The organism is Leptothrix toolikensis (SeqCode) (assembly GCF_057922285.1).
The window spans coordinates 1-89,187 of the sequence record NZ_JBYSVC010000002.1 but is presented as its reverse complement, the minus strand read 5'-3'; the positions used below and the strand labels follow the sequence as shown (position 1 = coordinate 89,187).

Below are 89,187 nucleotides of genomic sequence, written 5' to 3'. Positions count from 1 at the left end.
CACCGGCCACGCCGACCACAAAGCTGCTGACCGCAAACGCGCTGAGCTTGGCGTGGATCGGGCGGATGCCGATCACGGCCGCTGCCACGTCCATGTCGCGCATCGCCATCCAAGCGCGGCCGATGTGGCTGCGCACCAAGTTTTTGATCAGCAGGGCAAAAAGCGCCACAAAGCTCAGGCAAAACAAGTACTTCTGCACCGGGGTGTCGATGGCGAAGCCGAAGACTTGCAAATCAGCCACGTTCACGGAGCCCGAAGACGAGTCGTTGGTGAACCACTTGATGCGCAGGAACGCCCAGTCGGTGAAGAACTGGGCGGCCAGCGTGGCCACGGCCAGATACAGCCCTTTGATGCGCAAGCTGGGGATGCCAAAGAGCACGCCCACGCCAGTGGCGCAGACGCCGCCGAGCAAAATCGCCACGATCAGCGGCATGCCCTCGACCCGCACAAACGCGTTGTAGGCCATGTAGGCCCCCACCGCCATGAAGCCGCCGGTGCCGAGCGAGATTTGCCCGCAGTAGCCGACCAGCACGTTCAGGCCCAAAGCGGCCAAGGACAAGATCAGGAAGGGAATCAGCACCGCCCGGAAGACGTACTCGCTGGCCAGCAGCGGCACCGCCACGAAGGCCACCAACATGAGCAAGCTGATGGCGATGCGGTCTTGGCGGATCGGGAAGATCTGCTGATCAGCGCTGTAGGTGGTTTTGAACTGGCCGTTCTCGCGGTAGAGCATGGTGTGTCCCTCAAACCCGATCAATGATTTTTTCGCCAAACAAGCCTTGGGGGCGGATGAACAGCACCAGCAGCGCCAGCACGTAGGCGAACCAGATTTCAATCCCGCCGCCCAGCATCGGGCCGATGAAGACCTCAGAGAGCTTTTCGCCCACACCGATGATCAAGCCGCCGATGATCGCGCCCGGCACCGAGGTGAGCCCGCCCAGAATCACCACCGGCAAGGCCTTGAGCGCGACCAGCGAGAGCGAGAACTGCACCCCGAGCTTGGAGCCCCAGATGATCCCGGCCACCAAGGCCACAAAGCCGGCCACCGACCAGACGATCACCCAGATGCGGTTCAAGGGAATGCCGATGGATTGCGCCGCTTGATGGTCGTCAGCCACTGCGCGCAGCGCCCGGCCGGTGCTGGTGTATTGGAAGAACGCGCTCAGCACCACCACCAACGCCGCTGCGATCAGCGTGGCCACCACGTCTTCTTGGCCGATGAGGATGCCGCCTGGAAAGATCGACTCGAACAGAAAGATCGGGTCTTTGGGCATGCCGACGTCGATCTTGTAGATCGCCGAGCCGAACAGGGTTTGGCCCGCGCCGTCGAGAAAGTAGCTGATGCCCAAGGTGGCCATCAGCAAGGTGATGCCTTCTTGATTGACCAGTCGCCCGAGCACAAAGCGCTCGATCACCCACGCCACCGCAATCATCACGCCCATCGCGCCGGTGAAGGCCAAGGCGTTGGTGATGAGCTTGTTGTCCAAGCCGGTCAGGGCTGGAAGCCACTCGGCAAAGCGCGCCATCGCCAGTGCCGCGAACAGCACCATCGCGCCTTGGGCGAAGTTGAACACCCCCGAGGCCTTGAAGATGAGCACAAAGCCCAGCGCGACGAGCGAGTACAGCATGCCCGTCATCAGGCCGCCGATCAGTGTTTCGAGGAAAAATCCCATGGTGTCGTTGCCTCGTGAGGTCAGTGGCAAATCAATGGCATATCAATGACTGGTGCCGAGGTAGGCGCTGATCACGTCGTCGTTGGCGCGCACCTCGGCGGGGCTGCCGTCACCGATCTTCTTGCCGTAGTCGAGCACGACCACGCGGTCGGAGATGTCCATCACCACGCCCATGTCGTGCTCGATCAGGACCACGGTGGTGCCGAATTCGTCGTTGACGTCGAGGATGAAACGGCACATGTCCTGCTTTTCTTCGACGTTCATGCCGGCCATCGGCTCATCAAGCAACAGCACTTGCGGCTCCATCGCCAAGGCGCGGCCCAAATCGACGCGCTTTTGCAAGCCGTAGGGCAGCCGGCCCACGGGGGTTTTGCGGTGGGCCTGGATTTCGAGGAAGTCGATGATCTTTTCCACCTTCTCGCGGTGCTCGCATTCCTCGCGCTCGGCTGGGCCGATGCCGAAGGGGTTGCGCAGCGCTTGCCAGAACAGGTTGCTTTTCATGCGCAGGTTGCGCCCGGTCATGATGTTGTCGATCACGCTCATGCCCTTGAACAGGGCTAGGTTCTGGAAGGTGCGGGCCACGCCCATTTCGGCCACCTGCCGACTGTTCATGTGGCTAAAGCGTTGCCCCCGAAAGGTGATCTGGCCTTCTTGGGGGGTGTAGACGCCGTTGATGCAGTTCAGCATCGAGCTCTTGCCCGCACCGTTGGGGCCGATGATCGAGCGGATCTCGTGCTCGCGCACGTCAAAGCTGATGTCGGTCAGCGCCTTGACGCCACCGAAGCGCAGGGAGATGTTGCTGACGTCGAGGATGACGTCGCCGATCTTGCGTTGAGCCATGGTCAGGCGGCTTTCCGATGGGTGGGGAAGGTTTTGGCGTCAAGGATCTTGAGTGTGGCGGCGACGCTGCCGCTGCGACCATCCTCAAACTTGACTGCCGTTTCGATGTACTGCTCGGTCTTGCCGCTGTAAAGCGCCTCCACCAGCAGGTGGTATTTGTCGTGGATGAAGCCGCGCTTGACCTTGCGGGTGCGGGTCATCTCGCCGTCGTCGGCGTCGAGCTCTTTGTGCAGCACCAAGAAGCGGTGGATCTGGCAGCCGGCGAGTTTTTCGTCGAGCGCCAGATCGGCGTTGACTTGCTCGATGCAGTCGCGGATCAGGGCGTAAACCTCAGGTTTTTGAGCCAGATCGGTGTAGCCGGCGTAGGGCAGGTTGCGCTTTTCAGCCCAGTTGCCGACGGCTTCGATGTCGATGTTGATGAAGGCGCAGACCTGCTCACGCCGATCACCCAAGGCCACCGCTTCCTTGATGTGCGAAAAGAACTTGAGCTTGTTCTCGACATACTTGGGCGCAAACATGCCGCCGTGATGTGGGCCACCGACCAGCCGACCGACGTCTTTGGCGCGGTCGATGATCTTCAGGTGCCCGCCTTCGTCCAGATAGCCCGCATCCCCCGTGTGATACCAGCCTTCGGCGTCCAGCACTTCAGCGGTGGCGGCCGGGTTTTTGTAGTACTCCTTGAGCAAGCCCGGCGACTTCACCAGCAACTCACCCGTCTCGCTCACCTTGATCTCGACGCCCGAGATGGGCACGCCCACGGTGTCGGCCTTGACTTCGTGGTCGGGTTGCAAGCAGACAAACACGGCGGTTTCGGTCGAGCCGTAGAGCTGCTTGAGGTTGATGCCGATCGAGCGGTAAAAGCTGAATAGATCCGGGCCGATGGCCTCACCGGCGGTGTAGGCCACGCGCACCCGGCTCAGACCCAAGGTGTTGCGCAGCGGGCCGTACATCAGCACGTTGCCCAAGGCGTAGTTCAAGCGGTCCAGCAGCCCCACGGGTTTGCCGTCCATCAGCGCCGGGCCCACGCGCCGGGCCACGGCCATGTAGTGCTGGAACAGGCCGCGCTTGAGGCGGCTGGCGTCTTCCATGCGGATCATCACGCTGGTGAGCAAGCCTTCGAAGATGCGCGGCGGGGCGAAGTAATAGGTCGGGCCGACTTCTTTCAAGTCGATGGTGACGGTGCTGGCCGATTCGGGGCAATTGACCACGTAGCCACAGACCAGCCACTGGGCGTAGGAAAAGATGTTCTGACCGATCCACGCCGGTGGCAGGTAGGCCAGCACTTCTTCGTGGGCGTTGAGGTGATCGAACGCTGCCCCGGCCCCGGCCCGGTCGATCAAGCTGGCATGGGTGTGGACCACGCCCTTGGGGTGGCCGGTGGTGCCTGAGGTGAAGAACATCGCCGCCACGTCCTCGGTCTTCAGCGCCTCGATCGCTTGCTCAAGAAAGACCGGGTGTTGCTGCGCGTGTTGACGACCGGCGTCGATCAAGCTGTCGAGCGAGCCCAAACCGGGTTCGTCGTAATGACGCAGGCCGCGTGGATCGTCGAACCAGATCTGTGCGAGCTTGGGGCACTGCTCGCGGATTTCGAGCATCTTGTCCACTTGCTCTTGGTCTTCGACCACCGCAAAGCGCACGTCAGCGTTGTGGATCGGGAAGACGAATTCGCTGCTGGCGGCGTCTTGATAAAGCGGAATCGGCACCGCACCCAGCGCTTGCGCGGCCAGCAAGGTGGCCGATAGGCGCGGGCGGTTGTCGCCAATCACCACCAGATGGTCGCCGCGTTTGACGCCGGCCAAGGCCAAGCCGCTGGTCAGATGGCGCACCAACTCGCTCAGCTCAAGCCACGTCAGCGTCTGCCAGATGCCGTACACCTTCTCGCGCAACGCGCTGGCGTGGGGGCGCTGGGCGCGGTGGTCTAGCATCAGACGTGGGAACGTCGCCTGCATCTTGGGTCTCCTGAAAACCGTCCCTGGATCGGGCCATGGATGGGTCCATGGGTGGGATAGGGGCGGATCGTAGGCCCATGTTTGACGTTATGTTGTCGGCTTGACGACAATTTAGGGGTCTTCACCCCCCGTGATTTCCCCAACCTGGTGCGCTGCCATGCCCATACATCTGCCTTTACGTGATCGTGCCCGAACCCTCAGCTCGGCCGAATTGGCGGGTATTCCTTGGCTCAACACCTTGGACGGTGCCGATCAGCGCTTCGCCATCGACGCCTTGCGCGTGGCCACGGCCGAGGCCGGCGACATCCTGTGCCGCATCGGCCGACCCGTGACGTGGTGGTTTGGTGTCATCGACGGCTTGCTCAAGATGAGCAACGACAGCGCCGGCGGGGCCCCCATCACGTTCACCGGCGTACCCCCTGGCGCTTGGTTTGGCGAAGGCACCTTGCTCAAGCGCGAGGCCTATCGCTACAACATCGAGGCCCTGCGGCGCAGCACCGTGGTGGGCTTGCCGGTCGAGACCTTTCATGCACTGCTTGGGCGCAGCATCCCCTTCAACCGCTTTGTGCTCAATCAGCTCAACGAACGCTTGGGCCAGTTCATCGCTGCGCGCGAGATTGATCGGCTCAACGACCCCGACTCGCGCGTGGCACGCAGCTTGGCCGCCCTGTTTCATCCGGTGCTGTACCCCGGCGTGGGCGAGTTGCTGCGCATCACCCAGCAAGAACTGGCGTACTTGGTGGGCTTGTCACGCCAACGCACCAACGAAGCCCTGCACACCCTGCAAAACCAAAGCCTGATTCGCATCGAATACGGCGGCGTGCGCGTGCTCGATTTGGACGGCCTGCGCATGTGCGTTACCGCCAAGGCAGCACCCCTATGATCCGTGGCTTTCCATCTGAAAGAGAGTCCGTTGATGTCCTACCGCCATCTTCTCTTGGTTTCTTGCACCGCTGTGGCCCTGATGTTGAATGCTTGCGGAGGCGGCGGGAGCAGCGCCACCACCAACGCTACCAACACCAACACCGCCACAACGACCTTGGGCGCGGCCTTTCAGCCGGCGTGGAACGCCTTTCAACAGCAAAGCGCGCCAAGCGCGAGCGCGGTGTGGTCGATCACGGTTAGCGGCACGGCTGCCAACATGGTGATGGGCAGCTACCCGATCACCGGCTCCGGCACCGTGACCCAAACCACCCGGACCACCGCCCAGCAAAGTCTCGAAGTGACCCGCGTCTACGCCATCACCGCACAGGTGGCGGGCAACACGGTGCCGCAGCTCTACACCGACGTCAGCACCTACGACCCGAGCACCTTGGCCTACTTGGGCGGCACGTTCACCGATGGCTCCGGCAGCACCAGCCCCAAGACCACCCACGACATCCTCTGGACCACCACGGCCGCCGACAGCTTCAGCGCGCAGTTTCTCAACCTGCCCGACACCACCACCGTCGCCGCCACCCGCAGCTTCCGCCTCAGCCCCACCGGCCAACTCCTGCCCGTCAACGACGACTTAACCACCCTGGCCAGCGTCCAAACCGCCTTCGGCCCCTTGATTTTTAATGCGGCGATTCGGGTGGTGTATTGAGGCGAGATGGGCTCAACCCAATCCCGCCTGCCTCAAACCGTCCCGGAATAAACGGGTGGTTTGCGCGTCTAGCCGGAAGGCAGCCAACAAGTCGGCGATGCGGTAAGTGGGGCGCTGACGCCGAATCTGCTCCAACTGGGTCTGAGCGTCACGCTGCCGGCCAGCGAGAGCTAGGCTGCATGCGGCGATGCCACGGATGTGTGCATGGGCATTGGACTGGGCGGCCGCCTGAATCGCCCAGTCGGCAGCATCCGCAAATTGGCCCAAGCGCAACAGCGCGATCACTCTCGCTCCCAACATGCCAAACAACAATGGGTCATGCGGGCTGAGTCGGCGTGATCGGTCGGCCGCACCAATTGCGGCCTGCGGATCGCCTGCTTGGGCCTGAACGAAGGCCAGCGAGTAATGGGCAAGCGCAAAGCTTGGACTCAACTCCACCGTCTGTTGCAGCGCTTGGAGGGCGTCGTCTTGCCTGCCGAGGAGCCAATAGGCCCGACCTAGCGCCAAATGAGCTGCGGGTTGCCGATCATCGGCGGCCAAGCTGTCCTGTGCGGCTTGTAGTGCTAGGTTCGAGGCGTGTGCAGCGTTGCCCCAACTCTGGAAAGCATTTTGAAAATGAGTGAAAGACAACCCTGCATGCGCAGGGGCGAAAGAAGGCGCTTGTTGGATCGCGGCTTGAAAGAACTGCTGTGCTTGCTCGTTGTTGGCTCGTTCGAAGCGGTACATGTGCCCCAAGCCACGGTGGTAGGCGAGCCAAGCGTTGAGTGAGTGGGCCGGCAGACGCAGCGAGCGGGCGCGTTCAGCCGCCTCGACTTCGCTGGCAATGTTGGCGACAACGAAATGGCCGATGTCGTCCAGCATCTCCAACAGATGATCTTGCTGGGCCACGAATGTGTCGTCCCACAAAACATGGTTGCTATGCGCATCGGCTAGCTCCACGTCCACCGCGAGGCCGCGAGGGTGAAGCCGCACAGCGCCGCTGACCACGTAATCGGCTTGCAGCAGCTGGGCAGCTTCCAGCGCGCCGAATCCCCGGGCTTGCAGTGCTAACACACTGCCATGCGCAATGACTGCGGTGCTGCGCAGGCGCGCCAAGCGGGCGATGAGATCGTGGGTCAAGCCGTAAAGGTGGGTTGCACTCACTGAGGCGTCTATGTCTGTACCTGCACCGATTTCAGCGCGTAGCGGCATGACGACAACGCTGGCGTATCGATCAGTGCTGGGCGCAGATCCAGCCCGCCCGCCTGCGGCGTCATCATCTTGAATCTGAACCGGGGCTAAAAAGCGATACCCACGACGCGGTACGGTGGCGATGCAGGCTTGGCGATGACCATCGTCGCCAATGGCCCGACGGGCTGATTTGACACAGGTGCTCAAGGCTGCGTCGGTCACGACTTTGCCGTGCCACAGCCGGTCTAACAGCTCTTCACGCCCCACTGTGCGGTCACGATGGGTGGCGAGATGCACCAAAAAATCGAAGACCAAAGGCTCGACGGGCCACACCGCACCGCCACGGCGCAACTGGTAGCGTCGGGTGTCTAGCGAGCAGTCGAGGAAGGTCAGCAACATGGCTGTGCGCCCAGAGCGTGCGGATCAGCTCGGTCCGAAAGATCAACCGGGCGGTCTGATGATAGCGGAAGGCCCTGGGGGGTGTTCCTCATCGAAACCTCAGCATTTCCACGATGGAAAGTCATGTGACGTCCGAAAGATCTCGCTACTGTTTCGATCACAGAAGGGGCGATATGGAGTCGCCCAGAGACATAGAAGGAGATTCAAAATGAACGCTTCCCTTTACGAACGCTTGGGCAAAGCTGATGGCATTGGCCGTCTAGTTGATGACGTTATGGCGGCGCATTTGGCGAACCCGACGATCAAGACTCGCTTCGAGCACATTGCTGATCTAGACAAAGCCAAGCGGCTGGCACGCGAATTCTTCTGCATGGGTGCAGGAGGCCCCGAGGCTTACACCGGCCGCGACATGCTCACGGCCCACCGTGGCATGAACATCAGCGAACAGGAGTATCTGGCTGTCGTGGATGACATCATGGGTGCATTGACCAAGAACCAGAGCGATAGCGCAACACAGCATGAGGTGCTGGGCATTTTGTATTCGCTCAAGGGCTCAATCGTGCGTGTTTGAACGCCTCTGCACCGTAGCTCGTCAGCCTTTCGTGTTTCTGAGTGCAGAAATTACCGATGCCCCCCCGCCACATTCCTCACCCCCGCCACCACATGCCCTGAGGGCACGTGGGCGGCGGCGTGTTCGACGTGGCCGGTTTGGTCGTCGAAGAAGAAGTCGGGTTCGAATTCACGCAGGAAATCGCCCTTGGGCAGGCCGCCGAGGAACATGGCTTCATCGACGTCGATGTGCCAGTCCATCAGGGTGCGGATGGCGCGTTCGTGGGCTGGGGCGCTGCGGGCGGTGACCAAGGCGGTGCGCACGCGCATCGCTTTGGGGCTGGCGCTGCCTTCGTGTTGCAGGCGGTGCAGGGCTTCGAGCAGCGGCTTGAAGGGGCCGGCCGGCAGGGGCTGGCGGCTTTGGGCGGCTTCGTGGCGCTGAAAGGCTTGCAGGCCGTCGCTTTGGTAGATGCGCTCGGCTTCGTCGGAGAACAGCACGGCGTCACCGTCAAAGGCAATGCGCACTTCATGCGGGTGCGCGGCGCTGGCGTGGGCCGATTGGGGATAAACCTTGGCGGCCGGAATGCCCGCTGCCAAGGCTTGACGCACGTCGTCTTCGTTGGCCGAGAGAAACAGGTGCGCATTGAGCGGCTTGAGGTAGCGCCACGGGTTGGTGCCCCGGGTGAACACGCCGCGCTCGATGTTCAAGCCGTAGTGCTGCGCCGAGCGAAACACCCGCATCCCTGAGACCGGATCGTTGCGCGACAGGATCACCACCTCGACCTGCGCCCGCTCGTCGCCCTGATTGAACGCCAGCAGCTTGCGCACCAGCGACAGCGCCACCCCCGGCGCCGCAGGCTGATCCAGCCGGGCCAGCTGAAGCTGGCGGTAGGCGGTGTCGTCGGTGGCCTCAAACAGGCGGTTTTCCTCTTCAAAGTCGAAGAGTGCGCGCGAGGAAATGGCGACGATTAGACGTCCGTCAAGGTTTGCAGCCATGGCCGGATCATAGTGATCCAAGGTCAGCAAAAGGGGATGGATGTGAAGCGATATCTGACAAACTGGTTTGGGGCTCTTGGCGTTCTTGGGTTGCTGTTTTGGGCCGGTGTGGTGTGGGCTGCCCAAGTGCAGATGCAGATGCAGATGCCGATGCCGGTGCTGACGGGTTCGGTGACCGATGTGGCGGGCGTGTTGTCGGCCCAGCAGCGCCAAACCTTGGAAGAGCGTTTGGCCCAGTTGGCGGCCTCCGGGGCGGGATGTGCGGGTGGTGGTGGTGGCGGGCATTCAGCCTGAAAGCATCGAGGCCTACACCCAACGGCTGGTGCAACAAGCCCACGCGGGCGATGCGGTGCTGATCGTGGTGGCGGTTGAAGACCGCAAGATGCGTATCGAAGTGCCGCGCGCCCTCAGCTCAGTGATCTCAGACGCCGCCGCGCAAAGCGTGATCGATCAGCAACTGAAACCTGCTTTCCGCGACAACCGTTTTGCCGATGGTTTGCAGGCAGCGGTGGGGCGGATCGGGGAGATGCTGCGTACGGTTCCTGCGGCTGACGGGCTTGATCACCACATCAATCCGCTCACACTGTTCTGGGGTGTGCTGGGCCTGTTTGTGGGGACCATCGTGCTGTCCGTCGTGATGGCTAGCCTCGGAAGCATGACGGTGCCGCTCATCTTGATGAGCCTTGTAGGCGGGTGTGTGATGCTCTCGCTGGCAGACCTTGTGTTGAGCTTGGGGGCTGCGGTCTTCACCGGAGGTGTCGCTTTCGCGGTGGTTTCTGCCATCGACGGTGCCGATTGGATGGATGTTTTTCTTCCTGCTGATGCGCCCGCCTCGGGGCCTCCATCGTTGAGCAACAGTCTCAGCTCGTCGGGTGACAGCAGTTTTAACAGCAGCTCCAGCAGCAGTTCGGACAGTGGCGGCGGAGGCGGGGCTTCGGGGGATTGGTGAGTGGCGGCTCAGTGCACAAACCCGATCGTGTTGCGCTTGGGGGCGTTGTTGCCGGGCAAGTCAGCGGCTTCAAGGTGATCGCGACCGGCGAGTTTGGCGTTGCCGAAGGCGCAGAGCCAGGCGCGGCGCATTTCTCGGGGTACCAGCTCGGCCATGCGCTCAAGGACGGCGGGGCGCGGTTCGGGCTCGAAGCGTTCGCCCCAGTGGTGGGCTGAGCGGATCGATTGGTAGAGCCGCAAGGCGATGGCTTGGGCGGCGGCGTGGTCGGGGTTGGAGACCTCGAAGACGTTCATGCGGTTGAGGATCGGCTCGGGGATGTTGCGTTCGTCGTTGGCGGTGGCCACCCAGATGACTTGGCTGGCGTCGATGGCGACTTCAGCAAATTCGTCGATGAAGTGGTGCGCGGTGTCGTGCTCCAGCAAGCTGTAGAGCGCGCCCAGCGGGTCGTAGGCGTGTTCGCTGCTGGCTTTGTCGATCTCATCGACCACCATCACGGGGTTGGCGTACTGGCCGTCCACCAAGGTTTCGAAAACCTTGCCAGCGCGCGCGCCTTTCCATTGGCTCGACGCCCCTGACAGCACCCAGCCGGCGGTGAGTGAGCTCATCGACACAAAGCCCATGCCGGTGCCGAGCAAATTGGCGATCTCGCGGGCGAAGTGGGTTTTGCCCACGCCGGGCGGGCCCAGCAGCAGGATCGGGGTGATTTCGAGCGCATCAAGGCTGTCTTCGCACAGGGCGAGCTGGCGACGCACGTCGTCGAGCACGTTGTGGAAATTGGGCAGCTCCTCATAGAGATGCGCCATGGCGGGCAGGCCGGAGGGCTTGACTTGGAAGCGGTCCGGGCCTTTTTCGAGCATGCGCTCATAGGTGCTGCGCAGACTTTCGTGATCACGCTGCGGCAGCTTGCCGAGACGCTTTTCAACCTCGCCGAGTTGATAGACCGGGCGCATCTTGGCCACCGGAATGGCTTGGGACGGGGTGCGGGAGGGAACCAGATCGGTGCTCATGCCTGCTCCTGAAAGTCGGTACCTCAAGCATGCATGATCCGTGCCGGTTTTGCAGGATGCCGCAGAACACGTTCTGCGGACGATGTCACTGAACCGCCCCTCAGTGTCACTTCACCCACGTGTTGATCTGGATGATCGGCAGCAGCACCGCCAGCACGATCACCATCACCACCGCGCCCATGACGACGATCAGCAAGGGCTCCAACAGCGTGGCCAGTTGCATGGCACGACGTTGGACCTCGGCCGAGAGCTGCGCGGCGGCGCGGTCGAGCATGCGTGGCAGGTCGCCGGTTTGTTCGCCCAAGCGGGCAAACATCGACAGCAGTCCGGGGAAACGCTTCTTGGCCGCCAGCGCTGCGCCCAGCGGCGCACCTTCGCGCACCCGGGCCAAGGCATCGATGGCGTCGCTGCGCATGGCGCGGTTCGAGAGCGTTTCGGCGGCGGCTTGCAAGGCTTTGAGGATCGGCACCCCAGAGCCTGCCAGCATGGCCAGCGTGCCGGCAAAGCGCGCCGCGTTATAGCCGCGCGCCAGCCGACCCACCAACGGCAGGGTGAGCCAAAACGCGTCCAGACGCTCGCGGGTGACTTCGTTGCGTCGCGCCAAAACCAGCATGCCGAAGCCGCCGCCCAAGCCCAACGCCAGCAGCCAGCCCCAGTGGCGGATAAAGCCGCTGATGGCCAGCATCGCTACGGTCAAAAAAGGCAGGCTGCGCTTGCCGCCGGCAAAAACTTGGGCCACTTGCGGCACCACGTAGGTGACCAAGAAGATCACGATCACCACCGCCACCAGCGAGACGATGGCCGGATAGAGCGCGGCACCGATCAGTTTGGCCTTGAGCGCTTGGCGCTCTTCCAAGTCGTCGGCCAGGCGTTCGAGCACTTTGCCAAGCTGGCCGCTTTGCTCCCCCGCAGCCACCACGGCGCGGTAGACCTCGTCGAACTCGCTCGGCGCGTTGGCCAAAGCGCTGCCAAAGGAAGAACCAGCGTTGACGTCGGCTTTGAGCTGCGCCATCAGCTCGCGCAGGCTGGTGGCTTCGGCATCTTCGCTCAGGGCGGTGAGGGCGCGCTCCAGCGGCAGACCGGCGCTAACCAGACCGGCGATCTGGCGGGTCCAGATCGCCAAGGTGGTGGCCGAGAAGACCCGTTTGGAGCCGAAGTTGCGGCTGGCGGCGCTGACTTCGCTGGATGCCACCGGCTGCACGTCCAGCGGCACCAGTTGCCGCGCGCGCAATTGAGCCCGCACCGCCTTGGCGTTGTCGGCTTCGAGCAAGCCAGAGCTGGTCTTGCCCTCGGCGTCCAGCGCTTCAAATCGGTAGGCGGGCATGGTGCGTGTCGGTGGGGGATGCCAATCAATCGCGCGTCACGCGCAGCAACTCTTCTTGCGAGGTTTGGCCACTGCGCACCAAGCGCTCGCCGTCTTCACGCAAGCTGTGCATGCCCCCCGCGCGGGCGGCGGCCAAGAGCTGCGACTCGGGCGCGCGACCGTGGATCAGTGCGCGCAGCGATTCTTCGCAAACCATCAACTCATAAATGCCGCTGCGGCCCCGGTAGCCGCTTTGACCGCACTTGTCGCAGCCGACAGCGCGCCAGCGGCCGGTCGGGGCGTCTTGCACCTTGCAGTGGGTGCAGAGCTGGCGCACCAAGCGCTGGGCCAGCACGCCCAGCAAGCTGGAGCTGAGCAAGAAGGGCTCGATGCCCATGTCGGTGAGACGGGTTACGGCGCTGATGGCGTCGTTGGTGTGCAGTGTCGCCAGCACCAAGTGGCCGGTGAGGGAGGCCTGCACGGCGATCTGGGCGGTCTCGAAATCGCGGATTTCGCCGATCATGATCACGTCTGGGTCTTGGCGCAGGATGGCGCGTAGGGCCCGGGCAAAGGTGAGGTCGATCTTGGCGTTGATCTGCGTTTGGCCGATGCCGGCCAACTCGTATTCGACCGGGTCTTCAACGGTCAGCACGTTGGTGGTGCTGGTGTCGAGTCGCTCTAAGGCGGCGTAGAGCGTGGTGGTTTTGCCCGAGCCGGTCGGGCCTGTGACCAGCACGATGCCGTGCGGCTGATGGACCATGCGGTGAAAGCGCGCTAGGGTCTCCCCCGCCATCCCCAAGCCTTCAAGCGAGAACTTGGCGTCGCCCTTGTCGAGCAAACGCAGCACCGCGCGCTCACCATGCACAGAAGGCAAGGTCGAGACGCGCACGTCGATGGCGCGTGCGCCGATGCGCAAGCTGATGCGGCCATCTTGCGGCAGGCGTTTTTCAGAAATATCGAGCTCGGCCATGATCTTTAGGCGCGAGATCAGGGCGGCGTGCAAGGCGCGATTGGGTTGAACGATCTCGCGCAAGGTGCCATCGACACGAAAGCGCACCGAAGAATTGCGCTCGTACGGTTCGATGTGGATGTCGCTGGCCCCGTCCTTGGCCGCATGGGTCAGCAAGGCGTTGAGCATGCGGATGATGGGTGCGTCGTTGGCGCTCTCCAGCAAGTCTTCCACGGCGGGCAAGTCTTGCATCATCTGCGAGAAATCGACCGCGTTTTCGACCTCATCGACCACCGCAGCGGCGCTTGACTCCCCCCCGGCGTAGGCCTGAGCGATGCGTCGGCCGATGCTTTCGATGGGCTCGCGTTCCAGCGCATCGACCACAAAGTGGCGCAGCACCTCGCCCAAAGCGTCTTTGGAAACTTCCGGGTCGCCGTAGAGCACCAAGCGGTGGCCGTCGTCCTCGATCAAAAGGTTATGCGCCTTGGCAAAGGCGTAGGGCAGGGGGTGACGCAGCACAGCCATGATCAGTCTGGCCCTCGCTCAGAACGGTGCGTCGGTGGGTGAGACTTCGGCGGCTCGGTCTTTGGCGCGCTGGATGCGGGTGGCGCGTTTCAGCGGCGGCAACACCGGCGAGTCTTGAATCGGTGTCAAAGACGAGGCACGCGGTTGCTGATCAAGCTGCTGGGCGCGGATTTTTTCGTAGCGATCCAGCGTCAGCCGGTCGGCCGCGTCTTGGGTACGCATGACCACTGGGCGCAGGAAGACCAACAGATTGGTTTTGACGCGCTTGCGGTTTTCACTGCGGAACAAATACCCAATCAGCGGAATGCTGGCCAAGAAGGGCACTTTGTCTTCGCCGTCGGTGTACTCGTCCTTGAGCAAGCCCCCTAGCACCATGATCTGACCGTCATCGACCACCACGGTGGTTTCGATTGAGCTCTTGTCGGTGATCGGGCCGGAGGAGCCGGACGTCACGGAGGTGTTGTTGACCGAGGAGTTCTCTTGGTAGATCGCCATGCGCACTGTGCCGCCTTCGCCGATCTGCGGCTTGACGCGCAGGGTCAGGCCGACGTCCTTGCGCTCAATGGTCTGGAACGGATTGGCCGAGCCATTGCTGGTGCCGGTGTTGGTGAAGCTGCCGGTGACGAAGGGCACGTTTTGGCCGATGACGATCTTGGCTTCTTCGTTGTCGAGCGTGACCAGATTGGGCGTGGACAGGATGTTGCTGTCGGTGTTGTTTTGCAGAAAGCGCGCCAGTCCACCCAAGGTGTAGATGCCGTTGATGTTGCGCAGCAAACCGACGTTAAAACCCGTGCCCAAGGTGACGGTGGCCGATCCGGTGGCAGCTGCCGTTGACAGGCTCACGATGTTCGGGCTGCCACCGTTGTTGAAATTGGTGCCCATGTAAGCGCCAGTCTTATCACCGTTGCTGCCGATCAGGTTCTGCCACTGAAAACCGAATTCCGCTGCTTGCTGGGCGTCCATCTTGACGATCATCGACTCAACGTAGACCTGCGCACGCCGGGCATCGAGCTGTTCGATCACCGCGCGCAGCTGGCGATAGACCGGCTCAGGGGCGGTGATGATGAGTGCGTTGGTGGCTGGATCGGCTTGGATGAAGCCGCCGGTCGAGGGACTGGCCGAGGCCGAGACCGGACTGGTGGCTTGGGTCGAGGCCCCGCCCGGTGCGCCGGGCATGGGCAGGTTGGTCCCGCCGACCCCCCCTGAGGTACCGCTGCTGCCGCCTGCACCGTAAGCCGCTCGCAGCACGGTGGCGAGCTTGGTGGCATCGGCATTCTTGAGATGCACCACATAGATGTTGCCGCCGATGCCGCTGCCCGCCGCAGGCCGGTCGAGGCGTTCGATGGTGCTGCGCATCATGGCCATGCGGGTCGGATTCGGGGCGCGAACCAGCAAGGTGTTGGTGCGTGAGTCGGCGCTGATCGTCACGCCACTGCCGCTGCCGCCCCCACCGGGTTGACCGATGGCAGCCGCTGCACCGCCCGCATCGGCAAAGCGTTGCACCACCGGGGCCAGATCAGCTGCCACGGCGTGCTTGAGCGAGATGACCTCGACCTCGGTGCCGCCGGGCACATCGGTGGCGGCGATGATCGTGGCGATGCGCTTGAGGTTGTCAGCGTAGTCGGTGATCACCAAGCTGTTGTTGCCCGGGTTGGCGTTGATGGTGTTGTTCGGGCTGATCAGCGGGCGCAGCACGGCCACCAAGTTGTTGGCGTTCTCGTGCTGAAGCCGAAAAATCTGCGTGAGGATCTGATCCCCGGAGCGCGTCACCGCCCCGACCGAAACCGTGCCGGTTTGCACCTTGGCATCGGCCTCTGGCACCACCTTGAGCAGGCCCGCGACATCGATCACCGTGTTGCCCAACCCCCGCAGGGCGGCCATGTAATTGAGAAAGGCCTCGCGCGGGGTGAGCGGCTGCTCGCTGTAGAGCGTGATCGTGCCCTTGATACGTGGATCGACCACGATGGGGCGGCCCAGGATGGTGGACATGGCCCTTGAGACCGCGTCGATTTCGGCGTTGACGAAGTTCAGCGTCACAGGTTCACGGGCGGCCGTGATGGCTTTGGGTGCAGCAAGGGTCGCCATGGGGCCGAGTGCCAAGGAGCTACTGAGCACGCTGAGCAGCACACGCTGGCAGGTCAAGGGGGAAGGGGTCAAGCGCAGGATCATGGGCGGGATCATGAATCATCCGATCGTGAGCAGGGTACGCGTGCCTTCGCGTCGCCCGATGATGTTGAGCAAATTGGCCAAGGCGGGCGCGTCTTCGTCGGTCGCGGTGGCCTCACCACGTAGGCGCAGACCGCTGGTGCTCCAGCTGCCCGAGCCGGACAAACGCAGCGGTGAGCCCTCGGCACTACTGAGATGGATCTGGGCCGTGCCAGCGCCGGCGGCGTCGCCTTGCAATTTGATTTGGTAGGTGCCCAGACGCGGCAAGGTGGCCAAGCGGGAGGACAAATCACGCAGCTCCAAGGTCAAGGTGCCTTGAAATGCCAGCCGACCTTGGGCCCATTCGAAGGCTAAATCGTGGCTATCGAGGCGCACCGCACCGCCCATTTGCAAGGTGTTCCACGGTGTGCCTAAGCCCGCCAACCAAGCTGCCGGCCAGTGGCCGATGCCCTCCGTGGGGTGATGCACTTCGACGCGCATCCGGCCTAAACCGGGGAGCAAGTCGATCTGGACGGGGTTATGCAGATGCTGTTCATGGTTCAAACTCAGACGCCAAGACACCGCGCTCAAAGGCGCAAGCGTCCAGTTCAGGCGACCGGGCAAAAGGCGTGCATCGCGACTGCCGGGGCCGCCCGTTAAAACCAACAAGGCGCTACCGGCCCAGAGCGTGCCTTGGGCTTCAGCCAGTTGTAGGCGTCCTTGGGTCGCAGACTGCACGGCGCTGGCCAGCCACGTGGCTGGGGCGAAAAGACCTAGGCCGATCACCAGGCCCATCCACGCGCCGACCCATGCCCAGCGCTTGATGCTGCGGTGCGCTGGACGCGCTGGAGCGCCTTCAGGACGCCGACGTCGTGCGGCTTTGGGGATCAAAGGAGCGATGCGCAGTTTGATCATGAGGGGGATCTGACCACACTGAGTGTGAAGGTGCCGCTGTAGGTGATGTTGCCGGGCACTGTGCTGCGTTGCAGCTGCGCTTCCAGCACCCGAGCGCGTGCGGCACCGCGAATCTCGCCGAGCCAAGCTTGAAAGGCCGCTGGCGTGACTTCGCTGAACGTCACGGTGGCCCGATCCCCCGCCGGCGTGACGCGGGTGGTCGGCCCGAGGCGCGCACTGGCGGCCATCAGGGCGGTTTCGGCTTCGCTGGCGGAGACCGCAGGCAGGGCGCGCAGCTCATGGGCTTCGGCCGCCAGCCGTTGCATTTGCTGAACTTGATCGTCGAGTTCTTGGAGTTGCACCGGCGCAGCCTTGATGGTTTTAAGAGCCGGCTGCAACCCGACACTCCAGAGCAAGTAGCCGCTGAGGCTCAAGACGGCCAAGATAAGACCCCATTTTTCACGCGAGGACGCTGCGTCCCAGCGCGTGATGCCTTGATGGAGCAGGGGCGCAACCAAGGGCGAAAACACGCTGCCCAAGTGGGCCGGGAGGACGCGCCGGCTCATCGTGCGGCTCCTGTGCCGTGGCGCAGTGTGACTTGGCCTGAGGCGGCGCTTTCAACCTGCCAACCGGCCGAGCGCAGGGTGTCGCGCAAATGATCCACTTGGGCTGGAGCAAGCGTTGGCGCATCCAGTTGCAGTTGGCGGCCGTCGTAACGCAAAGCTTGCACGGCGCTTTGTTCGGGCCAAGCACTGGCTGCGACGCTCAGGAGGGTTTCCAGATCGGTGTCGCCGTTTTTGCCGGCGGTGGCGCGCAAGGCTTCGTTTTCACGCCGCATTTGCACGGGAGCATCCAAGATGGCTCGAACTTGGGGATGGGCTTGTTGCAGCACGCTGATGATCTTTTGACGTTGCGCGGCCACCTGATCCTGGAGCATCCAGGCCCAAGCGTTCAGGCCGACAAGGTTGACGAGGGCCAGACCGATCAGCCCTTGGCGGGTGGCCCGCCAGGCTGGCGAGCGAAACTCACGCCCCACATCGCGCAACCAAGCGGCCGTGCGGTGACGTGGGGCCATGTCAAATTGACGCAAATTCCAGCGCGATTCAGCGATCTTGAGCAAGCGCTCAGCCGCCGAGACGATGTGTACCGGCTGGCCCAGCCAGCGCTCAGCCGCAGCCGCCATGGCTGGGTTGGCGCTGAACAGCGAGTTGGCCGGCAGGCGATCAGGCAGCAAGGCGCGTGATAAACCCCCTTTGAGCGGCCAACTGGCGACGCCATCGCTGTGTGCCCAAGTGAGCAGCACAGCGTCGCTGGGGCTGTCGTAGTCTTGGCCGAAATGGCCGCGCGGGATTTCTCCCGGCCACATCGGTGGGCCGACCCGGTCCACCACACAGCCAGCTCGCTCCAAATGGTCAATCTGATCCGCCAACCAGCCCCGATTCGTCACGGCCACCCAAGCGGACTCCCCCGCCCGAGCGCCAGGTTCTAGGGCGAAATGCACGGCATCCGGCTCGTCCATCAACTGCTCTTCGAGCATGCCGGCCAAGGCAGCGCGCAGTCGGGCTGCGGGTGCTTTGGGGCAGGTGATGCGATGCCAGCTTAGGTCGGTTTCGGCCAGCACGGCCACGGTGCTGGTGGCTTTGGGCAGCAGGGCCGCAACACACTGGCCCTGATCCACCAAGATGCCGTTGCTTGAGTAGACGTAGCCGTAGACCGCTGTGTTGTTGGGCGTTGGCACAGCCGCACCGACCGGCATGGTGGGGTGCAGGCGCAGGCGTGCGGGCAGTTGAACAACAAGCAAACTCATGCGGTAACGACGGTGAGGGCCAGCCAGAAGATGATGGGGATTGTAGGGGTGCGGTTACACCGCCAGCGCATCAAAAAGGTGGCGCAGTGGGGGCCAGCATCAAGACCCCCGGGCCCACGCGCTCGACCGAGAGAATACGCACTTCCAGCCCCACCCGTTCGACCAAAGAACGCTGGCTGACGATCAGTTCATCCAAGCGTAAGGAGCCGACGATCTCGAAGTAGTTGCTACGGACATCCAAGCCTTGCAAGTTGCTCGGCAAGGGCCGCCCCAAAATCGTGACCAAGGCATCCAGCGTCTTGAGGGGGGTGCGTTGGCGCACCTGCACCAAGCGTTGGGCACTGGCCAAGTCCAAGTCGGGGATAGCGGCAGCGATGACTTCTTTGCTGGCGGTATTGAGATTGACGGGTGTGCGTCGGGGCAACAGCGCCAAATGCGGTGCCAGCTTAGCCACCGCTAGCCGGTCGATCTTCAACCAGCCGAGTTGTTCGACCCTAGCCGGCACCAAGGGCACAGGACCACCGGGAGTCTGTGGTTGGGCCAGCAAAGCCGCAGCCACCGCCTCAACCAACTGTGTACCCGTTTGGGCGGATACGCCGACAAATTCACATAGACGCAACAAGCTGGCTTGCTCCTCGGCCACGATCTTGCCGTTGAGCACCAAGTTGCGCAGGTTGTAGCGCGCTTGGGCGTCACTGATGGCCCCCGAGAGGAAGGCATCTGGGCCGGCGTCTTCGGTGGTATTGCGCTCAGCGGCCAGAAAAGTCGAGAGGCGCGCTTCGGCCAAGGGCATGGCCCAAGGCTCACCGAGGTGATCGGCCCCCCCGGCGCGGGCATCTTCGCGCAGGATCAAGCGCGCCCAGTCCAAGGCACCATTCAGGATCCATTGCGCTTGGGTTTGGGTGCGCTCGGCGGCTTCGACTTGGATGGCGCGCCATTGTTGCCAGATCATGGCTGAGGCCACGGTGGTCACCAGCGTGACGATCACCATGGCGGTCAGCAGGGCCGCACCGCGTTGCTTGGAGGCGTTCGTCATGGATGAATCAGTCGAGTATCGCGGGTGATGCTGCCGCTGCGACCGCTGATGGGACTGAGATTCAAGATCAGGCGCACGCCGTCGGGCAAGGCTTGACGACCGCCGGCCACAGCCGCTGACTTGGCCGCGCTGCCATCGCCGACGTCGGCCTCGCCGGTCGATTGGGCGTTACTCCAAGCGTTGCTGATGCTGTAGAAATATTGCAGCTGCCACGATGCGATGCCCGGGAGGGCGTGGAGCGTGCCCGGCTCGTCGCCGCGTAATTGCTGGCTACGAAACCAATGCTCTTGAAGCATGTCGGCCTGGGTGGCAGGCGGGGCGCTCCAGCGTAAGAGCTCACCGCCTTGGACACTCCAGACCACCACTTGGACACCTTCAGGTTGGCGGCGGATCAGCCGCAAGTGCGCCCCATCGAACGACAAGTTGGGCACCGTGGGGTTGTCATCAATCTCCCGCAAATCAATCTCCCACTGCGCCAGCACCGATTGCAAGCGCAGCAGATGGTCGAGCCGCTTCTGGGCGGTGTCGCGTGTTCGCATCACCATATCGACACCCTGCCAAGACATCGCCGCCATCAGCGCCATGATGAACAAGGAGATCAGGACTTCGATCAGGGTAAAGCCGCTGCGGCTGCGGTGGTGGGCGTTCATCGCATTCTCGGTAGCACTGTGGACAGCGTCAGCACAGGCTGATCCAGATCGTCATGCACCTGCGCATCGATGCGTCTGAAATTGGGGTTGGGCGTGGGGCGTACGACCAGATGCACGCGATAGGTGTGATCGGCTTGGATGCAGCTCACATCGCTGTCACCCACCGGCGGAAACTGCCCGGTGATACGTAGCCCCGTGAGCTGATTGTCGGCACACCACTGCGCAGCCAGCACATCAGCGAGACGTTCGGTGTTGCGCGCCAAGGCGCTGGCGGCTTTGAGGCCGGCGGTCAGACCGATGGCCACGATGGTCAGGGCCACCATCACCTCGATGAGCGTCATGCCACGCTGCTTGTGCATGCTGGACTACTTCGCCGCTGAAGCGGCCGGGTCAGGAGTGTCATGGCTGATCAGGAACGGGCCCAAGCCGTCGGTGCGCAAGATGATGCGGTGGTGTTCATCGGCCAAGATCACCGCTTGCGCCGGAATCACTGGCTCCGGGCCGAGGATGACGCTTTCCCGTCGATCATCGAGCCAGATCTGCACGTGGGCGCGGGTTTCATCCTCCAGCCAACGCTCAGGCAGTTTGGCGATCTCGGGCAAGCCGGTGAATTCAAAGTCGGCCCCCGGTTTGGCGCTGCGCGGCTGCCAGCGCACCACCGTGCCAAAGCCCCGGGCCTGAGCCCGTGCTGATTCAAACAAAGAGGCCAACCGCAAGGCTTCGCGCTCAAGCCGGGTATCGCCGCTGTCGCGCAGTGCCAAGGAGGCCACCGCGCTGGCCACGCCGATCAGCATCACCACGATCATCAGCTCTAGGAGCGTGAAGCCCCGGATGGGTTTCACTGCCAAGAGCCAATATCAGCATTCTTGCCCTCGCCGCCCGCTTGACCGTCACCGCCATAGCTGAAGATGTCGATCTCACCTTTGATGCCCGGATAAACGTACAAGTACGGCCGGCCCCACGGGTCGTTGGGCATCTTTTCGAGATAAGGCTTCCAGTTGTTCGGGATCGGGCCCGCAGCGGGTTTGAGCACCAAGGCTTGCAGGCCTTGCTCGGCGGTGGGATAGCGTTGGTTATCCAGCTTGTAGAGCTTCAGCGCTTGCATCAGGTTGGCAATGTCGGTGCGTGCGGCGGTGACGCGGGCATCGTCGGCCCGGTCCAGCACGCTGGGCACGACCAAGGCCGCCAAGACGCCGATGATGACCAGCACCACCATCAACTCGATCAGGGTGAAACCGCGTTGAACGGCCCGGAGGGCGGAGGGACAGGAAAAAAGCATCGGGTGACACCGTGAATAGGAGAGGGGGATCCATGATAATCGTCCCATGGTGGCTCGAATCACAGCATGGATGGTTTGGACGCTCCTAGCGACGAGTGCCGTCGCTTGGGGGCTGAAGCTCTTTGTTCGTCCAGAACCCGTTCCCGCTCATGCACGCATGGTGACGATGGAACAAACCTTAAAAGGCGATCCGCTGCGGCTGTTCGCTTCGGTGTCGGCTGCCTCTTCGCCTTCGGCCTCAGCCAGTGCAGGTGGCAGTGCCATGGTGGGCCGCTTCCGTTTGGTGGGCATGGCTGCGGCTTCATCGCCCACTTCGGATCGTCAAGGGGTCGCTCTGCTGTCGATTGATGGCAAGCCGGCACGGGCTTTTGAGGTGGGTGACGTGGTCGATGCCGACTGGGTGTTGCAGTCCGTCAGCGCCCGACAAGTCCGACTCGGACCCGTGGGGCAGGCAGCGGTCACGGTGCTTGATTTGCCAGCGTTGCCCCCACCCGCCACGGGCACGCTCACGGCTGCGGCTCATCGTGCGGCTGATTGGCTCAAAGTACCTGCTGCGCCGTCGCCGTCGCCGTCTGCGCTGCCCACACCTGCGGCTTTTGCACCACAGGCACCACAAACGCCGCCGCCGCCCGCTGCGGCGAACACACCTGCGCCGTTGGGTCGGCCCATCGCTGCTGCTGCGGCCCCCGTTCGCTGAACATCGAACATCACGTGTCTTGCACGTCGCTGAGCAGTGCGGCGGCGGCTTCCAGCAACGGTAGCGTTAACGGCAATTGCGTGCCATCAATGCCGTCCAGACCGACGCTTGGCAGGGCTTGCGCCCCCACCTTGCTGATGATGGCCGCCAGCTCGGGTTGCAGGCTGTGCGGCGTATCGCTGCCGGCCACGAAACAGTAGTCGCCCAAGGAGCCCGTTAAACGGTGCCCGATCAGCATGGCGGCACAGGCGTTCAGCCCTTCCACCATCACGGTGTGACGCCGCTTGGCGGCAGCCATCATGGCACCGACCATCACGGCGGTTTCAAAGCCGCCAAAAGCTGCCAAAACATCGATCGGATCTTCGATGGGGCCGTGACGGTTTTGATTCTTCTGAATCATCAGAAGTTTTTTCAAAGGGGCGTCAGCTTGGATCAAGTCCGCCAGCGCCAAGCCACTCAACTGCGAAATCACCAAGGCGGCGACCACCTGTGAGCCGGTCCCCAAGCCCACGCAGGCAAGCACGTTGCCGGGTAGCGATTCGACAATATCTTGGCCGGCCCGGATAGCGGCCTGCACTTGGGCCACCGTCATGGCCGCAGCAACGCGGCAGTTGCGGGTGCCGTGAGCGATCTTGCGGGCTAGCACGCCGGGCTGTGCCGGCAGATCGGTGGCCAGACCGCAATCGACCACCCGGGTGGTCATGCCGCGTTGGTGCGCCAGCACCGCCAAAGGCAGCTTGGAGGCCAAGATGTCGTTGATCAGGCCGATGCTGTCTTGGAGGTGACTGTGTGTCACCACATCCACGGCCAAGCCGTGATCACCGCCGAAGATCACCAGTTGAGCTTGCCGCAAGCGCGGCCGAGGCTGGTTCTGGATCAGGGCCAAACGCAAGGCCAGATTTTCCAGCGGGGCCAAGGGCCCCGGGGTGCCGTGAACCAAGCGCCGCTGACCCAAGCGGTAGCGGATCGATTCTTCCAGCGCGGCCCCCGAGATCGGCACCACCTGCTGCGTATCCATCGTGTGTGTCATGGCGTCCGATTGTGGCGAGCTCGTCGGACGTCAACAAGCTTCACCCAAGGGGTGTCCAACACAGTAAAGACCGAATCAGCGCAGAAATAAGCGGTAAACGGGGTTATCTGTTTCCTCGACGCACGGGTAAGCCAAGGTGGCGAGGAAGTCGGTGAAGGCCGAGTCATCCGTACCCGGCACCTGCACACCGATCAGGATGCGACCGTAATCGGCCCCTTGATTGCGGTAGTGGAACAAGCTGATGTTCCAGCTGGGATGCATGCTCGACAGAAAACGCATCAATGCGCCCGGGCGCTCCGGGAAGACGAAGCGGAACAAGCGCTCGTTTTGCGCCAACTCCGAGCGGCCGCCGACCATGTGGCGCAAGTGTGAGCTGGCCAGCTCGTCGCGGGTCAAGTCCACTGTGGCAAAACCCTGGGTACGGAAATGCTCTGCGATCTGTTCCGACTCACCCCGAGCGCTCAAAGTCAGGCCGACAAAGATGTGGGCTTGCTGAGCGTGGCTGATGCGGTAATTGAACTCGGTGACGCTGCGTGGGCCGATCAGCTCGCAAAAACGTTTGAACGAGCCGCGCTCTTCGGGAATCGTCACCGCAAACAAGGCTTCGCGTCGTTCGCCCACTTCGGCGCGCTCGGCCACAAAGCGCAGCCGATCAAAGTTCATGTTGGCACCGCAAGTGATGGCGATCAGGGTCTGATCCTTGCAGCCGGTGCGCTCAACGTACTGTTTGATGGCTGCCACGCCCAAGGCCCCAGCGGGCTCAAGGATGGCGCGCGTGTCTTGGAACACATCCTTCATGGCCGCGCACACCGCATCGGTATCGACCCGGATGAAATCGTCCACCAAGGTGCGCGTCAGGCGAAAGGTTTCCTCACCGACATACTTGACAGCGGTGCCGTCCGAAAAGAGACCGACATCGTTGAGTCGCACACGCTCACCCGCTTCGACCGAGCGGATCATGGCGTCGGAGTCGGTGGTCTGTACGCCGATGACCTTGATCTCGGGACGCACTGCCTTGAGGTAGGCCGCGATGCCAGAAATCAAGCCGCCGCCGCCGATGGCCACAAAGATGGCGTCGATGGGGCCTTGGTGTTGACGCAGGATCTCCATGCCGATGGTGCCTTGACCGGCGATGACATCCGGGTCATCGAAGGGATGCACAAAGGTCATCTGTTCCTGTGTGGCCAAGGTCAGCGCGTAGTCATAAGCGTCGGAGTAGCTCTCACCGCTCAAGACCACTTCACCACCTCGGGCGCGCACGGCGTCGATTTTGAGTTGTGGCGTGGTGGTCGGCATGACGATCACCGCCCGGCAACCCAAGCGCTGACCGCCCAGCGCCACGCCTTGGGCATGGTTGCCGGCGGAGGCACAGATCACGCCGCGCGCCAATTCCTCGGGGCTGAGTCGGGCCATCTTGTTGTAGGCCCCGCGCAGCTTGAAGCTGAAGACGGGTTGGGTGTCTTCGCGCTTGAGCAGCACCCGATTACCGAGTCGTTTTGAAAGACTGGGAGCGGGTCGAAGCTCGGACTCAATGGCCACGTCGTAGACGCGTGCGGTGAGGATGCGTTGCAGGTAATCGCGCAGCATCAAGGTTCGGTCGTCGGGCGAAGGCGTGGGTGAGGAAGTCATGCCTCAATTATCACGGAGCCGAAAAAAAGCCCGGGACCAGAAGGTACCGGGCTGAATCCACCTTTTTGAGGAGGGTGGAGGAGACAAGGAGCAGAGCATGCCGATGGCAGCTCTATGCGATTGATTGTAGATGAGCTATTGCTGCACTGCAACGTAACTTGCATCTCCATGGCATCCCCGACTTGGGGGCTGAGACCGGCACAATGCGGGCCTCGATTTTCAAGCGATAAGGACACTTCTTCATGGAATGCACGATCAACTGGATGCCGGCTTCCGGCATGGCTTTCTCCGCTGAAACGGGCAGCGGTCATCTGCTGACCATGGATGGCGCCCCGGATGGTGGCGGGCGCAACTTGGCCCCTCGTCCGATGGAAACCCTGCTGGCTGGCGCTGGGGCGTGTACGGCTTATGACGTGGTGTTGATCTTGAAGCGCGGCCGCCACGCCGTGACGGGTTGCCAAGTCAAGGTTCAGGCCGAGCGGGCCGAGACCGAGCCCAAGGTCTTTACAAGCATCAACCTGCACTTTGTGGTGACCGGCCACAACTTGAGTGCCGGGCCGGTGGAGCGCGCCGTGCAGATGTCTTTCGACAAGTACTGCTCAGCCACGGCGATGCTGGCCAAGACGGCGTCGATCACCAGCAGTGTTGAGATCAAGGCTGCCTGACGGCAGCTCAGATGCGGTGGGCGGTGGTGGTCATGACTTTGGCCGCCGCCTTCATCAGCCAGCGCACGGGGGTCGGTAAGGGCACGCCGCCAGCGGCTTCAGCGGCCTTGGCATGGGCGATTTCATCGTCGCGCATCTGACGCACGATGGCGCGCGATGTGCCGTCGGGGGCGGGCAGGCGCTCTAGGTGGCTGTTGAGGTGTTGTTCGACTTGGTTTTCGGTTTCGATCACAAAGCCGAGGCTGGTGCGATCACCCAAGCGGCCCGCCATCAGGCCAATCGCCAAGGCACCGCCGTACCAGAGGGGATTGAGCAGCGAGGTTCGTCCGCCCAGAGCGTGGACGCGGTTTTCGGTCCAAGCCAGATGATCGGTTTCTTCTTGAGCCGCTTTGCGCAGGTGTTCGCGCAGTTTCTCGTCGCGGGTGCTGAAGGCTTGAGCGGTGTAAAGCGCCTGAGCGCAGATCTCGCCGACATGGTTGACGCGCATCAGCGCGGCCGACTCCTTACGCTGGGCGGGGCTCAGTGCTTCATCTGGCTGCACCGGCGCTGGCACTTCACGCTCAGCCTGCGGGCGAGCCCAAACGGTCCGCAGGCTTTGATCGACGAGTTCCAAGAAGCGGTCGGTGCTGGAGAGCTGCGGTTGACATGGATGGCTTGAGCGGGTGTTGAGGTGGGCTTGCATGATGTAAGAAGAAGGCAAGATTTTGGGTGGGAAAACCCGGGATTGCTTGTCATTGATTTGTCATGAAATCAATGCGTAGTCGCCACTTTGTTGCAAATCAACAACGATTTTGTGCGATTTTTCTCAATTGACTTTGCAATTTTGGGGCGCTCTGGTGGAATTGCGCCAGTTTCTTCAAGAGAAACCGGTTCAGTCAAGCCTGCCCATGTGGGTAAATAAAGCCTGCCTGAACCCTTGTTCAACCTAGGAGATCATTCCATGAAAAAGTCTTTGCTCGCTCTTGCTGCGCTGTCCGCTATCGCTGGAGCCGCCTCGGCCCAATCCTCTGTGACCATTTCGGGCGTGATCGACGTGGGTCTGGAAAAGACAACCGGCACCGCTTTGCAAATGGCAGCCAGCAAGATGGCGACCAGCAACCTCACCTTCAAGGGTGTGGAAGACTTGGGCGGCGGCCTGAAGGCGGGCTTCACCCTGTCGCATGAATTCCAAGCTGACAACGGTGACTCCGTGGCTCCGTCTGGCGGTACAGGTTGGGGTAACTTCGGTTCGTGGGTGGGCTTGAGCGGTGGGTTCGGTTCGGTGGATGTCGGTAATGTGTTTACCACCACCTTCAAGAGCCACCAAGCGCCTAACGGCACCAAGGGCGGCACCAACTCGAATGCCTACAAGGTTTTGGCGTTTGACGCTTGCGATCCGGGTACTGCTGGCGCAGCCGCTGGCACGATTGACGCAGCTAAAAACAACAGCTGTGCCCATGTGTTCTCGCGTAACACCGTTCAGTACAACAGCCCGAGCATCGGTGGTCTGTCGGCTTCGTTGGATGTGGTTTTCCCTGAAACACTGACGACTCCTACTGGCGCAGCTCCGGCGGCCAATACGATTGGTGAGGCTGCACAGCATGGTCATACGTTTGGCCTGAAGTATGTGGTGGGTCCGGTCGATGTGCGCACCGCAGTGGATCGTGGTGTGGGCAAGGACAAGGATTTGGTGCTCTTGAGCGCTTCGCTTGATCTCGGCGGCACCAAGTTGTTTGCTAACTTCGAAAACGGTCAAGTCCGTGCTGCTTTGTCGGCTGCTGCTGTGACTGCGGGTGTTACTACTACCAAGACCAGTGCTTACTTGGTCGGTGTGCGTACCTCGGTGGGCACTTCGGGTTCGGTTTGGGCGCATATCGGTACAGCGGCTGAAGCCGGCTATGTCGACCTTCTTGGCGGTGCAACCGTGCCGTCGAACGTGTCCATCTTGGGCTTGGGTTACCAGCACAAGCTGAGCGCTCGTACTTCGCTGTATGGCAACTACGGCACCTACAAGAACGGCAACAGCGCTGCTGACAAGACCGATGTCGGCTTCGGCGTGGCGCATTCGTTCTAAGTCCTGACGCGACAGTTTTTTGTCTTGTCGAAACCCTGCCGCTTGCGGCAGGGTTTTTTCATGGGTTTTTCAAATGATGTTTCGGCGTTTGGGATGGATATCCATCGCGTGCTTGTCGCTATTGGTGGGCTGTGCTCACCAGGCTTCATTCGTGCCTACTGCGACTTCAACAGGGGCGGAGCAGGCTTGGGTGCCTGTGACGTTGCCGGGTAAGCGGCCCACCAGCTATCGCTGGATGGATCAGAACGGCGTGCGCGTCATTGAAGCCAAAGCGGATAAGTCGGCCAGCATGTTGCGCCGTCCTGTGAAAATGGATCCCTGTGATCAAGCCAAGGTGCGCTTTTCTTGGCGTCTCGATCAAGCCAACCCGTTGGCTGACGTGAGTCAGTCGGATTTAGAAGATGCCTCTGTGCGTGTCATCCTCGCCTTTGATGGTGACCATGCCAAGCTGTCGATGCGCAACCAAGCGCTGTTCGACATCGCTGAGCTGATGTCGGGCGAGCGTCCGCCTTATGCCACCTTGATGTATGTCTGGGATCACAAAGCAGCAGCGGACAGCGTGATCGTCAATCCACGTACTGATCGGGTGCGCGATTTGGTGGTGGAGAGTGGCACGGCCCGCTTGGGTCGCTGGCTCAGCTACGAGCGCGATGTGGCGGCCGATTACCGCCGAGTGTTTGGCGAAGAGCCCGGCCGGTTGATTGGCTTGGCGATCATGACCGACAGCGACAACACCGGCACGCAGGCCCAAGCCTTGTACCGGGATGTCGATTTGGTGATGCGCTGAGTGGTGCGCTAAGTGGTGTGCTGAGTGGTGTGCTGAGGACCGTTGGGTTTCAGTCCCAGCGCTTTTCGAGGCGATACAGCTCGGTGACTGATTCGCGTTCACGAACCAGGCGTGCTTGATCGCCTTCGACCATGACCTCAGCGGCGCGGCCTCGGGCGTTGTAGTTGCTGGCCATGCTCATGCCGTAAGCGCCAGCGGACAAGACCGCCAGACGATCTCCGGGGGCCACGGCCAAGTCGCGGTCTCGTCCCAGCCAGTCGCCTGATTCGCAGACCGGGCCCACAACGTCCCATGTCCGCGTGGGGATTTCATCCTCGGCGCGGCTCTTGCACGCCACGATGCCCATGGTGGCTTCGTACATGGCGGGGCGCATCAAGTCGTTCATGCCGGCATCGACGATGCAGAAGCTCTTTTGCTCACCGGGCTTGAGGAACAGTACTTCGGTGAGCAGCACACCAGCGTTGCCCACAAGTGAGCGCCCCGGCTCCAGCACGATCTCACGCTGGCTGTGGCCGCGCGCATCGATCCGCGCCAGCAAGGGCGCCAGCAGTTGCTCAGGCGTGGGCGGGGTTTCATCGGTGTAGGTGATACCCAAGCCACCACCCAAATCGAGATGATGGATCGAGAGGCCCTGCGCTTCGAGCGCTTCAACCAGATCCAAGACCCGGTCTAGGGCGTCTTGGTAGGGGGAGACCTCGGTGATCTGCGAGCCAATGTGGCAGTCGATACCCGTGATATGCAAGTTTTGCAGTTCAGCAGCCCGCTGATACGTGACCAGAGCTTCGCTGTGGGCGATGCCGAACTTGTTGCCCTTCAGGCCGGTGGAGATGTAGGGGTGCGTCTTCGGGTCCACGTCTGGGTTGACGCGCAAGCTGATGGGCGCACGCACGCCATGCGCGCGGGCGACGTCGTCCAGCACAGCCAACTCAGGAATGCTCTCAACGTTGAAGCAGCGCACCCCGGCTTCCAAGGCTTGGGCCATCTCGGTGCGGGTCTTGCCCACACCCGAAAAAACCACCTTGTCGGCTGAGCCGCCTGCTGCTAGCACACGGGCCAATTCGCCGCCTGAGACGATGTCGAAACCACAGCCGGCTTGGGCGAAGGTTTGCAACACCGCCAAGTTGGCATTGGCTTTCATGGCGTAGCAGATCAGGTGCTGACGCCCGACCAAGGCGCGTTGGTAGGCGGCCACAGCAGCTTGCATGGCACTGCGCGAGTAAACATACAAAGGCGTGCCAAAGCGGCTGGCCAGCTCGTTAAGTTCGATGGCTTCGAGGCGCAGGCCCCCTGCGGCATCGCGTTGGAGAAAGGGCGCACCGGGCAACATCAATGGACCTCCGTCGCGGCGGTGGGCGCAGAGCTGGCGTGTATCGCTGGAGCGACCATGCTGGGGGCCACCTTGACGCTAGCGGGCAGCATAAGCGGACCTTTTTGGCCGCAGCCTGCCAAGTTAGGGAGAAGCACAGTCAGGCATGCAAGCCCGCCAAGCACGGCCAGCCCTCGGCTGGATACACTGAATCGAATAGACATGGCTGAATTATCGAGGATGAACATGACGACAAATCTCAGTGACGCTGAATACCTAGCGTTATCGGCCAAGACGCTGGCGCATATCGAGGCCACCATCGACGCATGGCTGGAAGCCGATGTGATCGACATCGACACCCATCGCACCGGCGGGTTGCTGGAGCTGACTTTCCCGAATGGCAGCAAGATCATCCTGAACACGCAGCCGCCCTTGCATGAGCTTTGGATGGCGGCCAAGGCGGGTGGTTCGCATTACAAATACATCGAAGGCCAGTGGTGCGACACCCGTAGTGGGGCCGAATTTTTTACGGAGTTTTCCCAGCAGGCCAGCCGTCAGGCGGGCCTAGAGCTCTGTTGTGCCAAGGTCAATTGGCCTTGAAGAGATCCAGCAAGCCCTTGCGCTCTTCGGGGGGCGGGACGTCAGGAATACCGGGGCTGTCGGCCGCCTTGCTTTCTTCGGTCGAGGGGGTATGGCTGTTGTGGGTGAACTCCTCGAAGTACCACTCGTTGCCGATGTTGACGATGCCCTCGGGTGGTGCCGGCTCACGGATCGGCGTGCTGCGCAGCGCGTAGCCCATGTAGTCTATCCACACCGGCAAGGCCAGTCCGCCGCCGGTTTCCTTATCGCCCAACTTCTTGGGCGTGTCGTAGCCGATCCAGACCACTGCCGTCAAACTGGGGTTGTAGCCGGCGAACCACGCATCCATTGAGTCGTTGGTGGTGCCGGTTTTGCCGTACAGATCGGGTCGTTTGAGCATGGCTTGGGCTCGCGCCGCAGTGCCGCTGCGGGTGACTTCTTGCAAGAGACTGGTCATCAAGAAAGCGTTGCGTGGCTCAATAGCTCGCATGGAATCATCCAGCGTGCGCGGCTTGGTTTGCATGATCAGCTTGCCGGCTGCATCGGTGATGCGGGTGATCAGCGTGGGGTTGACCCGGTAGCCGCCATTGGCAAAGACGGAATACGCCACGGCCATTTGCATCGGTGTGACCGAACCTGCGCCCAACGCCATGGTCAAGTAGGCCGGATGTTTCTCTGGATCAAAGCCGAAATGACTGGCCCAACCCTGGGCGTACTTGGGGCCAATAGCGTTGAGAATCCGGATCGAAATCATGTTTTTCGACTTGGCCAACCCCTTGCGCAGAGGCATGGGCCCTTCAAACTTGCCATCGTAGTTTTTGGGCTCCCATGGTTGGCTGCCGGTGGCACCTGCGTCAAAAAACAACGGTGCATCGTTGACCACGGTCGAGGGGGTAAAGCCTTTTTCAAGCGCTGCCGAGTAGATGAAGGGCTTGAAGCTGGAGCCAGGTTGACGCCACGCTTGAAGCACATGGTTGAACTTGTTCTTGTTGTAGTCAAAGCCACCCACCAGCGCACGAATATCGCCTGTGTTTGGCTCCATGGACACGAAGCAGCCTTCGACTTCGGGTTGTTGGGTGATGGTCCAGTCCCCCTTGGGGCCTTTGAGCACCCGAACCACCGAACCGCGTCTAATCTGGATGTTGGGTGCGGCTTTGTCAGCCAAACCCGAGGCCACTGGCTTCAGACCATCGCCTGTGATGGTGACGGTTTCTCCATTTTGCAAAACCGCCATCACCTTGCGTGCGCTGGCTTCTAGAACCACGGCGGCTTGCAACTCGCCATTGTCAGGGTGGTCTTCCAAGGCCTCAGCAATCCGAGCGTCAAGCGCTTTGGGGTCGCGTGGTAGCTCGACATGGGCTTCTGGCCCTCTGAAATACTGCCGCCGTTCGTACTCAAGAATACTGCGACGTAGAGCGCGATAGGCGGTGGCTTGATCACCCGACAACACGGAGGTGTAAACGTTCAAACCTCGGGTGTAAGTCGCATTGCCGTATTGACTAAACACCAGCTGGCGCACGGTTTCGGCGACGTATTCCGCATGCACCGGGACTTCCTGAACCGTGCGGGTCTTTAATTCTTGGGCCTGAGCTGCTTCTCGTTGTGCGTTGGTGATGAAACCGTTTTCATACATGCGCTCAATGATGTGTCGCTGGCGTTGTTCGGCTCGCTTGGGGTTGGAGATGGGGTTGTAGGCCGATGGTGCTTTGGGGAGTCCAGCCAGCATGGCCGCTTCGGCGATGGTGATGTCTTTCAGTGGCTTACCAAAGTAGATCTCACTGGCGGCGGCGAAGCCATAGGCCCGTTGACCCAAGAAAATTTGGTTCATGTAGACCTCAAGGATTTTCTCCTTGCTCAACATGCTCTCGATCTTGAGTGACAGCAGAATCTCGTAGATCTTGCGTGTGAAGGTCTTTTCCGAGGAAAGATAGAAATTGCGCGCCACCTGCATCGTGATGGTCGAGGCACCTTGGCTGCGGGCTTCTCGCAGGTTTTCGAGGCCAGCGCGCAACACGCCGACATAGTCCACCCCGCCGTGTTGGTAAAAACGCGAGTCTTCAATCGCTAAGACGGCGTTTTGCATGACTTTGGGGATTTCGGCAATCGGCAAATAACTGCGTCTTTCCTCACCGAACTCACCCAACAGCACACCATCCGCTGAATAGATGCGCATCGGCAGCTTCGGGTGGTAGTCCACCAAGCTTTTGATTTCAGGCAGATTGGGGTAGGCGGCAGCTAGGGCGATACCGACGAGCAGGCCGATGGCCAAGGCACCGGCTGTGATCAGTCCCAAGACCAACAAGACCCCCCGCTTGACTCGCCGGGCCCATGGTTCTGGCCTGTGGGCGGTCGGTGAAGCGTGGGAATCAGTTGCGCGCATGAAGGAATGGGGCTGGCATCATTGGTTCAGGGGATTATAGGAAGCCCTCATCACAGGCAGACTGTGGTGGTGGGTTGTGCAACGGATGTGATAGGGTTGCGCCCCTAAATGAAGCGCGAGAATTCGGCTCTTGCGTGACCGTTTAGATCAGCCCCTGACGTATCCTCGTTGCAACATGTGAGGGAACGTCAGCGCCAGAAAGTCTTTGTGTCTGTTGGGCTTTGTTGCTAGGATTGAAATGAATTATTAACAGTCCGAAGCAGACAGTGCCTGCTGCAGGGGAACCCCGTGAGCATTCTTGATAGTCTGTTAGGCCGCCGGCACCCACCCCTGATCGGATTGGACGTCAGCACTTCAAGCGTTAAGTTGGTTGAACTGTCGATGTCACCCACTGGTGAGTACGCTGTGGAGCGCTTCGCCAGTGAGCCGCTCGGTAAAGGTTGGATCACCGACGGTCAGATCGAAAAATTTGATGAAGTGGCCGAGGCCGTGAGGCGAGTTGTCACCAAGAGCGGTACCAAGACCAAGTACGTGGCCATGGCCATGCCGCAGTCGGCCGTCATCACCAAGAAGATTGTCCTTCCTGGGGGACTGACGGAAGACGAGTTGGAGATTCAAGTCGAGTCAGAAGCCAATCAGTACATCCCGTTTTCGTTGGATGAGGTCTGCTTGGACTTTTGTGTCATTGGCCCCAGCTCCGAAGCTGTCGGTGATGTGGACGTCATGATCGCAGCGGCACGCAAAGATCGCGTTGAAGATCGACAAGGTCTGGCTGAATCATCCAGCCTCAAGCCGGTGGTTCTTGACATTGAGTCCAATGCATCGCGGATGGCGATGAGCCGCGTCATTGAAATTCTGCCCAACAGAGGGCAGGACTCTTTGGTGGCCTTGTTTGAAATTGGTACGGATACGACGGGCTTTAAAGTGCTCAGAAACGAAGAAATTCTGTACGACCGTGAGCAGGCCTTTGGTGGGTCGCAGCTGACACAGATGATTTCTCGGCAATACAGCTGGTCGTTCGAGGAAGCTGAGCAGAAAAAGATCACCGGGGATGTCGCTGAAGGCTACGACCAAGATGTGTTGCTCCCGTTCATGGAGATCATCGCGCAGGAGATTGGCCGAGCTCTTCAGTACTTTTATACCAGTACGCCGCATCACCGTGTCCACTACGTGATGCTAGCGGGTGGGACGGCTACCTTGCCTGGTCTGACCGATCAGGTGCGTGAGAGCACAGGTGTTGAATCGAAAATCGTCAATCCCTTCGAGGGCATGGCGGTGGGTAGTGCGGTGCGTGAAAGCAAGATGCGTCGTGAGGCCCCCTCGTATCTGACGGCTTGCGGATTGGCTTTGCGGAGATTCAAACAATGATTCTTATCAATCTACTGCCCCATCGGGAGGAGAAGCGCAAACGCCGCAAGCAGGTTTTCTTTATCGGGTTGGGTGTTGCTGCGCTGATCGGGGTGCTCATCGCCGCCGCTTGGATGATGGTTTTGGCTGAGTTGACTTCGCAGCAGCGTGGGCGCAATGAATTTTTGAGCGTCGAGATCAAAAAGCTCGAAGATCAGATTCATGACATCGCTTCCTTGAAGCTCGAAATTGAAAGTCTGAAAGCTCGCCAGAAAGTGGTGATCGACTTCCAGATTGACCGCAACATGCCGGTCCATTTGCTCAATGAGCTGGCTGTACAGATGCCGGAAGGCGTGTATCTCAATTCGTTGCGTCAAGATGGGCAAAAAATTGTGGTGACGGGAGTGGCACAGACCAATGAGCGGGTCTCTGAGCTCCTGCGCAATGTGGCCAACAACTCGCTTTGGCTGGAGCGGCCCGAGCTTGGGGAGACCAAGGCCTCGTTGATTACCACCTCGACACGTGAACAAAAACGCTTGTACGACTTTTCCATGAAATTCGATCTGAAGCGGCCGCTCGATAAACCCAAGTCAGCCATTCCATCGGCACCGGCATCTGCTGTGCCTGCTTCTGGCCCGGCCCCGGTTCGGCCCTCTTGATGATGGACGCTAGCGCCGATAAAAGGGACGACCATGGCAACACGCATTGATCTGGAAGGTGCCTTCGAGCGAGCGAAGGCCCAATTTACCAATCTCAACCCCAACGAGCCTGGTCAGTGGCCGATGCTGCCCAAGATCGCCGCTTGGGCTGCGGCCTCGGTGGCTGTGGTCTTTGTGGCTTGGTTCGTCGTTGTGTCGGGAGCCATGAGCGATTTGGATGCTGAGAGCGCCCGTGAACCAGATCTCAAAGATACGTACAACAAAAAACTGGCTGAGGCCATCAACCTTGACGCCTTGCGCAAGCAAAAACTAGAGGTTCAAGAGTACGTGACGCAGCTTGAGCGGCAACTGCCAGCCAAAGCAGAAATGGATGCCTTGCTTTCCGACATCAACCAAGCCGGATTAGGGCGGGGTTTGCAGTTTGAATTGTTCCGGCCTGGGCAAACGTTGATGCGTGAGTACTACGCTGAGTTACCCATTTCCCTGCGTGTGAGTGGGCGTTTTCATGACTTTGGTGCCTTTGTTGCAGATATCGCCAACCTGTCCCGTATCGTGACCTTGCACAACATGGTGATCACTACCCAAGTTGCTTCAGGGGGTGTGGGGGGGGGAGCAGCCGCAGCGCCAACCGGGCAGTTGACCATGGAGGCTACGGCGCGAACTTATCGCTATCTAGATCCTTCCGAGGTGGGCGTGGGTCGTAAATCAGCAGCGGCTGCCAGTGCCAACCAAGGAGCCAATGCAGCCAAGCCTGCGGGAGCCACCAAATGATGCGTCAAGCAAGCCGAAGCCGGTCGATGCTCGCAGCATGGATGCGCGTTGCTAGCGGTGCTCTGCTGTTGGCCTTGTTGGCCGCCTGTGGTGACCCCACCGCCGAGTTACACGACTGGATGGACACCCAGCGCAAGAATGTCAAACCCAAGGTTTCGCCGCTTGAAAAGCCTCGCAAATTCGATCCGGTACCGTATGCACAGTCGAGTGCTGTGGAGCCTTTCAGTACGCAGAAATTGGCTTTTGCCATTCGCCAAGAGAGCCGGCAGCCCAATTCACTGCTGGCTTCCGAGATGAGTCGTCGTAAGGAACCCCTTGAGTCCTATCCTTTGGATGGGCTGCATATGGTGGGTAGCATCATGCGCAATGGGCAATACTTTGCCATGCTCAAGGCCGATAACTTGCTGTACCAAGTCAAAGTGGGTGATTACGCTGGGCAGAATTTTGGCCGGATCACCCGAATCAGCGAGACGGACATTGCGCTGCGCGAAGTCGTCCAAGATGCGGCCGGCGAGTGGATTGAGCGCACCAGCACGTTACAGCTGCAAGAACAGACCCAGGAGAAGAGTCGATGAAACTCACCGAGAACTGTGCCGAAAATTTCTTCGGTGTGATCCGTCGCGCACGGCACTGGTTGGCCGCAGCGTTGCTGGTCGCCCCCATGCTTGTTGCTCACGCCGAGGTATCGATTCAATCGATCAGTACGTCCGTGCAAGGTGGCAAGGAGGTGGTTCGCATTGAATTAAGCGATCCGCTTGAAATTCAAGTGCCCTTGAGCGGATTTACCACCAAAACTCCGGCACGTGTAGCCGTGGATTTGCCGGGCGTGACCAATGCGACAGGCCGCACCAGTCATGAGCTGAACCAAGGCAATCTACGCTCGGTTGTGATTGCTCAATCGCAAGACCGTTCGCGTTTGGTGCTCAATCTCAAGCAATCGGTGGGCTATCGCGCTGAAGTGCAAGGTAAGGTCGTCTTGGTGACCTTGGATGCGCAGTCCGGCTCCGCTGCGACACCTGTCGCTGCCGCTTCCGCCGGGCAGGCGCCGCCACCCCCGACACCCGTTCAAACCGCGCAGTTGGCAGTGCCTCCAGCTGGGGTGACCTCAGATTCAGAGCCGATTCACTTTGCTGACAGCATCAATCGGCAGTCTTTACCGTTGCGTGATATCGATTTTCGACGTGGGCGTGATGGTGCCGGTCGGGTCGTGGTTGAGTTGCCCAACACCCAAGTGGGGGTGGATATTCGCCAACAAGGCCAGAGCTTGGTGGTGGAGTTCTTGCGCAGTAAGTTGCCAGATAACCTGCGCCGTAAGCTTGATGTGACTGACTTTGGCACCCCGGTGCAAAGCGTGTCGTCGAGCCAAGTGGGCGAGCGTGTGCGTGTGGTGGTCGAGCCGCGCGGTGCGTGGGAACACAGCGCCTACCAGACCGACACCCAGTTTGTTTTGGAAGTTCGTCCGCTCAAGGTGGATGCCCAGAAGCTCACCCCGGGTGCTGGGTTCAATGGCGAGAAGTTGTCGTTGAACTTCCAGAGCATCGAGGTGCGCTCGCTGTTGCAGGTCATTGCTGACTTCACCAACTTCAACGTGGTGACCAGCGATACCGTGACAGGCAGTGTGACCTTGCGCCTCAAGGACGTACCGTGGGATCAGGCGTTGGAAATCATCCTGCAAGCCAAGGGCTTGGGGGTGCGCAAGAGCGGCAACGTGCTGCTGGTCGCACCCAAGGATGAGCTGGCCGCCAAGGAAAAGCTGGAGCTGGAATCCAAGGCTCAGGTGGCTGCGCTGGAGCCGCTACGCACTCAGGCCTTTCAGCTCAATTACACCAAGTCAGAGGATGTTGCCAAGGGGCTGATCGGGCAACAGATGGGTTCTTCGGGCGGTGGTGGCGGTTCAGGCGCTGGCGCGGGTAGCTCTAATGCGATGCGCATTTTGTCGCCGCGCGGCAGTGTGATTTCAGAGCACCGGACCAACCAGCTCTTCGTGACCGATATTTCAAGCAAACTCGAAGAAATTACCCAGCTCATCTCCAAAATTGACGTGCCGGTGCGGCAAGTCATGATTGAGGCGCGCATCGTCGAGGCGGATGACAGCTTCGGTCGCTCCTTGGGGGTTCGTTTGGGAACCTCAGATGCACGCGGTATCAGTGGCGGGGTGCCGGGTTGGCAGTTGCTGGGTAATGCCCAGGTGGCTGTGGGCGGCAATTACGCATCAGTAGGGGCCACGACCTTGCAGCCCAACAGTTCCGCGACTTTTGCCGACACGCAGTTTGTGAATTTGCCGGCCAATGTGGCCAATGCCAACTTTGGCGGTTCAGCAGCGGGCACCTTTGCTTTGTCGCTCTTCAGTGCCACGGCCAACCGTTTCTTGAATCTTGAGCTGTCGGCCTTAGAAGCCGAAAGCAAGGGCAAGGTGGTTTCCAGCCCCCGCGTGATCACCGCTGATCAGGTCAAGGCGTTGATTGAGCAAGGCACCGAGCTGCCCTATCAGGCCGCCACGTCCAGCGGTGCCACTTCGGTGCAGTTCCGCAAAGCCAATCTCAAGCTAGAAGTCACCCCGCAGATCACGCCCGAAGGCAACATCATTTTGGATGTGGATGTGAACAAGGACAGCGTGGGCCAACAAACCTCAGCCGGTTTTGCCATCAACACCAAGCACGTCAAGACGCAGGTGTTGGTTGAAAACGGCGGTACGGTGGTGATCGGCGGTATTTTCGAAGTGACCGAGCGCGATCAAATCAGCAAGGTGCCCTTCTTGGGCGACATTCCTTACTTGGGTGAGTTGTTCAAGAGCCGGTTGCGCGTGAGCAACAAGACCGAGTTGCTGATTTTCCTCACGCCCAAAGTCATCACCGACCGCAATGCGGCGGCGCATTGACGCTGTCGTTTGAACTGAATGGAGAGGGTGGATTATGCGTATCCCAAAAATTTCAGCTTGGTTGACGCTTTGTGTGGCATCCCTTGGTCTCGTGGCGTGCGGTGGTGGCACAACGGGCAGTGGCAATAGTCTCTACAACACCGGAGGTTCGACAAACACAGGCGGTACAACGACGACGCCCACTACAACAGGTGGAACGGGTTCGGTGACGACCTCCAATGTCGGATCGGTTGTTTTGGCGATGGGTAGCAATACCATCAGCGCCTCGACGCCAGGTACCGTCACGGCTCAGGTGAAGGATGCGAGTGGTAATCCGATCGTGAATACGATCGTCACGTTCGCTATCTCGAATCTGTCGGCAACGGTTTCACCGCTAACTGTCAAGACGGATGCCAATGGGAATGCCTCGGCTTCGGTTCAGCCTGTGGCTGGGGCGCTTGGGGCTGCTTATGTGACTGCTTTGGCTGATGTGCCGGGTAGCACGACGGTGCTTAGTGCGCGGACAGCCTTCACTGTATCGTCAGTGACGACTAGCTTGGGGGCCATGAGTGCTAGCCCGGTCACTGTCTCTGCTTATGGTTCATCGGTTCTCAGTGTCAACGTGGTGGGCGCCTCGTCCGGTTCACCTGTAACGGTTGCTTTTTCTTCCACATGTGCCAGCGGTGGTAAAGCAATTTTGTCCCCAGCAACGGTGACTGTGACGGGTACAACCGCTTCGATCACGTATCAAGATAAAGCGTGCGCCTCGACGGATCGAGTGAATGCCAGCATCGTTGGTACTAGCCAAACAGCTTTGGTTGATCTGACTGTTCAGGCACCTGTGGCACAGGTATTGGAATTCGTTTCTACTTCGTCTCCAACTATTTGTTTATCTGGGAGCGGTTGCCCGGAATCATCGGTGGTTTCATTCCGACTGAGGGATATCTTCGGTGCTCCTATCAGTGGTGCTGATGTTGCCTTTGCTCTTGATATTGCTAATGTGGCCTCTTTGTCTTTCACTTCCACAAAAACAGATGCTAGTGGCTTGGCAACGGTATCGGTCAAGGCTAAAAATATACCCACACCTATTCGGGTTCGTGCAACTTCGGCAGGCGGGTTGAGCACGGTTTCTAACGCTTTGGCAATCAATGCCGGATTACCTACTCAGCGAGGTATGAGCTTCTCAGCGACGCCATACAACGTTGATGGTCTTCTGAAAGATGGTACAGAGTCGCTGCTGCGGTTGCAGCTTAATGACCGTTTTGGTAATCCAGTGCCAGATGGCACCGCCATCAGCTTGGTGACTGAAGGTGCTAGTGTGATACCTGCCAGTTGCCAAACACTTTCTGGGGTTTGCTCGGTAAAATTTATCAGCAGTAATTATCGTCCACTCAATGGGCGAATCACGGTGACTGCTTTTGCCATGGGTGAAGAATCATTTGATGATTTGAATGGCGATAATGTGTACACACTTGGCGAGAACTTCTTTGATCTTGGTGAAATCTTTGTAGATAAAAATGAAGATAAAACCATGAATCCGGGTGAGTATGTAATTGGTGCGGCACCAGATGCCGTTTGGAATAGCAATACGTATGTCCGAACTTCGCGCGTTTTCATTCTGTCAGACTCTGACGGACCACCACGACTTTTCCAGGCCGATGCGGCGGGTAATTGCACCAATGCGCCTTTTGTACCCTTGGTTTTTACCATGGGTGGGGTGGGTGCAGCGCGGCAATGTCGTGTTCAGCAGCAGTTATGCATACGTGACTCGAATGTTGCCGCAGATGCTCTCGGTGGCAATCCCATCCCGGCTGGCGCGGTACTGACCCTGACCACCAAGGCGAATGGTGCTGCCGCTGTGATCGACCAGTCACCGATCCCAGAAACAATCTCCCCAACACGGCACATTGTGACTGCGGATCTGAGTGATTGCGCCAAAGATTTGCTTGCGCCTGGCCCCTTGGATTTGATGATTGCCATGCCTAAGGGCGGAGCAGTGCATCGATTTACGATTGGTATTATTCAGTAATGAAGCCAGTCAATTCTCCGAAGTGAAGCCATCTGTGTTATCTCGCTCAATCAGTCTCGTCGCTTTACCCGGTGCGGGTAAATCGACGGCTGGGCGGCAGTTGGCGGCGTCGTTGGGGTATGGATTTACGGATGCAGATGCGGAGATTGAGCGCCGCATTGGCATGAGTATTCGGGCGTACTTTGATCTTGAGGGTGAAGCGGCCTTTCGGGAAATCGAGCAGCAAGTGATTGCCGATCTGGTACGGCGTCCCTTGCAGGTTTTGGCGACAGGGGGCGGGGCGGTGCTGCGAGAGGTTAACCGCCGTGAACTCAAGCAGCACACCACCGTGGTGTATCTGCGGGCCTCCCCCGAAGAGTTGTTTCGGCGCTTGCGGCACGACACCAGTCGGCCTTTACTGCAAGTGCCGGATCCGTTGCGCAAGCTCCAAGAGCTGTTTCGCCAGCGCGACCCGCTCTACCGCGAGGTAGCGCACTACATCATTGAAACCGGCCGCCCTTCTGTGGCGACCTTGGTCAACATGATCAGCATGCAACTTGAACTAGCGGGCTTGGTCGATCCGCACCGCGTGGGGCGTCAACGCAGCGCGTGACAGGCTCGTTGGTTCACCAACCCAGCCGCTAAACTTGGCGGCATGCATACCTCGACTCTGGCCGGTGCGATGACCGGCAACTCGCCCAGCGGCAAACACATCGTTCACCTTGATCTGGGTGAGCGCAGCTATGACATCCACATCGGTACCGGCTTGCTTGACGCGGCGGACAGTTGGGATGGCCTGCCGCGCAGCGCCACCGCGCTCATCGTGACCAACACCACCGTGGCACCGCTCTACGCCCAGCGCGTGGCGCGCCAGTTGGCCCCGCGTTACGGCCGGGTGCTCGTGATCGAGTTGCCGGATGGTGAGGTTTACAAAGAGGCCGCCACACTCAATCTGATCTACGACCGACTGCTGGCCGAAGCCTGTGATCGTAAGACGGTGCTCTTTGCCTTGGGTGGTGGGGTGATCGGTGACATGACTGGTTTTGCCGCGTCGTGCTACATGCGTGGTGTGCCTTTTGTGCAGGTTGCCACCACGCTGCTGGCTCAAGTGGACTCATCGGTGGGTGGTAAAACTGCCATCAACCATCCGCTGGGCAAGAACATGATCGGCGCGTTCTATCAGCCGCAGCGCGTCATCTGTGATCTGGATACTTTGGATACTTTGGCACCGCGTGAATACGCGGCCGGTTTGGCCGAAATCATCAAGTACGGGCCGATCTTTGATGCCGCGTTCATGGCGTGGATGGAAGCGCATCAGACCGAGTTGATGGCACGCGACAAAACCGCGTTGGCCTACGCGGTGCGGCGGTCGTGTGAGATCAAGGCGGCGGTGGTGGGGGCGGACGAGCGCGAAGGCGGGCTGCGGGCGATCCTCAACTTTGGTCACACCTTTGGTCACGCCATCGAAGCGGGTATGGGCTACGGAGCATGGTTGCACGGTGAGGCTGTCGGTGTTGGCATGGTGATGGCCGCTGATCTGTCGGCTCGTTTGGGCCTGATCGAGCCGACCTTTGTCGGTCGCCTGCGTACCTTGGTGGAAGGGGTGGGGTTGCCGGTGGTGGGCCCAGCGCTTGGGTCTGCGCGCTATCTTGAGCTGATGCGTGTGGACAAGAAGGCTGAAGCTGGAGAGATCCGCTTTGTGCTGATCGACAAGCTGGGCCAAGCCAAAGTGGCCGCCGCCCCGGATGAGCTCGTGGCCAAGGTCATCCAGGCGCATAGTGCTTAGTTTTTAGGTGCCGTTGGCGGATGGCAAAAAGCCTTCGACCGTCAGGTAGCGCTCGCCGGTGTCGTAGTTGAAGCCTAGGATGCGCGATCCGGGCTCAAAGCTCGATAACTTCTGGGCAATGGCGGCCAATGTTGCGCCGCTGGAGATGCCGACCAGCATGCCTTCTTGGCTGGCGCAGCGCCGTGCCATATCCCGTGCGGCATCGGCATCGACGCGGATCACCTCGTCAAGCAAACGGGTGTTTAGGTTCTTGGGAATGAAGCCGGCACCGATGCCTTGGATGGGGTGAGGGGCGGGTTTGCCGCCACTGATCACTGGCGAAGCGGTGGGTTCGACCGCGTAGACCCGCATCTTGGGCCAGCGCGCTTTAAGGGCTTCAGCGCAGCCAGTCAGATGTCCGCCGGTGCCCACGCCGGCCACCAAGATGTCTAGACCTTCGGGGAAATCAGCCAAGATTTCTTGGGCGGTCGTGTCGCGGTGACAGGCCACATTGGCCGGGTTTTCAAATTGACGTGGCATCCACGCACCCGGGGTGGCGGCCAGCAGCTCTTCCGCTCGCTCAATGGCTCCGCGCATGCCTTTCTCCCTTGGCGTCAGGATGAAGCGCGCACCATACGCCACGATCAGACGCCGGCGCTCAATGCTCATGCTGTCGGGCATCACCAAGATCAATGGGTAGCCTTTGACGGCGGCCACCATCGCTAAACCGATGCCGGTGTTGCCGGAGGTGGGTTCGACAATGGTGTTGCCTTGTCGCAAGAGGCCGCGTGCTTCGGCATCTTCAATCATGGCGACCGCGATGCGATCTTTGATCGACCCGCCGGGGTTGCTGCGTTCCGACTTGATCCAGACCTCATGGGTGGTGGCACCAAACAATCGGTTGATGCGTATATGCGGTGTGTTGCCGATAGTTGCAAGAACGTTAGGGGCTTTCATAACTCATCCTTTCGATACATCCCACGGATAACTTCGGGCCACTTGGTGGGCTCCGTTCCTTGCGTCACAATGCCACACTTTTGAACGCTTGGTGGCGTCTTCACGCTACCTTCATTTTTGACCCATGGCCCGTTTGCCTCGTCTGTCGATCCCTGATTGGCCCCACCATGTGGTTCAGTGCGGACATGATCGGCAAGCTGTTTTTCATGACGATGAAGATCGCAAAGCCTATCTTGTCGCCTTGAAAGAGGGTGCCGCCACCTTGAAAATGGCGGTGCATGCCTATGCGTTGCTTGACCGAGAAGTGCATCTGCTCATCACACCACCGACGGCTGAAGCGCTGGGGCAGTTGATGCAGGTGATTGGTCGGCGTTACGTGACGGCTTTCAACCGTCGCTATGGCCGCACAGGGACTTTGTGGGAAGGACGCTATCGGACCACGATCATGGATCGCGGAGCCGATACGCTCACCGCCATGCGCTACATCGAGCAAGCGCCCGTGCGAGCAGGGTTGAGTTTGGGTGCCGCAGATTGGGCGTGGTCGAGTGCTGCGCACCATCTTGGACGCAGCCGTGATCCCCTGTTGCTGGATGCATCCGCCTTCTGGCTCCTCGGTAACACCCCCTTTGAGCGCCAAACGGTCTGGTTACGCGCCTTGGAAGAGCTTTTGCCTGCCACGGTGGTGGATCGTCTGACGCACAGTGTGATGCGCGGTTGGCCCCAAGGGTCGGGTGCATTTCTTGCTTCATTGGCGCAATACACCCAGCGGCCGCTGTCACCACGTCCCCAAGGGCGTCCACGCCGAACAGATCGAACGGATGTTCTGACCCTGTTTTCTTCTGAAACTAAATATCAAAAATAAAATCAGTGTCTGTCCCTATTTAATTGTGCTTGATCCCTTTGCTGCATCGCAGTAACCTTCGACCCATTTCCATTTGTTTCCTAGGAGCGCCATGAATCAGGCCGCCTCGGGGTTTTCTGCCCCGCAAGACTTCTCGCCCGCGACGTCTCTCGAAATCGAAGCCCTTGCACAAGGCGGGTTGTACGACCCCGCGAATGAACACGACGCTTGTGGCGTCGGCTTCGTGGCGCACATCAAGGGCCAGAAAGCGCATGCCATCGTCGAGCAGGGTCTGAAGATCCTCGAAAACCTCGATCATCGCGGCGCGGTGGGTGCGGACGCCTTGATGGGCGACGGTGCCGGCATCCTGATTCAAATTCCGGATGAGTTTTTCCGGGCCGAAATGGCCGCCCAAGGCGTGGTGTTGCCGCCCCTGGGTGAATACGGCGTGGGCATGATCTTTTTGCCCAAGGAACATGCCTCACGTCTGGCTTGCGTCCAAGAGATGGAACGCGCCATCAAGGCCGAAGGCCAAGTGCTGCTGGGTTGGCGCGATGTGCCGGTGGACGCTGACATGCCGATGTCGCCCACGGTACGCAAGACTGAGCCGATCATTCGCCAAGTTTTCGTCGGTCGTGGCGCTGACGTGATCGTGCCCGATGCGCTGGAGCGCAAGCTGTATGTGATCCGCAAGACCGCGTCTGCTGCGATCCAAGCCTTGAAGCTGACGCACAGCCGCGAGTACTACGTGCCCAGCATGAGCTGCCGCACCATCATCTATAAGGGCCTGCTGCTGGCGGACCAAGTCGGCAAGTACTACAAAGACTTGCAAGACCCGCGCACCGTCTCGGCCTTGGCCTTGGTGCATCAACGCTTCTCGACCAACACCTTCCCCGAGTGGCCGCTGGCGCACCCGTACCGGATGGTGGCGCACAACGGTGAAATCAACACCGTCAAGGGCAACTTCAACTGGATGCGTGCCCGCGAAGGCGTGATGAAGTCGCCGGTGCTGGGCGACGATTTGAAGAAGCTCTATCCGATCAGCTTTGAAGGCCAGTCGGACACCGCGACCTTCGACAACGCGCTTGAGCTGCTGACCATGTCGGGCTACTCGCTGGCGCACGCCGCGATGATGATGATCCCGGAAGCTTGGGAGCAGCACACCACCATGGACGAGCGTCGGCGTGCGTTCTACGAGTACCACGCGGCCATGATCGAACCTTGGGACGGCCCAGCCGCGATGGTTTTCACCGACGGCAAGCAAATCGGTGCCACGCTCGACCGCAACGGCTTGCGTCCGGCACGCTACATCGTCACCGACGACGACTTGGTGGTGATGGCTTCGGAAGCCGGTGTGCTGCCGATTGCTGAAAACAAGATCGTGCGCAAGTGGCGTTTGCAGCCGGGCAAGATGTTCCTGATCGACTTTGAACAAGGTCGGATCGTGGACGACGAAGAGCTGAAGAATCAGTTCGCCTCGGCCAAGCCTTACCGCCAGTGGATCGAGAACGTTCGCATCAAGCTTGACGCGATCCCGGCCGAAGTCACGCCCACCGTCTACAGCGAAAGCTTGTTGGATCGCCAACAAGCTTTTGGCTACACCCAGGAAGACATCAAGTTCTTGATGGCGCCGATGGCGGCCAACGGTGAAGAAGCCATTGGTTCGATGGGCAATGATTCGCCGCTGGCGGTGCTGTCCGACAAGAACAAGCCGCTGTACAACTACTTCAAGCAGTTGTTTGCGCAGGTGACGAACCCGCCGATCGACCCGATCCGCGAAGCCATCGTGATGTCGCTCAACAGCTTCATCGGCCCCAAGCCAAACTTGCTGGACATCAACGCGGTGAACCCGCCGATGCGTCTTGAAGTGGCTCAGCCGGTGCTGGACTTTGACGACATGGCGCGTCTGCGCGGCATCGAAAAGCACACGGGCGGCAAGTTCAAGGCCCATGAGCTCGACATCACCTACCCGCTGGTTTGGGGCCCGGAAGGTGTGGAAGCCAAGCTGGCTTCGCTGTGCGCGCAGAGCGTGGACGCCATCAAGAGCGGCCACAACATCTTGATCATCAGCGACCGTGCCATGGACCGCGCCAACGTGGCCATCCCGGCGCTGCTGGCGCTGTCGGCCATTCACCACCATTTGGTGCGTGAAGGCTTGCGGACCACGGCTGGCTTGGTGGTTGAGACCGGCTCAGCGCGCGAAGTGCATCACTTTGGCGTGCTGGCCGGTTACGGCGCTGAAGCGGTACACCCGTACTTGGCGCTGGAAACCTTGGCCGATATGGCCAAGGAACTGCCCGGTGCGTTGTCGGCTGACAAGGCGATCTACAACTACGTCAAGGCGGTCGGCAAGGGTCTGTCGAAGATCATGTCGAAGATGGGCGTCTCGACCTACATGTCCTACTGCGGTGCGCAGTTGTTCGAAGCCATTGGCTTGAACAAGGACTTGGTGGCCAAGTATTTCCGAGGCACGCCGACCCAAGTCGAAGGCATCGGCGTCTTCCAAGTGGCTGAAGAGTCGATCCGCAACCACCGCGCCGCTTTTGGCACCGATCCGGTGCTCGACACGATGCTGGACGCAGGCGGTGAATACGCTTGGCGTACCCGTGGTGAAGAGCACATGTGGACGCCGGACGCGATTGCCAAGTTGCAGCACAGCACGCGCTCGGGCAAGTTCGAGACCTACAAGGAATACGCCCAGATCGTCAACGATCAAAGTCAGCGTCATGTGACTTTGCGCGGCTTGTTCGAGTTCAAGGTGGACCCGAGCAAGGCCATCCCCTTGGAGCAAGTCGAATCGGCCGCCGAGATCGTCAAGCGCTTTGCCACCGGGGCCATGTCGCTGGGTTCGATCAGCACGGAAGCGCACTCGACCTTGGCTTTGGCGATGAACCGCATTGGCGGCAAGTCGAACACGGGTGAGGGCGGTGAAGATCCGGCGCGTTATCGCAACGAGCTGAAGGGCATCCCCATCACTGCGGGCACCAAAGTGTCGGATGTGGTGGGCACCGATGTGATCGAGACCGATTACACGATGAATGCGGGTGACTCGCTGCGCTCCAAGATCAAACAAGTCGCCTCAGGCCGCTTCGGCGTCACGACCGGCTACTTGGTCTCGGCCGATCAGATCCAGATCAAGATGGCTCAAGGGGCCAAGCCAGGCGAAGGCGGACAACTCCCGGGTGGCAAGGTCTCAGAGTACATCGGCAAGCTGCGGCACTCGGTGCCGGGCGTGGGCCTGATTTCTCCGCCGCCGCACCATGACATCTACTCGATCGAGGACTTGGCACAGCTGATCCACGATTTGAAGAATGTCAACCCTGCGGCCAGCATCAGCGTCAAGTTGGTGTCGGAAGTGGGTGTGGGCACCATCGCTGCGGGCGTGACCAAGTGCAAGGCCGATCACATCGTGATCGCTGGGCATGACGGCGGTACCGGCGCGTCGCCGTGGTCGTCGATCAAGCATTGCGGCACACCGTGGGAACTGGGTCTGGCTGAAACCCAGCAGACCTTGGTCCTGAACCGCTTGCGCGGCCGGGTGCGTGTGCAGGCCGATGGTCAGATGAAGACCGGCCGTGACGTGGTCATCGGTGGCTTGTTGGGTGCCGACGAGTTCGGTTTTGCCACCGCCCCGTTGGTGGTGGAAGGCTGCATCATGATGCGCAAGTGCCACCTCAACACCTGCCCGGTGGGCGTGGCCACGCAAGATCCGGTGCTGCGCCAAAAGTTCACCGGCAAGCCTGAGCATGTCGTCAACTACTTCTTCTTCGTCGCCGAAGAAGCGCGCCAGATCATGGCGCAGCTGGGTATTGCCAAGTTTGACGACCTGATTGGCCGCGCTGACTTGCTCGATACCAAGAAGGCCCTCAGCCACTGGAAGGCCAAGGGGCTGGACTTCAGCAAGGTGTTCCATCAGCCGGTGGTGCCGGCTGACGTGCCGCGTATGCATGTGTCCACCCAAGACCATGGTCTGGGCAAGGCGCTGGACATCAAGCTCATCGAGAAGGCCAAAGCGGCCATCGAGAAGGGCGAGAAGGTCCAGTTCATGGAGAACGCCCGCAACGTCAACCGCTCGGTTGGTGCCATGCTGTCGGGCGAGCTGATCAAGCACCACCCAGAGGGTCTGCCGGACGACACCGTCTTTGTGCAGATGGAAGGCACTGGCGGTCAGAGCTTTGGCGCTTTCTTGGCCAAGGGCATCACCTTCTACCTGATCGGTGAAGCCAACGACTACACCGGCAAGGGCTTGTCGGGTGGCCGCATCGTGGTGCGTCCGTCGATCGACTTCCGGGGCGACGCGATCCGCAACATCATCGTCGGCAACACCGTGTTGATCGGGGCGACCAGCGGTGAAGCCTTCTTCCGTGGCGTGGCGGGCGAGCGTTTCGCAGTGCGTCTGTCGGGTGCCACAGCGGTGGTGGAAGGCACGGGCGACCACGGTTGTGAATACATGACCGGCGGCACCGCCGTGGTGTTGGGTAAGACGGGGCGCAACTTTGCCGCCGGTATGTCGGGCGGTATCGCCTACGTCTATGACGAAGATGCTTCCTTCGCCAGCCGCTGCAATACGGCGCAGGTTGCGTTGGAGAAGGTTTTGAGCGCGGCCGAGCAAGAAAAGAGCTTGGATCGCGCCATCTGGCACCGCATCGGTGCTGAGGCCCAGACCGACGAAGTCCTGCTCAAGAAGCTGTTGCAGGATCACCACCGCTGGACCGGCTCTTTGCGCGCTCGCGACATCCTCGACAACTGGAGCGAAGCCCGCACCAAGTTCGTCAAGGTCTTCCCGAACGAGTACAAGCGTGCGCTCGGTGAAATGGGTGCCGCCAAAGCAGCCAACGCCACCATCGCCAAGGCCAAAGGCGAGACCAAGGGTGACGGCAAGGCGGTTGCCGCCGCTGCCAAGTAATCGGCCCCGTCCTCAAAAAGCTCAGTAAGGAATCGACACCATGGGTAAGGTCACAGGTTTTCTGGAATACGAGCGCCTCGAAGAGGGCTACGAGCCGGTCGAAAAGCGCCTGAAGAACTACAAAGAATTCGTCATCGGTCTCAAGGCCGATGACGCGAAGATTCAGGGCGCGCGCTGCATGGACTGCGGCACGCCGTTTTGCAACAGCGGCTGCCCGGTCAATAACATCATTCCGGACTTCAACGATCTGGTGTATCGGGGTGATTGGCAAAACGCCATCACGGTGCTGCACAGCACCAACAACTTCCCCGAGTTCACCGGCCGCATCTGTCCGGCACCGTGCGAAGCGGCGTGCGTGATCAACGTCAACGGCGACGCCGTGGGCATCAAGTCGATCGAGCACGCGATCATCGACCGTGCGTGGGAAGAGGGTTGGGTCAAGCCCCAGCCCGCAGCTGTGAAGACCGGCAAGAAGGTGGCGATTGTCGGCGGTGGCCCCGCTGGTTTGGCGGCTGCGCAGCAATTGGCCCGTGCGGGTCATGCGGTGACGCTGTTCGAGAAGAACGACCGTGTGGGCGGCTTGCTGCGTTACGGCATCCCCGACTTCAAGATGGATAAGTTGCACATCGACCGTCGCGTCAAGCAGATGGAGCTTGAGGGTGTGGTCTTCCGCACCAACGTCTTGGTGGGTGAGTTGCCCAAGGGCTCCAAGGTGACCAACTGGGCCAAAGAAACCCTCAGCGCCGAACAGCTCAAGGCCGATTTTGACGCCGTGCTGCTGACGGGCGGCTCCGAGCAAAGCCGTGATTTGCCCGTGCCGGGCCGGGATCTGGCCGGGATCCATTTCGCGATGGAACTGCTGCCGCAGCAAAACAAGGTCAACCACGGTGGCAAGGTCAAGGACGCGATCCGCGCCGATGGCAAGCATGTCATCGTCATTGGCGGTGGTGACACGGGCTCCGACTGTGTCGGCACCAGCAACCGTCACGGCGCGGTGAGCGTCACGCAGTTTGAAGTGATGCCGCAGCCGCCAGTCGAAGAGAACCGCCCGATGACGTGGCCATACTGGCCGCTCAAGCTGCGCACCTCGTCGAGTCACGATGAAGGTTGCGTGCGCGAGTTCGCCATCTCGACCAAGGAATTCATCGGTGAGCACGGCAAGGTCACTGGCCTGAAGACGGTCCACATCGAGTTTAAGGACGGTAAGCTGGTTGAGATCGCCGGCACCGAGAAGACCTACCAAGCCGATTTGGTGCTGCTGGCCATGGGCTTTGTGAACCCGGTGGCGACCGTGCTCGAAGCCTTTGGTGTCGAGAAGGATGCTCGCGGCAACGCCAAGGCTGGTGTGGACGCCGCCATCGGCTACCGCACCAACGTGGCCAAGATCTTTGCTGCGGGTGACATGCGCCGGGGTCAATCCTTGGTGGTGTGGGCCATCCGCGAAGGTCGCCAAGCGGCCCGGGCGGTGGATGAGTTCCTGATGGGCTCCAGCACGCTGCCGCGCTGAGTTTGCTGCGCTTCTTTTTGCGCTTTCGCACCACCTGATCGAGGTGGGTTCCTGAAACAAAGGAGCCCACCTCTTTTTCTTGGCTTCAGGTCATCCCCTATGATTCAGGCTTCTTCGCCCATCCGGGGCGTTTTCCTGGGGTTCCATGACGATTGATGCCAAAGCTGGTTGGTCGCAAGAGACTGACGTGCTGCCGCTGGTGGAGCTGTCTTCGGTCAGTTGTGGCTACGAGGACCGGATCATCCTGAGCGATGTCAACATCGTGGTGCCACGCGGCTCGGTGGTGGCTTTGATGGGCACTTCTGGCGGTGGCAAAACCACCGTGTTGCGCTTGATCGGCCGTCAGCTCAGTCCGCTGTCTGGCAAGGTGTTGTTTGATGGCCAAGATCTTGAGCCCTTGAGCCGCGCGCAGATGTTTGCGGCGCGCCGGCGCATGGGCATGCTCTTTCAGTTTGGTGCCTTGTTCACGGATCTTTCGGTCTTTGACAACGTGGCTTTTCCGCTGCGTGAGCACACCGATTTGTCTGAAGAGCTGATCCGTGATTTGGTGCTGATGAAACTCAATGCGGTGGGCTTGCGCGGTGCGCGCGACTTGATGCCCAGCCAAATTTCAGGCGGCATGGCCCGCCGGGTGGCCTTGGCCCGTGCCATTGCGCTGGACCCCGATCTGATCATGTACGACGAGCCTTTTGCCGGGCTGGATCCGATCTCGATGGGTATTTCGGCCCGACTCATCCGTGAACTCAATGATGCCTTGGGGGTGACCTCGATCGTTGTTTCTCACGATGTCGAGGAAACCTTCTCCATCGCCGATCACGTCATCTTCATCGCCAATGGGCGCATTGCAGCTCAAGGTACGCCGGACGAATTGCGCCACAGCGAGGATCCCTTGGTGCGCCAGTTTGTGACGGCTTCGCCTGATGGCCCGGTGTGCTTCCATTACCCCGCACGCTCGATTGCGGAAGATTTGAACTGCGCCCAAGGCGGGAGGTCGGCATGAGTTGGCGTTGGCCGTCGTTGTGGGTGGGTCGTGGGGTTCGGCGCTGGCTGGGCAACATCGGCTATGGCACTCGCTTGTTCTTTCGCTTGCTGGCCTTGTGTCCGCAGGCCTTGAAGCGCCCCGGTTTGGTGGCGGATCAGGTTCATTTCCTCGGCAACCACTCCTTGGCCATCATCGTGGTCTCGGGCTTGTTTGTCGGTTTTGTGCTGGGGTTGCAGGGCTACTACACCTTGCAGCGCTATGGCTCGGCCGAGGCTTTGGGGCTCTTGGTGGCCTTGTCACTGGTGCGCGAGTTGGGCCCGGTGGTGGCGACGTTGCTGTTTGCCGGTCGGGCGGGGACTTCGCTCACGGCTGAGATTGGGCTGATGAAAGCGGGCGAGCAGTTGGCCGCAATGGAAATGATGGCCATTGATCCGGTGCAGCGGGTGTTGGCGCCGCGCTTTCTGGGGGGGCTGATCGCCTTGCCGGTCTTGGCCACGATCTTCAGTGCGGTGGGGATCCTCGGCGGCTGGGTGGTTGGCGTGGTCCTGATTGGTGTCGATGAGGGCGCTTTCTGGTCGCAGATGGAAGGCGGGGTTGATGTGTTGCGCGATGTCGGCTACGGCGTCATCAAGAGTGTCATCTTTGCCATCACCGTGACCTACATTGCTTTGCTCCAAGGCTATGAGAGCCAACCCACCCCTGAGGGGGTAGCACGTGCTACGACCCGCACGGTGGTGATGTCGGCGTTGGTCGTTTTGGGGATGGACTTCATCCTCACGGCCTTGATGTTCTCGATTTGAAAGGGAAAACAACATGCACAAATCTCGGCATGATCTGTGGGTCGGTGTCTTTGTTTTGCTGGGTGCGCTGGCGCTGCTGTTTCTGGCTTTGAAGGCGGGCAATCTGTTGGCCATTTCCTTCGAAGACACCTATACGGTGCAGGCACGTTTTGACAACATCGGTGGTCTTAAGCCACGCGCTGCGGTCAAGAGCGCTGGGGTGGTGATTGGACGGGTGAACTCGATTCGCTTCGACGATAAAACCTTCCAAGCCACGGTCGAGCTGGCGTTGCAAAAGCGCTTCGCCTTTCCCAAGGACAGTTCGGCCAAGATTCTGACGGCCGGCTTGTTGGGTGAGCAGTACATCGGGCTGGAGCCAGGGGCTGAAGAAAAGACGCTCGCAGCGGGGGATGTGATTGCCCAGACCCAATCGGCGGTGGTGCTCGAAGCGCTACTTAGCCAGTTCCTCTACAACAAGGCCGCCGATAGCGGTGGTGGGACGCACAAATGACCTTTCGGCGTGGCTCGGCGGTGTTGGCGCTCGTCTTGCTGATGCAAGGCTGTGCCAGTACGAAAGCCGGCCCCGATCCTTTTGAATCTTGGAATCGATCGGTTTTCGGCTTCAACGACAAGCTTGACGAAGCTGTGCTGGCTCCGGTAGCGCAGGGCTATCGCAAGTGGTTGCCGCAGCCGGTGCGCACGGGCATCGGCAATTTCACCGCCAACACCCAAGACGCTTGGTCCGCCGCCAATCAGTTTTTGCAAGGGCGTCCGGCCGATGGCATGGCTGACGTGATGCGCTTTCTTACCAATTCAACGTTCGGTTTGTTGGGTCTTCTCGATGTGGCTACCGAGCTGGGTTTGGAGCGCCACGGCGAAGATTTGGGTCAAACCTTGGGTGTCTGGGGGGTTAAGCCCGGCCCTTACATCGTTTGGCCCTTGTTTGGCCCGTCAACGATGCGCGATTCGAGTGTCGCGCTCGTCGATCAATATGGCTCGGTCGATAGCCTGATCACCCCGGTGTATGACAGGTATGTGTTGACAGCTGCCCGGCTGGTCCATTCACGGGCGAATTTGTTGGGCGCATCCGGCATGTTGGATTCGATCAGCTTGGATAAGTATTTGTTCATTCGCGACAGCTTTTTGCAGCGTCGGCGCAGTCAGATTTACAACGGCAATCCACCTGAAGAAGACAGCGAAGAAGGTGTGGAGCCTTAAAAGACCCTGAGGTATCACGTGCTCGGTCCTCCAAAAGGTTCACTGGGCCGTTCTCGTACTAGCCAAGGAAAAAAGATGATCAAGACCATGCGTTCTCTGTTGTGTGCCACGGCCTTGGGGCTGGTGGTGTTTGCTGCTCAAGCTCAGGTGGCGGCCGATGACTTCGTGCGCCAAATTTCGGCCGATGTGGTCGATACGGTCAAGGCGGATAAAGCCATTCAAGCGGGTGACTTGCGCAAGGTGATTGCGCTGGTCGATACCAAGATTTTTCCGCATGTCAATTTCCAGCGTATGACGGCTTCTGCCGTCGGTCGTCACTGGCGTCACGCCACGCCTGAACAGCAAAAACGCTTGCAAGACGAGTTCAAGTTGCTCCTGATCCGGACCTACGCCGGTGCGCTGTCGCAGATCAAGGATCAGAACCTCGCATTCAAGCCCTTGCGTGCCAAGCCGGAAGATACCGAGGTGATCGTGCGTTCGGAGTTGAAAGGCCGGGGGGATCCCTTGCAGATTGACTACCGTGTCGAGAAGTCGGGCGACACATGGAAGATCTACGACCTCAATGTCTTGGGTGTCTGGCTGGTCGAAACCTATCGCTCCAGCTTTGCGCAAGAAATATCGGCCGGGGGGATCGACGGCTTGATTCAGAAGCTGGCCGATAAGAACAAGGCGGCATCAGCGGCAGCCAACAAGGGTTGAACGCGCCATGACGATCACCTGCCCAGCCAACCTCACCTTGACCAACGCGCAAGCGGTTTTACGGGGCTTGCGAGCAGCTTTTGCGCTGGTGCCGGCCAACGAGCCGGTGTGGCTGCTGGATCTCAGCCCCTTGGAGCACTTTGATTCCAGCGCTTTAGCGGTGCTGGTGGATTGCCGCCGTCAAGCGCAGCATGCATCCAAACGGCTGGTGATCGAAGGGGTGCCGTTGTCCTTGGTCGAGTTGGCAAAGGTCTACGGCGTGACCGAGCTGATTGACGTCAATCAAGCCTCGGGTGCGGCGTAGCGTTTGCTGCGAAGGTTTTTTTTGATCTCTTGCAGCATCGGCCGCAGGCTCGGCCCAAGGCGCAAAGCCACGCCGGTGGTGAGGATGTCCACCACGGTGAGATGCAGCAGGCGCGAGACCATCGGGCTGTAGCGATCAAAATCTTCGGGGTGATCGACGGCAAGCAAGATGCTGGCTTCACGCGCCAGTGGCGAGCCACTGGCCGTGATGATGATGAGCGTGGCTCCGCGCTTACGGGCCACTTCGGCCACGTCCAGCACGTCCCGGCTGCGTCCCGAGTTGGAAATGATCACCGCGCAATCACCGGGCTCCAGCATCGTGGCGGCCATCAACTGCACATGGCTGTCGCTGTAAGCGATGGCGTTGACGCCCAACCGGAAGAACTTGTGCTGGGCGTCCTGCACCACAAAACCTGAATTGCCGACGCCGTAAAACTCGATGCGTTTCTTCTCTTTGCCCGCATGCGTTAACGCCTCAATAGCGCGCTCGAAGGCATGGCAAGAGGCATCGTTACGGTATTTCAGCAGCGCTGAGACAGCGTTGTCGATCACCTTGATGATCAGCTCAGCGGGCTTGTCGTCTTCATCCACTGCGCGATGGACGAAGGGCACGCCTTCGTTGACGGTACCGGCCAGTTTGAGTTTGAAGTCCGCCAGACCGTCATAGCCTACGCTGCGGCAAAAACGCACCACCGTGGGTTTGCTGACGTGCGAACGCACCGCCAGCTCCACCACGGGCAAGCTGGAAAAGCTGCGTGGATCGGCCAAGACCAGCTTGGCCACCCGCTGCTCAGCGGGTGAAAGGGCGGGCAGGCAGGCGCGAATACGATCTAGCATGGGAAGTCTTTGAGGAGGCGCGAACGCCGTGGAGGGGCGTGCGACCCATGGGGGCTCGTGGAACATGGCGCGACTTTACTGCTCCTCACTCCACGCAAAACCGTCGCGGGCCACCAAGGCACTGGAAGCCGCTGGACCCCAACTGCCGCAGACGTAACCACGCGGTCCGCCAGCACCGGACTCTTCTTCACGGGCCCACGTGTCCAAAATCGGCTCGACCCAGCGCCAAGCTTGGACTTGTTCATCGCTACGCACAAACAAGTTGAGTCTGCCGCTGATGGCGTCGAGTAAAAGACGTTCATAGGCCCCGACTCGCTCGGTCGGAAAGGCTTTGCCGAAGTCCAAATCCAAGGACACGGGTGAGAGCACATCGGTTGAGCTGGACCCTTTGACGGCCATCAGATGCAGCTCCAAGCCGTCTTCGGGTTGGAGCTTGATCACCAATTTGTTGGCGTGTTGCGATCCCCGAAAAATCGGATGAGGCACGGGCCGGAAATTGACCACGATCTGCGCATCACGCGCCGCCAAACGCTTGCCAGTGCGTAAATAGAACGGCACCCCTGCCCAACGCCAGTTTTGAACCTCTGTGCGCAGGGCTACAAAGGTTTCACAGTGGCTTTCTTTGGGCACTTTGGGTTCATCCAAATAGCCCGGCGTGCTTTGCCCATGGATGCTGCCGCTGCGGTACTGGCCGCGCACCACATCCCGGTTGACCGAGTCGGGGGTGAAGGGTTTGAGGGAGCGCAGCACCTTGAGCTTTTCGTCGCGGATCGCATCGGCATCGCTAGAGATCGGCGGCTCCATGGCGATCATGGTGAGCAGTTGCAGGGCATGGTTTTGCACCATGTCACGCAGTGCGCCCGTGCGATCATAAAAGTCACCCCGAGTACCCACCCCGAGCGATTCGGCCAAGGTGATCTGGATGTTGGCAATGCTCTCGCGCCGCCATAAGGGTTCGAACAGCGCGTTGCCAAACCGCAGCGCCATTAGGTTCTGCACGGAAGGCTTGCCGAGGTAGTGATCGATGCGCAGAGCTTGGTTCTCATCAAACACCGAACTCACCGCCCGGTTGATTTCCAGCGCGCTCTTCAGATCATGGCCGAGCGGTTTTTCGAGCACCAAACGCGTGTTCGGACCATTCAGGCCCGCCTGGCCGAGTCGTTCGCAGACTTGGGTGAACAGATGCGGGCTGGTGGCCAAGAAAAACACCACCGTGTCGGCGGCGCGCTCATGGAGCCAATGCTTGAGGTGCTCGTAGTCGTTGGCCTGCGACAGGTCCATCCGGCGGTAATAGACCATGCTCGCAAATTGAGCGAATTCTTCGTCCGAGGGCCGTTTGGGCGTATCGACGTGATGAAAGCGCTCTTTGAGCCAAGCTCGATAGGCCTCGTCGCTTTGCTCATCGCGGGCTACCGCCAAGATGCGACCCCCTTCAGGCAATTTGCCGTGTCTGAAGGCTTGGAACAGCGCGGGCATGAGCTTGCGCCAAGTCAGATCGCCGGTGCCACCGAAAAACACGAGATCGAAAGACATGGTCGAGTCCGGATCAAAGAGGTTGGATTTGGAACATCATTGCAACAATGTTGTGAAACAAAGTTTCATCCACATGATGCCCATGGTGTGACATGACGTCAATCAAGAAATAGATATCTATCAGGGTTTTCGCGTAATTTGGTTACTGATTTAGCGCGTGGTGGGGTACCATTGCCGCCGAACCAGATCCCACTTTGAAGTCATGCTGACCCAACTGGAACATCTCAAGCAGTTCACCACGGTCGTCGCCGATACCGGCAACTTCCGGCAATTGGCCCAGTTTGCACCTCACGATGCGACCACCAATCCCTCCCTGATCCTCAAGGCTGTGCAGCAGCCCGAGTACGCGCCGTTGTTGGCTGAATGCGTGGCGACGCATCGAGGCAAACCGTTGCCGGACATCGTTGACCAAGTTTTGGTGCGTTTCGGCTGCGAAATTTTGGCGCTGATCCCGGGGCGCGTTTCAACTGAAGTCGATGCTCGACTCAGTTTTGACACCGCTGCCACCGTGGCGCGTGCCCATCGGCTCATGGCCTTGTATGAGCATGCTGGAGTGCCGCGTGAGCGGGTGCTGATCAAGGTTGCGGCGACGTGGGAAGGCATCCAAGCAGCCCGGGTGCTGGAGCGCGAAGGCATCCACTGCAATCTGACCTTGCTGTTTTCTTTTTGCCAAGCTGTGGCTTGCGGCGAAGCGGGGGTGACCCTGATCTCCCCCTTCGTGGGTCGCATCTACGACTGGTACAAAAAGTCTGCCGGATTGGGATGGGATGAGTTGGCTCATGCCGGATTGAACGACCCCGGGGTGAGATCGGTGACGCAGATTTACACCTACTACAAGCATTTCGGCATCCCGACAGAAGTGATGGGCGCGAGCTTTCGCAACGTGGGCCAGATTCTGGCTTTGGCGGGCTGCGATCTACTCACCATCAGCCCCGAGTTGCTGGCCCAGCTGCAAGCCGTTGATGCGGGGGATGCGCCGGTGGTGCGCCGCCTTGATGCCCAAGAGGCCAAGACCGCCCATGTGCCCGCACTGAGTTATCACGAAGCCGCCTTTCGCCATGCGCTCAACGAAGACGCTATGGCCACCGAAAAACTCGCCGAAGGCATCCGTGCCTTCGCAGCCGATGCCCTCAAGCTCGACCGGATGATCGAGTCAGCGCCCGGCCCGGCCCTTGGTTGAAAAGAGAACACCCATGGTATTGAACGCTCCTCGCTGCGATCAGACGGCTGCTTGGGCTGCCCTGCGCCAGCATTTCGACACGGAGGGCCGCGCCTTCGATCTACGTCATGCCTTTGCGCATGAAGCTGACCGCTTTGAGCGCTTCAGTCTGCAAGCCCCCGAGGTGTTTGCGGATCTGTCGAAAAACCGCTGGAATGCTGCGGTGCGCACGATGCTGGTGCAATTGGCGCGCGAGTGTCAGCTTGAAGCGCGGCGCGATGCCATGCTGGCTGGCGCTGAGGCCAATCTGACCGAAGGTCGTGCGGTGTTGCATACCGCCTTGCGCGCTCCGCGCGGTGTGGGTCTGTTCAGCGACGAGGTGCATGACGTTCTTGATCACATGCTGGCCTACGCTGAGAGCGTGCGTGCCGTGGCGGGCATGGGCGTGAATGGCTTTACCGATGTGGTCAACATCGGCATTGGTGGCTCAGACTTGGGACCGCAAATGGTGGTGCCGGCGCTGGATGCCTTTGTGCATCCCAAGCTGCGCTTCCACTTCGTCAGCAATGTCGATGGACATGATCTTGTGCCGGTGCTGCGCAAGCTCCATCCCGCCACCACGCTATTCATCATTGCCTCCAAGACCTTCACCACCCAAGAAACCATGGCCAATGCGCACGCGGCGCGGGCTTGGTTTGTGGCCAACGGGGGCACCGATGTAGCGCGCCATTTTGTGGCGACCACCACCAATCTGGAAACGGCCGCTGCTTTTGGCATCACCACCACCTTCGGCTTTTGGGACTGGGTGGGTGGGCGGTATTCGCTCTGGAGCGCCATCGGTTTACCGCTGGCTATTGCCTTGGGTGAGCAGGGTTTTCGGGCTTTGCTGGCGGGAGCACACGCCATGGATCAGCATTTCGCCACCGCGCCGCTCGAAACCAATCTGCCGGTCCAGCTGGGTTTGCTGGATGTTTGGTATCGCAACTTCCACGGTTTCACCAGTCGCTCGCTGGCACCGTATCACCAAGGCTTGCGTCGTCTGCCAGCGTATTTGCAGCAACTGGAGATGGAATCCAACGGCAAGTGTGTCGATCTGACGGGTGTGCCCCTGCCTTTCGCCACCTCACCTGTGGTGTGGGGCGAGGCCGGCACCAACGGGCAGCACGCTTATTTTCAGATGCTGCACCAAGGCACCGATGTCATTCCCGTGGAATTCATCGCGGTGAAAACCCCCGACTATGGTCCGGCCCCGTTGCCGGAGACGGTGCTTGTGGGCTTGGCCGACCAACAGCGCAAGTTGCTGGCCAACTGTTTGGCCCAGAGCCAAGCGTTGATGCTGGGAAAATCGACCAACGAAGCGCTGGCTGAAAAAGCCCCCACGGCGTCCAAAGCCCTGAACGAGCTGACGGTGGCGCGCCATCGCACTTTCCCGGGTAATCGGCCCAGCACAACCTTGGTGCTAGAAGCACTCACACCGACATCGCTTGGGGCGTTGATTGCGATGTACGAGCACCGCGTTTTCACCAGCGGTGCGATCTGGGGCATCAACAGCTTCGATCAATGGGGGGTAGAGCTTGGCAAGGCGCTGTGTAGCCAGTTGCTGCCACGCTTAGGCAGTGGCGACGTCGCTGGCTTGGATGGCTCAACCGCTGGGTTGCTGAGCCGTCTCAGATCGGTTTAAGCCACGTTTCGGCCAGTCGTACCCAAAACGTGGCACCCAGCGGCAGAAGGGTGTCATTGAAGTCGTAGTTGGGGTTGTGCAGCATGCATGGCCCCAAGCCGTGTCCCGCAGCACGGTGATCGCCGTCACCGTTGCCGATGACGAAATAAGCCCCGGGTTTCTCAAGCAAAAAGTAGCTGAAGTCCTCGGCACCCATGGTGGGCTCGAACACATGGGTTCGCGCTTCGCCGACCACCTCTTGCATCACTTGACGCACGAAGCGCGCTTCGTTGGCATGGTTGATGGTTGGCGGGTAGTTGCGATGGAACTCGAAATCGCACTCGGCCCCAAACGCGGCCACGGTGTGCTCGGCGATCTGACGCATGCGCGCTTCGATCAGATCAAGAACCTCCAGCGTGAAGGTGCGTACCGTGCCCTGCACCATGCAGGTGTCGGGAATCACGTTGGTGGCTTCGCCCGCATGGATCATCGTCACCGATAGCACGGCCGCGTCCACCGGTTTTTTGTTGCGCGTGATGATGCTCTGGAGGGCTTGCACCATCTGGCAGGCGATCAACACCGGGTCGATGCCGTTGTGCGGCAGGGCGGCATGCGCGCCTTTACCTCGGATCTTGATGCGAAATTCATTGCTGGAGGCCATGCAAGGCCCTTCGCAGACGGCGAAATCGCCTTCGGGCAGTCCGGGCCAGTTGTGCATGCCAAACACGGCATCCATCGGGAAATGCTCGAACAGGCCATCTTTCATCATGGCTTGCGCACCACCACCGCCTTCTTCGGCGGGTTGAAAGATCAGGTAGACCGTGCCATCAAAGTTGCGTTGCAGTGCCATGTAGCGCGCTGCGGCCAGCAGCATGGCGGTGTGCCCGTCGTGACCACAGGCATGCATGCGTCCGGGGTGTGTGCTGGCGTGGGCGAACTGGTTGTGTTCGGTCATGGGCAGCGCATCCATATCGGCCCGCAAGCCGATGGCACGTGTGCTGCTGCCGTGGCGCAAGATGCCGACCACGCCGGTACCGCCCAGCCCCCGATGCACCGGGATGCCCCATTCGGTGAGTTGTGCGGCCACCCGTTCGGCGGTGCGGAACTCCTGAAAGCAGAGCTCAGGATGGGCGTGCAAGTCGCGTCGGAAGGCGGTGATCTCAGCGGTAGCCTCCGCGATGGCGTCGATTGGCTTCATGCGACGAAACTCCAGTGGGCGTGGGTAGATACGTAGATCATGGGCATGGTGCGGGCTTGGGGGATCATAGCCGCGCGCTGTGGCCGGTGTTTAGACTTGGGCGCATGAGAAAAAGTCGTCGCTTGATTTGGGGCCTCGTCGGTGCTGCCGGGATGATCGTTTTGACGGGCCTGGTGGGGTGCTCGTCGGCGGGCTATCTCTTGCAGTCTGTGGGGGGGCATCTGGGTATGCTTCAGGCCGCCCGGCCGGTGGGTGACGTGCTGGCTGATCCGCAAACGCCACCCAAGCTCCAGCAGCGTTTGTTGATGACGCAAGAGATGCGGGCCTTTGCGGTTTCGGCATTGGCCTTGCCTGACAACGCCAGTTATCGTCGTTATGCCGATCTAGGGCGCAGTGCCGCAGTCTGGAATGTGGTGGCTGCACCGGAGCTGTCCTTGGCTCTGCACACCTCGTGCTTTCCAGTCGTAGGGTGTGTCGGCTACCGAGGTTTCTTCGAGCGTGCGCAAGCGCAAGCCTACGCCCAGACCTTGCGCGATCAGGGCTTGGAGGTCATGGTTTATGGCGTGCCGGCGTATTCGACCTTGGGTCGATTGCCCGGAGATTATTTTGCCGATCCGTTGCTCAACACTTTCATTGACAACGCTCCGGCGGATCTGGCCAAGATGATCTTTCATGAATTGGCCCATCAGGTGGCGTTTGCTGCCGGTGATACGGTCTTTAACGAGTCGTTTGCGACAGCGGTGGAGCGTCTCGGTGTGCAGCGCTGGTTGAGTACGCCAAGCCAAGAAACCGTTCGGCTTGACTTTGAGCGCCTAGAGCGCCAGCGCGAAGCATTCAGGGCCTTGACGATGCGTTTTCGGGCGGATTTGGAGCAACTTTTTCAAAGTTCGATCAGCGACGCTGAAAAACGCCAGAAAAAGACGCAGCTTTATGCGGCGTTGCGTACGGACTATGCACGCATCAAGACCGATCTCTGGGAGGGCTATGCGGGCTACGACGCTTGGTTTGAGCGCGCCAACAATGCCTCGTTGGCTGTTTTAGCGGCTTACAACACCGAGGTTCCGGCCTTTGAGCGTCTTTTTGAACGTTGTGGGCGTGATTTCCCGCGCTTCTATGCCGAGGTCCAGCGCTTGGCGGCGCTGCCCAAAGCCGAACGAGATGCAGTCTTGGCACATTAAGAGCGAATTTCCGTTTGATAATGCCCCATGGTCCGACTTCTCATTGTTGCCCACGCACCCTTGGCGTCCGCTTTGCAGGATGTTGCTCGACATGTTTTTCCGGAGCCCGTGGTGGCTTTGGAAGCGGTCGATGTCCATCCCCATGATCGCTTGGAAGACATCGAGATTGCGGTGCGTGCAGCCCTTGATCGCCATCGCCCCGATGCTGAAGGTGGCTTGGTTGATGAAGCCCTGATCCTGACCGATGTTTTTGGTGCCACGCCTGCCAACGTGGCTCAAAAAGTTGCCGATGGCCAGCGTGTTCGGATCTTGGCCGGTGTCAATGTGCCCATGCTTTGGCGAGCACTCGCTTATGCTGCCTTACCTTTGGATGAATTGATCAATCGGGCGATGGTGGGCGGGGCCCAAGGAGTCATGCCGATCACGCCGACGCGTCCCCAAAATCAGGTTTTGCAACCCAGTCATGATTCGAACCACCATCACCATCAGCAATAGGCTCGGGCTGCATGCTCGGGCCTCCGCCAAGTTCACCAAACTGGCGGCCAGTTTCCCTTGCGAAGTCTTTCTTACGCGCAACAGCCGACGGGTGAATGCCAAAAGCATCATGGGGGTCATGATGCTGGCCGCTGGCTTGGGCTCTCAAGTGGAGATTGAAACCCTGGGGGAGCGCGAGCAAGACGCCATGGATGCTTTGCGCGCTCTGATTGCCGACAAGTTCGGCGAAGGCGAATAGGGAGATCTGGTCATGAGCATGCAGATCTTCGGGTTGCACGTGTCGCGGGGTATTGCCATTGGTCGTGCGGTGCTGGTGGCTTCCAGCCGCATTGATGTGGCGCATTACTTCATTGACGTGACCCAGATCGGTGCCGAGATTGAGCGCCTGCGCCAAGCCCGTGATCGGGTTGGGGCGGAGTTGTTGGCGCTCAAGCGCGATTTGCCGGATGACGCACCCCAAGAGCTGGCTGCGTTGATGGATGTGCATCTCATGCTGTTGCATGACGGCTCCCTCGAAGAAGCGATCCGTGTCTGGATCACCGAACGGCACTACAACGCCGAGTGGGCACTGACGGCCCAGCTCGATGTGTTGGTGCGGCAGTTCGACGACATGGAAGACGAGTATCTGCGTGGGCGCAAGGCCGATATTGAGCAAGTGGCTGAGCGGGTGTTGGCGGCGCTGGTCTCTAAACATGACCGTCCGCGTGCCGGATGGCCGCTAAGTGCTGCCATCGACCGGGAGGTCGGGGTGGAAGGCCCGTTGGTTTTGATTGCCAATGACATTGCACCCGCCGACATGCTGCATTTCAAGCGCAGTGTGTTTACCGGCTTTGTGACGGATGTCGGTGGCCGCAACTCGCACACCGCTATCGTGGCACGCAGTTTGGATATCCCGGCCGTGGTGGGCGCACGCGAAGCCAGTCGGCTGATTCGGCAAGATGATTGGGTGATCATCGACGGTGACGCCGGACTGGTGATCGTTAATCCCTCGCCGATCATCCTCGATGAGTATGTTTTCCGGCAACGCCAAGGGCGACTAGAGCGAGAGCGATTATCTCGGCTCAAGCATCGTTCTGCCGTTACCTTGGACGGTGAGCGCGTTACCTTGATGGCCAACATCGAAATGCCCGAGGACGCACAAGGTGCCTTTGAGGCTGGGGCCGAAGGGGTCGGGCTTTTCCGCAGTGAGTTTCTTTTCATGAATCGGGGCGGCAAACTGCCCGATGAGGATGAGCAGTTCGAGGCCTATCGCGCTGCGGTGATGGCGATGAAGGGCTTGCCGGTCACGATTCGTACGGTCGATATCGGTGCGGATAAACCGCTGGAGCGGCTCACCAATGCTGAGTTGCGCCACGAGCACACGCTTAATCCGGCCCTGGGTTTGCGTGCTATTCGTTGGAGTTTGGCCGATCCAAGCATGTTCCGTCGGCAGGTGCGGGCCATCTTGCGCGCAGCAGCCTATGGATCGGTCAAGTTGCTCTTTCCCATGATTTCGCGCGCCAGCGAGATCCGCCAGACCCTCGATATTCTCAAACGCTGCCGTGAGCAGTTGCGTGATGCGGGGGTGCGCTACGGTGAGGTCGAGATTGGGGCCATGATCGAAATTCCGGCGGCGACCATGATCCTGCCGGTCTTTTTACGCCACTTTGACTTTGTCTCGGTCGGCACCAACGACTTGATTCAATACACCTTGGCCATTGATCGTGCCGATGAGTCGGTAGCGCATCTCTACGATCCGTGGCATCCGGCGGTCTTGCACCAGATCGAGCGCACCATCCGCTTGGCCCGTGAGGCCGGCAAGGGTGTCAGTGTCTGCGGTGAGATGGCCGGTGATATCGAGTTCACCGACTTGTTGCTCGGTATGGGGTTGCGGACCTTCAGCATGCACCCCACCCGTGTGTTGGCCGTCAAGCAGCGTGTCTTGCGTGCTGACACGGGTCGCTTGAGTCGCATGGCCAGCCAGGTGCTGGAGGCGGAAGAGCCTCGCAGTCTGGCGGCCGTGATGTCACTGGACGGAGCCTAAGAGACGCTTTCTCAGGCGCGGCGGCGGGCCTGAACGGCTTCGCTCAAGATCGCCAAGGTCTTCTCGGAGTCGTCCCAGCCGATGCAGGCATCGGTGATGCTTTGGCCGTAGGTCAGCTGAGCGGGATCGTCCTTGCCGGCGCTGAACTTTTGCGCACCGGCGACCAAGTGGCTTTCCACCATCACCCCAAAGATCGCCCGCTGCCCTTGAGCCATTTGTGCGGCGATGTCTTGGGCCACGTTGACTTGACGCTCATGCTGCTTGCTGGAGTTGGCATGCGAGCAGTCGATCATCAGCGTGGTTTCTAGCTTGGCCGCTTCCAGGGCCTTGCAGGCCGCCGCCACAGATTCAGCGTCGTAGTTCGGCGTTTTGCCGCCGCGCAAGATGACGTGGCAATCCTTGTTACCCCGGGTCTCGACGATGGCGACTTGGCCGTTTTTATGCACCGACAGGAAGTGGTGCGGGCGTGCTGCCGCTTGGATAGCGTCGATAGCGATGCGGGTGTTGCCGTCGGTACCGTTCTTGAAACCGATGGCGGCAGAAAGGCCTGAAGCCAGTTCCCGATGCACTTGGCTTTCAGTGGTCCGAGCGCCAATGGCACCCCAACTGATCACGTCACCGATGTATTGCGGGCTGATGGTGTCGAGGAACTCGCTGCCAGCGGGCATGCCCAAGCGATTGATGTCGATCAGCAGCTGGCGGGCCATGCGCAAGCCCTCGTCGATGCGGTAGCTCTCGTCGAGGTACGGATCGTTGATCAGGCCCTTCCAGCCCACGGTGGTGCGGGGTTTCTCGAAGTACACCCGCATGACGATTTCAAGCGTGTCGGCGTAGCGCTGGCGCAGCGGCAACAGACGGCGAGCGTAGTCGAGCGCCGCCGCCGGGTCATGGATGGAGCAAGGACCGATGACGACCAGCAGTCGGTCATCCTTCTTTTGCAGAATTTGCCGAATGTGATGACGTGTTTGGGCCACCAAGGTTTCCACCGCCGTGCCCCGGATCGGGAAGAAGCGGATCAGGTGTTCGGGAGGGGGCAGGGGGGTCACGTCGCTGATCCTTTCATCGTCGGTCTGCGAGGTCTTGTCCATCAGGCTGTCGGTCGTGTTCATCGGTGAGTTCCGCGAGCGGTGGGAGTTCATAAAAAAACCCGCCGGGTTGGAGGCCCGGCGGGTTGGAGATGGTTCGTGTGGGTTTCGATGCGCCTACACGTCTCCGCCGCCGTAGCGGTACGAGAACCAGAAGTAGGTCAAAAAGAAAGCCAACAAGCGCATGGGCGTCAATGTAGCACGTCAGGCTGTCCCGCCGACGGTCATGCGGTCGATGCGCAGGGTGGGTTGACCGACGCCGACGGGTACGCTTTGGCCGTCTTTGCCGCAGGTGCCCACGCCGCTGTCGAGTTCCAAGTCGTTGCCGATCATCGAGACCTGTGTAAGGGCATCGGGGCCGTTGCCGATGATCGTGGCCCCTTTGACGGGGTACAGGATGCGGCCTTTTTCGACCCAATACGCTTCGCTGGCTGAGAACACAAATTTGCCGCTGGTGATATCCACTTGACCGCCACCGAAATTGGTGGCGTACAGGCCCCGGTCGATGGAAGCGATGATTTCCTCGCGGCTGCGCTCGCCGGCCAGCATGTAGGTGTTGGTCATGCGCGGCAGGGGCACGTGGGCGTAGCTCTCACGCCGACCATTGCCGGTGGGTTTACGGCGTGACAGCCGGGCATTCATGCTGTCTTGGATATAGGTTTTGAGGATGCCATCCTCGATCAAGACGTTGCGTTGGGTGGCGTGTCCTTCGTCGTCGATGTTGAGCGAGCCACGTCGATCCGGCAGGGTGCCGTCATCAAGCACGGTCACGCCCTTGGCGGCGACGCGCTGCCCGATCCGGCCCGCGAAAGCGCTGGAGCCCTTGCGATTGAAGTCGCCCTCCAGACCATGACCGATGGCTTCATGCAGCAGCACACCGGGCCAGCCTGGACCCAAGACCACGGTCATTTCCCCTGCGGGGGCGGGGCGGCTTTCAAGATTGGTCAGGGCGGCATCGACGGCTTCCTTGACGTATTGCTCAAGCACCGCGTCACGGAAATAGCTGAAATCGAAGCGTCCGCCGCCGCCGGAGGAGCCCACTTCACGGCGGCCGTTTTGTTCGGCGATCACCGTGACCGAGAGGCGCACGAGCGGGCGGACATCGGCCGCCAAGGTGCCATCAGCACGGGCGATCAACACCACGTCGTATTCGCCGGCCAGCCCCGCCATCACTTGAGCCACGCGTGGATCACGGGCCTTGGCCAAGCGTTCGACCTTTTCGAGCAAGGCGACTTTGGCGGTGCTGTCGAGGCTGGGCAGAGGGTCGCGCCCGATATAGAGCGAGCGGCTCGGGGCGACGCTGCGTGCGGGATTGATTTTGATCCGACGCGATTGACCCGCAGCGGCAATGCTGCGCACCGTGCGTGCGGCGTCGAGCAAGGCAGCTTCGGAAATATCGTCGGAGTAGGCAAAAGCGGTTTTCTCGCCGCTGATGGCCCGCACGCCCACCCCCTGATCGATGCTGAAGCTGCCACTCTTGACGATGCCCTCTTCCAAACTCCAACCTTCGTTGCGGGTGTATTGAAAGTAGAGATCGGCGTCATCGACCTTGTGTGCCGTGATGGTGTTCAAGGCTCGACGCAAGGCGCTTTCGTCGAGGTCGAAGGGGGTGAGCAGCAGCTCCTGGGCCGTGATTAGGCGCTCAAGGGTAGGTTCGATGGCAATCATGGCCCGATTCTAGGGGTGACCCGTGTTTCAGGGGCCTGGCTTCGACGGGCAAAAAAAAGCCCCTGGAAAACCAGGGGCTGGGGCGCGACTGAAAAAAGAGTCTTGACTGGTGTCGCGCCAACCGGGGGGAGATCAATGTGGGAAATTATCCCATTTATTTAGAACTTTGCAAGGGCCAATCGCACTTTTTCTCTCAAGCTTTCATGTCTGCACCGACCCGAGGGGTGGAAACGCTGAGGACCGTGAGTGGAGGCAGCTTTCTATAATCAACGGTTTCCAAACGCTGCTGTGCGTTTGGCCTATCCACTGACTTGCCTCTTCCGTGAACAAAGCTGCGACTGAAACACCGACACCGCTGCAACTGATGGCCGAGGACATGGCGCAGGTTGATGCTGTGATCCGCCGCCGACTCGACTCGGAAGTTGTGCTGATCAATCAGATTTCCCACTACATCATTGGTGCCGGGGGCAAGCGCCTACGGCCTTTGCTGGTCTTGCTGTGTTCGCGCGCACTGGGTTTCGAGGGCTCAGATCGCTTCGAGATGGCTGCGACGGTGGAATTCATCCACACCGCGACCTTGTTGCACGACGACGTGGTGGATGAATCTGACTTGCGCCGAGGACGCAGTACCGCCAACGCGATGTTTGGCAATGCGGCCAGCGTCTTGGTGGGCGATTTTCTCTACTCACGCTCGTTTCAGATGATGGTGTCGGTCAATCGCATGCGTGTCTTGGATGTGCTGGCCGATGCGACCAATGTGATCGCGGAAGGCGAGGTCCTTCAGCTCCTCAACATGCATGACCCGGATGCCACCGTGGAAAGCTATTTGCGGGTGATTCGCTACAAAACGGCCAAGCTCTTCGAGGCCAGTGCTCGTCTTGGGGCCGTGCTAGCGGATGTTGGACCGGATGTGGAAGAGGCCTGTGCCACCTATGGCCGTTGCTTGGGCACCGCCTTCCAGCTGGTCGATGACTTACTGGATTACGAAGGGGCTACCGAACAGCTCGGCAAAAACGTTGGGGATGATCTGCGCGAAGGCAAGCCCACCTTGCCGCTGCTGTTGGCGATGAGTCGAGGCACCGAGGCGGAACGGCAATTGATTCGGCATGCCATCGAGCATGGCGAGGTGGACCGGCTGCCCCAAATCATTGCTATCGTGAAATCAACTGGCGCGCTGGAGGCCACACGCGAAGCCGCACGAGCTGAGGCTGTCAAGGCCTGCGAACAGCTTTCTTGCTTAAGTCCTTCACAGTTCAAAAATGCTCTGCTACAATTGCCGGCTCTTGCAATAGATCGCTCTTCTTGAGTGAGCCGTTGCAGGTCATCGGGGTGTAGCTTAGCCTGGTAGAGCGCTACGTTCGGGACGTAGAGGCCGGAGGTTCGAATCCTCTCACCCCGACCAATTCAAATGCCTGTACATGCTTAGTGTGTACGGGCATTTCCTTGTGTACTTGGCGTGGCCATATTTTGGCAACGTGGTACAATCAAAAGCTTGACCCAGCGTTGGCTTGGTCAGTTTCATGTTGAAAGGCTGATATGTACGCGGTCATAAAAACTGGTGGCAAACAATACAAAGTTGTCGCCGGTGAAAAAATTAAAGTAGAACAGATTGCTGCGGAAGTTGGCCAAGAGATTGTCATTGATCAGATTTTGGCTGTCGGAAGCGGCGCTGATCTGAAAATTGGCACACCCTTGGTTGAAGGCGCATCGGTAACGGCGACGGTGTTGTCGCAAGGTCGGCACGACAAGATCCGCATCTTCAAGATGCGTCGTCGTAAGCACTACCAGCGCCATCAAGGCCATCGTCAAAACTACACCGAATTGCAAATCAACGTGGTTCAGGCCTAAGACGTTTTGCGTCTAGGTTGTTGCTGAATCCAAGGAGCTAGGTCATGGCACAGAAAAAAGGCGGCGGTTCCACGCGGAACGGCCGTGATTCCAAGCCCAAAATGCTGGGCGTGAAAGCGTTTGGTGGCGAAGCCATCAGCGCAGGTTCGATCATCGTGCGTCAGCGCGGTACGCGTTTCCATGCTGGCACCAATGTCGGTATGGGTCGTGATCACACCTTGTTTGCATTGGTCGATGGGACTGTGTCCTTCGACGTCAAAGGTTCACAGAACCGCCAGACGGTCTTCATCACACCGCTTTGAGCCGTGTCTGACTGAAGCATCAAGCCCCGGCTCGCCGGGGCTTTTTTGCTTTCGATCGGTTCAAGGTAAGCGTGAGATGGGGTTCGAGTCGATTCAGGAGAAGTCATGAAATTCGTTGACGAAGTGGTGATCGATATCGCCGCTGGCAATGGTGGCAGTGGTTGTGCGAGCTTTCGTCGCGAGAAGTGCATTCCGTTCGGCGGTCCCAACGGTGGCGATGGTGGCCGAGGCGGGCATGTCTACGCTGTGGGCGACATCAATCTGAACACGCTGGTGGATTTTCGCTACACGCGTCGCCATGAAGCGCGCAACGGCGAGCAAGGCCGGGGTTCGGATCAGTTCGGTGCGGCTGGCCCCGACATCGTGTTGCACATGCCTGTGGGCACGATCATCGCTGACGCTGAAACCAATGAAGTCTTGGCTGAACTGCTGGTCCCGGGTGAGCAGGTGATGCTTGCCAAGGGTGGCGATGGCGGTTTTGGCAACTTGCACTACAAGACCAGCACCAATCGGGCGCCGCGTCAAAAGACGCCTGGCTGGCCGGGTGATCACAAAACATTGCGCCTTGAGCTGCGTGTGCTGGCCGATGTGGGCTTGCTGGGCATGCCCAATGCCGGCAAATCGACCCTGATTGCCGCGATCTCGAACGCTCGGCCCAAGATTGCCGACTATCCCTTCACCACGCTTTATCCCAATCTGGGTGTGGTGCGGGTCGGTCCGAGCCAGAGCTTTGTGGTGGCCGATGTGCCTGGTTTGATCGAAGGTGCAGCTGAAGGTGCCGGTCTGGGGCATCAGTTTTTGCGCCATTTGCAACGCACCCGTGTGTTGTTGCATATGGTGGATATGGCCCCGTTTGACGACAGCATTGATCCGGTGGCGCAAGCGCGCGCCATCGTGGGCGAGCTCAAAAAGTACGACAAGGCGCTGTTTGAAAAGCCGCGTTGGTTGGTGCTGAACAAGCTCGACATGGTGCCGGTGGAGCAGCGCGCCGCGTTGGTCAAGCAGTTCGTACGCCGTTTGCGTTGGAAGGGGCCGGTGTTCGAGATTTCCGCCCTGACGCGCGAAGGTTGTGAGCAGTTGATCCGTGCGATCTACAACCATGTCGCCTCGCTCAAGGTGCCGGTGGTGGAGGTCCCGGACGTGCGCTTCAGCGCTGAAGCTGCGGCCCCTGAGCCTTTGTCGGCCCCCGAGGTCAGTGCGCTTTCAGAGGATCCGCGTTTTCGCGTCGATGCCGTTTAAGGTCGAGGTGCTTCATGAGCGACATCCTGATCCAAGCCCGCCGTATCGTGGTCAAGGTGGGTTCCAGTCTGGTGACCAATGAAGGGCGCGGCTTGGACGCCGAAGCCATCAACGCTTGGTGCGTCCAGCTGGCCGAACTGGTTCGGCAAGGGCGCGAAGTGGTGATGGTGTCTTCAGGTGCCATCGCTGAAGGCATGAAGCGCCTCGGTTGGACCACCCGCCCCAAAGAGTTGCATGAGCTTCAGGCCGCCGCCGCAGTGGGGCAGATGGGGTTGGCGCAGATCTATGAAACCCGCCTGCGTGAACAAGGGCTGGGCAGCGCCCAAGTCTTGCTGACGCACGCTGATCTGGCGGATCGCGAGCGTTACCTCAACGCGCGTTCGACCTTGTTGACCTTGCTCGGTTTGGGCGTGATCCCGGTGATCAACGAAAACGACACCGTGGTCAACGATGAAATCAAGTTTGGCGACAACGACACCTTGGGTGCGTTGGTGGCCAATTTGGTCGATGCCGATGCGCTGGTGATCCTGACCGATCAAAAGGGTTTGTATGCCGCTGATCCACGCAAGGATCCCAACGCGCGCTTTATCCATGAAGCCCAAGCCGGTGATCCTGAGTTGGAGTTGATGGCGGGTGGAGCCGGCTCCAGCATTGGTCGCGGCGGCATGATCACCAAGATTTTGGCGGCCAAGCGCGCGGCCGGCAGTGGTGCCAGTACCGTGATCGCTTGGGGGCGTGAACCGAGCGCCTTGCTGCGTTTGGTGGCGGGTGAGTCGATTGGCACGCTCTTGGTGGCAACCACCGCCAAGGTGGCCGCGCGCAAGCAGTGGATGGCCGATCACCTGCAACTCAAAGGGGCGGTGGTGGTCGATGACGGTGCGGCGCTCAAATTGCGCGCCGAAGGCAAAAGCTTGCTACCCATCGGTGTGATGGATGTGCAGGGTGAATTTGCCCGGGGCGATGTGATTGCGGTGCGCTCGGTCGCCGGGGCTGACATTGCACGAGGCTTGGCCAATTACGCTGCCAGCGAAACCCGACTTATTCTGCGCAAGCCTTCATCGCAAATCGAAGGTTTGCTGGGCTACGCCAATGAGCCTGAATTGATCCATCGCGACAACTTGGTTTTGTGCTGAACCGTTGAGGTTCACCTCAAGGCCGCATCAGGAACGAGGCGGCCCAGAGACTGAGGTTGAACCAGAGATGCAGCAAGACGGGTACGCGCAAGCGGCCGCTCCACTCGAAGCTCAGGCCCAGCAACAAGGACACCGGCAACACGGCCAAGGCTGCTGGAGCAGGGTGACGCCACAGATGCATCAGGGCAAAAACCATCCCAGTGATGAGATTGGCCCCCGTGAGGCTCAGCCAAGGCCAGCTGGCGATGGGCGTCAGGTGCCATTGTCCCCAAGGGCGTTGCGCCAAGGCGACTTGGAGTCCGCCCCGAAACACAATTTCCTCGGCCGCCGCAGCCACCACCAGCAAGGGCAGATCACGCAACGGGTCCGAGGTCGGCAGCCCTAGGCCGTACAAGGCGGCGAGCCACGCTACGCCGGGTGACAACACCGTACAGCCCAGCAAAAGCTGCTGCCAAGCAGCGCTGCGAAAGGCACGGGAGCGGATGACACGATCACGAAACATGGGCCGCAGCTTACGGCCCCTGAGTTGGCGCGTAGCTTACGTGCGCGTGTCGCAGCGGGTACAGCGTGTGCTTTGAGCGTGTCTTTTTGTCAGATCACGCCGGCTTGTTGCATCAGGTGTCGTGCTGGTTCAAGGTCTGCAACGTCGATGGCTTCTAGGGCACTGAAGCCCAAATCGGCCAGCACGTTCCTGCCTTTGGGGTCGGTATTCATGCCGACCAGAATCTGACGAACCCGTTCGGCTTGATCGGCCCAGTCCGGCCCAACACAGAAGCAATGGAAAGCAGTGCCGTCGGTTGTTTCACCGACCACATCCAGATCGGCCTTGGTGGATGCAGACAAGCCCCGCCATGTTTCGTTAAAGACGAAGCCCGCATGTGCTTCACCCTTGAGCACCGCCTGAGCTGCCTTAGGGTGAGTGCCGACAAACTGGTAACGCACCCGCGACGGGTCCAAACCGAGGCCGGGCAGAAGGGTCTGGCCGAGCGGATGCACGATCAACTTGTCGGTCGCGGAGGCGATCACCACTTCGCCGGTCGGAGGAATCGGACGATCCTTGCGCACCACCATCAAGGTTTCATCACGCAAACCCACGACGCGTGCCACAGGAATGTGCCCCTTCTTCGCTGCGAAAATCAACGCCGAATAGGGGTTGGCGTAAACGACTTGAACGTCGTTGTCGAGCACTTGCTGGCGCTCAACCAGAAAGCTATCCGCCGGTTCAAAGTGGATGCCGCAGGCCATCATGCGTTGCAAGTAGGTGTTGAGGGCGAACCAGCCGAAGAGGTTTTTTGCCGTGTCATGCGGGCAAACGGATAGACGAAAACGTGCAGCCATGAAGGAATGCTCCCAAGAAAGAACTTGCCTTGAATCAGCTGGCAATCATATTTGCGCTGCGATGGGGCTGCTTGGTGAGTTGTGCAAGGGATTGCAAAATCCTGCCGATATAAAAATATATTTTGTCTAAGTCAAAATTGGGACATCGCATCCGCAAGCCCCCAGGCAGTGCTGAACGGCAGTTAGAATGCGCGCCACGCCTCCGTAGCTCAGTGGATAGAGCGATCCCCTCCTGAACAAGTTGGGCACCCGTCAGCGAAAGCGACGGCGTGAATGGAATCAAAGTCGGTGAACTCGTCCTGGTGATGCAGACGACAACGCCGAGCCAAGCTCAACTTAAGGGTTGAGAAGGTGTAGAGACTAGACGGTTCCGGCCTAACGACATGCGGTGCATGTCCAGGGTCAAGGCATAGTCCAGACCACGAACGCATGAGTCACCTATACGCATGCGGCGGCGAAAGCCGAAGTGGGATGAAGGGATAGGTCGCAGGTTCGATTCCTGCCGAAGGCACCACATCCTCATTGCCGCCTTGCTTGAAAACCATGAAGTTGACCATGTCCAAGGGGATGCGCCGTGTGCTGCTGAGCGTCCTCGCTCTGGGGGGGGGTGCCGTGGTTTTCTTTCTGGCGATAGGTGGCTGGTATCTTTGGACCCAGCACGACCGCAACTTCCACACCGTCATCCCGGGCGTTTTGTATCGCTCAGCGCAGATGAATGGCGACCAGATCAAATCCCGGGTCGAGGCCTCTGGCGCGCGCGCCATGCTCAATCTGCGTGGGCTGCGTCCCGGTCAAGATTGGTACGAGGAGGAGATCACTGTGGCCAAGGCCATCGGGATCACCCATCTCGACTACGGTATCTCGGCCAATGCCCCCGTCACACTCGCGCAGATGAAAGAGATTCTTGTGCTGATCGAGCACGCTCCCAAACCGCTGTTGATTCACTGCGAAGCGGGGGCTGACCGGACGGGGCTGGTCGTGGCGCTTTATTTACTCACTCACGGTGACAGCGAGGCCCATGCCCGGGAGGCCTTGGCATGGCGTTTCGGCCATTTCCCCTACCTGATGTGGGCCAGTACCCACAGCATGGATGACAGCCTCGATCTTTTTGTGGCTGATTTCAACGCGCAGCGTCACGTGCCCTGACGGTCATTGCCCGTGACCGCCGGCGGGGTGGGGGTGGGCTCAATCACTGGATCTGGCGGCCGCCAGCGCCAGATCCAGATCAGATCAATCGCGCGCTCGGTGCCGGATTGGGCGCGCAAGGTAAAGCGCTGGGCGATGCGGTAGATGAGCTGCCAAGTACCTGAAGCGGCGTTGAGGCTGCGCTCGTAGCCCACGTACCAGCGCCGCGAGAGTTGTTTGCCCAGCGAAACCACCGTTTCCGAGACTTCACCGTCGGACTTGCGCACCGACACCTGATCAAGCCCCACACGTTCCAGCAGGGATGGGCTATCGCCTTCGCCCGAGATCAGCGCATAGGCGGCGCGTTGTAACAGCGCCAAGTCGGTGCGGCCCAGGCCATCGGGTGCTCGGCCCAAGATCAACCACGAGAGTTTGTCGGTGTCATTGAGCACCGGCTCGCTGAACAGGCGCACGCGCATGTTTTCCACGGTGCCGGTCACGGCCACGCCGACGCGCACTTCGTCGATGTCGGGCCGGGTGGCTTGAATGTCGAGCTGAGGGTTGTTGGGTGAGCCGCTGAAGATGATCAAACCCCGATCAATCGCCAGTTTTTGGCCATACGCTGCATAGGTCCCTTCATCGCTGGTGCGGATGGTGCCGTTGACTGCCAACTTGCCGCCCGGGTTGGTCAGGGCTACAGCACCGATAAGACGGGTGTTGAGCCCTCGTCCGCGCAGCGCAAAAGCTTCACCCATATCCAGCTTCAAGTCCAAAACGGTGGTACGTGCATTGGCTGTGGAGGTGCTGGGCTCGCCCTCAGTCTTGGGGTTGGGCTGGTCGGTCACGCCCGTGGTCACGTCATCTGACAGCCCAGGCGCGTCGCCTTGGCTGAAGTCGATGCGGCCCTCATCGGCCCGCAGTTCACCTTCTATGGTGGTGCGATATTTGTCGAGATCAATGCGGGTGGTACCGCTGACCACGATATGGCGGTCCACCCGTTGCAACAGGGCGAACTGCTCGGCGATTGCCGTGAGGCTGAGATGCGGATTGCCTGCGCTGATCACCATCTGACCTGTCGCATGAATGCGACCTTCGCCTGCGCGCACTTGCAAGGTGTCGATACGCGCCGTGTTGCCCGACAAGGTGGCGTGCAGTTCCGCATCATGCCAATCGACGCCGTTCAAGGCGTTTTGCACCCCGATCTTGGAGCCATGCAGCTCACCGCTGAGATCAGGCGTGCCCAAGCTGCCTTGGAGGCGTGCTTGGGTATCGAGCTTGCCGCTCAGCCGCCATCCCGGCGGTAACCATCGGCCCCAGCGTCCTAGCTCAGCGATGTGCAAGTCGATGCTGCCGCCGATGGCATCGTCTTTCGATGGCCACAAGGCTTGGGGCTGGGTATCGAGGGTTTGCAAGCCTTCAAGTGAGCCCAGATAACCGCCCGCCACTTGCTCGCGCAACTGCCAATGGCCTTGTTGGCCCTTCAAAGCCAAGCGCATATCGGCCAACCCCAAGGGCTGGGGACCGGCTGGGTTGTCAGGATCATGGACCTGCAAGTCACCGGCAAGTCGCTCTAGAGCAATGTCGGTATTGAACTGTTCCGGGCTCATCGCTACGTCGATATGCCCGCCAATTTTTAAGTCACCGGCCCAACCAAAACCGGGTTGGGCCCGCGCCAGCAGCGGAGCGATATCAAGGGGTTCGAGCCGAGTGCGCCAAATCATTCGGGGGCGCGATGCACCAAGGGTTGTTTGGAGCAAAAACTCATCCATCACCAAATGCAAGACGCTGAGTTGCAGCCGGGTTGGATCAATCACAACGCTCTGGGTTTGGGCCTCGCGGTGGTAATGCAAGGTGGTGGGATCAAGGTGCAGCTGATCGGGCTCCGACGCTGGGGCTTGGGCATCACGCACACTCAGCTCGCTGACTTGGCCTTCCCAAGCGTCACTGTTGGGCCGATGTTGCCAACGGCCCTCCGCAGCGAGGCGGGCCAACAGCTGCGTTGGCAAGACACGGTGGACGGCTCCGGTGGCCGGGTCCGAGAGCTGCACCAGCGATTGCAGACGCAAGCGGTGCTTGGCCACACTGCCCAGCAAGCGCAGCTCCGTTGCACCCAGATGCAAACCCGGCCAAGAAGCCTCGCTCAAGCTGAGCTGCACATCGAGCTGGTCGCGGGGATGACTGCCCACATCGAAGCGCGTGTTGAATGTTTGGAGATGCAGTCCCGGTAACCGATCTTGTCGGTTGAGATCAACCCGCACATCCTGCGCTTGGATATGGCCGCTGCCATACACCTCGGGCCAGCGGCCTTGGAGGTCCACATCGGCCTCCAAATCGCCGGCGATTTCGGCCGGGCTGCCGGCCAAGCTCAACCACGGTTGCAGCAGGTGCAGAGCAGGGCTGTGAACCTTCAGATGCCATTGATCCTCGCTGGGTTCGGTATGCCAAGCCCCGTGCAGCGTGAGTTCGGTGCTTTGCTGCATCGGCCCGAGGCGCATCTCGGCTTGGATCTGCAAAGGCGGGGGCTCCATGGGGATCAGCGTTGCGGGCTGAGCGGCGACTTCGGGGGCGTTCCGGGGGTTTTTCAGGGTTTCGACGCGCAACGTGCCTGCCAGCGGCAAGCCCGCCAGCACACTGTCGCTGAGTTGCACCAGCGCATAGCCTTGGGGGGAGGCGGGGCTTGATGAGGTCAGATCGGCTTTGACCGTGCCGTCCAGCCGGGTGGGATGGTTGCGCCAAGCCTCTAGGGCCGCAGCGCCGGCCGGGCCGGGCCACCACACTCGTGGATCAAAGTGCTGTAACGCGGCTTCTAGGACCACATGGTGCTGTGCTGGCCCTGCACGTTGTCCGGGATGTTGTTCCCATTGACCTTGCGCTTGCAGCCGGGTTGCGCCGGCTTGGGCATTCAACTGCTCAATGTGGATGCCCTGGGTGGTGGCTTTGCCCTTGAATTGCAGTTGAACCTCGGGCAAGCGACTGTGATCAAGCTGCTGACCACGCAGATCCGCTTTCACGCTCAGATGAAGATCGGGTGTCCCTCGGGGCCACGTAGACCCTGCTGTGGCGTTGATCGGCCACGGCAGTAAACCCTCGACGTCGAGCGGTCCGGTGATCTCGAAGGCGGGTGCGCGCGGGTCAATCTCAGCGGGTCGCAGTCGGGTGATTTGGCTGCTCAGTTGCATGCTCAGCCGCTGAGCGCTCCGGCGCTCATCCAGCGCCCACTGCCCATGACCCTCGATGTGGGCTGATGCATGCTTGAGCTGCTCTCGGCCCAGTTCGACCACCAAGGTGTTGAGCTGGCCGCTGGTGACGCCGCTCTTGCGCTGTGCGGTCATTTGGGCTTGCACGTGGCGTATCGGCAGGCCTTGGTGCTCAAGGCCATCGGCCAAGGCGTTGTGGACATCCGCTCGCAAGCTCCATGCCGTGGGGGCTTGCCACTCGGCCACCACGTCACCGTGGAGCCGGGTGATGGGTGCGCCGGGGTGTAAGGCGGCAAGGTTGAGCTGATCGGCGCGCACGCTCAAACGGGGCAAGGGCCAAGCGGCGAAGGGCAGCACCTCCGCCGTGCCTTGGAGCGTTTGGGTCAGACCATGCAGATCGACATGAAGTTGCACCGCGCTCAGTACCCCACTGGCTTGGGCCTCGGCTTGCCAAGCGATGGGTGCTGTTTCGGTGGTTTCGATGTGCGCACTGGCGTGGAGCTTGAGCGGTGCGGTGGGTTCGATTCCCCCTTGACCACGCCAACGCAGCTGCGACCAAGTGCCTTCGATCCTGTCGATGTGATGTTGTCCGAGCGGCCCGGCGATCAGATCCAGTCGGGCTTTGAGCTGCCGCAAGGGCGCATCCTCCAGCGCAGGCAGGCTCAAAGTGTCCAAGGCGACCGATTCGATATGCACACCCACAGGCAAGACCAAATGCCGTGGGGGTGTGAGGGGTGCGGCCGGTGTTTGGGGCGTGGGGGTTTCAGCGCCGCGCAGGGTCAAGGCTTGGGCATGCAGGTGCTCAAAGTGCAGCGCAGGCCATGGTTCGAGCGTGATGTGGCTGAAGCGCCAGTCGATCTGGTCGAGGTCCAGCGTCTGGGTGGCACTGATCGACCAGCGCACCTGCTTGATGCGGCCCTCGCCCAACAAGGCCCCTTCAGCTTGCTCGATGTGCAGGGGCATCAGCCAGTGCTGGGCGACGGTGACCACGGCCGATGTCCCCCACGAGGTGCTGACCAACAGCGCCAAAAGAACACCGATCAGCACCAACAAGCCGGTGATCACCACGGCGATCAAACCCAGCGGCACGACCAAAGCCATGCCCCAGCGTTGGTGCCAAGGCTTCTTCGATGAGGCGGGGGGCGGTGGTGGGGTCGTCATGGTCAGAACGTGATGCCAATGCTGAAGTGCAAGCGCAAACGCTCCAAACGCTCGGCCCAAGCCAGATCAATGCGCAAAGGCCCCACCGGACTGCGCCAGCGCAGACCCAGGCCATAGCCCTTGTCGGGGTTGAATTCGGTCCAACTTGTGGATGCTTGTCCGGCATCGTAAAACGCTGCCCACCACCACGCGGGGCTGTTGCGCGTGAAGGGGCGCGCGACTTCGACGCTGGCCGTGCCCAGCACATGACCACCGATGGCGGTGCCATCCGGGGCCTGGGGTCCGAGAGATTGGTAGGCATAGCCCCGCACGGATTCATCCCCTCCGGCACGAAAAAGCAGGGTGTAGGGCACGTTGGTGGTCGGAATCGGTGCAAAGACTTGGCCCAACTGAATCCGACCTTGGCTGTACCAAGAGCCGCCCAAAGGGTAGTAGCCTGTGACCCGCAGCGTGCCACGCGAGAAATAGCCGCTGTCTGTGAGGGTGTGAAAAGAGCGTCCCGCCCCGGCCTCAGCCGAAAGACCGACCCCTTGGGTGGGCAGGATCGGGTGGTCGATATTGCGCCAGACCCATTGATAGTTCAGCGTCAGGGAGGACGTGTCGTCCGTGAGACGTGTGCCGTAGGTGGGCCGTGTCGTGGCTCGCAGCCATTCGAGATAAAACAAGCGCTCAATGCGTTCGCTGTCTTGGGTGCGGCCAGCTCGCAAGCGCTCGTTGGTGATCAACAGTCCCCCGGCTTCGGTTTGGGACACCGTGGCGGACAAGAGATTGCGAAATGGCCCCAGCACGGGGTGCGAGGTCAGGTCGAGCGAGATGAGTTGTTCGGTGCGACCCCACTGCACCTTGGTTTTACCTTGCCACGGTTGCCCAGCAAAGCGTTGATGCAGGTGTTCCAACGTGACGCGTGGCCCTGCGTTGTCCGAGTAACCCAAGCCGACCGTGGTTTGGTGCAAGGGGCGCTCACGCAGATTGATCTTGATCGGGACCGACTCGGGATGCGCACTGTCTGGGTTGAAGGTCACCCCCACCGTTTCGAACAAAGTGGTTTTGACCAAGCGATCCTGAAAATCAAGCAGGGGTTTTTCACGCAGTGGTTCACCTTCGCCGAAGGTAAACAAAGGGAAAACGCTATCGGCAGCAACATGCTCTAGCCCTGAGAAGCTGATAGGACCGATGCGGTAGAGCGGGCCACTGTCGAGGATCAGCCGTAGCGTTACTCGCTGGTTGGCTGGATCAATGTGCGCTTGGGTGCTTTTCCATGTCGCGTGGGTGTAGCCCTCGGCGCGCAGCATGGCGATCAACCCGGCCTTGGCATCGCCCCATGCTGTTTGGGAGAACGGCTCGCCCTGGGGTAGCGACCACTTTGATCGCAGGCGTGCCATCAGCACCTGAGCGGGCAGCTCGATCTCCTCCGAGTTCTCGGGCTTCGCAGCCTGTTCTTTCAAGGCCCCTTGAATCTCCAGCTCGACCGTACCCACCCGGGTGATCGGTCCGGGGCTCACGTGGACTTTGACGAGCAGCCCCACATCGGGTGTTTCTGCGGCGGTGACGGGGGTGCTTTTGAGCTTGTCAAGGACATCGAACAACAACACTTGGGCGGTCGGGGGGGGGTTATGGGGCTCCGTGTCGATGCGGGTGGTGGCACTGAAATAGCCTTCGGTTTCCAGCAGGCTGCGTACCTGCGCCGGGGTGGCAGCGATCAAGCGATTCAACTCGCCGCGCGAAATACGTTCTTGGTCAAAGCGTTTGAAACGGCTGATGTCGAGATGTTTTTCAAGCAAAGGCAACAAATCTTCCGGGGCGTCGATCTCGGTTTGCCACGTGACTCGCCGTGCCTCAGCCACGTCATCGGTAGCGATGGCATGAGCGACCCGGGGTGATCCACCGCACAACAAGCCCATGATCAGCAAGATGCTGTGGGCCTTGCCCGAGATGCCTTGACCCGCCATCGTGGTGTCTTGCTGTTGTTGTGCTGTTGAGGGCTGCCATTGTGGCTGATTCGGGCCCGGCTCAAAAGGCGATATGTACTCCTGTGCTGAGCCAGCCGTAGAAGCGATCAAAGTGCTGGGCGGTGAAGGTGTTGTAGCTCATGGGCATTTCACCGACCCACGCTTGGGTCATGACTTGAGCGCGCATGACCAGGGCCCACCCGGGCTCTAGGTGGTAGCTGAGTTCGCCGATACCGATGTGGTTGTGATCCGTGGCTTGGCCGCCGCGTTGGGTGATCACCGCGTCGATGCGCTCCCGGCGCAAGCGCAGGAATTCATAGCCGAAGCGCATCGACCATGACGGCGGCATAGGCAGGGACCACGAGCCGCCCACGTGGGCAAAAATGGCTCGGTAACGGGTTTCGTCTTGGACATCAAAAGGCAGCAGGCTTAGCGGTACACGCACGGTCATGGGGCTTGAGCAGCCCGGTGCTGGGCGAGCGATCAGGGCCGTGGTGTCGAACTGCAAGCGGTAGTTGCAACCTGACAAGTTGGCTTGGCCCGTGATCTCGCCGTGATCGACGCGGCTTTGACCGAAGCCCACAAAGGCCGAGAGTCGGTACGTGCGCCAGCTACCGATCAAATCAGCCTGCATCTGCGTATCGCGCGGCTGCTCAATGCGCATGTGGTTAAGCGTGACGCGCAGGCCCATGGCTTGCAGGGTCAGGTTGCTTGACCGCTCAATGGCTTGGGATTGATTGCCCCAGCCGGATAGTCGCAAAGCGTAGGACTGTGCTGCGCCGGGTTCTTCGTTTAAGCGCCATTGCACCCCCGTCTGCCAACTGGCCACACGAACAACATGATCCCGATCCTGCATGTCGCGCTGCCACGCTTGGCCTTCCAACCGCAGCCGATTCGAGGCCACGTTGAGATGGCCTCGAAGGTGATGGCCCGCGTAGTCACCGATGCGGGTGTCTTGAAGTGCTGGGTCTCGGCCCCGCACCTGAAACACATCGATTTGCGAGTTGACCAAGTCCCGCATGATCTCGATGTGGGTCGGTGCTTGAGACCTCTCTATCCCGCCAAAGCCGACCGTCTCCGCTTGAAGAAGGGCGTCGAGGAGCATCAGAAATGCAACTGTCCGACGAGACTCGGTCCGCTGATGGTGGGGCCCGAGCGGGTGACCTGCATCGTGCCGCTGGGCAGGGCCGTGCCGTCGGCTTGGCGCAGGACCAAACCGCCGAGCACGATCTGTAGATCAAAGTCACCCGTGGTGTTGAGCAGGCTGTCTAGGGCTTGAGCTTGCGCAGGGAACTGGCGCAGCAGCAAAGCTTGCAGGCGCGCCGGGCTGGCGCTCAAGCTGATGGCCCCGGCGGTTTGGATCACATCCGCACCGACGTTGACGATGCCTTGGCCTTCGGTGCCGACTTCGATGCCGCTGGCGCTGCGGGCGTAGGCGTGCAGTTGGGCTCCTGCCGGAACCACGATGCTTAAACGGGTGAGATCGACGGGATCACGCTGCAACTGCACCCGGTCGAGCAGTACTTCGAGCTTTTTCAGGCTATGCCGATCGGTGACGGTCAGACCCAAAGCAAACTCGGTGCGGCCGTGGGGCAGGGCAAAGGCGGTGCTGCGTAGTGGCAGATCGATGCTGGCCAAGCTGCTCAGGGTTTGGCCACGCAGATCGAGCCCTGTGCCCATGAATGCGGCCAAGGTGGCGCTGATGGCCGGGCCTTGCGTTGGGGTGATCAGCATTTGGTCTTGGGCGACATAGAGGTATTGCGCCTGATGAACGGCCAAACTCACCGCTGAGACTGCATGGCTGACGGCTTGAGGGTTGGATAAATCAGCACCATTGACCAGCGTGGATACGGCCCCATTTCTCAGCGTATCTGCTGCCTCAGCCATGGTTTTCTTGGTCAATAAAATGCCCACCGATGTGGCTATACCTTGAGAGGCAATCGCTGTGGCATTATTTTTCTGATCGGCCGACCATGTATGAATAGTTTCAAGGCCCCGGCGAGTTGTTTTCTGAATCACGCTCGATATGGTGGCCTGATCAGAAAATATCGAAGCTCCTGAATAGGTTGTCGCAGCCGTTGTTGAAAATTTTTGATTGAATAGTTCTTGGGCGAGTGCCTTGGCTGATTCACGGAAAGCGATCTCGCCGCTACCCCCTGCGGCCGCAGCTGTCTCGGTAATATCGTTGAGAATCTTGGCGGCAGCTACCGCTGCCATCGCAGTGGATGGCGTTTGTGTGACCGGATTGAAGTGGGCCGGATCTTGGTTGCCCAACCCCATGATCTGCATGACCGCTTGAAAGTCCGCCGGGGCCAGCCCACTTTCAACTTGCATCGTTGTGAATGGCGAGATCACGCTTGAGCCCGCAGTGGCGCGGTAAACCCCTTGGGGCGCTCGCAGCGTAGTTCGGTCAATGCCTGTGCCGGCCACAGAAGCTATGTTGTTGGAGCAGGCAGGGCTGAAAACAAAAGCACCATTTTGGTCGGTGAGGGTGGTGTTATCACCCGCGTCCAACAAACCATTGTTGTTTTGATCACAGAAAACGGTAGCCCCGATGATCACGTCATCGACCAAAACACCGCGTGAGGTGGCTGTGCCGTCGTTGGTATTGGATGACATGCCGCATCCTGATAACTCCAAAGACGCACCAAAAATAAGGCTGATGGACAAAGCAAGTAAGCTTATTCTGGGCATGGTTTGACTCCAATAACCTTTATCTTGGGGTGGTTAACAGCAGGTTTTGGAGTATCAAACACCCACCCCTTAAAAAGGGTGGGTTCATTTTTTTCTATCGTGTATCGTGATGAATGCACTCAAGGGTGCATGTTTTTCACAACAGGGGCGTGTTAGATCGGCGGCAAGCCGAAACGGCGGCGGGCGCGGTTGCAGGCCGGCTCGCCCGCACTGAATTCACGGCAAGGAGAGGGCCGCCATTCATAGATGCCGCAAGTCGTGTGTTCGCCCACCTTGCCCACCAGCGCTGCGCAGCGCGGTTGGGCGTGGTCGGTACCGCGCAGGCGCATCAGGCCGGGTAGCAGATCGACGGCCAAGCCGTCGGGGACATGGCCGCCCCGGCTGGAGAGTTCTTCGCTGGCAAAGTCCACCCGAAAACAGGCGCAACAAGCCCCACACGTCAAGCAGGGATTGGCTTGGCTCACGCTAGTCGCGCCTGATGGCGTTCGATTTGCATCCGCACTTGGCTTGGCGCGGTGCCGCCCAAGGTGTTGCGTGCGTTGAGTGAGCCGGCCAGCGTCAGGGCCTCATGCACATCGGCGGTGATGGCAGCGTTGTAGCCTTGCAGCGTTTCCAGCGGCAGCTCGGACAGATCTTTGCCGAGCGCGATGGCGTCTTTCACCGCATGCGCGACCACTTCATGGGCGTCACGGAACGGCAGGCCTTTCTTGACCAAGTAGTCGGCCAGATCGGTCGCGGTGGCGTAGCCCTTGAGCGCGGCGCGCTCCATCGCTTCTTGCTTGACGCTCAAGCCGCCTGAGCGTGAACCGTCGGCTGCGACCTCGCCACCGATCATCTCGGCCATGATGCGCAGCGTGTCCTTGACGGTATCGACCGTGTCAAACAGCGGCTCCTTGTCTTCTTGGTTGTCCTTGTTGTAGGCCAGCGGTTGGCCCTTCATCAAGGTGATCAAGCCCATCAGGTGGCCGACCACGCGGCCTGACTTGCCCCGGGCCAGCTCGGCCACGTCGGGGTTGCGCTTCTGCGGCATGATGCTTGAGCCGGTGCAGTAGCGGTCCGAGAGGTTGATGAAGCCGAAGTTCTGGCTCATCCAGAGCACGATTTCTTCGGCCATCCGCGAGACATGCACCATCACCAGCGTGGCAAACGAGGTGAACTCGATGGCGAAGTCGCGGTCGCTGACAGCGTCCAAGCTGTTCTGGCAAATCCCTTCAAAACCCAGTGTCTTGGCGACGCGTTCGCGGTCCAGCGGATAGCTGGTGCCAGCCAGCGCGGCCGAGCCCAGCGGCAGGCGGTTGACGCGCTTGCGTAGATCGGCCAAACGTTCAGCGTCACGCGCAAACATTTCCACATAAGCCAGCAAGTGGTGCGCGAAGCTCACCGGCTGGGCGACTTGCAGGTGCGTGAAGCCCGGCAGGATCACTTCGACGTTTTGGCTCGCTACATGCACCAGCGCGCGCTGCATTTCGTCAAGCAGCAAGGCGGTGGCGTCGATCTCGCCGCGCAGCCACAGACGCACGTCGGTGGCCACTTGGTCGTTGCGGCTACGCCCCGTGTGCAGGCGCTTGCCGGCGTCGCCCACCAAGCTCGTCAGGCGCGCTTCGATGTTGAGGTGTACGTCTTCCAGATCCAGCTTCCACTCGAAGGTGCCGGCTTCGATCTCGGCACGGATCTGGCCCATGCCGCGTTGGATGTCGGCCCAATCCTGCGCTTGGATGATGCCTTGGGCGGCGAGCATCTCAGCATGCGCCAAGCTGCCTTCGATGTCGGCTTGCCAGAGGCGTTTGTCAAAGAAAACGCTGGCGGTATAGCGCTTGACCAGTTCGCTCATGGGTTCTGAAAACAGAGCGGACCAGGCTTGGGATTTCTTGTCGAGTTGGTTGCGATTCATGTTCTGGGCGTGTTCTGATAGGGGGCTCGCAGCTTATGGTTGACTCAGAGAGCTTTTGACGGGGTTTAACCCCCCGAACCCGATGAAAATCAGCTGCCGAGCCTGAAATGCGTAGGCCAGGGCCGCGAGGTTAGCGACAATTCACACCGTTGTGGAAATTTTAGAGCTCGCGCCAGTCTTACCGACCGGCGCAGTCGTTGATTCAGCCGTCGATGCCGACCCGAGACCCCTTACTGGATTTTCCCATCGAGCCGACCCAACCTTTGGTGCATACCGCACCAGGGGAGATCGGTAGCGAGAACTACCGCCGTCGTTCGGGGTCGGGGCAGCTGCGTGGTTCGGTGGATGAACGACTCGGTGGCCCTCGTGAGGGGGGCGGTAGCGAGTCTCGCAGCAGTAAAGGTCGAAGCCGTCGTTTGGCGGCCATGCCGGTGGTGCGCAAAGTCAAGTTGGCCATGTCGGCCTTCGATGTGTGCCATGTGGGTGTGGTGCTGCGCGCTGTTTTGTTCGTGCATGGGACGGTGGCTTTGGGCCTGCTTTTCACAGCCAGAGACTGGCTAGGCTGGCTCGCTGATAGCGCTGTGGCCGCCACCATGACCTTGCCCGCCACGCTGGCGTGGTTGATTCTGGCGTGTTTAGGGCGTCGCAAGTTGGCCGCTCAGACGGTCGGTGCCCAATGGGTCGCGGCGATCTTGCTCGGGGCTATTTGCGCGGCCTATGGCTGGGGCCAGATGGTTTTGCTGGAGTTGGCTCCGGTGATCGAATTGGGCTGGTGGCCGCCCTTGGCGGTGGGCATGGCACTCTCCGCCGCTTTATTTTTGTGGTTGCGGCAACGGGCAGGTTTGCAGTTGCCGGCGGCAGCGGCGGCGCGCTTGGCGGAGTTGCAGTCGCGCATCCAACCGCATTTCCTCTTTAATGCGCTCAACAGCGCGATTGCCTTGGTGCGCTCTGATCCCGAGCGGGCTGAGTCGGTGATGGAGGATTTGGCCGAGTTGTTCCGCGCTGCCTTGGCCAGCTCCTCGGCCACGCAGACTTTGGGTGAAGAGCTGGCGCTGGCCAAGCGCTACCTTGAAATTGAACGGGTCCGTTTTGGTGAGCGCATGAACGTGCGCTGGGAGCTTGACCCCGCCGCCCATTCCGCTTTGCTGCCGGTGCTGGTGTTGCAGCCCTTGGTGGAGAACGCGGTCAAGCACGGTATTGAACCTTCGGAAACCGGCGGTGAAATCCGTATCCGTACCCGGGCGCGCCAAGGCCAAGCCCGTATCGAGATCAGCAACACCGTACCGCCGGTGCCTGGCAAGGCCGGGATGGGCGTGGCGTTGCGTAACGTGCGCGAGCGGCTCATCTTGATGCACGACGTGAGCCTGCGTTTCGAGGTCAGTCGTGTGGGCACCACCAGCTTTCGCATCCGTATCGGGGTGCCTTTGAATGGGCGGTATTGAGGATGTCTCTCGGGGTTGAGCCGGCCGCTGCTTCTGCTTTGCGGGTGTTCCTCATCGACGATGAACCCTTGGCGCGGCTGCGGCTGCGTCAGTTGTTGGCCGATATGGTCATCCCCGTGGTCACGGTGGTGGGCGAGGCAGGCAGTGCGGCAGCGGCCTTGCAGTGGTTGTCGCAATACCGCGCCGATTTGCTTTTGCTCGATATCCGCATGCCGGGCTTGGATGGCTTGGCCTTGGCGGAACGCTTGCGCCAGTGGCATGACGTGCCGGCCGTGGTGTTCGTGACGGCCCACCCTGAACATGCTTTGGCCGCCTTTGAGGTGGATGCCTTCGATTACCTGACCAAGCCGGTGCGCCGCGCCCGGTTGCAAGAGGCTTTGATGCGGGTGATGCATCGCTTGGGACGGGCCCCCCGGGCCTTGGTCGAGCCCCGGTCGGTGGGGCTGGATGAGGAGCCGGCCATCATGGTCAGTGTGCGCGGTCAAGTCATCCGCGTGCCGCTGACCGAGGTGCTGTACCTCAAGGCCGAACTCAAGTACGTGACCCTTCGGACCGCGCGCAGCATCTTCGTGCTGGACGAATCACTGACCGATTTGGAGCCGCGTCTAGGGCCCCGTTTTTTGCGCGTGCATCGCAACGCCTTGGTCGCCCGTCAAGCCATCCGTGAGCTGATGCGCCGACCCGCTACCCCGGGCAGCGAGGAGGAGCCGGACGGTGGCGAGGTTTGGTCGGTGCTGATTGCCGAGGTGGATGAGTGGCTCACTGTCTCGCGCCGGCAACTTCCGGCCGTCCGCGAGGCCTTGGTGGCTGAGGGCTTGTGATGTTTGTGATGCTTGTGGGCACCGTCCTGTAACGAGGTGCGGCTTACGCACGCATCGTTGCAAAGGCGGCGTGGCGTGGCGTTGGGGCTGACGTAGGATGGTTCGTATCCCATTCGACCCACAAGGTCTTCGATGCTCGGAGCTGTCATGAAGCCGAATCACCCCGCCATCCCCCTGTCCACCAACGCCCACCCCATGCGTCGTTTGTGTCGCCACTTGGTGGCTGCCCTGGGGGTGTTGATGAGCATGGGGCCGCTGTGCGCCAGCGCTGAAGCGCCGGTGGTGGCGGGATGCACGATGTTTCCCTCCTCGGCCATTTTTAACCAGCGTATCGACGATCCGGCGCGTTTTCCGGTGCATGCCAGCAGTGCCAAATGGATCAAATCAGTGGGCGGTTCACGCCAACTGCACGCCGATTGGGGCACCAGTGAGGATGCCAATCAGCTGAGTAGCTATTACGGTATTCCCTACAACGTGATTGATGGCAGCCCGGCCACCACGGCTTGGCCCGTGCAGGCCTATGAAATCGTTGATCCACGCGACGGCAATGGCGCAGGGGTGCCGGCGGAGAGCGACTGCGCTGTCTTTAAGAGCGGGGCGCTGTCGATGCGGCGTGGTTGTGCGACCGTGCCCGCAGCTGAGCGCCGTTTTCCCTACCCCCTTGATGCCAATCTCAAAGCCGAGCACGGCCGTTGCAATGACCCTGCCATCTGCGGTGACCGCCATGTGTTGGTTTTAGAGCGCGGTGAGCGGGGTGCTTGCCGTTTGTGGGAGAGCTATTTTGCTTACCAAGTCGCCGGCCAGTGGAAGTCTTATTCGACGGCCGCGTGGGAGTTGAACGCGCTGACCATGCGCCCCAAGGGCTGGACCTCGGCTGATGCCGGGGGCTTGCCGATTCTGCCGTTGCTGGCGCGCATTGATGAAGCCGATATGGGTGAGATCCACCATGCTTTGCGGGTCACGTTCCGCGACGCTGTGCTCGACAACAAGTTTGTTTGGCCCGCAGGGCACACCGCTGGCAATGCGATCAACAACGGCATCCCTTTGGGGGCGGTGATGCGCCTTAAAGCCAATTTTGAGCCGCCGTTTTACTGGACGGCCCAAGCGCGCGCCTTGGCCCGGGCGATGCAGCAGCACGGGGTTTATGTGGCCGATCTGGGCTCGGACTTCTTCATCCAGGGCGAGCCCAGCGTGCGCTGGAGCAGCGTGGCCATCAAGCAGATCCAAGGCTTGAAAATGAGCAACTTTGAATTCGTCGATTTGCAGACCATCACCAGCGATCCGCGCTTCAAGCCGGACTCTTTCCAGGCGGCTTGGTAAGTCGGCTTATTTAACGCTGATCTTGGCCGTGACTTGGGCCGCTGCCTTCCAAGCGCTGTTGCCCGCCTGATTGGCCGCCAGTGTGCAAGTCCCGGCCCGTGTTCCGCTAAAAACGGTGAAAGCCGTGCCCACGACCGTGACCGAGCAGATGGTCGGCGTGGTGCTCGTGACCGTGACCGCCAGTCCCGAGTTGCTGCTGACTGTTAGCGCGGCTGAACTGCTCAACGCCAGCTTGGTGGGCGCGGTGAAGCTGATCTTCTGTGTCCCCAGCGTCGTTGTTGCCGGTTTTGTGGCAGGAGCAGGAGCAGGAGCAGGAGCAGGAGCAGGAGCAGGAGCAGGAGCAGGAGCAGGAGCAGGAGCAGGAGCAGGAGCAGGAGCAGGAGCAGGAGCAGGAGCAGCGGCCGCCGGCGCTTCGAGCGCACCCAGATCGGGGCCAAGTCCTGCGGGGGTGCGCACCGAGC

79 protein-coding genes, 1 tRNA gene and 1 pseudogene are annotated in these 89,187 nt (G+C 60.3%); 43 read left to right on the top strand and 38 right to left on the bottom strand.

Features of this window, described 5'->3' with window-relative positions; translation table 11 throughout:
* The 4 genes from AC3VI7_RS00845 to AC3VI7_RS00830 form a co-directional block, all read right to left on the bottom strand.
* A partial coding sequence (locus AC3VI7_RS00845) for a branched-chain amino acid ABC transporter permease (protein ID WP_489671364.1) occupies positions 1-733 on the bottom strand: 733 nt, incomplete at its 3' end.
* Positions 734-743: 10 nt separating this feature from the next.
* Positions 744-1,673, bottom strand: a complete 930-nt coding sequence (locus AC3VI7_RS00840; RefSeq protein ID WP_489668197.1) for a branched-chain amino acid ABC transporter permease — start codon at positions 1,671-1,673, stop codon at positions 744-746.
* Positions 1,674-1,715: 42 nt separating this feature from the next.
* On the bottom strand, positions 1,716-2,513 hold the full coding sequence (locus AC3VI7_RS00835) for an ABC transporter ATP-binding protein (protein ID WP_369419006.1): 798 nt from the start codon (positions 2,511-2,513) through the stop codon (positions 1,716-1,718).
* 2 nt (positions 2,514-2,515) lie between these two features.
* On the bottom strand, positions 2,516-4,462 hold the full coding sequence (locus AC3VI7_RS00830; RefSeq protein ID WP_489668196.1) for an AMP-binding protein: 1,947 nt from the start codon (positions 4,460-4,462) through the stop codon (positions 2,516-2,518).
* A 157-nt stretch (positions 4,463-4,619) separates the two neighbouring features.
* On the opposite strand from AC3VI7_RS00830, the gene AC3VI7_RS00825 reads away from it, so the two are divergent.
* Together AC3VI7_RS00825 and AC3VI7_RS00820 are read left to right on the top strand one after the other, a co-directional pair.
* The gene (locus AC3VI7_RS00825) at positions 4,620-5,345 is read left to right on the top strand and encodes a Crp/Fnr family transcriptional regulator (protein WP_489668195.1); all 726 of its coding nucleotides are present in this window, start codon (positions 4,620-4,622) and stop codon (positions 5,343-5,345) included.
* Positions 5,346-5,378: 33 nt separating this feature from the next.
* A complete protein-coding gene (locus AC3VI7_RS00820; RefSeq protein WP_489668194.1) occupies positions 5,379-6,047 on the top strand; it encodes a hypothetical protein in 669 nt (222 codons plus the stop codon).
* A 12-nt stretch (positions 6,048-6,059) separates the two neighbouring features.
* Here the strand turns inward: AC3VI7_RS00820 and AC3VI7_RS00815 are convergent, their stop codons facing one another.
* The gene (locus AC3VI7_RS00815; protein WP_489668193.1) at positions 6,060-7,616 is read right to left on the bottom strand and encodes a winged helix-turn-helix domain-containing protein; all 1,557 of its coding nucleotides are present in this window, start codon (positions 7,614-7,616) and stop codon (positions 6,060-6,062) included.
* Positions 7,617-7,824: 208 nt separating this feature from the next.
* Between AC3VI7_RS00815 and AC3VI7_RS00810 the strand changes: the two genes are divergently transcribed.
* Entirely contained in the window at positions 7,825-8,187 is a 363-nt protein-coding gene (locus AC3VI7_RS00810; protein WP_489668192.1) for a group I truncated hemoglobin, read from the top strand.
* A gap of 50 nt (positions 8,188-8,237) precedes the next feature.
* On the opposite strand, the gene AC3VI7_RS00805 is transcribed toward AC3VI7_RS00810, so the two are convergent.
* Positions 8,238-9,161, bottom strand: a complete 924-nt coding sequence (locus AC3VI7_RS00805) for a 5'-nucleotidase (RefSeq protein WP_369420721.1) — start codon at positions 9,159-9,161, stop codon at positions 8,238-8,240.
* A 36-nt stretch (positions 9,162-9,197) separates the two neighbouring features.
* On the opposite strand from AC3VI7_RS00805, the gene AC3VI7_RS00800 reads away from it, so the two are divergent.
* Positions 9,198-9,455, top strand: a complete 258-nt coding sequence (locus AC3VI7_RS00800; RefSeq protein ID WP_489668191.1) for a hypothetical protein — start codon at positions 9,198-9,200, stop codon at positions 9,453-9,455.
* Complete coding sequence (locus AC3VI7_RS00795; RefSeq protein ID WP_489671363.1) at positions 9,436-10,110, top strand: TPM domain-containing protein; 675 nt, start codon at positions 9,436-9,438, stop codon at positions 10,108-10,110. The genes AC3VI7_RS00800 and AC3VI7_RS00795 overlap by 20 nt, the downstream gene beginning before the upstream one ends.
* Positions 10,111-10,118: 8 nt before the next feature.
* Here the strand turns inward: AC3VI7_RS00795 and AC3VI7_RS00790 are convergent, their stop codons facing one another.
* The 12 genes from AC3VI7_RS00790 to gspG form a co-directional block, all read right to left on the bottom strand.
* Complete coding sequence (locus tag AC3VI7_RS00790; RefSeq protein ID WP_489668189.1) at positions 10,119-11,117, bottom strand: AAA family ATPase; 999 nt, start codon at positions 11,115-11,117, stop codon at positions 10,119-10,121.
* A 106-nt stretch (positions 11,118-11,223) separates the two neighbouring features.
* On the bottom strand, positions 11,224-12,441 hold the full coding sequence (gene gspF / locus AC3VI7_RS00785) for a type II secretion system inner membrane protein GspF (RefSeq protein WP_489668188.1): 1,218 nt from the start codon (positions 12,439-12,441) through the stop codon (positions 11,224-11,226).
* A 25-nt stretch (positions 12,442-12,466) separates the two neighbouring features.
* Positions 12,467-13,885, bottom strand: coding sequence for a type II secretion system ATPase GspE (gene gspE, locus AC3VI7_RS00780; protein ID WP_489668214.1), 1,419 nt, complete (start codon positions 13,883-13,885; stop codon positions 12,467-12,469).
* Between the two features lie 27 nt (positions 13,886-13,912).
* Positions 13,913-16,063 (bottom strand): type II secretion system secretin GspD, encoded by a 2,151-nt coding sequence (gene gspD, locus AC3VI7_RS00775; protein WP_489668187.1) that lies wholly within the window; start codon positions 16,061-16,063, stop codon positions 13,913-13,915.
* A gap of 15 nt (positions 16,064-16,078) precedes the next feature.
* A complete protein-coding gene (gene gspN / locus AC3VI7_RS00770; RefSeq protein WP_489668186.1) occupies positions 16,079-16,954 on the bottom strand; it encodes a type II secretion system protein N in 876 nt (291 codons plus the stop codon).
* On the bottom strand, positions 16,951-17,499 hold the full coding sequence (locus tag AC3VI7_RS00765; protein ID WP_489668185.1) for a type II secretion system protein M: 549 nt from the start codon (positions 17,497-17,499) through the stop codon (positions 16,951-16,953). The genes gspN and AC3VI7_RS00765 overlap by 4 nt, the downstream gene beginning before the upstream one ends.
* Positions 17,496-18,740, bottom strand: coding sequence for a type II secretion system protein GspL (gspL, locus tag AC3VI7_RS00760; protein ID WP_489668184.1), 1,245 nt, complete (start codon positions 18,738-18,740; stop codon positions 17,496-17,498). Before gspL ends, AC3VI7_RS00765 begins: the two co-directional genes overlap by 4 nt.
* 70 nt (positions 18,741-18,810) lie before the next feature.
* The gene (gene gspK, locus AC3VI7_RS00755; RefSeq protein ID WP_489668183.1) at positions 18,811-19,776 is read right to left on the bottom strand and encodes a type II secretion system minor pseudopilin GspK; all 966 of its coding nucleotides are present in this window, start codon (positions 19,774-19,776) and stop codon (positions 18,811-18,813) included.
* Entirely contained in the window at positions 19,773-20,426 is a 654-nt protein-coding gene (locus tag AC3VI7_RS00750; RefSeq protein WP_489668182.1) for a PulJ/GspJ family protein, read from the bottom strand. Before AC3VI7_RS00750 ends, gspK begins: the two co-directional genes overlap by 4 nt.
* Complete coding sequence (gene gspI / locus AC3VI7_RS00745; protein WP_489668181.1) at positions 20,423-20,785, bottom strand: type II secretion system minor pseudopilin GspI; 363 nt, start codon at positions 20,783-20,785, stop codon at positions 20,423-20,425. Before gspI ends, AC3VI7_RS00750 begins: the two co-directional genes overlap by 4 nt.
* A gap of 6 nt (positions 20,786-20,791) precedes the next feature.
* Complete coding sequence (locus AC3VI7_RS00740) at positions 20,792-21,268, bottom strand: pilus assembly FimT family protein (protein WP_489668213.1); 477 nt, start codon at positions 21,266-21,268, stop codon at positions 20,792-20,794.
* Positions 21,265-21,705 carry a type II secretion system major pseudopilin GspG gene (gene gspG, locus AC3VI7_RS00735; protein WP_489668180.1) on the bottom strand — a complete coding sequence of 147 codons (441 nt, stop codon included), beginning with the start codon at positions 21,703-21,705 and terminating at the stop codon, positions 21,265-21,267. The genes AC3VI7_RS00740 and gspG overlap by 4 nt, the downstream gene beginning before the upstream one ends.
* A gap of 46 nt (positions 21,706-21,751) precedes the next feature.
* Here gspG and AC3VI7_RS00730 point away from each other — a divergent pair, with 46 nt between their 5' ends.
* The gene (locus tag AC3VI7_RS00730; protein WP_489668179.1) at positions 21,752-22,402 is read left to right on the top strand and encodes a hypothetical protein; all 651 of its coding nucleotides are present in this window, start codon (positions 21,752-21,754) and stop codon (positions 22,400-22,402) included.
* A gap of 10 nt (positions 22,403-22,412) precedes the next feature.
* On the opposite strand, the gene AC3VI7_RS00725 is transcribed toward AC3VI7_RS00730, so the two are convergent.
* The gene (locus tag AC3VI7_RS00725) at positions 22,413-23,432 is read right to left on the bottom strand and encodes a nicotinate-nucleotide--dimethylbenzimidazole phosphoribosyltransferase (RefSeq protein ID WP_489668178.1); all 1,020 of its coding nucleotides are present in this window, start codon (positions 23,430-23,432) and stop codon (positions 22,413-22,415) included.
* Between the two features lie 75 nt (positions 23,433-23,507).
* Positions 23,508-25,061, bottom strand: coding sequence for a threonine ammonia-lyase, biosynthetic (gene ilvA, locus AC3VI7_RS00720; RefSeq protein ID WP_489668177.1), 1,554 nt, complete (start codon positions 25,059-25,061; stop codon positions 23,508-23,510).
* A gap of 242 nt (positions 25,062-25,303) precedes the next feature.
* On the opposite strand from ilvA, the gene AC3VI7_RS00715 reads away from it, so the two are divergent.
* A complete protein-coding gene (locus tag AC3VI7_RS00715) occupies positions 25,304-25,726 on the top strand; it encodes an OsmC family protein (RefSeq protein WP_489668176.1) in 423 nt (140 codons plus the stop codon).
* 7 nt (positions 25,727-25,733) lie between these two features.
* On the opposite strand, the gene coq7 is transcribed toward AC3VI7_RS00715, so the two are convergent.
* The gene (gene coq7, locus AC3VI7_RS00710) at positions 25,734-26,408 is read right to left on the bottom strand and encodes a 2-polyprenyl-3-methyl-6-methoxy-1,4-benzoquinone monooxygenase (RefSeq protein WP_489668175.1); all 675 of its coding nucleotides are present in this window, start codon (positions 26,406-26,408) and stop codon (positions 25,734-25,736) included.
* 258 nt (positions 26,409-26,666) lie between these two features.
* Between coq7 and AC3VI7_RS00705 the strand changes: the two genes are divergently transcribed.
* A complete protein-coding gene (locus AC3VI7_RS00705) occupies positions 26,667-27,779 on the top strand; it encodes a porin (RefSeq protein ID WP_489668174.1) in 1,113 nt (370 codons plus the stop codon).
* A gap of 151 nt (positions 27,780-27,930) precedes the next feature.
* Positions 27,931-28,566, top strand: a complete 636-nt coding sequence (locus AC3VI7_RS00700; protein ID WP_489668173.1) for a DUF3047 domain-containing protein — start codon at positions 27,931-27,933, stop codon at positions 28,564-28,566.
* Between the two features lie 49 nt (positions 28,567-28,615).
* Here AC3VI7_RS00700 and lysA read toward each other — a convergent pair whose 3' ends face one another.
* Complete coding sequence (lysA, locus tag AC3VI7_RS00695) at positions 28,616-29,896, bottom strand: diaminopimelate decarboxylase (protein WP_489668172.1); 1,281 nt, start codon at positions 29,894-29,896, stop codon at positions 28,616-28,618.
* A gap of 222 nt (positions 29,897-30,118) precedes the next feature.
* Here lysA and cyaY point away from each other — a divergent pair, with 222 nt between their 5' ends.
* Entirely contained in the window at positions 30,119-30,472 is a 354-nt protein-coding gene (cyaY, locus tag AC3VI7_RS00690) for an iron donor protein CyaY (protein WP_489668171.1), read from the top strand.
* Here cyaY and AC3VI7_RS00685 read toward each other — a convergent pair.
* Positions 30,459-32,831, bottom strand: a complete 2,373-nt coding sequence (locus AC3VI7_RS00685) for a penicillin-binding protein 1A (RefSeq protein ID WP_489668170.1) — start codon at positions 32,829-32,831, stop codon at positions 30,459-30,461. The two genes, cyaY and AC3VI7_RS00685, sit on opposite strands and share 14 nt — an antisense overlap.
* A gap of 288 nt (positions 32,832-33,119) precedes the next feature.
* Between AC3VI7_RS00685 and AC3VI7_RS00680 the strand changes: the two genes are divergently transcribed.
* The 8 genes from AC3VI7_RS00680 to aroB all read left to right on the top strand — a co-directional run bounded on the left by AC3VI7_RS00680 (position 33,120) and on the right by aroB (position 42,259).
* Positions 33,120-34,199, top strand: a complete 1,080-nt coding sequence (locus AC3VI7_RS00680; protein WP_489668169.1) for a pilus assembly protein PilM — start codon at positions 33,120-33,122, stop codon at positions 34,197-34,199.
* Entirely contained in the window at positions 34,196-34,837 is a 642-nt protein-coding gene (locus AC3VI7_RS00675; protein WP_489668168.1) for a PilN domain-containing protein, read from the top strand. Before AC3VI7_RS00680 ends, AC3VI7_RS00675 begins: the two co-directional genes overlap by 4 nt.
* A gap of 33 nt (positions 34,838-34,870) precedes the next feature.
* Complete coding sequence (locus AC3VI7_RS00670) at positions 34,871-35,608, top strand: type IV pilus inner membrane component PilO (RefSeq protein WP_489668167.1); 738 nt, start codon at positions 34,871-34,873, stop codon at positions 35,606-35,608.
* A gap of 26 nt (positions 35,609-35,634) precedes the next feature.
* Complete coding sequence (locus AC3VI7_RS00665; protein WP_489668166.1) at positions 35,635-36,183, top strand: pilus assembly protein PilP; 549 nt, start codon at positions 35,635-35,637, stop codon at positions 36,181-36,183.
* Positions 36,180-38,486 (top strand): type IV pilus secretin PilQ, encoded by a 2,307-nt coding sequence (locus tag AC3VI7_RS00660; RefSeq protein WP_489668165.1) that lies wholly within the window; start codon positions 36,180-36,182, stop codon positions 38,484-38,486. Before AC3VI7_RS00665 ends, AC3VI7_RS00660 begins: the two co-directional genes overlap by 4 nt.
* 241 nt (positions 38,487-38,727) lie before the next feature.
* Positions 38,728-40,494, top strand: coding sequence for an Ig-like domain-containing protein (locus tag AC3VI7_RS00655; RefSeq protein WP_489668164.1), 1,767 nt, complete (start codon positions 38,728-38,730; stop codon positions 40,492-40,494).
* A gap of 34 nt (positions 40,495-40,528) precedes the next feature.
* On the top strand, positions 40,529-41,086 hold the full coding sequence (locus AC3VI7_RS00650; RefSeq protein WP_489668163.1) for a shikimate kinase: 558 nt from the start codon (positions 40,529-40,531) through the stop codon (positions 41,084-41,086).
* Between the two features lie 69 nt (positions 41,087-41,155).
* The gene (gene aroB, locus AC3VI7_RS00645; RefSeq protein WP_489668212.1) at positions 41,156-42,259 is read left to right on the top strand and encodes a 3-dehydroquinate synthase; all 1,104 of its coding nucleotides are present in this window, start codon (positions 41,156-41,158) and stop codon (positions 42,257-42,259) included.
* 3 nt (positions 42,260-42,262) lie between these two features.
* Here aroB and cysK read toward each other — a convergent pair whose 3' ends face one another.
* Positions 42,263-43,195 carry a cysteine synthase A gene (gene cysK / locus AC3VI7_RS00640; RefSeq protein ID WP_489668162.1) on the bottom strand — a complete coding sequence of 311 codons (933 nt, stop codon included), beginning with the start codon at positions 43,193-43,195 and terminating at the stop codon, positions 42,263-42,265.
* Positions 43,196-43,319: 124 nt separating this feature from the next.
* Between cysK and AC3VI7_RS00635 the strand changes: the two genes are divergently transcribed.
* The 9 genes from AC3VI7_RS00635 (at position 43,320) to AC3VI7_RS00595 (ending at position 54,431) form a co-directional block, all read left to right on the top strand.
* Entirely contained in the window at positions 43,320-44,057 is a 738-nt protein-coding gene (locus tag AC3VI7_RS00635; RefSeq protein WP_489668161.1) for a transposase, read from the top strand.
* Between the two features lie 91 nt (positions 44,058-44,148).
* Positions 44,149-48,942, top strand: a complete 4,794-nt coding sequence (locus AC3VI7_RS00630; RefSeq protein ID WP_489668160.1) for a glutamate synthase-related protein — start codon at positions 44,149-44,151, stop codon at positions 48,940-48,942.
* Between the two features lie 40 nt (positions 48,943-48,982).
* Positions 48,983-50,449 carry a glutamate synthase subunit beta gene (locus tag AC3VI7_RS00625; RefSeq protein WP_489668159.1) on the top strand — a complete coding sequence of 489 codons (1,467 nt, stop codon included), beginning with the start codon at positions 48,983-48,985 and terminating at the stop codon, positions 50,447-50,449.
* Between the two features lie 145 nt (positions 50,450-50,594).
* Positions 50,595-51,449, top strand: coding sequence for an ABC transporter ATP-binding protein (locus AC3VI7_RS00620; protein WP_369417735.1), 855 nt, complete (start codon positions 50,595-50,597; stop codon positions 51,447-51,449).
* Positions 51,446-52,231: a lipid asymmetry maintenance ABC transporter permease subunit MlaE gene (gene mlaE, locus AC3VI7_RS00615; protein WP_489668158.1), complete on the top strand. Its 786-nt coding sequence runs from the start codon at positions 51,446-51,448 to the stop codon at positions 52,229-52,231. The genes AC3VI7_RS00620 and mlaE overlap by 4 nt, the downstream gene beginning before the upstream one ends.
* 13 nt (positions 52,232-52,244) lie before the next feature.
* Positions 52,245-52,721, top strand: a complete 477-nt coding sequence (mlaD, locus tag AC3VI7_RS00610) for an outer membrane lipid asymmetry maintenance protein MlaD (RefSeq protein ID WP_489668157.1) — start codon at positions 52,245-52,247, stop codon at positions 52,719-52,721.
* Positions 52,718-53,428, top strand: a complete 711-nt coding sequence (locus AC3VI7_RS00605; protein ID WP_489668156.1) for an MlaA family lipoprotein — start codon at positions 52,718-52,720, stop codon at positions 53,426-53,428. Before mlaD ends, AC3VI7_RS00605 begins: the two co-directional genes overlap by 4 nt.
* Before the next feature lie 87 nt (positions 53,429-53,515).
* Positions 53,516-54,127: an MlaC/ttg2D family ABC transporter substrate-binding protein gene (locus AC3VI7_RS00600; protein WP_489668155.1), complete on the top strand. Its 612-nt coding sequence runs from the start codon at positions 53,516-53,518 to the stop codon at positions 54,125-54,127.
* Between the two features lie 7 nt (positions 54,128-54,134).
* On the top strand, positions 54,135-54,431 hold the full coding sequence (locus AC3VI7_RS00595; RefSeq protein WP_489668154.1) for an STAS domain-containing protein: 297 nt from the start codon (positions 54,135-54,137) through the stop codon (positions 54,429-54,431).
* Here AC3VI7_RS00595 and AC3VI7_RS00590 read toward each other — a convergent pair.
* Both AC3VI7_RS00590 and zwf read right to left on the bottom strand, forming a co-directional pair.
* Positions 54,410-55,267 carry an SIS domain-containing protein gene (locus tag AC3VI7_RS00590; RefSeq protein ID WP_489668153.1) on the bottom strand — a complete coding sequence of 286 codons (858 nt, stop codon included), beginning with the start codon at positions 55,265-55,267 and terminating at the stop codon, positions 54,410-54,412. The two genes, AC3VI7_RS00595 and AC3VI7_RS00590, sit on opposite strands and share 22 nt — an antisense overlap.
* Before the next feature lie 75 nt (positions 55,268-55,342).
* The gene (gene zwf / locus AC3VI7_RS00585) at positions 55,343-56,800 is read right to left on the bottom strand and encodes a glucose-6-phosphate dehydrogenase (RefSeq protein WP_489668152.1); all 1,458 of its coding nucleotides are present in this window, start codon (positions 56,798-56,800) and stop codon (positions 55,343-55,345) included.
* Between the two features lie 202 nt (positions 56,801-57,002).
* Between zwf and tal the strand changes: the two genes are divergently transcribed.
* Together tal and pgi are read left to right on the top strand one after the other, a co-directional pair.
* Complete coding sequence (gene tal / locus AC3VI7_RS00580) at positions 57,003-57,980, top strand: transaldolase (protein WP_489668151.1); 978 nt, start codon at positions 57,003-57,005, stop codon at positions 57,978-57,980.
* A gap of 13 nt (positions 57,981-57,993) precedes the next feature.
* Positions 57,994-59,640: a glucose-6-phosphate isomerase gene (gene pgi, locus AC3VI7_RS00575; protein WP_489668150.1), complete on the top strand. Its 1,647-nt coding sequence runs from the start codon at positions 57,994-57,996 to the stop codon at positions 59,638-59,640.
* Here the strand turns inward: pgi and AC3VI7_RS00570 are convergent.
* On the bottom strand, positions 59,627-60,817 hold the full coding sequence (locus AC3VI7_RS00570; RefSeq protein WP_489668149.1) for a M20 aminoacylase family protein: 1,191 nt from the start codon (positions 60,815-60,817) through the stop codon (positions 59,627-59,629). The two genes, pgi and AC3VI7_RS00570, sit on opposite strands and share 14 nt — an antisense overlap.
* A gap of 104 nt (positions 60,818-60,921) precedes the next feature.
* Between AC3VI7_RS00570 and AC3VI7_RS00565 the strand changes: the two genes are divergently transcribed.
* Genes AC3VI7_RS00565 through ptsP form a run of 4 tightly spaced genes read left to right on the top strand, consistent with a single transcriptional unit; the run spans position 60,922 to position 64,513 of the window.
* Complete coding sequence (locus AC3VI7_RS00565; RefSeq protein ID WP_489668148.1) at positions 60,922-61,995, top strand: aminopeptidase; 1,074 nt, start codon at positions 60,922-60,924, stop codon at positions 61,993-61,995.
* A gap of 27 nt (positions 61,996-62,022) precedes the next feature.
* Positions 62,023-62,490, top strand: coding sequence for a PTS sugar transporter subunit IIA (locus AC3VI7_RS00560; protein WP_489668147.1), 468 nt, complete (start codon positions 62,023-62,025; stop codon positions 62,488-62,490).
* On the top strand, positions 62,459-62,728 hold the full coding sequence (locus AC3VI7_RS00555) for an HPr family phosphocarrier protein (protein WP_489668146.1): 270 nt from the start codon (positions 62,459-62,461) through the stop codon (positions 62,726-62,728). Before AC3VI7_RS00560 ends, AC3VI7_RS00555 begins: the two co-directional genes overlap by 32 nt.
* Positions 62,729-62,740: 12 nt before the next feature.
* On the top strand, positions 62,741-64,513 hold the full coding sequence (gene ptsP, locus AC3VI7_RS00550; RefSeq protein ID WP_489668145.1) for a phosphoenolpyruvate--protein phosphotransferase: 1,773 nt from the start codon (positions 62,741-62,743) through the stop codon (positions 64,511-64,513).
* An 11-nt stretch (positions 64,514-64,524) separates the two neighbouring features.
* Here ptsP and AC3VI7_RS00545 read toward each other — a convergent pair whose 3' ends face one another.
* Positions 64,525-65,622 carry a 3-deoxy-7-phosphoheptulonate synthase gene (locus AC3VI7_RS00545; protein WP_489668144.1) on the bottom strand — a complete coding sequence of 366 codons (1,098 nt, stop codon included), beginning with the start codon at positions 65,620-65,622 and terminating at the stop codon, positions 64,525-64,527.
* A 180-nt stretch (positions 65,623-65,802) separates the two neighbouring features.
* Positions 65,803-67,266 carry a metalloprotease TldD gene (gene tldD, locus AC3VI7_RS00540; protein WP_489668143.1) on the bottom strand — a complete coding sequence of 488 codons (1,464 nt, stop codon included), beginning with the start codon at positions 67,264-67,266 and terminating at the stop codon, positions 65,803-65,805.
* Between the two features lie 364 nt (positions 67,267-67,630).
* Here tldD and ispB point away from each other — a divergent pair, with 364 nt between their 5' ends.
* From ispB to proB, 6 genes are all read left to right on the top strand, one after another.
* Positions 67,631-68,572, top strand: a complete 942-nt coding sequence (gene ispB, locus AC3VI7_RS00535) for an octaprenyl diphosphate synthase (protein ID WP_489668211.1) — start codon at positions 67,631-67,633, stop codon at positions 68,570-68,572.
* Between the two features lie 19 nt (positions 68,573-68,591).
* Positions 68,592-68,668 (top strand) — tRNA-Pro (locus AC3VI7_RS00530).
* A gap of 134 nt (positions 68,669-68,802) precedes the next feature.
* Entirely contained in the window at positions 68,803-69,114 is a 312-nt protein-coding gene (gene rplU / locus AC3VI7_RS00525) for a 50S ribosomal protein L21 (RefSeq protein WP_489668142.1), read from the top strand.
* 44 nt (positions 69,115-69,158) lie between these two features.
* Entirely contained in the window at positions 69,159-69,416 is a 258-nt protein-coding gene (gene rpmA / locus AC3VI7_RS00520; protein WP_489668141.1) for a 50S ribosomal protein L27, read from the top strand.
* A 105-nt stretch (positions 69,417-69,521) separates the two neighbouring features.
* On the top strand, positions 69,522-70,655 hold the full coding sequence (cgtA, locus tag AC3VI7_RS00515; RefSeq protein ID WP_489668140.1) for an Obg family GTPase CgtA: 1,134 nt from the start codon (positions 69,522-69,524) through the stop codon (positions 70,653-70,655).
* Positions 70,656-70,669: 14 nt separating this feature from the next.
* A complete protein-coding gene (proB, locus tag AC3VI7_RS00510) occupies positions 70,670-71,788 on the top strand; it encodes a glutamate 5-kinase (protein ID WP_489668139.1) in 1,119 nt (372 codons plus the stop codon).
* A gap of 16 nt (positions 71,789-71,804) precedes the next feature.
* Here the strand turns inward: proB and AC3VI7_RS00505 are convergent, their stop codons facing one another.
* Together AC3VI7_RS00505 and AC3VI7_RS00500 are read right to left on the bottom strand one after the other, a co-directional pair.
* Positions 71,805-72,290 (bottom strand): CPBP family glutamic-type intramembrane protease, encoded by a 486-nt coding sequence (locus AC3VI7_RS00505; RefSeq protein WP_489668138.1) that lies wholly within the window; start codon positions 72,288-72,290, stop codon positions 71,805-71,807.
* Positions 72,291-72,379: 89 nt separating this feature from the next.
* Positions 72,380-73,126 (bottom strand): phosphate/phosphite/phosphonate ABC transporter substrate-binding protein, encoded by a 747-nt coding sequence (locus tag AC3VI7_RS00500; protein ID WP_489668137.1) that lies wholly within the window; start codon positions 73,124-73,126, stop codon positions 72,380-72,382.
* 555 nt (positions 73,127-73,681) lie between these two features.
* Between AC3VI7_RS00500 and AC3VI7_RS00495 the strand changes: the two genes are divergently transcribed.
* Positions 73,682-74,272: a phosphatase domain-containing protein gene (locus AC3VI7_RS00495; protein ID WP_489671099.1), complete on the top strand. Its 591-nt coding sequence runs from the start codon at positions 73,682-73,684 to the stop codon at positions 74,270-74,272.
* Here AC3VI7_RS00495 and AC3VI7_RS00490 read toward each other — a convergent pair.
* From AC3VI7_RS00490 to argH, 6 genes are all read right to left on the bottom strand, one after another.
* Positions 74,260-78,609, bottom strand: coding sequence for a translocation/assembly module TamB domain-containing protein (locus tag AC3VI7_RS00490; protein WP_489668135.1), 4,350 nt, complete (start codon positions 78,607-78,609; stop codon positions 74,260-74,262). The genes AC3VI7_RS00495 and AC3VI7_RS00490 overlap by 13 nt on opposite strands.
* A gap of 2 nt (positions 78,610-78,611) precedes the next feature.
* On the bottom strand, positions 78,612-80,558 hold the full coding sequence (locus AC3VI7_RS00485; RefSeq protein ID WP_489668134.1) for an autotransporter assembly complex protein TamA: 1,947 nt from the start codon (positions 80,556-80,558) through the stop codon (positions 78,612-78,614).
* Between the two features lie 61 nt (positions 80,559-80,619).
* Positions 80,620-81,663 (bottom strand): hypothetical protein, encoded by a 1,044-nt coding sequence (locus tag AC3VI7_RS00480; protein ID WP_489668133.1) that lies wholly within the window; start codon positions 81,661-81,663, stop codon positions 80,620-80,622.
* Complete coding sequence (locus AC3VI7_RS00475; RefSeq protein WP_489668132.1) at positions 81,663-83,177, bottom strand: hypothetical protein; 1,515 nt, start codon at positions 83,175-83,177, stop codon at positions 81,663-81,665. The genes AC3VI7_RS00480 and AC3VI7_RS00475 overlap by 1 nt, the downstream gene beginning before the upstream one ends.
* Before the next feature lie 227 nt (positions 83,178-83,404).
* Positions 83,405-83,716 carry a YkgJ family cysteine cluster protein gene (locus AC3VI7_RS00470; protein WP_489668131.1) on the bottom strand — a complete coding sequence of 104 codons (312 nt, stop codon included), beginning with the start codon at positions 83,714-83,716 and terminating at the stop codon, positions 83,405-83,407.
* Entirely contained in the window at positions 83,713-85,143 is a 1,431-nt protein-coding gene (gene argH, locus AC3VI7_RS00465) for an argininosuccinate lyase (RefSeq protein ID WP_489668130.1), read from the bottom strand. The genes AC3VI7_RS00470 and argH overlap by 4 nt, the downstream gene beginning before the upstream one ends.
* A 212-nt stretch (positions 85,144-85,355) precedes the next feature.
* On the opposite strand from argH, the gene AC3VI7_RS00460 reads away from it, so the two are divergent.
* The 3 genes from AC3VI7_RS00460 to AC3VI7_RS00450 all read left to right on the top strand — a co-directional run bounded on the left by AC3VI7_RS00460 (position 85,356) and on the right by AC3VI7_RS00450 (position 88,726).
* Complete coding sequence (locus AC3VI7_RS00460; protein WP_489668129.1) at positions 85,356-86,585, top strand: sensor histidine kinase; 1,230 nt, start codon at positions 85,356-85,358, stop codon at positions 86,583-86,585.
* Between the two features lie 2 nt (positions 86,586-86,587).
* A complete protein-coding gene (locus AC3VI7_RS00455; RefSeq protein WP_489668128.1) occupies positions 86,588-87,406 on the top strand; it encodes a LytR/AlgR family response regulator transcription factor in 819 nt (272 codons plus the stop codon).
* A gap of 147 nt (positions 87,407-87,553) precedes the next feature.
* Entirely contained in the window at positions 87,554-88,726 is a 1,173-nt protein-coding gene (locus tag AC3VI7_RS00450) for a hypothetical protein (RefSeq protein ID WP_489668127.1), read from the top strand.
* 6 nt (positions 88,727-88,732) lie between these two features.
* Here AC3VI7_RS00450 and AC3VI7_RS00445 read toward each other — a convergent pair.
* Positions 88,733-89,187: pseudogene (locus AC3VI7_RS00445) on the bottom strand (hypothetical protein); the annotation flags it as partial.

Excerpts from the sequence above, each read along its gene's own strand:
- AC3VI7_RS00815 (WP_489668193.1), bottom strand. The coding sequence starts at position 7,616 with ATGTTGCTGACCTTCCTCGACTGCTCGCTAGACACCCGACGCTACCAG.
- AC3VI7_RS00810 (WP_489668192.1), top strand. The coding sequence starts at position 7,825 with ATGAACGCTTCCCTTTACGAACGCTTGGGCAAAGCTGATGGCATTGGC.
- AC3VI7_RS00495 (WP_489671099.1), top strand. The coding sequence starts at position 73,682 with ATGTCCAAGGGGATGCGCCGTGTGCTGCTGAGCGTCCTCGCTCTGGGG.
- AC3VI7_RS00685 (WP_489668170.1), bottom strand. The coding sequence starts at position 32,831 with ATGCGCGCAACTGATTCCCACGCTTCACCGACCGCCCACAGGCCAGAA.
- AC3VI7_RS00840 (WP_489668197.1), bottom strand. The coding sequence starts at position 1,673 with ATGGGATTTTTCCTCGAAACACTGATCGGCGGCCTGATGACGGGCATG.
- AC3VI7_RS00715 (WP_489668176.1), top strand. The coding sequence starts at position 25,304 with ATGGAATGCACGATCAACTGGATGCCGGCTTCCGGCATGGCTTTCTCC.
- AC3VI7_RS00605 (WP_489668156.1), top strand. The coding sequence starts at position 52,718 with ATGACCTTTCGGCGTGGCTCGGCGGTGTTGGCGCTCGTCTTGCTGATG.
- gspL (WP_489668184.1), bottom strand. The coding sequence starts at position 18,740 with ATGAGTTTGCTTGTTGTTCAACTGCCCGCACGCCTGCGCCTGCACCCC.
- zwf (WP_489668152.1), bottom strand. The coding sequence starts at position 56,800 with ATGTCTTTCGATCTCGTGTTTTTCGGTGGCACCGGCGATCTGACTTGG.
- AC3VI7_RS00675 (WP_489668168.1), top strand. The coding sequence starts at position 34,196 with ATGATTCTTATCAATCTACTGCCCCATCGGGAGGAGAAGCGCAAACGC.
- rplU (WP_489668142.1), top strand. The coding sequence starts at position 68,803 with ATGTACGCGGTCATAAAAACTGGTGGCAAACAATACAAAGTTGTCGCC.
- AC3VI7_RS00500 (WP_489668137.1), bottom strand. The coding sequence starts at position 73,126 with ATGGCTGCACGTTTTCGTCTATCCGTTTGCCCGCATGACACGGCAAAA.
- AC3VI7_RS00705 (WP_489668174.1), top strand. The coding sequence starts at position 26,667 with ATGAAAAAGTCTTTGCTCGCTCTTGCTGCGCTGTCCGCTATCGCTGGA.
- tldD (WP_489668143.1), bottom strand. The coding sequence starts at position 67,266 with ATGATTGCCATCGAACCTACCCTTGAGCGCCTAATCACGGCCCAGGAG.
- AC3VI7_RS00475 (WP_489668132.1), bottom strand. The coding sequence starts at position 83,177 with ATGTCATCCAATACCAACGACGGCACAGCCACCTCACGCGGTGTTTTG.
- AC3VI7_RS00450 (WP_489668127.1), top strand. The coding sequence starts at position 87,554 with ATGAAGCCGAATCACCCCGCCATCCCCCTGTCCACCAACGCCCACCCC.
- cysK (WP_489668162.1), bottom strand. The coding sequence starts at position 43,195 with ATGAAAGCCCCTAACGTTCTTGCAACTATCGGCAACACACCGCATATA.
- AC3VI7_RS00625 (WP_489668159.1), top strand. The coding sequence starts at position 48,983 with ATGGGTAAGGTCACAGGTTTTCTGGAATACGAGCGCCTCGAAGAGGGC.
- AC3VI7_RS00825 (WP_489668195.1), top strand. The coding sequence starts at position 4,620 with ATGCCCATACATCTGCCTTTACGTGATCGTGCCCGAACCCTCAGCTCG.
- mlaE (WP_489668158.1), top strand. The coding sequence starts at position 51,446 with ATGAGTTGGCGTTGGCCGTCGTTGTGGGTGGGTCGTGGGGTTCGGCGC.
- AC3VI7_RS00805 (WP_369420721.1), bottom strand. The coding sequence starts at position 9,161 with ATGGCTGCAAACCTTGACGGACGTCTAATCGTCGCCATTTCCTCGCGC.
- tal (WP_489668151.1), top strand. The coding sequence starts at position 57,003 with ATGCTGACCCAACTGGAACATCTCAAGCAGTTCACCACGGTCGTCGCC.
- AC3VI7_RS00670 (WP_489668167.1), top strand. The coding sequence starts at position 34,871 with ATGGCAACACGCATTGATCTGGAAGGTGCCTTCGAGCGAGCGAAGGCC.
- AC3VI7_RS00570 (WP_489668149.1), bottom strand. The coding sequence starts at position 60,817 with ATGAAGCCAATCGACGCCATCGCGGAGGCTACCGCTGAGATCACCGCC.
- AC3VI7_RS00455 (WP_489668128.1), top strand. The coding sequence starts at position 86,588 with ATGTCTCTCGGGGTTGAGCCGGCCGCTGCTTCTGCTTTGCGGGTGTTC.
- AC3VI7_RS00800 (WP_489668191.1), top strand. The coding sequence starts at position 9,198 with ATGGATGTGAAGCGATATCTGACAAACTGGTTTGGGGCTCTTGGCGTT.
- AC3VI7_RS00545 (WP_489668144.1), bottom strand. The coding sequence starts at position 65,622 with ATGAACACGACCGACAGCCTGATGGACAAGACCTCGCAGACCGACGAT.
- AC3VI7_RS00600 (WP_489668155.1), top strand. The coding sequence starts at position 53,516 with ATGCGTTCTCTGTTGTGTGCCACGGCCTTGGGGCTGGTGGTGTTTGCT.
- AC3VI7_RS00595 (WP_489668154.1), top strand. The coding sequence starts at position 54,135 with ATGACGATCACCTGCCCAGCCAACCTCACCTTGACCAACGCGCAAGCG.
- gspK (WP_489668183.1), bottom strand. The coding sequence starts at position 19,776 with ATGACGAACGCCTCCAAGCAACGCGGTGCGGCCCTGCTGACCGCCATG.
- AC3VI7_RS00665 (WP_489668166.1), top strand. The coding sequence starts at position 35,635 with ATGCTCGCAGCATGGATGCGCGTTGCTAGCGGTGCTCTGCTGTTGGCC.
- AC3VI7_RS00485 (WP_489668134.1), bottom strand. The coding sequence starts at position 80,558 with ATGGCGGGTCAAGGCATCTCGGGCAAGGCCCACAGCATCTTGCTGATC.
- gspI (WP_489668181.1), bottom strand. The coding sequence starts at position 20,785 with ATGCACAAGCAGCGTGGCATGACGCTCATCGAGGTGATGGTGGCCCTG.
- AC3VI7_RS00460 (WP_489668129.1), top strand. The coding sequence starts at position 85,356 with ATGCCGACCCGAGACCCCTTACTGGATTTTCCCATCGAGCCGACCCAA.
- AC3VI7_RS00505 (WP_489668138.1), bottom strand. The coding sequence starts at position 72,290 with ATGTTTCGTGATCGTGTCATCCGCTCCCGTGCCTTTCGCAGCGCTGCT.
- AC3VI7_RS00590 (WP_489668153.1), bottom strand. The coding sequence starts at position 55,267 with ATGCTAGATCGTATTCGCGCCTGCCTGCCCGCCCTTTCACCCGCTGAG.
- cgtA (WP_489668140.1), top strand. The coding sequence starts at position 69,522 with ATGAAATTCGTTGACGAAGTGGTGATCGATATCGCCGCTGGCAATGGT.
- cyaY (WP_489668171.1), top strand. The coding sequence starts at position 30,119 with ATGACGACAAATCTCAGTGACGCTGAATACCTAGCGTTATCGGCCAAG.
- AC3VI7_RS00620 (WP_369417735.1), top strand. The coding sequence starts at position 50,595 with ATGACGATTGATGCCAAAGCTGGTTGGTCGCAAGAGACTGACGTGCTG.
- aroB (WP_489668212.1), top strand. The coding sequence starts at position 41,156 with ATGACCGGCAACTCGCCCAGCGGCAAACACATCGTTCACCTTGATCTG.
- AC3VI7_RS00480 (WP_489668133.1), bottom strand. The coding sequence starts at position 81,663 with ATGCTCCTCGACGCCCTTCTTCAAGCGGAGACGGTCGGCTTTGGCGGG.
- AC3VI7_RS00560 (WP_489668147.1), top strand. The coding sequence starts at position 62,023 with ATGGTCCGACTTCTCATTGTTGCCCACGCACCCTTGGCGTCCGCTTTG.
- coq7 (WP_489668175.1), bottom strand. The coding sequence starts at position 26,408 with ATGCAAGCCCACCTCAACACCCGCTCAAGCCATCCATGTCAACCGCAG.
- argH (WP_489668130.1), bottom strand. The coding sequence starts at position 85,143 with ATGAATCGCAACCAACTCGACAAGAAATCCCAAGCCTGGTCCGCTCTG.
- gspG (WP_489668180.1), bottom strand. The coding sequence starts at position 21,705 with ATGCTTTTTTCCTGTCCCTCCGCCCTCCGGGCCGTTCAACGCGGTTTC.
- mlaD (WP_489668157.1), top strand. The coding sequence starts at position 52,245 with ATGCACAAATCTCGGCATGATCTGTGGGTCGGTGTCTTTGTTTTGCTG.
- gspD (WP_489668187.1), bottom strand. The coding sequence starts at position 16,063 with ATGATCCTGCGCTTGACCCCTTCCCCCTTGACCTGCCAGCGTGTGCTG.
- AC3VI7_RS00490 (WP_489668135.1), bottom strand. The coding sequence starts at position 78,609 with ATGACGACCCCACCACCGCCCCCCGCCTCATCGAAGAAGCCTTGGCAC.
- AC3VI7_RS00655 (WP_489668164.1), top strand. The coding sequence starts at position 38,728 with ATGGGTAGCAATACCATCAGCGCCTCGACGCCAGGTACCGTCACGGCT.
- AC3VI7_RS00630 (WP_489668160.1), top strand. The coding sequence starts at position 44,149 with ATGAATCAGGCCGCCTCGGGGTTTTCTGCCCCGCAAGACTTCTCGCCC.
- proB (WP_489668139.1), top strand. The coding sequence starts at position 70,670 with ATGAGCGACATCCTGATCCAAGCCCGCCGTATCGTGGTCAAGGTGGGT.
- AC3VI7_RS00765 (WP_489668185.1), bottom strand. The coding sequence starts at position 17,499 with ATGAGCCGGCGCGTCCTCCCGGCCCACTTGGGCAGCGTGTTTTCGCCC.
- AC3VI7_RS00830 (WP_489668196.1), bottom strand. The coding sequence starts at position 4,462 with ATGCAGGCGACGTTCCCACGTCTGATGCTAGACCACCGCGCCCAGCGC.
- gspN (WP_489668186.1), bottom strand. The coding sequence starts at position 16,954 with ATGATCAAACTGCGCATCGCTCCTTTGATCCCCAAAGCCGCACGACGT.
- AC3VI7_RS00730 (WP_489668179.1), top strand. The coding sequence starts at position 21,752 with ATGGTGGCTCGAATCACAGCATGGATGGTTTGGACGCTCCTAGCGACG.
- AC3VI7_RS00820 (WP_489668194.1), top strand. The coding sequence starts at position 5,379 with ATGTCCTACCGCCATCTTCTCTTGGTTTCTTGCACCGCTGTGGCCCTG.
- ilvA (WP_489668177.1), bottom strand. The coding sequence starts at position 25,061 with ATGACTTCCTCACCCACGCCTTCGCCCGACGACCGAACCTTGATGCTG.
- AC3VI7_RS00835 (WP_369419006.1), bottom strand. The coding sequence starts at position 2,513 with ATGGCTCAACGCAAGATCGGCGACGTCATCCTCGACGTCAGCAACATC.
- AC3VI7_RS00565 (WP_489668148.1), top strand. The coding sequence starts at position 60,922 with ATGAGAAAAAGTCGTCGCTTGATTTGGGGCCTCGTCGGTGCTGCCGGG.
- AC3VI7_RS00725 (WP_489668178.1), bottom strand. The coding sequence starts at position 23,432 with ATGACACACACGATGGATACGCAGCAGGTGGTGCCGATCTCGGGGGCC.
- AC3VI7_RS00635 (WP_489668161.1), top strand. The coding sequence starts at position 43,320 with ATGGCCCGTTTGCCTCGTCTGTCGATCCCTGATTGGCCCCACCATGTG.
- gspF (WP_489668188.1), bottom strand. The coding sequence starts at position 12,441 with ATGCCCGCCTACCGATTTGAAGCGCTGGACGCCGAGGGCAAGACCAGC.
- rpmA (WP_489668141.1), top strand. The coding sequence starts at position 69,159 with ATGGCACAGAAAAAAGGCGGCGGTTCCACGCGGAACGGCCGTGATTCC.
- pgi (WP_489668150.1), top strand. The coding sequence starts at position 57,994 with ATGGTATTGAACGCTCCTCGCTGCGATCAGACGGCTGCTTGGGCTGCC.
- AC3VI7_RS00790 (WP_489668189.1), bottom strand. The coding sequence starts at position 11,117 with ATGAGCACCGATCTGGTTCCCTCCCGCACCCCGTCCCAAGCCATTCCG.
- AC3VI7_RS00750 (WP_489668182.1), bottom strand. The coding sequence starts at position 20,426 with ATGAACGCCCACCACCGCAGCCGCAGCGGCTTTACCCTGATCGAAGTC.
- AC3VI7_RS00555 (WP_489668146.1), top strand. The coding sequence starts at position 62,459 with ATGATTCGAACCACCATCACCATCAGCAATAGGCTCGGGCTGCATGCT.
- AC3VI7_RS00660 (WP_489668165.1), top strand. The coding sequence starts at position 36,180 with ATGAAACTCACCGAGAACTGTGCCGAAAATTTCTTCGGTGTGATCCGT.
- ptsP (WP_489668145.1), top strand. The coding sequence starts at position 62,741 with ATGAGCATGCAGATCTTCGGGTTGCACGTGTCGCGGGGTATTGCCATT.
- ispB (WP_489668211.1), top strand. The coding sequence starts at position 67,631 with ATGGCCGAGGACATGGCGCAGGTTGATGCTGTGATCCGCCGCCGACTC.